The organism is Brevundimonas sanguinis, assembly GCF_029636725.1.
In the GTDB taxonomy this organism is placed as follows: domain Bacteria; phylum Pseudomonadota; class Alphaproteobacteria; order Caulobacterales; family Caulobacteraceae; genus Brevundimonas; species Brevundimonas sanguinis.
Window position 1 is genome coordinate 2,524,526 of record NZ_CP116770.1, and the last position, 112,201, is coordinate 2,636,726.

Here is a 112,201-nt window from a genome sequence, read left to right on the forward strand (position 1 = left end):
TGCTGGTCGACGGCGCCCTGCCGCTGGCCCTGCTGGACGCGCGCATGGAGCGCTGGATCGCCGAACAGAAGACCGCCTCCCAGTAAGAAAGCGTCCCTCCGACATGAACCTCATCAAGCGCATCTTTGGCGCGGTCCAGCCGCGCTATCTGATCCGCGCCTATGTGCTCAGCGCCGCCTTCATGGTGCTGATGGTCTGGATGACGCTGTCCACGGGCGGCGCGCAGCCCCTGCATGACCGCGCCGCGACCCTGGCGATCTTCGGCGTCGGCGCCCTGCTGTTTCCCTTCTCCAAGCTGGTCTGGGACGAGATCAAGCGAGTGATGATGGGCGAGACCGTCTTCTTCATGAACGCCGTCATCCTGATGTTCCTGAAGCTGGTCGTGAACCTGTTCCTGTGGGGCTTCTCGATCTTCATCGCGCCCGTGGGGATTCTTTATCTGTGGTTCCGGTCGCGCAGCGCCGCCGCCTGAAACCCCCAGCCCTAAAGTCCCAGTTCGGCCCGCGCCTTCTTCGTCAGCCTGGCGGCGATCAGAGCGTGGGCCGACTTCAGATGATCGGCCAACTCGTCATCCGGCCAGTCGCCCGGATCGGCCAGATGCACCCATTTCGCCCGCGCCAGATAGGGAGCCGGCGCCGCCCGCCCCTCCTCGGTCAGCACCTCATAGGCGATGTCGGAGACCTTGAACGACAGCCCGCCTTCGGCCCCGATCAGGGCGAACATCTTGCCCCCGACCTTATAGGCGTCATGCCCGGGTCCGAACGGGTGATCCATTGTCGCCCCCGGCAAGGCCAGGCAGGCCTTGCCGACGCCCGCCCGATCCATCAGGCGCCGACACCCAGACCGATCGGGCAGACCACGCCCGTCCCGCCGATGCCGCAATAGCCCGCTGGATTCTTGGCCAGATAACCCTGATGGTAATCCTCGGCGAAATAATAGGGGCCCGCCGGTTCGATCTCGGTCGTGATGGCCCCGCGCCCCGCCGCGCTGAGCGCCGCCTGATAGGCGTCGCGCGACGTTTCCGCTTCCGCCTGCTGCTCGTCATTCAGCGTGTAGATGGCCGAGCGATACTGGGTGCCCAGATCGTTGCCCTGACGCATGCCCTGCGTCGGGTCGTGGTTCTCCCAGAAGGCCTTCAGCAGATCGCCGTAGGTGATCTTGGTCGGATCGAAGACCACCTGCACCACCTCCGTATGGCCGGTGCGGCCCGAACAGACCTCTTCATAGGTCGGATTGGGCGTGATCCCGCCCGCGTAGCCTGCCGATGTGACCCACACGCCCGGCAACTGCCAGAACACCCGTTCCACGCCCCAGAAACAGCCCATGCCGAACACGGCCGTCTGCATCCCCGCGGGGTGCGGCCCCTTCAGCGCATGGCCCAGCACGAAGTGGGTCTCATCGGTCGCCAGCGCCTCGGCCCGCCCCGGCAAAGCCGTCTCAGGCGTGGGCAGTTCATCATTCTTCTTCAACAACATGGCGAGAACTCCGCGAAAACATCGTCAACGCCTATATGGAGGCTTCAAGAGCGCTTGCCCATGGGGTCGTCATGCTCTAATCAGCCCCTCCCGTCGGTCCGCTCCCGACGGCTCCGCCCCGGACGCATCCGGGCTCAGGTGGAATGGACAGGTGGCCGAGTGGTTGAAGGCGCACGCCTGGAACGCGTGTATAGGGGCAACTCTATCGAGGGTTCGAATCCCTCTCTGTCCGCCACCGACCCCAGCTAGCTTGTCTCTCTTACCCCCACACGCCAGCCGGCGGCTTGTCGCGGCCCTTTGGCCGGCCCAAAGTCCTGTGGCAGCCACCCGATCCCCCTTCCTTCCCTCCATCATCCGCGCTCATGCGCGGCCCAGTCTCCGCCCGATCTGAGATCGGAGGACTTTGCCTGTTTTCCTGTTATTTGTTTTTTGGGATGGTCGCCGTGGTTGCACTTCACTGGGTTAAACCCCGCGTGCACTGGCTTTGAGCGCCTGATCGCCTGGGGCGGCCGCAAATTGATCAGGCGCGATAACAGGTGGGTATCAGGTGCGTATCAGGCGGCTTGCAGGTCGCTAGCACGTGGTCAGCAGGTGCGTATCAGCCAGGAGAGGTGAAGCTCACCAGGCCCTCAGGCATAGGCGCGTCGTTGGTCAGCCCAATCTGTCGGGATCGGCTCGTGGAGCAGACGAGCGAGGGTGAGGCTGGGTGACTGCTCGCCCGCCAGGATGGCTCGCTGAATGTCGGGTGCCAGGAAGGCCAAGCGCACCAGCTTTCGGTCATAGGCCGTGTCCGGCTGCTTGATGGTCAGCTCAGCCAGATCGCCGTCGCCCGCGCGCCAGCTCATCGCCTTGGCGAGCTGGTGAGCCTTCTGCAGTCCTCGGATCAAGGTCGGATCGCGCTTGACCCTTTTTCTCTTCGCGCCAGGCGGCAGGATGTGCTCGACCCGCCCGCCCCTAAGCTGGCATCGCATCGGCACAGTCATAACCAGATCGTCGCCCTGCAACGGCAGGCCCTTTCGGCCGGCCGTTGTGAGGCAGTCTGCAATCAGGTTAAGCCGAACCTCCTCAGGCAAGATCTCGACCCGACGCAGAGCGCCGACGACGGCGTGGATCCCGTCTGCTCTTCCGGGGAGCCGGGGCCCGACGGCGCTGCAGACGATCTCGTGGATCGATTCCGCCGTCACTCGCCGGATAGCCTTGTCCCGGTCCAGCTTGTGCTTGTGACCCGCCTGCAGCGGCGCGGAGACATAGTAGCGGTAGACCTTGCCGCCTCGGCCGTATCCGAAGGAGGGGCTCATCGGATGACCGTCGGCGTCGAATAACTTGCCCTTTAGTTTCAGGTCGGCGGATCGCCGCGGTCGCTCGGCCCGGGTGACAGTGTTTTGGGCAAGTTGTTTCTGCACCCGGTCGAAGACGGCCCTGTCGATGATGGGCTGGTGCAGGCCAGGCGCGCAGGTCGGGCCGTGGACGATCTCTCCGACATAGACCCGATTCTTCAGGAGGTGGAAGAGCATGCCTCGACTGTACGGCGCCCCTCCGGACGACCTGCCTCTCCGGCTCACCCGCTCACGCGTGCGCCACCCCTCAGCCGCGATGCGCTGCTCGAGAGCCGAGACCGTGCCTAGCTCAAGGTAGAGCTGGAAGATCGACCGGACCCGCTCGGCGTCAGCCTGATGAATCACCAGGGCGCGGGTCGTCGGGTCGGTCGGGATCTCATAGCCCAGTGGTGGAACGCCGCCCATCCACATGCCCTTCTTCTTGGACATGGCGATCTTGTCGCGGATGCGCTCTCCGGTGACCTCGCGCTCGAACTGAGCGAACGAGAGCAGAACATTGAGCGTCAGCCGCCCCATCGAGGTGGTGGTGTTGAACGACTGGGTCACCGAGACAAACGAGGCGTCAGCCTTGTCCAGTCGCTCGACGATGCGAGCGAAGTCCGACAGCGCCCGGGTCAAGCGATCGATCTTGTAGACCACGACCGTATCGACCCGGCCTGCATCGACGTCGGCGAGAAGCTGACGAAGTCCCGGCCGCTGCATGTTGCCGCCTGAGAAGCCGCCGTCATCGTACAGGGTTGGCAGCCCCACCCAGCCCTCGGCAGCCTGACTCTTAATGTAGGCCTCGCAGGCCTCGCGCTGGGCATCGAGGCTGTTGAAGGCCTGATCCAGCCCTTCCTCCGTACTCTTGCGGGTATAGATGGCGCAGCGAATGATCGGCTTGCTCATGGCTGGGCCGCCCGAAGCCCAAAGAACCTCGGCCCGTTCCATCTGGAGCCGGTGATCGCTCGCGCCGCCTCTGACAGGCTCCGGTAATCCTGACCTTGCCATCTCACCCGGCCGTCGGGCTCGATTGTGACCTCGTGGCGAACCCCCTGCCATTCTCGGGCAAGCTTGGCGCCTGGCGTCAGCACCGAAGAGGTTTTTCCCGCGGAAGGCCGGCGAAGCGTCCGGCGAAGGTCCACGTCTATTCCGCCCTCGGCGGCAGCTTGAAGCCGATAGGCCAACATCAAGCCCAAGAGTTCCGGTGAACGTAACTTCGGCGGCGCTCCGAAGTGTTTGCGCCACTCTTCACGAAGGTCGGCCAAACCCATGCCGGCCAGATCGGCGAGTTGGTGAGTCTTGTCGGCGGCTATGTCGTTCATAGCTGAACCAATGCCCGAATATTCAATAAAGTCGACAACAACTATGTCGAAAACTATCTTGTCACTAATCTCAACTTAAGATAAAATGCGAAATTCTGTCTTTTTTGTCATTCAAGACTTGACGTACGCCGTGCAGGCGCATCAAATGCCCCATGTGAGCTGAGAAGGACCAGTGGCTCGTAGAGCCGCTTCCCTCTTCCGGACTGCGCGTGGGTTAAGATTGCTACACTAGTCCAGGCTTACGTCTGAGCCGCACGGACGTCAGGCGTCCGCGCGAGTAAGCCTAAGGGGCTGGCGCAGATTCATTTCTTCAATGGAGTTGTCGCCATGTCTTCCGTGGATGCGCCGACGCGTGCGCTCGAGATCGTCTATCGCCCGCTCAAAGACCTCAAACACGATCCGGCCAACCCCCGGACGCACCCGCCTAAACAGGTGGAGCAGCTGGCGCGTAACATCGAGGCCTTTGGGTTCGTGAACCCCATCCTGATTGATGAAGCCCGGCTGATCATCGCGGGTCATGGGCGGGCGCTGGCGGCCAAGAAGTGCGGGCTCGAGGCGGTGCCGACCATCACTCTGTCCGGACTGAGCGAGGCCCAGAAGAAAGCGCTTCGGATCGCCGACAACCGTATCGGTCAGAAATCGGGCTGGGATGCGGATCTGCTGCGCGAAATGATTGTCGATATCCAGTCCGCCGAGATCCAGATTGACCTGGAGCTGACCGGCTTCACCGTCGGCGAGATCGACGTCATGCTCGATCACAAGCCTCTGGCGAACAACGACGATGCGCCCCCCACTCCGTCGTCCGAGCCGCCTCGCGCCAAGCTCGGCGACATCTGGGTGCTGGGCGATCACCGCATCGGCTGCGGAGACTGCCGCGATCCCGGGTTTCTGGCCCGGGTAATCGGTGAAGGCGCCAAGATGGACGCCGCCTTCCTCGATCCGCCCTACAACGTCGCCATCCAGGGCCACGCCAACGTCCGTTCCAAGCACCGCGAGTTCGCCATGGCCTCGGGTGAGATGACCGACACGCAGTTCGAGGATTTCCTGAAACAGACCTTAGGGGCTTGCGCTTCTGTCTCGCGCGACGGCGCCGTGCACTTCGTCTGCATGGACTGGCGTCACGCCCGCCACCTCCAGCATGCGGGCGACCAGGTCTACGGTGGCCTCCTCAACCTGTGCATCTGGAACAAGTCCAACGCCGGCATGGGATCCCTGTATCGCTCCAAGCATGAGCTGGTGTTCGTCTATCGCGTCGGAGAGGCTCAGCACTTCAACGCCGTCGAGCTCGGCAAGCATGGCCGCAATCGGACAAACGTCTGGGACTACGCCTCGGTCAATAGTGGCGGCGCGCGTGCGGCTGAGCTCGACTGGCATCCCACGGTCAAACCCGTAGCCATGGTGTCGGACGCCATCAAGGACGTCACTAAGCGTGGCCAGTTGGTCCTGGACGCCTTTCTCGGCTCCGGGACGACCTTGATTGCGGCCGAGCGAGCAGGCCGACGATGCCGCGGCGTAGAGATCGATCCGATCTACATCGACACGATCATCCAGCGCTGGGAGGCCATGACAGGCCTCACCGCCACCCTTGAAGACACCCTGGAAACTCAAACTGCAGAGGCTTGGTGATGGACGACGAGATTGATTTGGAGAACCTGCGACGACGCCGGACGGCCAAGGGTCAGTTCGCAAAGGGCTACTCGGGCAATCCGACCGGGCGGCCCCGCACCAAGCACCAGCGCGCCTTATCCAGCCGACAGGCGCGGCGTGACGTCCTGGAGGTGACCGAAGAGTTGATTGCGGTCCGGTCCAACGGAGGATCACGTCTGGTCCCGTTCCACCAGGCCAACTTGCAATCGATCCGAATGAAAGCCTTGCAGGGTCACGCCCCAAGCCAGCGCTATCTTCACAAGATTCACCTGGAAGCGCTTCGGGAACACGAGAAGGCCAATCCCCGACTGGACCGGCTCGTCGAAAAGGCCGAAGCCAATGCCGTCAATAAGAGTGTCAATGGCTTGAAGAAATGGGAATGGAAAGACCTCAACATTCTCCGGAAATTCACGTGGCGTTTGTAGTAACTGCGCGCAGCACGGGGTCGATGAACACAACTCGAGAGATCGTCAAATAGGAGCATGGTGGTTTGCATTAGCGATAACCGGAACGGCTGCCCAGATGATCCTGAAGCCGAGGCTTCTCCGATCGTGGACCTCATCCGAACGCGACCGCAAGCGTTCGATTTCGGAGACGCCCGGACACCAAGGCACTAAGCGTCGAGTATGTAGCCCAAATGGACGCCCGACGTCCCCTTTGGCTACGTGAATTTGACGTGCCCCTGAGAATTTCCTCCACGCGGAGCTAGAGTCCGGCCCTTGAAGGGACGGACGGAATGAAACGAGCGAGATTCACTGAAGAGCAGATCATCGGGATCCTGCGGGAGAACGAGGCCGGCGCCAAAGCGGGCGAGCTGGCGCGCAAGCACGGCGTGTCGAAGGGCACGATCTACGCCTGGAAAGCCAAGTTCGGCGGGATGAGCGTGTCGGACGCCCAGCGCCTCCGTGCCCTGGAAGACGAGAACGGCAGGCTGAAGCGTCTGCTCGCGGACGCCATGCTCGACAAGGCGGCGTTGAACGATCTGCTCTCAAAAAAGTGGTAGGGCCCGCGGCGATGCGCCAGGCCGTCGCCCATCTGAAGGCGACGTTCGGCGTCAGCGAGCGACGGGCCTGCTCCATCATCAAGGCGGACCGTAAGTCGGTGCGCTATCGCTCTTGCCGCCCTCCGGACACGGCGCTGCGGGAGCGGCTGCGCGCGCTGGCTGTGGAGCGGCGACGGTTCGGCTATCGCCGGCTGTTCGTGCTGCTGCGGCGCGAGGGCGAGCCATCGGGCAAGAACCGGATCTACCGGCTCTATCGCGAGGAAGGCCTGACGGTGCGTAAGCGTCGTTGCCGTCGTCGCGCCATCGGCACACGGGCGCCGATCCTGGTCGAGGCCAGGCCGAACGCCCGCTGGTCATTGGACTTTGTGCACGACCAGTTCGCCACGGGCCGCCGCTTCCGAATTCTCAACGTGGTCGACGACGTCACCCGCGAGTGCCTGGCGGCGATCCCCGACACCTCGATCTCGGGACGCCGCGTCGCGCGTGAGCTGACAGCGCTGATCGCTCGGCGGGGCTGTCCTGCCATGATCGTCAGCGACAACGGCACGGAGTTCACGTCCACGGCCATCCTGGCCTGGGCGCAGGATCATGGCGTCGACTGGCACTACATCGCGCCGGGCAAGCCGACCCAGAACGGGTTTGTGGAATCCTTCAACGGGCGGATGCGCGACGAACTGTTGAACGAAAGCCTGTTCTTCGGCCTCGACCACGCGCGCCAGAAGGTCGCCGCCTGGGCGCTGGACTACAATACCCGCCGGCCGCACTCATCGATCGGCTACCTCACCCCGGAGGCTTTGCCGCCAGTCTGACCGCAACAGGCCGACCCGCTGCGCAGGATGAAAGCTGCGCGGCCCGGCCTGTTGCTCACCCCACGCTGCGTGGCGTAACTAACCCAAGGACTCTCGTCGCCGCTGGATGAAAACTCAGGGGCACGTCAGCCGCCGTATAGTGTGTTGATTTATAAGGATATTCTCTGCGACGAAGCGTGATCCAAAGCGGTACTACCCGGAAAAAAAATTCGTTTTCCTGTATAAATACAATGCGTTAAGGTGGCGCCAAAGTAGTACTATCGATACATAGAATTTCGCGAATATGTCGACAAATCAGCCCCGCATATCGATCTATGTTTCTCGGCGCGATCATGCTCGCCTAGACTCAACTCGGCGGCTCGTATTCAACAGCATCTGCTCAGATACGGAACTGGATGCGGTGCAGGTTGACCAGCTTGCGGTTTTTCTTCTGCAGTCGGCAATGACATCATGCTGCTCTGAACCGAGGTGGCGATAGCCCACCTTCACACCATCCCGCGCAGGCGTGCGTCGCGCATGCACCTCCCCAAGGAGGTTTCATCACGGTTTCCTTGTAGGTAAAAATCGTCCGAAAATGGCGACGCCGGGTCCCAGTTCAGGAAGTCCGTCACCCGCCTCTAGGCTGAGGTGAGTGCGCCCGGCACGTCGTGGCATGGCTAGCGGCGCAGACTTTCCCCTCTGGTCACTCGCCGCCGCCTCGTGGTCAAGATCGGACCCGCGCCGGCGAACTAACCTTTGCTGTGCAAGATGGCTTACTATGGTCCGATACGCATCCGCAGGCCGGCCGCGTGAAGCATCTCGATGAAGGCGTTCAGGTCGAGATTATTCCCGCCTCTGGATCGAAGGACGTGGCCTAATGCCGCCGACAACTGGGTAGATCGTCTCCGTTTCGTAAGCCAGGACCGCAAGATAGGCCGCCAGGTCGGCAGGCGTTTCGAGACAATTTACAAGGCCGAATTCACGAACCTTCAGCTTCTTCGACTCCTGCTGGCGGGCTGATGTCTCGAAGACGCGAGAACCGGTCATTGCCGCCGCTCCGGGATCGACATTCAGCGACCGCGATGAATGTCTGCTTTCCGGCCAGCCGACAAGGTCGTGGACCGACCCGTTGTGGACATTGAGCTGAGGTCTAAAGATGACGCATGAAAAGCAAGACGAAGATAAAACTGGTGGTGGCGGCTGATGAGCCCGCCCTGTTTTATTCGTCAATATAGCAAGCCGAAACGGACCCTGAAGATATCGATGTGCGGAATGGCGCCTATCCAATAGACTAGGGCCCCCGGCGGCCAAGTCTTCAAACTGGAAGCCATAGGAGACCGGGTGCGCATTGCGCAGGTGGAGGGGCTACCGCCCAAGCCCGACGATCTTCGCGCCCTGCTACTGCGCTACCTGTTCGCCACTGGCGTCTATGACGTCGGACAGACGGAGCCGCCCTTACCCACCACCGAGACGACCGTCGCCCAGTGCGACGGATGCTCACTGCCATGATCCAGTACAATCCCAATCGCACGATCGCGCACCTCGGGTGCAAACTTGTTCGTTGTCTTGCTCATCGGGCTCCATCCTACTCAGGAGTCGAGGCCTCCGCGAAACCCGGGGCGGTTCACCTCGTCGTCGGATCGGCAAGTAGTAACTCTCAACCCAGTTGTTGCCTCGAAGCTGGCCCGGCCGGTGCAAATGGCGCAGATTCAGCCGACCAGAGCAGCACCAAAATACGACGCCACCCCCTCCGTCGTGATGCGACTCGACCGGCTGCTTGTGCAGGAGACTTCAAACATTAGCGCCCGTATCCCGCCGTCGCTGGACGACAACAATCGAGCTGCGTCATTCCGATCGGGAATGACCTTAGCCTATAAGATCACAACCTCTCCTCGCCCGAGCAGCCTAAGAAAAACGGGTTGAAACGCCGCGCGACGTGATGAGCCCGAGCCCTGCTCACGGTTCATCGGCCCGCACAGAATCGAGAGTTCCATGAGTTCATCATCGCATTTCGCCTGGGACGACCCCTTCTTGCTGGACGCCCAGCTGTCGGATGAGGAGCGGATGATCCGCGACGCCGCGGCTGCCTTCGCGGCGGAACGCCTGGCCCCGCGCGTCATCGACGCCTATCTGAACGAACACACCGACCCCGAAATCTTCCGCGAGATGGGCCAGGCGGGCCTGCTGGGCGTCACCGTGCCCGAGGAATACGGCGGGGCGGCCGCCAACTATGTCGCCTACGGCGTGGTCGCGCGCGAGATCGAGCGCATCGATTCCGGCTATCGCTCGATGATGAGCGTCCAGTCTTCCCTGGTCATGTATCCGATCCAGGCCTACGGCTCGGAGGAGCAGCGCCGCGAATATCTGCCGAAACTGGCTTCGGGCGAATGGATCGGCTGTTTCGGCCTGACAGAGCCGGACGCCGGCTCGGACCCCGGCGGTATGAAGACCCGCGCCGAGAAGATCGACGGCGGCTATCGCCTGACCGGGTCCAAGACCTGGATCTCCAACGCCCCCATCGCCGATGTCTTCGTGGTCTGGGCCAAGTCCCAGGCCCATGACGGCGCCATCCGCGGCTTCGTGCTGAAGAAGGGTCTGAAGGGGCTGTCGGCGCCCAAGATCGGCGGCAAGCTAAGCTTGCGCGCCTCGATCACCGGCGAGATCGTCATGGACGGGGCCGAGGTGGGCGAGGACGCCCTGCTGCCGAACGTCTCGGGGCTGAAGGGGCCGTTCGGCTGCCTGAACCGGGCGCGCTACGGCATTTCCTGGGGGGCCATGGGGGCGGCCGAGGACTGCTGGTTCCGCGCCCGCCAGTATGGGCTGGACCGCATCCAGTTCAACCGGCCCCTGGCGGCGACCCAGCTGTATCAGAAGAAGCTGGCCGACATGCAGGCCGAGATCGCCCTGGGGCTTCAGGCCTCCTTGCGCGTGGGGCGGCTGTTCGACGAGGGGCTGATGGCGCCGGAGATGATCTCTATCGTCAAGCGCAACAACTGCGGCAAGGCGCTGGATATCGCCCGCCAGGCCCGCGACATGCACGGCGGCAACGGCATCCAGATCGAATACCATGTGATGCGCCACGCCCAGAACCTGGAGACGGTCAACACCTATGAGGGGGCGCACGACGTTCACGCCCTGATCCTGGGCCGCGCCCAGACCGGCATCCAGGCCTTCTCCTGAGGATCGTCTGATGGATCGGGCCGAGATCGTCCACCGCAACTTCCTGAGGCGCGCCGCCGAGGCCGACCTGCCGCCGGGCGCGGCCCCGGTCGCGGGCCTGTCCGACGCCGAGGCCGTCGCCCTCTATCGCGCCCAGTGCCTCAGCCGGGCGCTGGACCGCACCAGCCGGGCGATGCAGAAGGCCGGACAGGGCTACTACACCATCGGCTCCTCGGGCCACGAAGGCATGGCGGCGGTGGCGCGGGCGCTTAGGCCGACCGACATGGCCTTCTTGCACTACCGTGACGCCGCCTTCCAGATCGCCCGCGCCGGCCAGGTTCCCGGCCAGACCCCGGCCTGGGACATGCTGCTGTCCTTCGCCGCCTCCCGCGAGGACCCGATCTCGGGCGGGCGGCACAAGGTGCTGGGCTCGGCCGCCCTGAACATCCCGCCCCAGACCTCGACCATCGCCAGCCACCTGCCTAAGGCCGTGGGCGCGGCCTGGTCGCTGGGCGCGGCGCGGCGGCGCCCGCGCGAGCATCAGCGCCTGCCCGACGACGCCATCGTCATGTGCAGCTTCGGCGACGCCTCGGCCAACCATTCGACGGCGCAGGGCGCGTTCAACACCGCGTCGTGGACCGCCTATCAGTCCGCCCCCCTGCCCCTGCTGTTCGTCTGCGAGGACAACGGCATCGGCATCTCCGTGCGGACGCCGACAGGGTGGATCGCCGCCAGCTTCGCCCAGCGCCCAGGCCTGAAGTATTTCCACGCCGACGGCCTGGACCTCTATGACACCTTCAAGGTCGCCGCCGAGGCCGCCGACTATGTGCGCACGCGCCGCCGCCCGGCCTTCCTTCACCTGAACATGGTGCGCCTGTATGGCCATGCCGGGGCCGATGTGGCCGCTTCCTATCTGAGCCGCGACGAGATCGAGAGCGGAGAGGCCAACGACCCCCTGCTGCATTCGGTGCGCCTGCTGAGCGAGGCCGGCGCCCTGTCGCCCGATCAGGCCCTGGCCGTCTATGAGCAGACCTGCGCCCGCACCGACCGCATCGCCGCCGAGGCGGTGACGCGGCCGCGTCTGGACTCGGCCGAAGGCGTCATGGCCGCCCTGATCCCGCCGCCGCGCGACAACCGCTCCAGCAACGGCCCCTCGGCCGAGGCGCGCGCCGCCGCCTTCGGATCCGACCTTCAGGCCATGGACGAGCCCCAGCCCATGAGCCGGCTGATCAACTGGGCCCTGACCGACCTGATGCTGGCGCATGAGGAGATCGTGCTGGCGGGCGAGGACGTGGGGGTCAAGGGCGGGGTCTATGGCGTGACCCAGAAACTGCACGCCCGCTTCGGCCGCGGTCGGGTGGTCGACACCCTGCTGGACGAGCAGTCGATCCTGGGCCTGGCCATCGGCATGGCTCACAACGGCTTCCTGCCCATCCCGGAAATCCAGTTCCTGGCCTATCTGCACAACGCCGAGGATCAGCTACGCGGAGAGGCGGCCACCCTGCCCTTCTTCTCCAACGGACAATACACGAACCCCATGGTCGTGCGCGTGGCGGGCTTGGGCTATCAGAAGGGGTTCGGCGGCCATTTCCACAACGACAACTCCGTCGCCGTCCTGCGCGACATCCCCGGCCTGATCCTGGCCTGCCCGTCCCGCGGCGCCGACGCGGCGATGATGCTGCGCGAATGCGTGCGTCTGGCGCGGGAGGAACAGAGGGTGGTCGTCTTCCTGGAGCCCATCGCCCTTTACCCCATGCGCGACCTGAATGCGGACAAGGACGGCGTCTGGATGGACCGCTATCCCGCGCCGGACCAGCGCATCGCGCTGGGCGAGGTCGGGGTGCATGGGCGGGGCCGCGACCTAGCCATCGTCACCTATGGCAACGGCCACTATCTGTCGCGTCAGGCCGAGGCCGAGCTGCGCGCCAAGGGGATCGACCTGCGCATCATCGACCTGCGCTGGCTCGCCCCCCTGCCCGAGGCGGCCCTGCTCAAGGCGGTCGAGGGCTGCAAGCACATATTGATCGTCGACGAATGCCGCCGCACGGGCAGCCAGTCGGAGGGTCTGATGGCTCTGTTCGCCGAGAAGGCGGACATCCCGACCGCCCGCATCGCCGCCGAGGACAGCTTCATCGCCACCGGCCCGGCCTACGCCGTCACTATGCCGTCGAAGGACGGAATCGTCGCTGCCGCCCTTGCTCTGACGGGAGCCGCGAAATGAAGAAGACCGCTGTCGTGATCTGCCCCGGCCGCGGCACCTACAACAAGGCCGAGTTGGGCTATCTGAGCCGCCACCACCCGGACAAGGCCGCGCTGTTCGCCGGGTTCGAGGCCCTGCGCGCAGCGGGCGGGCGCGAGTCGCTGATGGCGCTGGACGGGGCCAGGACCTATTCCCTGGCGCGCCACAGCCGCGGGGACAACGCCTCGGTGCTGATCTACGCCTCCACCTACGCCGACTTCCTGTCGATCGACCCCGAACAGGTCGAGGTGGTGGCGGTGACGGGCAATTCCATGGGCTGGTATTCGGCCCTGGCCTGCGCCGGGGCCCTGTCGGCCAAGGATGGCTTCCACGTCGTCGACACCATGGGCGCCCTGATGCAGGAGGCGCTGATCGGCGGCCAGCTGATCTATCCCTTCGTCGGCGACGACTGGCGAGACGATCCGGCGAAGAAGGCCGAACTTCTGGCGCTGGTCGATCAGATCGACGCCCGCCCCGGCCACGTTCTGGCTGTGTCCATCGACCTGGGCGGCATGCTGGTGCTGGCAGGGGACGAGGCGGGTCTGGCCGCCTTCGAGGCCGCCGTTCCGCCGGTTCAGGAGCGCTTTCCCATGCGGCTGGCCAACCACGCCGCCTTCCACACCGCGCTGCAGGCGCCCGTGGCCGAAGCCGGGCGGGCGCGGCTGGGTTGCGAGATGTTCGGCCAGCCAGTCCTGCCGATGATCGACGGGCGCGGCGAGATCTGGCAGCCGGGCGCGGTCGATGTCGAGGCCCTGTGGCGCTACACCCTCGATCACCAGGTGGTGCGGACCTATGACTTCACCCGCGCCGTCCGCACGGCGGCCCGCGAGTTCGCGCCCGACTTGTTCATCGTCACCGGCCCCGGCACAACCCTGGGCGGGGCCGTGGCCCAGTCGCTGATCCTGTGCGACTGGCGCGGCATGGCGACCAAGGCCGACTTCGCCCGGACGCAGGAGGCGGACCCGCTGCTGGTCTCCATGGGCATGGAGGGGCAGCGCGCCACGGTGACGGCGGCGCGGGCCTGAGCCTCACCGCCGCCCGCGCGCCTCTGGGCCCTTATTCAGGGCCCAGGTTCAGGATGAAGACCGGCCCCAGGTCGAGGGTATGCTGGCCTGAGGACAGGTGCAGCACACCCAGCAGTTCGCCGGCGGCGTAGTCCCGGTCGGCCACGCCCCGCACCTCGTGCAGCGCCCATTCGCGATCCAGTTCCGCCCGGCCGTTGATCACGGCGCCGTAGGGCGCGGCCGAACGGCGGATGGCGTTGGACGGCAGGATGATCGTCTCATCGCCGCCCTCCGCCTCGATCAGCCGCCCCCAGAAGGCGAGGACCAACTGGTCCCCCGCCGCGACAGGCTTGGCGATGCGGCTGCTGGCCAGGACGGTCCAGGCGTTGGGGGCGTCAGCCGGCGTGGTGATGCGCAGCGCCTTGCCGCCCTGGACGCCGGGCTCGTCATGCACCCTGGGCTTGGGCGTGATTCCGCGGATGTGCAGGGCGTCCGGCCGGGGCGTGTTGATGATCCGCTCGGCCAGGGACGGGGCGGCCGCTGGCGCCGTCTGGGCAAGCGCGGCGTTGGGGGCGATCGCGAACGCGGCGACAAGGCCGGTCGCGCACAGGAAGGTCGCGAAGGCGGAACGCGTCATGAAGGTCTCTCCTTTGTCGGTCAGGGGGCGATGGCCGGCGCGGCGGGAACCAGGGAAATCTTTTCGTTCGCCGCCGCCTCGACCGCCGGGCGGGAATAGAGCAGCGGGAAGTAGCGTCCTTCGGCCCACAGCGGCGCCAGGTCGTCGAAATGGGGGCTGTCGGGGTCGCCCGACTGGCCCGGCGTATTGACCGCCCGGCTGTTGTCCCAGTCGCCCACGTCCAGCACCATGCGGAAGGAGGCCCCCGAAACCAGCTTGAAGTCCGCGCTGAAGTTAGAGGCGATCGGGCTGCTCCAGGTCCCGCCGGTCGGAATCGGATCCAGCTTCAGCCGCTCGCGCTGGGCCGGAGAGGCCAGGGGCGACACTCCATGGACGAATTGCGCCGTGTGCAGACGGCCATAGGTCCACTGGGTCGGGTCCTCGCCCAGCCGGCCCGACAGGTCCTTCACCGCCGCTTCCAGACTGGCCCTCAGAATGGCGTCGCGCCCCTCCCCGTCCATGGCCTCCAGCCGGTCCAGCGCCGTCCGCGCCGAGGCCCGGCCGATGACGGCCGCCTTGTCGGGGAAGAGGGCCCGCGTCAGTTCGCGGCCCAGATGGCGGTTCATCCATACCTCGGCGACGGTCGCCGCCTGGCTGTCCTTGTCGGCGTGGGCGTCCCAGCCCTGAACCATGGCCAGGGCCTGGCGGTTCAGTTCGGACCAGCCGCGCCGAGGCTGAAGCGTCTGCGCCAGGGCGACGAAGCGGCGCTGCAGCGTTCCCTGGGTGTCGTTCTGAAGGGCCATGGCCTCGTCCAGGGTGAAGTCCGCATCGGCCGACAGGACCTCGGAAATCCGTTCGAACCGCGAAGGATCGGCCCATTCGAAGCCGATGCGCCTCTGGTCGATGGGATAGTCGGCCGGCAGGTTCATCTGATTGGCCGTGGCGACCCAGCCCCGCGCGGGGTTGAAGGTCCGGGGCAGTTCCGAGGCGTCGAGGAATCCCTCCCACTCATAGCGCCCGTCGCCGGGGACCGGCATCAGGCCGTCGTGGCGGGTGCGGCGCGGCGTCTTGCCGGCGGCGATCCAGCCGATGTTGCCCTGGGTGTCGGCGAAGACCTGGTTCTCACTGGGTGTGCCCCAGCGGGCCATGGCGCCGGAAAACTCGTCCCAGTCGCCAGCCAGCATATAGTCGACCGAACCGAAATAGGCCGAGGTGCCGGGCTCCAGCCAGACGCTGCGCACGGCCCAGGCGCGCCGGGCGTCCGCCTCGACCTTCAGCACCGGGCCGTGGCGGGTGAACTGAAGCTCGACCTGACGCGGGGCGCCGCCCTTGACCTCGATGGTTTCGGTCAGGGTGCGGATCGGCTCCCAGCCGTCGCCATAGCGATAGGCGCCGCCCGTCTCGTCCAGTTCATAGGCCTGCAGGTCCTCCTGATCGACGGCGAAGATGGTCAGGCCGAAGGCGATGGTCCCATTGTGGCCGATGGAGACGCCCGGCAGCGCCGGCTCGCCCGCGCCGATCACCGACAGGCCCGGCGCGTTCAGGTGGACGATGTAACGCAGCGACGGCAGGGAATGGCTGCGGTGCGGGTCGCTGGCCAGGATCGGCCGGCCGGTGTCGGTGCGCGATCCCGCCACCGCCCAGTTGTTCGAGCCTATGGCGCTGATGTCGGGATGCGACGGGGGCGCGGCCTCAAGCGCCGCCTGGGCGCCGGGCCTGTAGCCCCGCGCGGCGAAGGTCACGCCCTGGGTCGCCAGCGTATAGTCGCGCAGCACGTCCCTGGGCACCGAGCAGGGGTCCAGCCCCTGGGGCGTGCGGGTGGTCCATTCCGGCTCCAGCCGCACGCGATAGGCGTCGGCCTCGAGCCCGGCGGCGCAGACCACCTGGGCACGGCGCACCTCGTCCTCGACATTGCCGATCAGGCCGTGGCTGCGGATGCGCACCACGTCCGAAGGCTCCCACAGTTCCGGCGTCGTGCCGGCGATCCGGAACTCGGACGGCAGGGGCCGGGTCCCGGCGCGCACCTCGCCGACGAAGGCGTTGACCCCGGCCACAAAGGCCTCGGCGTGATCGCGGGCGTCCGGGCCGTAGGCGGCCCATTCGGCCTCCATGTCGCCGCGATAGAGGAAGAGCCGCGCGGCCCGATCCTGCGCCACGAAGGACGGGCCGAAGTCCTTGGCCAGCAAGCCCAGGCCCCGCTTGCGCCACAAGTCGATCTGCCACAGCCGGTCGCGGGCGGCGTTGTAGCCTTGCAGGAAGAAGGCGTCGCGGGTGTTCTGGGCGTAGATGTGGGCCACGCCCCAGGGATCGATCAGGATCTCGGCCGGAGCCTGCAGGCCCTGCACCGCCCGCTCGCTCTCGCGCACGTCCTCCGCCGCCGCGTCCCCCTGCGCCCGGACAGGTCCGGCGACGGCCAGCACGGCCGCCAGGGCGCTCGCCGCCATCCAGGCGGGACGCGCGCATTTCGACAGGGATGGGGAGGCTATGAACATGAGGTCTTTCCTTCGTAAATGACGGGCGCCGGCGGGGTCCGAGCCGTTTCAGGACCCGCCAACAGCGGCCTTGAACGTGCGGGCGTTATTGGCCCTGCCGGAGTCGGCCATGCTGTAATCGTGATCGAGACGGGCGCCCGCGACCGGCCTATCGGCCACATAGCGCCAGTGCGCCAGGGTCGGATTCAGCCGCCAGATGTCGGCGGGGATGGTCACCGCCTCATGCGTGCCATCCTCGAAATCGATCCGCAGGGACAGAGGCGAAACCATGCCCCCGATGTTGCGGAACGTCAGTTGATAGACCAGCAGGTCCTCCGGGGCCTCCAATCGGGTCAGCCCCTCCAGGGCCACGTCGACAGAGTCGTCGCCATAGAACCAGGCCCGCCAGAACCAATCCAGATCGGCCCCCGATCCGTCCTCCATGGCGCGGAAGAAGTCGGTCGGAGTGACGCGCTTGAACCGCCAGCTACGGCTGTATTCGGCAAACGCCCGGTCGAACCGCTCTGGCCCCAGGACCGAGGTCCGGAGTACATTCAGCGCCGTCGCCGGCCGGGTGTAGGTCGTGCTGAAATAGCGCCTCTGGCTGTCGGGCTGGGTCATGATCGGCTGCAGGCCCGGCTGGGCCAGGACCGAAGCGATGTCACGCGGCGGGCCGCCGAACCGCGAGGGAAAGTCCGCGCGCCACTGCTTTTCGGCCTGATACTGAACGAAGCTGTTCAAGCCCTCGTCCAGCCAGGACCATTCCCGCTCGTCCGAATTGACGATCATCGGGAACCAGATGTGGCCGATCTCGTGGATATGGACCTCGACGAGGGTGTTGACGAGCGTCGGCGACACGATCGGCGGCCCACCGTCCCGCCCCGGCGTGGGACGTGGGTCGTTGATGATCAGCATCGGATACTCCATCCCGTCCACCGGCCCGAAGACGGCCTGGGCGACGGGATAGGGATAGGGAAAGGCGAAGGCGCCATAGGCCTTCAGCGCATGGGCCACGGCGGGCGTCGAATACTGGTCCCACAGGGGGCTGGCCTCGAGCGGATAGAAGGACATGGCCATGACCAGGGGACGCTCGGCGTCGTCCTGGGCCACGCCCATGGCGTCCCAGATGAATTTGCGCGAGGACGCGAAGACGAAGTCGCGCACCTTCTCGGCCCGGAACCGCCAGGTTCTTTCGCCGCCGGCCCGGCCGGCCTGGGCCGCGCGAGCCTCGTCGGGCGTTACGACATAGACGGGCGCCGCGGCGGAGCGGGCCTGATCCAGCCGCGCGCGCTGGGCGGCGCTCAGCACCTCGGCCGCATTGGTCAGTTCGCCGGTGGCGGCGACCACATGATCGGCCGGAACCGTCAGGGCGACCTCGAAGTCGCCGAACTCCTGCGCGAACTCGCCCTGCTCGAGGAAAGGCCGCGTGTGCCAGCCCTCATAGTCGGAATAGACGGCCAGGCGCGGGAACCACTGGGTCGGCACGAAGATGCAGTCCCCGGCCGCGCCCTCGAAGCACTCATAGCCGCCGCGCCCGCCGACGACGGCGGTTTCGACCAGCGGCAGCCTCCATTCCAGCGAGAAGCGGACCTGTTCCCCCGGCGCCGCCGCGCGCGGCAGATCGACCCGCATCAGGGTGTCGGCGATGGAAAACGCCAGGGGGCGGCCGTCGGCGTCAAACGCCTTCAGATCGGCGAAGCCCCCGTTCCAGTCGCGCATCCGACGGATCCTCGCCGCCTCCTCGGCCGAGACGGCGGCCGCATCGCCATGTACCGTCGAGGTTTCGGCGATCGAATCCCTTCTGAATCGGTTCTGATCCAGCGACAGCCACAGATAGTCGAGCGCGTCGGGGGAGTTGTTGTGATAGACGATCTCCGCCCGGCCGCGGATTTCGCGCGACGCCTCGTCCAGGCGGGCCTCGATCCGATAATCGACCTTCTGTTGCCAATAGGCGGGTCCCGGCCGTCCCGACGCCGTGCGCTGGGCGTTGGGCGAGGGCCACAGGTCGCCCTCGAGGGAGGCGAAGGGATCGCCCTTCGCCGGGTCCGCGACGGCCGGCGCGGCCCAGGCCGCGCCCAGGGCGAGAGCCATTACCAGGGCCATGGCCATGACCAGGGCGGCCGTCCCGGCCCCCGTGTCCAGGCCGGGGCGTTCGACGCGGCCGCCCCGCCCTGAAATCCACGCCGTCGTCATCGATAATAACCGAGGCATTCCACCCTCCCTCAGAGTCAGAAGTTCGCTGTAAGGCCGATGTAGAAGCTTCGGCCGATCACGCCATAGATCGGGTCATAGCCGTTGAAGGATCCCGGCGTGCCGCCTGTCGGAATGAAGGGGCCGGCATCGTCCCCGACGTTGTTGACCCCGCCATACAGGGTGACATCGCCGAAGCGATAGCTCGCATAGATGTCGTGGCGGAAATAGTCGTCGAAATACATAAACTGAGGATCGGTGATGCCCAGTTCCTGGATACGCGCCATGCGGATGTTGCTGGCGATGACCGAGCCGATATAGGTCGTCCTCAGTTGCAGATAGGCGCGGCCCCAGGAATAGCCGGTCGTCAGGCGAACCCGGTCTTCGGGCTCTCCGATCGTCCCCTGATAGTCCTCGACCACCGTGCCGTTCAGGCCCGGGTATTCGTATTCGGACCGCAACAGACGGCTCCAATTGGCGTCCATCCTCAGATTGCCGGGCAGTTTCAGCCGTTCCAGCGAAGTCCGGTAGCTGGCCTGGACGTCGACGCCCGACACGCGGAGCCGGTCCATGTTCTGGACCTGCTGGATGACGCGCTGAATCCGTCCCGTTTCGCCATTGCGGGTGATCGAGTCGCAATAAGGATTGTTGGGGAAATCGTCGGCGCCGTAACACTGGTCCAGGATGATCTCGTTCGAGGGTGCCCCGATCGCGTTCTCCACGTCGATGTCATAATAGTCGACCGACAGGGCCAGGTTGCGCACGAAGGTCGGCCGCCAGACCGCGCCCACGGTCAGGACCTCGGCCGTCTCCTCGCGCAGGTCGGGATTGCCGGCGTTGGGGGACTGATAGGAGGCTGCCGGCGCATTGTAGATTCCGGCCGAGGCGATCACCGCCGCGATGCCGGGCTCGGCGCGGCAGTTGGAGGCGAACTGGCCGGCGGTCGTGGCCGTCACGCCGTGGCAGGGGTCCAGAATGGTGTTGACGTCGTCACGCGGCGGCGAGGTCAGTTCGGCCATGTCCGGCGCCCGCTGGGCGGTGCCCCATTGGGCCCGGAAGCGCAGGCTGGGCACGGGGGCGTAGCCCAGGCCCACGCGATAGCTGTTCACCAGGCCGACGTTCTTGATGCTGTAGTCGCTGGCCCGCGCGGCCAGGTCCAAAGTCAGTTCATGGACGCCCGGCGCCTCCGCCACCAGGGGGATGGAGGCCTCGGCGAACAGTTCGGAGACGGAAATCTCGCCTTCGAACGAGGGCACCACGGCGTTGGAGGTATAGCCGCTGCGGGTCACCGGGTCGGATTCCAGCCAGGTGCGGTCGCGCCGGTGCTCGATCCCGATCGCGGCGCTGACCTTGCCCGCCGGCAGGGTGAACAGGTCGCCGGTGGCGTAGGCCTGAAGCACATGCTGGGTCAGGTGCGACTCCAGATGGGTGTTGGCGCGGATATAGTCGGCCGCCTCTGGCGTGATTGAGCCCAGGCCGAACAGATTGACCGGCACGCAGCCGGCGGCCCGCGCCCCGGCGTCTTGGCATTGATAGCCCCCGGCGCCGTCGGATTCGATGGTCAGGCCATAGCGCAGGTTCTGGTAATTGATCCCGTTCAGCCGGTTCTGGTCCTGCTTGAAGTCGCCGAAGCCGTAGGAGACCTCATAGGTCCAGCTGTCGCCGAACGCGCCGTTCACACCCGCCCAGGCCCGCAGGGTGGTCCGGTTCTCGTCGAAGGTCTGGGGCCCGACCTCGGCGAAACGGCGGAACCAGGAGATGCCGTTGGCGAACTGGGTGGCGCGGATGGCCGGGTCGGCGAAGGGGTGGTTGCGCATCATCCGCCCGGCGGCGAAGGCCGCCGTCCCGGGCTCCACCACCCCCGTCGCCGGATCGCGCGGATAGACGGTAGTGCCGCTGTCCATCGAATAGGGGGCGCGCTGGAAGCTGGTGTCCAGGTCGTTGTAGATGACGGTCAGGAACGGTTTGATCTGGGCCGAGATTTCATAGTCGGCGTTGAGCGCGACCGACAGGGCCTTGCGCGGCAGGCGCAGGTTGGCGTGCTCATTGATGTTGTAGCCGTGCAGGGCGTTGCTGTAGCCGCTGGTGTGCAGGCCGCCCTCGTCATACCAGCGCGTGCCGCCCAGGGCCGAGCCTGCATTGAACCGGCCGCCGGGCGTATAGTCCGACAGCGACGGCTCGGTCAGGACATTGGTGGTGTAGCTGAAGGTCGCCGCACGCAGGGCGCGTTCGCGGTCGGACGCCTTGATGCCCTGATCCTCCTCATAGGTGACGCCCAGCAGCACATGACCGCGCCCGTCGTTCAGGGGCCGGCCGTAGAGCAGGGAGAAGCGGCTTTCCTCGCCGCCGCCCTCATCGGTGACGCCCAGGCGGGTGCTGAGCCTCAGCCCCTCGAAATCCTTCTGGGTGATGACGTTGACGACGCCCGCGATCCCTTCCGAGCCATAGACGGCCGAGCCGGCGCCGGTGGTGATCTCGATCCGTTTGACGAATTCGGTGGGGATGGTGTTCAGGCTGACCACATTGCGGTTGGCCGCGTTCGACACCGTGCGGCGCCCGTCGATCAGGGTCAGGGTGCGGTTGCCGCCCAGCTGCCTCAGGTTGACGGTGGCCAGGCCCGAGTTCTGGTTCTCGCCCGACGTCGGCCCCAGGGGAGTGTCGCCCAGGGCCGCCTGCGGTAGGTCCGCCAGCGCCTCGGCCAGGTTGGTCGAGCCCGAGGATTCCAGGTCGAGCTCGGAGACCAGATTGACGGGCACCGAGCCGCTGAACACGTCGCGACGGATGCGCGAGCCGGTGACGACCACGTCGTCCACGGCGGAGGCCTGCGGCTCGTCCGCGGTCGGGACGTCCTGACCCGAGGCCGACGCCCCGCTGGCGGCGGCGATCGCCCAACCCAGGCTGGCCGTGGCCAGCCAAATCGACTTCATACGCATGTTACCCCCCTTTTTGTTTATTGAATTTGCTATGCTCTATTACTCAGGAACGGCCCCGGCTCGACCGGGGCCGCCGCCATTCGCGCTGGGCTACCAGATCAGCGAGCCAATCGAATCCGTGCGGACCTTGGCACCGATGTAGAAGAAGCGGCCCAGCGGGCTGACCGGGGTATAGAGGGAGCCGATGTCCGGCTCCTGGTTGGTCAGGTTGTTGACGCCGCCATAGACGGTCAGGGCCTGGTCCACGTCGTATCGGATCTGCGCGTCCTGTGTGGCCCGCGCCGAATAGTTCAACTGGTCGGCCGGCAGGTAGTTTTCCGGCACGTTCTGATAGCGAACGGTCTCGTCGAACCAGTTGAAGCCGTAGTTGGCGGTCAAGTTGCGGTAGCGCCAGGTAAGGTCGAAGCTCGCCTGCCACTTCGGCGTATAGGCCGTGCCCGCTTCCTCGCTCACGCTGTCGGGATCGGTCGGGTCCTCGATGAAGGTCAGGTTGTTCAGATGCGACCCGACCAGGGTGAAGGCGAACCGGCCGAAATCGCGCTGGACGCCGAAATCGGCGGGATCGAACGCGTAGCGGATGGAGAAGTCCGTGCCGCTCGTCTCATAGGCCGAGACGTTGACCGGGGCCTCCTGGAAGGTCCGGAACCGATGCTGGTTCGCCGCATCGCGCGAGAACAGGTCGCAGAACTGGTTCGGCTGCGGCAAGTCATAGCATTTGTCGATGATCGTCGGGCCGGTGAACTGGAAGACGGCGCCTTCCAGGTCGATGTCATAGTAGTCAATCGAGATCGTCAGCCCGCGCAGGAAGCCCGGCGTCAGCACCAGGCCGGCGGTGAAGGTGTCGGCGGTTTCCGGCCCCAGGTTGACGTTGCCGCTGATGACCCCCTGGGTCGTCCCCGAGAAGGTGTTGACGAAGGTGTAGGGATCGGAGGCCGACAGGCCGAGCATGGCCCGGCAATTGACCTCGCGCACCGTCGGATTGGGCCCGATATTGTAGCGCGCCGCATCGCAGGGGTCGTTCAGGATGCGCCCCTGCTGGGTGGACGGCAGGAACAGCTCCGAAATATTGGGCGCGCGCACCGACTGCGCCTGGGTCGAGCGCAGCATGATGGCGTCGTTCACCCGCCAGGTCAGGCCCAGCTTCCACGTATCGGTCCCGCCGATGGTCGAATAGTCGGAATAGCGATAGGCGCCGTCCACCGTCAGGGCGTCGACCAGGGGCAGGTCGCGGAGCACCGGCACGGAGACCTCGGCGAAGGCCTCGGAGACGTGGAAGGATTCGTCGAAGGGCGTGCTCTGACCCAGCCAGGTCAGGTTGAAGTTCAGGTCCCGGGCGATGGTCTGTTCGTTCGACGGCGTATAGCTGGCGCCCTCGCGGCGGTATTCCGCGCCGACGACCCAGGAAATCGGACCGGCGGGCAAGGAGAACAGGGCGGCGCTGTCCCCCGAGACGAAGCCGTTCAGCACGAACTGCTCGACTTCGCGCTCCATGGTCGAATCGACCATGATCCAGTCCAGGGCTTCGCGCGACGGGGCGCCTTCGCCGAAGACGTTGATCGGCACGCAGCCCGAGTTCGCCCCCGGCGTGAAGGTCGTGCCCCAGGTGGCGCGCGCCGCCGCGGTGTTGAAGGAGACCGAACCCCAGCCCGGCCGGTTGCCGAGCGGAATGGCGGTCGGATCCAGATTGGAGCGGCAGACGATATTGCCCGCGCCATCGTCCACGGCGTCCAGGGCGGCGAAGAACCGCTCGTGGATGCGGTTGTTCGTCTCGGTGTTGTCCTCGCGCGTGCGGCCGTAGTTGGCCGAGATCTCATAGCTGAGGGTCGGGCTCAGATCGCCCTCGAGGCCCAGGACGAAGCGCGTCGTCTCGCGCTCGATCTGACGGGTGATGCGCCCGAAGTCGAGGTGGTCGCGGCTGACGATGACGTCGCGATAGTTGCTCAGCCCCGTGCCGCCCGGCGCCATGGCGTCGTTGTAAATGGGGGCCGGCATATAGGGGTTGTCGACCGAGATGCTGAGCGCATAGTCGAACGGGGCCTGGGACTGGAAGTCCGTGTCCACCCGCACGTATTTCGCCTCGCCGAACAGGCGCAGGGCCGGCGAGAAGGCGTAGTTCATCGTCGCGTTCAGCCCGCTGCGCGTCAGGCCGGGAACCAGGTCCGTATCCACATCGGCCAGGGCCGTGCCGTCGCCGCCCAGCATCAGATAGCCGGTCCCGACCCACAGGCCGTCGTTCCAGGGCGTGCCGTCCCCGTTGAAGGAGACCCCCGCCGTGGACGGGCCGTTCAGCGCCGCCCGCGTATAGACCGCCCCGCCCGGCGAGGAATCGAAGAAACGCACGTCGCGGAAATAGCCGCGCGTATATTCGCCGGGCGCGCCGGTGTAATAGGGGTTGACGGCGAAGTCCCAAGCGGTCGCCGGATGGGAAAAGTCCCGGTCCCGAGAGCGGATCGCCGACTGATCGCTGTATTCGACGCCCAGGGTCGCATTGCCCCGTCCGTCATGGAAGTTCCAGCCGCCCAGCACGCTGACGAAGCCGGTTTCGCCGCCGTGTTCGGCCGGGGCGCCCCACTGGGCGCGCATGTCCAGCCCCTCGAAGTCGTCCTTGAGCACGAAGTTGACCACCCCGGTCACCCCGTCGGCGCCATAGATGGCCGAGGCGCCGCCCGTCAGAATCTCGACCCGGTCGATCAGGGCCGCCGGAATGGTGTTGACGTCCACCGAGGCGCTGCCCGCCTGGGCCGCCACATGCCGTCGGCCGTCGACCACCACCAGGGTCCGCGCCGGCCCCAGGTTGCGCAGCGACAGCAGGTTGAGGCCGGAATCGCCCCGCGCCGAGGGGGTGTTGGCGTTGCTCTGCGAGGTCTTCGAGCCGACCAGGGCCGGCATGTCCGTCAGGAAGTCGGTGAGGTTGGTCGCGCCGGAATTCTCCAGCGACTCGCTGGAGACCGAGACGACTGGGTTCGACCCCGTGTAGTCCGGAAGCCTCAGGCGGGTGCCGGTGACGACGACCTCGCTGACGACGGTGGCGGATTCCGAATCCGGGGGCTCGGCCTCCTGACCGGCTGAAACGGCGCCTCCAGCCGCGGCGGCCGTGGCGATGGCCCAGCCCAGGCTGGCCGTGGCCAACCAAATCGATTTCCTATGCATGGTTTCTCTCCCCTTCCATTGCTCGGTTTATTCCGCCGCCGCTTCGGCCTCCGGCGCCCCTCCCAGGGCCGGTGTGGACGCCTCAGGACGATTCTTGAGCGTGCGATCGAGCTGATCCATGTCGACGGCCCTTTCCCACCGGCCGACGACGATGGCGGCCACCGCATTGCCGATGAAGTTGGTCAGCGAGCGGCATTCCGACATGAAGCGGTCGACCCCCAGGATCAGGGCCATGCCCGCCACCGGCACGCTGGGCACGATGGACAGGGTCGCCGCCAGGGTGATGAAGCCCGCCCCCGTGACCCCGGCTGCGCCCTTGGAGCTGATCGCCGCGATCAGCAGCAGGGCGACCTGTTCGGACAGGGACAGGTCGATGTTGCAGGCCTGGGCGATGAACAGGGCCGCCAGCGTCATATAGATGTTGGTGCCGTCCAGGTTGAACGAATAGCCGGTCGGCACCACCAGGCCGACGACGGACTTGGACACGCCCGCCCGCTCCATCTTCTCGATCAGGTTGGGCAGGGCCGCCTCGGACGAGGAGGTGCCCAGCACCAGGATCAACTCGTCCTTCAGATAGCGGAGCAGGTCGAAGATGGAGAAGCCGGCCAGGCGGGCGACCAGGCCCAGAACCACGACAACGAAGACGGCCGAAGTCAGGTAAAAGGTCCCCACCAGGGCCCCGAGCTTGGCCAGGGCCTCCAGCCCAAAGGCGCCGATGGTGAAGGCGATGGCGCCGAAGGCCCCGATCGGCGCCACGCGCATGATCATGCCGACGACGCGGAAAACGAGCCGGGACAGGGCCTCCAGCAGGGTGTTCACCGGCCGCGCGGCGTCGCCGACCATGGCCAGGGCCACGCCGAAGATGATGGCCACGAACAGGGTCTGCAGTATGGACCCCTCGGTCAGGGCCGACAGGGCGGTCGTCGGGATGATGTCCAGCATGAAGCCCGACAGGGTGCTGGCATGGGCCTGGTCCGCATAGGTGGCGACCGCTCCAGCCTGCAGCGTCGCGGGGTCGACATTCAGGCCGCCGCCGGGCCGGATCAGATTGGCCGCCGCCAGTCCCAACACCAGGGCCAGGCTGGAGAAGAATAGGAAATAGGCGAAGGCCCTCGCCGCCACCCGGCCCAGCGCCGCCATCTCCGTCATGCCCGATATGCCGCTGACGACCGTGAGGAAGATCACCGGCGGCACGATCATCTTGATCAGCTTGATGAAGCCATCGCCCAGCGGCTTCATGGCCTCGCCCAGATGAGGCCAGAAATGGCCAATGATCACGCCGATGACGATCGCGACCAGGACCTGGACATACAGATGAGACGACCACCGTTGCCAGCGCGGCCGGGAACCCACGACTACAGACACTTGAACTCTCCCTAGACCGCTTCTGATCGAGCGGTTCAGGGCAGCCTAGCGGGAGATCGACCCAGGGGGCGCGAAAAACGGCAACGTTTACTTATCTCTATGATAAAAATAAGGAAATGGTCTTAATTTCGGTGAAATCGCTCCCCAATCGTGCCGAAAACTGCCTATTGATCGCCTTGTTTCGTGCCTTATTCTGCCCGAATGCGGACGTTTCCCTCGTTCACCCGGCGGGCCTCCCTGCTTCTGTTCTGCCTTTTCGCCCTGATCGCCGGGGCGATGATCGTCGTCGGCCTGCGTTGGACCGAGCAGACGGCGCGCGCCGAAAGTGAAGCCGTCGCCACTGCTCAGGCAGGCAAGCACGAACGGCTGCTGGCGGTGCAGATGCAGAAATTCCGCCTGTTGCCCTCGGCCCTCGGTGAATACCCTGACGTCCACGCCGTTCTGGCCGGCCGCGACGCCGCGACGGCGGCGCGGCTGAACGTCAAGCTGGAGCAACTGGCCCAGGGCACCAGCGCCTCCGTCATCTATGTGCTGGACAGCGGCGGCCTGACGGTCGCGGCCAGCAACTGGCGCCAGGCGGACAGCTTCGTCGGCCAGAACTTCGGCTTTCGACCTTATTTCAAGGGGGCGATGGCCAACGGCGAGGCGGAACTGTTCGCCCTGGGCGCGATCAGCGCTCGCCCCGGCCTGTTCATCGCCCATCGAGTCGGACAGGGCGCGGGGGCCGGCGTCATCGTCGTCAAGATCGATCTGGCCCATCTGGAGGAGCAATGGGCCAATGAACGGGGCGTCACCCTTGTCGTGAATCCCGACGGGGTTATCATGCTGACCAGTCGCGAGCCTTGGCGCTTTCACACCCTGCCCGTCCTTCGGCAGGCCGAACAGAGCAAGATCCTGCGCACCCTCCAGTTCGGGACCGAGCCGCTGAAAGCCGTCGGCATCGACCGCCTGGACAACGGAGACTACCGCCTGCCCGGCGCGGAGGACCTCTACCGGGCGGCGGAAATGCCGTCGGGCCTGGGCGATGCGGTGTTGACCTACTTCGAGCCCCTGGCGCCGGCGCGCGAACAGGCGGCCGCCAAGGCGCGCCTCTTCCTGGTCACGGGGCTGGCCCTGGTCGCCGCCGCCGGTCTGTCGGTCTGGTGGGCGAACCGGCGCCGTCTGGTCCAGGCCGAGGCACAGCGCCGGCTGGAGCATCAGGTGTCGCTGCGCACCGCCGAACTGCGCGAAGCCAACGCCCACCTGCTGGCTGAATCGCAGAAGCGCGTCGCTGCGGACGAGCGCTGGCGGGCGGCGCGCGAAGAGTTGGCTCAGGCCAACCGCCTGGGTTCCATCGGCCAGATCACCGCCGGGGTGGTACATGAGATCAACCAGCCCGCCGCCGCCATCCGCGCCTTCGCCCAGAACGTCGTCGCCTATTTGGACCGGGGACAACCCCGCGAAGCGCGCGAGGACCTGTCGAGCATCATCGACTTAACCGACCGGATCGGCCGCATCACCGCCGAACTGCGCAGCTTCGCCCGCCGCCGCGCCCCGGCCGTGCGCAAGGTCCAGCTGGAGACCGCTGTCGAGGGGACGCTGCTGCTTATCGGCGATCGCCTTCGCCAGGACCGCATCCGGCTGGACTGGCCCGGCGGGCCACCTGACATCCATGTCGTCGCCGACCGCATCCGGCTGGAGCAGATCATGATCAACCTGATCCAGAATGCTATCGAGGCCTTGGTGGGCGCAGCCGATCCCTGCATCGCCCTGCGGGTTCATCTCGCCGGGGAGACAGTGCTGCTGGACGTGCTGGACAATGGGCCGGGCGTCGACCCCGAACTGGCCGAGACGCTCTTCGCCCCCTTCGTCTCGGGCAAGCCGGATGGCCTGGGTTTGGGGCTGGGCATCGCCCAGGACATCGCCCGTGAATTCGACGGCAATCTGGAGGCCATCCCCTCCTCTCTGGGCGGGGCCGGTTTCCGCATCACCCTAAGGCGCGCATGATGGTTTCCGCTGAATCCGACAAGGTCGTCTTCGTCGAGGACGACGAGGCCCTGAGACGGGCCATCATAGGCTCCTTCACCCTGGCGGGCCTGACGCCCCTGCCGTTCGACAACGCCGGCGCCGCCCTGGCCGCGCTCGATAGGAACTTTCCGGGCGTCGTCGTGACCGACATCCGCCTGCCTGGCATGGACGGGCTGGAGTTCCTGGCGCGGGCGCGGGCGCTAGACCGCGAGTTGCCGGTCATTCTGGTCAGCGGCCACGCCGACGTGCCCATCGCCGTGCGCGCGCTGCGCGAGGGCGCCTATGATTTCCTGACCAAGCCCTTTTCCGTCGATCGCCTGATCGCCGTGACGCGTCAGGCGCTGGAGGCCCGCCGCGGGGTCACCGGCAACCGCGCCCTGGCCCTGGCCCGGCACGAGGTCGAGGCCGCCGACAGCCCCCTGATCGGCGCCAGCTCGGCGATGGAGCAACTCAGGGCCACCATCGCCCATGTGGCCAAGGCCAATCTGGACGTCCTGATCGAAGGCGAGACGGGCACGGGCAAGGAGTTGGTGGCCACCCTGCTGCACCGCCAGAGCCCCCGGCGCGCCCGTCCCTTCATCGCCGTCAACTGCGGCGCCGTGCCGGACGCCCTGGCCGAGACGGTGCTGTTCGGCCAGGCCCAGGACGGCTCGGGCTATCGCCGCCCCCAGCACGTCGGCCGCATTGAGGCCTCGGACAGGGGCACCCTGTTCCTGGACGAGATCGACAGCATGAGCCCAAGCCTGCAGGTCAAGCTGCTGCGCGTGCTGGAAGAGCGGGAAATCACCCCCCTGGGCGGGGGCGAGGCCCAGCCGGTCGACCTGCGGGTGGTGGCCGCCTCCAAGGTCGATCTGCACGAGGCGGCGCGCCGCGGAGAGTTTCGCGAGGACCTGCTCTATCGCCTGGACGTCATCCGCCTGCGCCTGCCGCCGCTGCGCGAGCGGCCCGCCGACATCCTGCCCCTGTTCGCTCATTTCGTGGAGGAAGGGCTGAAGCGGTCGGGCGCCAGATCCTACATCATGACCGACGCCGTGCGGCGGCGCCTGTTGGAGCACGACTGGCCCGGAAACGTGCGCGAATTGCGCAACTTCGCCTTCAGCTCGGTGCTGGAACTCGCCCCGCCGGAAGCCGGCAAGGGAACCGGGACCTCCCTGCCCGCCGCCCCCGGCGTCTCCCTGGCCCAGCGCATGGACGCCTTCGAAGCCTCGGTCGTGCGCGAGGCGATGGAGGCGGCCCAAGGCAATATGAACACGGCCATGTCCATCCTGGGCCTGCCGCGCAAGACGCTCTACAGCAAGCTGTCCAAGCACGGCATCGACCCCGGCGCCTATCGCGCCAAGGCCGGCCGGCGCTGAGCGTTACCGATCACGCCGGGCGGGCGGGCCGGGTCAACCGCCCGCAACTGGCCTTGATGCGCGCCAGCGCCTCGTCCAGATCCTCAATCGCGGCGGCGTAGGACAGGCGGATATAGGGCGACAGGCCAAAGGCTTCGCCCGGCACCACGGCGACCTCGGCGTCCTCCAGCAGATAGTCGGCCAGGTCGGCGTCGGACAGGATCGGCGTCCCGCCCACCGTGACGGCGCCCATCAGCCCGCCGCAATGGGCGAAGGCGTAGAAGGCCCCCTCCGGCGCCCGGCAGCTAAGCCCCTCTATCCCGTTCAGCCCCGCTGTCACCCGGTCGCGGCGGATGCGGAAGCTTTCGCGGCGCGCCTCATGGAAATCCTGCGGCCCGTTCAGAGCCTCGACGGCGGCCGCCTGGCTGATCGAGGAGGGGCATGAGGTCGACTGGCTCTGCACCACCGCCATGGCCTTGATCAGAGCCCGCGGCCCGCCCGCATAGCCGATGCGCCAGCCGGTCATGGCATAGGCCTTGGACACGCCGTTGACGGTCAGGATGCGCTCCTTCAGCCGAGGCTCGATCGCCGCCGGCGTGACGAAGCGAAAGCGGTCATAGACGATGTGCTCATACATGTCGTCGACCAGCAGCCACACCCGCGGATGGCGCAGCAGCACGTCCAGCAGGGGCCGGTAGTCGGCCTCCCCATAGGCCGCCCCCGAGGGGTTGGACGGCGAATTGATCAGGACCCAGCGGGTTCTGGGCGTGATCGCCCGTTCCAGTTGGTCGGCCTTGAGGCGGAAGTCGGCCTGCGCCTCGCACGGGATCAGCACCGGCGTTCCGCCGCAGATCTCCACGATGTCTGAATAGGTTGTCCAATAGGGCGTCGGAATGATCACCTCTTCGCCCGGCTCGACGCTGGCCATCAGGGCGTTGAACAGGACCTGCTTGGCGCCGGAGGCGACGGTGATCTCGTCCAGGGCGTAGTCGATCCCGTTCTCGCGCCGGAACTTGTCGGCCACCGCCCGTTTCAGCGCCGGCGTCCCGTCCAGGGCGGTGTATTTGGTGTCGCCGGCGTCGATGGCCGCCTTGGCCGCCGCCTTGACGTTGTCCGGCGTGTCGAAGTCCGGCTCGCCGGCGCCCAGAATGATGACCGGGCGGCCGGCGCGCTTCATTTCGGCCGCGCGCGCGCCGATCTGAAGAATCCTAGAGACGCCGATCCGCGCCAGGCGCGCGGCGGGGCGGAAGCCGGCGTCTCCCTCTGCTGAGAAAGCCATGTCCACAGCCTAGTCGATGTCGAAGGAGACGCCCTGGGCCAGGGGCAGGGCCTTGGAATAGTTCACCGTATTGGTGGCGCGCCGCATATAGGCCCGCCAGGAGTCCGAGCCGCTCTCGCGCCCGCCGCCCGTCTCCTTCTCGCCGCCGAAGGCGCCGCCGATCTCGGCCCCGGAGGTGCCGATGTTGACGTTGGCGATGCCGCAGTCCGAGCCGTCGGCCCCCATGAAACGCTCCGCCTCCTGGACGTTCAGGGTGAAGATGGACGAGGACAGGCCCGCCGCCACGGCGTTGTGCTGTTCCAGCACGGCGTCGAAGTCCGAATACTTCATCACATAGAGGATGGGGGCGAAGGTCTCCTCCAGCACCGGGCCGGTCTGGGCCGGCATCTCGATCAGGGCGGGCTTGACATAGAAGGCCGTGTCGGGCCCCGCCTCGGTTACGCGCTCGCCCCCGGTCACCGCCCCGCCCTCGGCACGTGCGGCCTCGAGGGCCTGTTGCATGGCGTCGAAGGCGGCCCTGTCGATCAGGGGGCCGACCAGGGCCGAGGTCTTCAACGGATCGCCGACCGACACGCTGGCGTAGGCCGCCTTCAGACGCGGAACCAACTGGTCATAGACGCTGTCGTGGACGAACAGGCGGCGCAGGGTGGTGCAGCGCTGGCCCGCCGTGCCCATCGCCCCGAAGGCGATGGCGCGCAGGGCCATGTCGAGGTCGGCCGAAGGGCAGACGACGCCGCCGTTGTTGCCGCCCAGCTCCAGGATGGAGCGGGCGAAGCGCGCCGCCAGCCGGGGCGCGATCTGGCGGCCCATGCGGGTCGAGCCCGTGGCAGAGACCAGGGCGGCCTTCGGATGGTCGACCAGCGCCTCGCCGATCGTCCGGTCGCCGATCAGCACCTGGCTGAGGCCCGCCGGCGCGTCGCCGAACCGCGCCAGCGCCCGCTCCAGCACCGCCTGGCAGGCCAGGGCGGTCAGCGGCGTCTTCTCCGACGGCTTCCACACCACGGCGTCGCCGCAGACCAGGGCCAGGGCCGCGTTCCACGACCAGACGGCGACGGGGAAGTTGAAGGCCGAGATGACCCCCACCACGCCCAGCGGATGCCAGGTCTCCATCATCCGGTGGCCAGGGCGTTCGGTGGCGATGGTCAGGCCGTAGAGCTGACGCGACAGGCCGACGGCGAAGTCGCAGATGTCGATCATCTCCTGCACCTCGCCCAGGCCCTCCGAGGCGATCTTGCCCGCCTCGATGGTGACCAGCCGGCCCAGGTCCGCCTTGGCGGCGCGCAGTTCCTCGCCCAGCAGGCGCACCAGTTCGCCGCGCCGGGGCGCCGGCGTCAGGCGCCAGGCCTTGAAAGCCTCGTGCGCGGCGTCGACGGCGGCCGCCGCCTCTTCCGGCGAGGTCGTCCGGACGCGGGCGATCTCTTCGCCGGTCAGGGGGCTGAAGCTGGCCATGTCGCCCTCGGCCCAGGCCGCGCGCGGCACGCCCAGCCGATCCAGAACGGCGGCGGCTTCCTGGTGGACGGTGAGGGTCGCAGTCATCGGCTCATCTCCGCAAATACGATCAGGTTCATTCTGTTTTCCTATGATAGGACGGCGTTGACAGGCCGAATTATGATGATTTCGGCTATAGTGATGCAGGCGTGGAATGAAGCTGAAGCGATCCCTGATCCCCGACCTGACCGTGCTCCAGGCGTTCGAGTGCGCCGCACGGCACGGCAATTTCACCAAGGCGGGGGCCGAACTCAACCTGACCCAGAGCGCGGTCAGCCGCCAGGTCAAGATGCTGGAGGAGCAGTTCGGCGTCCTGCTGTTCGAGCGGGTGCGCCAGCGCGTCGTGCTGTCGGCGGCCGGCCGCCGCCTTCTGCCCGAGGCCGCCCGGCTGTTGCAGCAGTCCGAGGAGATGGTGCTGCTGGCCCGCGCCGCCTCGGGCGGCGAGGTCCTGTCGATCGCCACCCTGCCGACGTTCGGGACGCGGTGGCTGCTGCCGCGCCTGCCCGACTTCATGGCGCGCCATCCGGGCCTGACGGTCAACGTCGCCTCGCGCGCCCAGCCCTTCGACCTGGAGGCCGAGAATGTCGACCTGGCCATCCACTATGGCCAACCGGTCTGGGCCAATGCGATCTGCACCTATCTGCGGGGCGAGGCGGTCCTGCCGGTGGCCAGCCCGGCCCTGCTGAAGGCCAGCCCCATGGCCGGCCCCCAGGACCTGGCGCAGGCGCGCCTGCTTCACCTGGCGACCCGCCCCCGGCTGTGGGCGGAATGGTTCCGGCTCAACGACCTGGACGATCAGGCGGCCTATCGCGGCGACCGCTTCGACCAGTTCTCCATGATCATCGCCGCGGCCGTGCACGGGCTGGGGGTCGCCCTTCTGCCCCTCTATCTGATCGAGGAGGAGATCGCCGCCGGCGCGCTGCGCACCGCCTTCGACCGACCGATGGCGACCGACAAGAGCTATTTCGCCGTCCTGCCCGAGGGCCGACGGGAAAGCGGCCCGGCTCTGGCCTTCCAGACCTGGCTGCTGAGCCAGGTCTGAGAGGGCGCCGCGCGAGCTCACGCCGCGTAACGGCGGCCGAAGCGATTGCCGATGAAGGCGTCGAAGGGCACGTCCTCCTGGCGCACGAACCCGGACTGCGGCAGGACGCCGGTCGCCAACAGGTCCAGCACCGCGCAGATGCCCGCCGCCGTGGTGATCTGGATCGCGCTGCGCGGCGCGCCGGCGACCAGGCCGCTGTAGATCTTCTGGGCCTGGGTCTGCTGCACCAGTCGTCCGTCCCGCAGACCCGTGGCCGTGACGAAGACCACCACCACGTCCTGGCCGGTCGCCGGCAAGGCCTTCTGCAGAACGTCCTTCAGGACGTCGCGGCGGTTGCGCAGGTTCAGGTCGTTCAGCAGCACCTTCATCAGCGCCGCATGGCCGGGATAGCGGATGGTCTTGTAATTCAGAGTCCGCACCTGCCCCGCATAGGTTTCGCACAGGCTGCCAAGGCCGCCGGAAGTGTTGAACGCCTCATAGGTCACGCCGTCGATGGCGAATTCCTCGCGTTCCTCCATGGCCGGGGTCTGGATCGGCCGGCCGTCCGCTATGGCCTCGCAAGGCTCGATGTATTCATTGATGACTCCGTCGGGGCTCCAGGTCAGATTATAGCCTAGGGCGTTGGACGGATATTGCGGCAGGGCCCCGACGCGCAGCCGGATCGCATCAAGGGAATCGAACCGGCCGGCCAGGTCATGGGCCAGGATGGAGATATAGCCCGGCGCCAAGCCGCACTGAGGTATGAAGGCCGACCGGGCGTCCGCAGCCAGTTCCTTCACCCGGCGGGTCGAAGCCACGTCCTCTGTCAGGTCGAGGTAGTGCGCGCCGGTCGCGGCGGCCGCCTCGGCGATGCGGGTCGTCAGATGGAAGGGCGCGGCGCTCAACACCGCAAATCCGTCCGCCAGCAAGGCCTGCAGGGCGGGGGCGTCTTCTATGTCCACGGTCCGGGCGCTGATCGCCGGATGGCGGGGGACGGCGTCGACCTGGGCGGAGTCGCGGTCGCAGACCACCACTTCATAGTCACCTGTCTCGGCCAGCATGTCAGCGATGGTGGAGCCGATGTTGCCCGCGCCGACGACGATAATCTTCTTCATTCCACTTGCCCCCTGAGATAAATCCAATCAGGACATTTAGGAATTAGCGTTTCAAACCGTATTTATGTATAAGTTGCTGATTATCTTTTAGCGTTTTGACGATACAAACAGGCAAACCGATCAGATGAACAAGGATGAGCGGCTTCTCACCCTGCTAGCCGAGAATGCACGCATGCCGATCACCGAACTAGCCCGGCAGCTGAACCTGTCGCGCACCACCGTACAGGCCCGCATCGAACGGCTGGAGCGCAACCAGGTGATCGCGGGCTATACGCTTAGACGTGGTGCCGCGGCCGAGCGTGCCCTCATCAAAGCTCACGTTCTTATCACGGTGAAGCCCAGGTCAGCGGCCAAGACCATCGCCGACCTGGCCCGGATGGACGAGATCCGCACCCTGCAGTCCGTCAGCGGCGAAGTCGACCTGATCGCCGTGGTCAGCACGCCCTCCGTTGAGGCGCTGGACCGGGTCATTGACCGCATCGGGAGTCTGGATGGCGTCGAACGCACCCAAACCTCCGTGATTCTGGCGACGAAAGTCGATCGTTGAGGCAGGACGATCGCCGCGGGCCCTACCACTTTTTTGAGAGCAGATCGTTCAACGCCGCCTTGTCGAGCATGACGTCCGCGAGCAGACGCTTCAGCCTGCCGTTCTCGTCTTCCAGGGCACGGAGGCGCTGGGAGTCCGACACGCTCATCCCGCCGAACTTGGCTTTCCAGGCGTAGATCGTGCCCTACGACACGCCGTGCTTGCGCGCCAGCTCGCCCGCTTTGGCGCCGGCCTCGTCTCCCGCAGGATCCCGATGATCTGCTCTTCCGTGAATCTCGCTCGTTTCATTCCGTCCGTCCTTTCAAGGGCCGGACTCTAGCTCCGCGTGGAGGAAATTCTCAGGGGCACGTCACTGGGCAAGACGCTTTGGAACATCGCCGACTCGCTGCGCGGGGCTATGAATGCGGACGACTTCCGCGATTACATGCTGTCGTTCCTGTTTTTGCGCTACCTCTCTGACAACTACGAGATGGCCGCGAAGAAGGAACTGGGCCGCGACTACCCTCATCAGGATATCGGGAATATCACTCATGCCGCTCGCAGCTCCGTCCGACGCGTGAGGTCGTAAAATCCGTCCAAGTCGTCGAAACGAAAGGCGTCCAACCGCACCCCGTTTTCCGGCGACAGCTTGAGGCTGGGATCGGCGCCGCCCTCGATCCAGGGCAGCAGGTAATAGTCGCGGATCTGCTCATTCCCGGCCTCCATCCGAACGGCGATGGTGATGTCCGGCCGAAGCCCCTGATCCAGGCGGATTTTCCATCGCAGCGCTCCCGCGGCGGTTTCGCAACAACGGGCGAGCACGATAGAGGCGGTGAACTCGGCATTCACGGTGATCAGGTCGGTGGCCTCGTCGCGCTCGGCCGTCCCTCCGGCCTTCGCAACCTCGGCGATTACTTGGGCCACGATATCCGGGTGGAGGCGACGCAACGCGCGATTGGTTTCAATGTAGCGGAAATCCTTCGCCGGCGCGTAGCCGATCAAGGCGTAAGCGCGCACCAGGCTGCCGAAGCGATGACGAAAGGTCGAACTCGACGCCATGTCCTCGACTTCGTCGATGACCAGCCCCGACAACCATCCCTTCTGCTCGAGGAGCGCCGACAGCTGACCGAGCAGTTCCTCGTCGGAAAACCGTCGACTGCGGTCCTGGATGATCCTCTGCGCCGCTTCAAAGAAGTCGGGCTCGACAATGCCGTCGAAAGCGCCGTCCTTGCGCACCCACATGTCGGGCGTATTCAAAACCCGTTTGGCCTTCAGCTTGAAGGAGCGTCGATTGTAGACGTTGTTGCCGATGTATTTTTCATTGGTCAGCACCTGGTGGACCGTCGATCGCGTCCACGGCCGCCCGAGGTCGGTCATCACGCCTTCAGCGTTGAGCAGGGCGGCAATCTCGCTTTCCGAACGCCGCTGAACGACGAACAGCCGATAGAGGCGGCGCACCACCTCCACCTCCGCCGGCGGTCCCGGCGTCAGGATCACGCGATCCGTTTGCAGGCTCTTCTGCTCGCCCCGCGCCAACTCCCCCTTAGGGCGACAGAGCTCATCGACCAGCTGGCGGCGCAATCCAAACCCCGCCGGTCCGCCCTGACGGAAGCCGAGGGTGATCAACCGGCACTGGCCGGCGAACACCTTGGTCGACAGCTCGCGGCTATACTCGCCGGCCATCGCGCGCTTCATGCTCTTGATGATGGTCGCGCTAAGACTGCCGTCGTTCTCGAACTGCTCGGCGCAATAGTGCACCGCGATGCCGGCCTCGCGGCAGATGAACTCGTAGTAGGCGCTCTCGTCGGCGTCCTGAAATCGACCCCACCGGCTGACGTCGTAGACGATGACGGCGTCGAAGTCGGCGACGCCGTTGCGCACGTCGGCGATCAAGCCTTGCAGCGCGGCACGTCCGTCCAGCTTCAGGCCGCTCTTCCCGGCATCGGCATAGGTTTTGACGATCTCGAATCCGCGTCGTGCGGCGTAGGCCGCAATCGCTTCCGACTGGTTCTCGGTGGAGTATTTTTGGTGCTCGGTCGACATGCGCACGTATTCAGCCGCACGCAACAGCGCCTCGCCTTCACCTCCGCCGTGGTTGCTCGATCGCTCCATCGCCCTACCGGTCGTTCGCCGCCTTGGCGGCACGATTGGACCGACACCGTAAGCGCCCTTCGGCGTGAAAGTCGTTTCAGAAATTGGACTGAAAAGTTCAGTCCAAAACAGGAAAAACTTTTCACACGGAAGAGGCGTAGGATGGAGAGCTTCCCGCAGCAGATCGCCGCGGCCATGCGGCGCGAGTGGGGGGCGACGCCCTCGGCACGGAAAGAGGTCGGACGGATCACGCGCGCCAGTGAACGCGCGGTGCGGAACTGGTTCGAGGGCCGAAACGGTCCGAGCGGAGAAAACCTCGTGTCCCTCATCCGCGCCTCGGACGCCGTGTTCGAAACCGTGCTGGCGCTCTCAGGACGAAGGTCCGTCTTGTCGCGCGTTCACGTGCCGGCGCTGCGAGAGCGTTTGAAGTCACTCCTCGATCTGATCGACGAAGCCCCTTCTCGATAGATACCGCCACTTCGGCGAATTTCTTTATCGGAGGAAGCAGTCCCATGGCGCGACCTATGGGCGCCCGACGCGCGCCTTCCAGGCGCAGTTCTTGTGGAGACAAGTTCGCATTGGACTGGCAGCACCGCCACCACCATCGCAATTTCCTTTATTTTCAGTCAGTTACCGTTCGATTTGGCTAACTTCCCTGCCGGGTTAGCCAAAGTTTGTTCGCGTTGCGTGCCGCCAATCATGGCGAAGGCGTCCTGCGCCAACAGCCGCTGATCCCGCGCCTTCGTATAGCGTTCCACCTCTTTCGACGTCTGGTGGCCGGTCACAGCCTTGATCTGCGCCTCGGTGCAGCCCGCGTCAGCCAGCCGCGTAGCCGCCGATTTCCTCAGGCCATGCGCCGACCGATCGGGAATGCCCGCCGCCCTACAGGCTCCACGAAACCAGTTGCCGAAACCGCCCGCCGTGAAGCCAACGTGCGACTGCGTCACCAGGAACAGCATCTGCCCCGTCGGGACGGTGTCGAGCGACGCCTTGAGCCTCGGATGAATCGGCAACTCCAGAAATGCCTTAGTCTTTTCCTGCCGCACAAGGATTGCGCCCGCTTGGACATGTTGGTGACCCATCTGTCGCACGTCACCCGACCGCTGAGCGGTGTAAAGTAAGAGGTCAAAGGCCAAGCGTTCGCGGGACCCCACAGACCAGTGAGCCTCAAATTTGTCAATCGGCGTCTAAAAGGGACCCCCTATCGGCGTGCAATAGGGACCCCCTTGTGGGGTTCGGGATGGCAGTGACGAGCGCACCGTTTGCGGGGCTTGGGGCGTAGGGAGGGCGAAGCCCGACCGGAGGCGCAAGCCCCGCTTGGCGTTCTTGTTGGCCGGGTCAGCGGCGGTGTTTGAAGCGCCAGCTGTCGTTGCCGGTCTCGACGATGTCGCAGTGGTGGGTGATGCGGTCGAGCAGCGCCGTCGTCATCTTTGGATCGCCGAACACGGTGGGCCATTCGCCGAAGGCGAGGTTGGTCGTGACGATGACCGAGGTACGCTCGTAGAGCTTGCTGATCAGGTGGAATAGCAACTGGCCGCCCGAGCGGGCGAACGGCAGGTAACCGAGTTCGTCGAGGACGACGACGTCGAGGCGGCAGAGCTGAGCGGCCAGTGCACCGGCCTTGCCCAAGCGAGCCTCCTCCTCGAGGCGGTTCACCAGGTCGACGGTGTTGAAGTAGCGGCCCCTAGCGCCGGTACGCACGACGTTGGCGATGATGGCGGTGGCCAAATGCGTCTTGCCCGTGCCCGTCCCGCCGACCAGGACGATGTTGCGCCGGTTCGCCAGGAAGGCGCCACTGTGCAGGGAGCGCACCAGCCCCTCGTTGATCGGCGTGTCGTCGAACACGAAGGCGTCGAGGTCCTTCACCGCCGGTAGCTTGGCCGCCGCCATCCTGTAGCGGATGGAGGCCGCGTGCCGGTGGGTTGTCTCAGCGCGGACCAAGTCGGCGAGAATCTCCATGGTCGTGCGCTTGCGCTGCAGTCCCGTGGTGACCGCCTCGTCGAAGGCGCCGGCCATCCCCTTCAGGCCCAGGCCGGTCAGCGCCGCCATCATCTCATGCCGCTGCATGCAGGCCTCGCAGGCTGTCGTAGCGGGTGCAGTCGGCCTGAGGCGGATGCCGCAGCGCCAGGTCTTCCGGCGTGACGATGCTCGGCGGCCGAGGCGGTTCGCGTCGGCGCGCCAGGATGTTGAGGATGACGTCGTCGCTGACGGTTCCGGCGGCCAGCGCCTCATGTGCGGCGGCCTCGACCGGCTCCAGACCATCCTCCAGCACGGCCGCCAGAACCCGCACGAACCGCCGGTCGGCCTCGTCGCCCGCGCCCAGCTTGCGCCTCAGGCGCGCCAGCGCGGGCGGCAGCTCCCAGTTCTGGAACGGCGCGCCATTGCGCAGCGCTCCGGGCTTGGTCGCCAGCACCGGCAGGTAGTGCCATGGATCATACAGGGTCCGGTCGCGACCGAAGAACCGGCGATGATCGGCGACGACCTCCCCATCGCAGCGCACGACGATCCGGTCGGCATAGGCTCGGACCTGCACCGTCCGCCGTCCCGCCTTGGCCATCACCGAGTAGCGGTTGCGATCGAAACTGATCAGGCAGGTCCCGGTCACCGCGTGCTCGCTCTCGTGGAAGCCGTCGAACAGCCCCAGCATCGGCTGCAACGCCGGACGCTCGGCGGCCAGCGCCTGAGCGACCGTCAGGTCCTTCTGCTCGGGATGCTGGCGCAGCTCGGCCCAGCGGCGGCACTCCACCTCCAGCCAGCCGTTCAACTCCTCCAGGCTGGCGAAGCGCAGCCGTGGCTGGAAGAACCGCCCACGCGCCGTCTGGACCTGATGCTCGACCTGACCCTTCTCCCAGCCGGCCGCCGGCGAACAGGCCGTCGGCTCGACCATGTAATGGCTCGCCATGACCAGGAAGCGCCGGTTGAACACCCGATCCTTGCCGGTGAACACCGTCGTCACCGCCGTCTTCATGTTGTCGTAGATGCCGCGCGTCGGCACGCCCCCGAAGAAGGCGAACGCCCGCGCATGCGCGTCAAACAGCATCTCCTGGGTCTCGCGCGGATAGGCCCGTACATAGATCGCGCGTGACGCGCACAGCCGCATGTGGGCCACCTTCACCCGCATCGGCTTGCCCGCGATCTCCACGTCCTCGTGGCTCCAGTCGAACTGGTAGGCCTCGCCTGGCCTGAACATCAGCGGGATGAACGACGGTGCATCCGCCACGCCCCGGCGTCGCTTCAGCCGCCACCCCGCCGCGTAGCGCCGGACCGCGTCGTACGACCCGTCGAACCCCTCGCGCACCAGCAGATCATGGACGCGCGTCATCCGCAGCTTCTCGCGCCGCGGCCGCGCCTCGTCCTCTTCCAGCAGTTCATCGAGCCTGACCTGGAACGGCGCCAGCCTCGGCAACGGCTGCACCGCCCGCCGATAGGCGAACTCCGCATCCGGCTCCCGGATCGCCTTGCGCACCACCTTGCGCGACAATCGAAGGTCACGCGCGATCGCCTTGATCGCCTTCCCGGACGCAAACTCGCGCCGGATCTTCAACACCGTCTCCAACACCAACATCCCGAACTCGCCGCCTGACATCCGCCAAGCCGCCACCGTTAGACCTCAGGAATGAGGGGTCCTTATTCGACGCCGATCACACCGCTAACGGGGTCCCTTTTCCACGCCGATCCACACCTGAGGATGTTTACGCTTACTTTGCGAACCGTCTCTACAGCAGTTTTGCCAAGAGAGTCGCGCTTTCAACGAAAGAAGCAGTGCTTCGAGACTTCGATGCAGCGGGGCTCCATAATCTGCGATCCCTTCGTGTCGCCCTCGGTGATTTCGACAGGATGGTCATCGCATTTGACGATGTTCTGCAAAATTCCGAGGAAGCCGCCGCGGAGCTGCTCCGTCAGACCGTCGTAATGTGGGCCTACCTACGCGCCGGAAATATAAAGCCCGCTGATTTTCAGGCCCCTGCCGACCTAGCCCTTGCGGCCTATCGCGCCAGCACCGGCGAAGAGCCTGACCGCCAGCTTGACAGGATCCTGGCTGCCCACCGGGACATCGAGTGGCTCGATCCGGTGATCCCGACAGCCGCTCTCGCGTCACTCGCGGCAACAGGGGAACTAGATGCCCCCGTACTCCGGGAGACGTTAACGAGACATCCTCTCGTTGTGGGTCCGACGTTGACCCCCGCTTGGCGCCGCCTGTGGCGGTGGCCGCAACTGTCGACCGTGGATTTTGCCGAGGTCGCAGCTCAGCTCTTGGGCGACCTCGATGCATTTCGCGTCCGTCACCCCGGCGAGATCCTGCATGTGGCCGGGACGGCGATAGATCTGAGCCTGCAAGGCTACCAACTTGGGGGGCGTCAGCCAGTTGACCTTTTGACCAGCTATATCGACGATCTGGCTGAACGCGAGCTTCTAGAGGCAACGTTCCGACTGCATGATGCGATCGATTTCTCTTCCCATGAGGGGTTAGGGTTCGCGGCCTCAGAGACGAGCGAGTTCGTCGAAATCCGTCAACATCTGCTCGGCCGGGTAGAGGCTGCTGTTGATCGTCGGACGGCCGCTGCCGCCGAGCAGGTATTACGACGCCTTGCCACCGGCGATTTCGGGCCATTGACCGGCTACGCACCCGAGGATGGGTGCTTTCGAGGGGTGCCGTTTCTTCACCATATCGATCCAGGAGAATTCGCTAGCATTCTGCTGGTCGATGGCGTCGTTACGCCTCAGTTGCCCACCATCTTGGTGGAACGTTACAGAAATCACTCTCATGATCCTCATCTTTTGAAGCCAGAGTTCGATTGGGTTCGTTCGCTGAAAGCCGAGCTAGATCGGCGAACAGCCATTCTTACCCCCCCGCATCGCGACTGGGCGGTGGGGATTTTCGCGAACACGTTCGGCAAGATACTAGCTCATTTGCCGCCGCGCACCTGAGTAGGATTCTGCTCAATAGGAGGCGGCGAACCGTCCAGTTCGTGAATATGCGTCATAATCACCGCATCCTTCGCGGCGAAAACGGCCCATTCACCGCAGGGGCAGGGATAATATCCCAGCGATATGCGGCAAATAACGGCCCAACTCGCCGCAGCGCCAAGCCTATGCCGCTAGCCTCCCCGCACCCGCACCCGCACCCGCACCCGCACCCGCACCCGCACCCGCACCCGCACCCCTGAGTGTGATGGAGACGCCCATCGCGGCAAGAGGCTTTCCGGCAAGGTCACGCAACCGATTAAAGCCTGTAGCACTGGTGCAGACGATGCTGCTGCTGTCAGCATCCCATCTAGCGGGGTCGAGGTAGCTGATCGTGGCGCCCTCCCCGGCGATCCCCATCACGCGCGCTCGAATGCCTAGATGCTCGAAAGGACCGATCCTCGCCGACGTTACTTCCTCGACGCGCGACCGCCGGGCCTCGGCCGGCGGAAATCTTCTAATGGGGTCATAAAGGTATTGTCGGACATCCATGTCCGGTTTTCGTGACGCCAATGTCCGGTTTTTCGGCGTTTGAACGGTCGCCGATGTCCGCTTTTCGACAGTTTGAGCGGCCGTTGATGTCCGGCCTTCCGATACCACAGCTCTTTCATCCGGCAGGGTAGCTCGACAGATATTGGTGCGACCGCGCCCCTTACGGACCTCGACTTGCAGGTATGAAGCCGCCTCGAGTTCGTCCAGCAGACGCCGCAACTGGCGCGCGCTGACACCCAGACCTGCCGCCATGCTCTCCTGGCCACGCCAGGCGCCGCCTTCGCTGGCGTTCAGGTCATGGAGAATGAAACCGGCGACGGCCTTGGCCGAGAGCGAAACCGTCGGGTCACTGACGATGCGCTGATGCCAGGCAAGCTTTTCAGCGACGAAATTCTCGAGGTCGAGAAGGCGGCTCATAGGCTGACCTCCGACGTTGCGATGGAAGAAGCAGCGCGGTAAGATGCCGTTGGCCTTGAGTGCTGAACCAAGCCCTTTTGAACCCCGCCGCGCGCTGCAACGCCGGCGGGGTTTTTCGTGTCCGATTTCCAATTCTGGCCGTTAGCCAAACGCGGAAAATCTCTTTGTATTTCAATGACCACCCCAGGGCGGGTTAGTCCGTCTAAGTTATTGAAAAAGAAGGCCCGTCGGGCTTCCTCTCTGTCCGCCACCACCCCGCTACTCATGACAAAGATCCGGCGGTCTCGCCCGAGGTGATCGACATCCGGCGCATGTCGCCGAGTTTTCGGCTAAGGGGCGAGCATGAGCTTTCCTCTTCTTCCCGAGCGGACCTGCGGCGGCTGTGTCGAGTGCTGCCGCGTGATACCGCTGGACCTGCCTGAGCTGGCCAAGCCGACGGGAGAGTTGTGCGGCTATTGCGTCGATGGGGCCGGATGTTCGGTGCACGCCATCCGGCCGCAGACGTGCCGCGTCTGGTTCTGCCTGTGGCGGGCGGTCGAGCTGTCGGACGACTGGCGGCCGGACCGCAGCGGCGTGATCGTGCGCCCCGACGGGGTCGAGGATGGGGTCATCACCCTCTATGTCCTGCGCCGCTCGGACTTTCTGGCGGAGATGGACTTCTTCGTCACTGTGGCGGGCTGGATCGCCGAGGGGATCGAAGTGGCCTTGAGCGTCCCCGGCCCGGTCGGGACCTATCCGGCGCGCGCCATCGTCACCGACTGGCTGCGCCCGGCGATCGAGGACGGCGATCCCGAAGACTTCCTGGCCCGCGTTCTGGCCTCGCTGGACCGGCTGGAGCAGCACGACTTCCAGCCGGACGGCATCACCGCGCGCTATGCAGTAGCCTGATCCTTCTCCCCTTGTGGGAGAAGGTGCTCAAGAAGCCGAAGACGTTAGCACCCTCAAATCCTTCTCCCCTTGTGGGGGAAGGTGGCCCGTCAGGGCCGGATGAGGGGGTCGGCGCGAGGTTTGATCAGAAGCCGCCCGCCCGTGTCCTCGCACCCCTCATCCGTCCGGCTTCGCCGTCCACCTTCTCCCACAAGGGGAGAAGGGGTGATGGATCAGCCCGCGATCTGGCCGAAGTCGGCGACGCGGTTCATGACCCCGCGCACCTGGCCCAGCAGCTTCAGGCGGTTTTCGCGCTCTTCGGCCACGTCGGAGTTGACCATGACGGCGGTGAAGAAGGCGTCGACCGGAGCGCGCAGGCGCGCCAGGGCCGTCATGGCGGCGGCGAAGTCCTCGGCCTCCAGCGCCGCGTCCACAGCCGAGGCGGCGGCGGCGGCGGCGAAGGCCAGGGCGGTCTCTTCCGCCGGCTGGTTCGGCAGGCCGGTGGCGACGGCGCCTTGCGGCAGCGGCCCCTTCTTCTCCTCGGCCTTGAGCAGCTGGGCGGCGCGCTTGTAGCCCGCCAGCAGGTTCGCCCCGTCGTCCGTCGCCAGGAAGGCGGCCAGCGCCTCCACACGACGCACGATCCGCACCAGATCGTCGTCAGCCTGCCCTTCACTGAGCTTCTTCGTTTCGACAATCGCATCGACAAGGTCGTAACGAGCGCCACCTTCCTTCAGCATCACCTTTAGTCGGTCTGCGAAGAAACTCTGCAACTCAATCGACGCGAAAGCTTGATGGTACAAACCCTGGGCCAACAGCTCCGCATGCCGGGACGCGACCTCGCTCAAATGAACTCGGGCCTCAGCAGCCAGCACCAGCCGGATCACGCCCAGCGCGGCGCGGCGCAGCGCATAGGGGTCCTTCGAGCCCGTGGGCTTTTCGTCGATGGCGAAGAAGCCGACCAGGGTGTCCAGCTTTTCGGCCATGGCGACGGCGACCGTGACCGGGGCGGTCGGGACGGTGTCGCCCGGTCCCTGCGGCTTGTAGTGGTCGCGAATGGCGTCGGCGACAGCGTCGGGCTGGCCGGCCAGACGGGCGTAGTAGCCGCCCATGATGCCCTGCAGTTCCGGGAACTCGCCCACCATGCCCGAGGCCAGGTCGGCCTTGGATAGGCGCGCGGCCTGTTCGGCCTGAGCCGGATCGGCGCCGACCAGCGGGGCGATCTCGCGCGCCAGGGCGGCGATGCGGTCCACCCGCGCGGCCAGCGTGCCCAGCTTGGCGTGGAAGGTGACGTCCTTCAGCTTGGCGTTCCAGGCGTCGAAGCCGACCTTCTGGTCCTCGGTCCAGAAGAACTCCGCGTCGCTGAGGCGGGCCGACAGCACCTTGGCGTTGCCGGCGGCCAGGGCCGCGCCGCCATCGGTCGCCTCGACGTTGGCGACGACGACGAAGTGGGGCGCCAGCCCCTCTTTGCCCGGTTGGCGCACGGCGAAATATTTCTGGTGCACCTTCATCGACAGCTGGACGACTTCCGGCGGCAGGGCCAGGAACTGCGGGTCCATGTTGCCCAGGATCGGCGTCGGCCATTCGGCCAGACCCGACACCTCGTCCAGCAGGCCGTCATCATCGACCAGAGCCAGCCCCCTGGCCGCGCAGACGGCCCTGGCGCCTTCGAGGATGCGCAGCTTGCGGTCGGCGGCGTCCAGCAGGACGAAGTTGCGCTCCAGCTTGGTGCGGTAGTCGGCGAAGTCCTTGACCGCGAACGGCTGGCCCGCGCCCATGAAGCGGTGGCCTTCAGTCACGTCGCCGCTCTGGATGCCATCGACCTCAAACGGAATCACCGCTCCGTCGAACAGGGCCAGAATGCGCTTGATCGGTCGCACCCAGCGCAGGGTTCCCGTGCCCCAGCGCATCGACTTGGGCCAGGGGAAGTGGCGGATGATGTCGTCGACGCTCTCGGCCACGACTTCGGTGGTCGCGCGGCCCTTGCTGCTGATTTCGGCGAACCAGACGCCGTCGCGTTCGACCAGCTGGTCCTGCGTCAGGCCGGTCTTGCGCAGGAAGCCTTCCAGCGCCTGCGCCGGGGCCGAGGTCTTGGGCCCCTTCAGCTCTTCATTGCGGTCCGGCGTGGCGGCGGGCAGGCCGTCGATGACCAGCGTCAGACGGCGCGGCCCAGCGTAGGTCGTCAGCGCGTCCCAGGTCAGACCCGCGGCCTTCAGCCGGTCGGAAGCCATGCGCTCCAGATCGCGCGCGGCGCCCTGCTGCATGCGGGCGGGAATTTCTTCGGAGAAGATTTCGAGGAGAAGCTGGGACATCAGGCGGTCGCCCGTTCGTGTTCGACTTGAGCGAGGGCGCAGGCTTTGCACAGGTCGCGGATGCGGCCAATGTAGCTCTGGCGTTCGGCGACGGCGATGGCGCCGCGGGCGTCCATCAGGTTGAACAGGTGCGAGGCTTTCAGCACCTGGTCATAGGCGGCCAGCACCAGCGGCTGCCCCTGCGGCCCCTTCATGGTCAGGAAGTGGGCGGCCTCGCGCTCCATGTCTTCGAAGCGGCGCTTCAGCGCGGCGACGTCATAGCCGTGGAAGTTGGCTTCCGACTGCTGGCGCTCGTTCTCGAGGAAGACTTCGCCATAGGTCAGGCCCTCCTTGTTGAACTTCAGGTCATAGACGTTGTCGACGCCCTGGACATACATGGCCAGACGCTCCAGCCCGTAGGTCAGCTCGCCCGAGACCACGTCGACCTCGATGCCGCCGACGCCCTGGAAATAGGTGAACTGCGTCACCTCCATGCCGTCGCACCAGACCTCCCAGCCCAGCCCCCAGGCGCCGACGGTGGGGTTCTCCCAGTCGTCCTCGACGAAGCGGATGTCGTGCAGGCTGGGGTCGATGCCGATGGCGCGCAGGGAGTTCAGATACAGCTCCTGCAGGTTGTCGGGGTTCGGCTTCAGGATGACCTGATACTGGTAATAGTGCTGCAGCCGGTTGGGGTTCTCGCCATAGCGGCCGTCGCCGGGGCGGCGCGACGGCTGGACATAGGCGGCCTTCCACGGCTTCTTACCCAGCGCCCGCAGCACGGTGGCGGGGTGCAGGGTGCCGGCGCCAACCTCGATGTCATAGGGCTGCAAAATGGCGCAGCCCTGCTCGCTCCAATAGTGGTGCAGGGTCAGGATCAGGTCCTGAAACGATAGAGGTTCAGCAGCGGCCACGGTCGACATTTCGGTCCGATTTCGGGAGGCGCGGACCATAGGGCCGCCACGCTTCGCCAGCAAGGCAAGCGGACCGAAACCTTCACCCTTCTGCAAGCGTGGATGCGCTAGAAGGCGGCCATGATGCAGCAACGGATCGATCAGATGCGCCGTCGGGCGGCGCGCTATATGGGCGTGCGGCCGGTGACGGTCGCGCCTGCGCGCGGGATTCTCAGCCTCAGCTTCGACGACTTCCCGGCCAGCGCCTGGACCGAGGCTGGGCCGATCCTGGCCGACCACGGGATTCAGGCGACCTATTACGTCGCGGGCGGCCTGTGCGGCGGCGAGAACATCGGCAAGGCCCAGTTCGAGGTCGAACACCTGCAGGCCGCGCATGAGGCCGGGCACGAGATCGGCTGCCACACCTTCGGCCACGTAAGCGCCCTGCGCCTGAGCCCCGCCGAACTGACGAACCAGCTGGCGCGCAACGCCGAGTGGGTCAGCGATCGGCTGGACGGCCACGTCATGACCACCTTCGCCTGGCCCTTCGGCGACGTGGCCTTGGGCGCCAAGGCGGTGATCGACGAGCGCTTCCTGCTGGGTCGCGGCGTGCGCGACGGGGTCAACGCCGGGCGCGCCGACCGGGCCAACCTTCAGGCCATCGGCCTGGAGTCGCGCCGCCTGCCCCACTACGACCTGGAGGCGCTGGTCGCGCACGCGGCTGAAGCGCCCGGCTGGCTGATCGCCTATGGGCACGATGTGGAGAGCGATCCCACCCCCTACGGCTGCACGCCCGAAGACCTGGACCGCCTGATCCGCCTGGCCAATGCGGCGGGGCTGGAGATCCTGCCGGTCGGCGAGGCGTGGGAGCGCATCAGCGGCGGCGCTCTCTGACTCCACCCAAAGAAAAACGCCGCCGCCCGTTGAGGGCGACGGCGTCTGTCCGTCAGGATCGCCGGGACCGAAGCCCCGGCGTCCGCACTGATCAGAACCGGAAGCTGACGCGGCCGGTCAGGCGGTGGTCCTTGTAGTCGTCGTTGAAGACGCCCGAGTAACCGACCTCGATATTGGTCGACTTGTTGGCCTCGATGTTGAAGCCCAGACCCGCCTGCAGCGCGCCCGAGTTCAGGTCGGCGCCCTCGACGCGGAACACCGGACCGTCCGCGAAGGCCGCGTTGAACACGGGGCCGTCGCCGCTCAGGTCTTCGGTCCAGGCCAGGTGCCCCACCGCCGACAGCGCCGGACGGCCGTTGCCGCCCGCCAGATAGGTCTCGGTGCGCAGACCGGCCGTCAGCAGGTCCGAGGTCTGAGAGACCTGGCCCGACAGGGCCGCATCGCCGCCGCGCTCGACCACGTCCGCATCATACTCGACACGGGTGTAGTTCAGGTACGGCTCCAGAACCGTCGAGCCCATGATCGGCTTGCGCCAGGACACCTCGCCATAGGCCTGCCAGGCCTCGCCGTCGTAGCGGCCGGTCAGTTGCTCGTTGAAGCGGTTCAGCGAGGCCGTCCGGTCGGTGCGGGTGCGCGAGTCCATCCAGGCGCCGCCCAGACGGAAGTCGAAGCCGCCCAGGCTGGCGGCGCCGTAGACGCCGATGTGCTGGGTCTTGACCTCGCCGGTCGAGCGCAGGCGGTTGGCGCGGATTTCCGACTGGCTTTCACCGACGGCGACGCCGATGTGCGAGCGGCCGTTCAGTGTCTTCTCGACCCCGGCCAGATAGCCCGAGGTTTCGCTGCGGAAGCCGGCCAGTTCGCCGTTGTCTTGACGCCCGCTGCCGAAGACGCCCGACGCCCAGACGGCCACGCCGCGCCCGTCGACCGCCTCGGTCGTCCCGTTGCGGCCGCGCGTCAGCATGGCGTCGCGGATGAAGCGCGAGTCGCCGGTGGCCACGCCGGCCAGGGTCGCGTGGACCTCGCCCGTCAGACTGTTCAGCGCGCCGCGCACATTGTCGAAGCTGCCGTCCAGGATGGCGTCTTCAAGGGCCGTGTTGCGGCCTGCGGGCGCGTCCGGGATGATCGACGCCGTCATGACGTCCAGGGCGCCGCCGACAGCCTTCGTGTTCGGCGTCGTCCCCACCGAGGCGATCGTCACATCGTTGCGGACCAGGGTCAGCTTCACGGTATTGGCGTCATAGGTGAGGATCGGCTTCAGGAAGGCCAGATCGCTCTTGGCGCCGGCGAAGGCGCCGGTCACGCCGCCCGCCGACTGCAAGATGTTCATGCGGGTGCGCAGGTTCCATTCGCCCTGGTCGGCCTTGAGGATGACTTCGCCGCCTTCCAGCGTGGTCGCGCCTTCCACGGCCACGCGCGAATGCTGTGCCCCGTTCACGCTGGAGCGGATCCACAGATAGGAGCCGTCCTTGAACAGCAGGTCGTTGGCGATGGTCAGCGTGCCGAACGGATTGGCGGTATCGCCGGGCGACAGGACGCCGCCCTTCTCGACCACCACATCGGCCAGACGACCCAGACCGCCCAGCATCCCCAGCTCGGCCACGGTAGAGGTCGAGTTGATCAGGCTGCCGTTGACCGTCAGCAGGCCGCCTTCGACCCGCGTGGCGCCGGTGTAGTCGTTATGGCCCGTCAGGATCAGCTCGCCGCCGCCCTTCTTGACGATGCCGCCGATATCGTCGGGGAAGGAGGCCAGAACCTCGGCGGAATAGCGGTCGCGCGCATCGCCGATGTCGTTGCTCCACACGTCCACCGTACCGACGCGGACATCGACGTCCCGAACGTCGCGCAGAGCCGTCGGCCCCTTGAGCGCGACATCCATCTGCGGCGCCCCCCAGCCCGACATCAGGTCGACGCCCGGCGCGTCTAGGTCCAGCGAGCTGGACAGCAGGATGTCGCTGATCAGGGCCGTGTCGTACTCAGGGAAGTGCTCCATCAGCAGGGCCGCGAAGCCCGAGATGTTCGGGGCCGCCATCGAGGTGCCGGTGTAGGCTGCATAGTCCGGCCCGGTGTAGTTGATCAGGCTCTCCAGCCGCTGCATCAGAAGGGCGTTGGCCTGGGTCAGAACGTCGGATGAGAAGGCCGGCGTCAGGATGGCCATGTTGTTGGTCGAGGTCAGCAGGCTGCCGAGCACGTCGGTGAAGCCGTCCGGATCGCCCATCCGGCCGCCCGAGATCAGGGTGATGGCGACCGCATCCTCGGCCACCTGGCGACGCGCGGCGGCTTCATCGAACGGCAGGCCCGCAGCCTCGGCGGCGAACTTGGCGTTCAGATAGGTGTTCAGCGTTCCCAGGAAACGGTTGACGGCGGCGTTCTGAAGCGCCGCAACCGTCGTCGGCGTATACAGCGACATGTAATCTGTCGGCCGATACATGGCGACAATGGCGTTGAAGTCGAAATCAAACCCCGGCACCGCCGAGATGATCTGATGACCCGGACCGGCCACGCACCAGGTCGCGGTCTGGCCGCAGAAGCTGGTCGAAGGGCTGGGGGTCAGGGCGCCGGTATAGTTGGCGACGGACAGCCAGTTTGCGCGCAGGCGCGGGTCGAACATCGGCGTCGCCGCATCGATGCCGGCGTGCGCGCCATAGCCGTTGCCCGCCGAGAAGACGACCAGGACGTCATTGTCGAGAACCGGCTTGTAGAAGTCGCCGTAGTTGCGGGCCAATGCCTGACGGACCAGCGCCTCGGGAGCGTCGAAGGGCAGGCTGTTGGACGAACCCCAGCTGTTGTTGATGATCCGCACCTCGCCCGTGGCGGCCAGATCAATGATGTTGGTCTGGGCGGTGCTGACGATGTCGCCGTTGATATAGACGTCGCGGAACCACAGGAAGTCGCCAGCGGCGAAGTTGGTCGTGGCCGAATAGATGTTGGCGCCGAAGGCGTTGCCGAACATCAGCTCGCCTTCCATGCGGCCGCCGCCGATGGTGCCCGCCACGTGGGTGCCGTGACCTTCCCAGCCGCGCCGCGGATTGATGCGGCCGTTGTTGCCGTAGTCGTCGGAGACGACGGTGTTCAGGCCCTTGATCTTGCCCGCCCCGCCGAACAGCGGGTGGTCCATGTAGACGCCTGCGTCATTGACGCCGACGGTCAGGCCCTTGCCGGTCAGGCCCAGGACATAGGCGTGCTCCAGGCCCAGATAAGCCTTGGAATAGTCGATCGAGAACTGCGCGTCTTCGCGCCAGGAGGCCAGCGCCGCCTGATAATCGGCGGTGCGCGAGCCGTCCGCCATATAGAAGCCGCCCGCCGGCGGCGCGACCGGCGCCTGGGCGGAGGCGTCGCTGGCCCAGACAAGGGCCGATCCGGCGACTGCAACAAGAAGGCCGGCCTTGAACGCGTTAATCATGGTTCCCCGCAATGATGACTGCACAAAAAGGCGCGTCCGTCCCGATAGTCCCCTGACCGTCGATTCCCCGGCGCTCCCTCCACCTGCATTTGAGCCGGAAAGTTCCGACTACTGTCAATCACGGAACGGAGATTCTTCTTCACAACTATGATTCTACGATACGGCAACGCTTCGACGGCTCGAAATTGGAATTTTTCTCCAAACCCCGCTTTTCCGAGCGCCGCCGGGAAGGGAGCACGGGATTTCGCCGCAAGGCCCAGCCGAGAAATCCGGACACGGCGCGCCAAGATGTCGCACCTATAGGTTGAAGGTTTTCAGCCGCCCTGCCCTCAGATGAGGCCTTGCTGCGTCGCCCAGCGGATCAGCGGCCGGCGCGGCCAGCATAGCAGCCAGGAGCAGGCGCGGTATTCGCCCTTTTCGATCATCGCCCGGCGCGTCGGGGATGAGGCCGACGCGCGCTCGTCGTGGATTTCGCCGCCGCCCTGATGGATCATGAAGGCGCCGTTGTTCACGGGCGTTGTCCGCAGATAGGTCAGGCGCGGGCTGATGGTCTCCAGCGGCGGATCGAAGAACCAGCTGGAGCCGATGACGCCCGCCAGTTCCGGCCGCGTCTGCAACAGGGCGGCGGCGGCGGCCCAGTTGCGCTCCCAACCCGCCTCGTTGAAGTCCGACAGGTCGCGCGCCTCGGTGTGGGTCTCCAGCCAGGGCCGCCAGCCTGCCGCCTGCAGCCAAGCGATCAACGGACCAGGACCGCGCCCGCCCAGCATATGCCGCACCACCAGGCCAGGTCCCACCGGCGAGGACAGGTCCAGCATCTGCGTCTTGCTGCCCGGCACGCTGAGGGCCAGGGCCACCCGCACGTCCTTGGCCCAGAAGTCGGGATCATACGGGTCCGCCCCGCTGTCGAGATAGGTCGCCAGACGGTCGATATAGGTCGGATAGCCGGCCAGAACCGCCTGCGGCAGGCGCTCGGCGGCGATGCGGCCGGGCAGCTCCAGCGCCCAGGCGGCGATCAGGCCGCGTCTCTGGTCGTCGTTCGCGCCCTCCCCCAGCAGGCCGTCCACGGTGCGTGCGGCCAGTTCGAAGTCCCAGTGAGGCGCGACCTCGGCGGCGGCGCGGGCCGCAGCGTCCTTGATCTCTGCGACGCGAGCGCGGTCGGCGGGCGACAGGCGCGACAGGGCGCGTTCGAAGGCGGCGGTCTGTTCGGGCGTCAGCTGGGTCATGGCCGCCAGCTTGACCGCAGGGGCTGTAAATCCGGTTAAATTACCGAACGCGGCTCCATATCCGGAGCGCCCAGCACCACCGGACGCGACCACCAGCCCGGCCGATCAAGCGCCAAGGCCGCCTCGATCGCCGCCGCACGATCATCGAACAGGCCGAAGACCGTGGCGCCCGAGCCGGACATCCGCGTCAGGCGACAGCCCGGCGCAGCGCGCATGGCGGCCAGCGCCTGTTCGATCCCCGGCGTGACCGACAGGGCGGGCGCCTCAAGATCGTTCCTCTGAGCCGACAGCCAGTCGATGACCGAGGCGACCGACCAGTCGGCAGGCGGCGCAGGGCGATCCGCGCCGGCGGCGGGCGCGGCGTCATAGGCGCGATAGACGGCGCCCGTCGGCGACGGCAGGCCTGGGTTCAGCAAAACGCCGTGCAGGGCCGGCAGGCGCGGCTCGTCTTCCAGCGCCTCTCCAATTCCGCAGGCCCAGGCCGGGCGGGCGCGCAGGCACATGGGGCCGTCCGCCCCGGCGGAAAGGGCGAGGCGTTCCAGTTCGTCTTCCGGCAGATCGAGGCCCAGCAGGCGCGCCGTCAACCGCAGCGCCGCCCCGGCATCCGCAGATCCGCCGCCCAGTCCGGCGGCGATGGGCAGGCGCTTGTCCAGCGTGACCGCCACGGGCGGCGCGCCGATTCCCGCCGCCTCCCCTAGGGCGAACAACGCCTTGATGATCAGGTTGTCGCCCTGCCCGTCCAACCCGGCCGCGAAGGGCCCTTCGACCGCAAGCGACAGGGCGTCGGCGCGGCGCACGGTCACTCGGTCGCCGACATCGGCGAAGGCGGCCAGGCTGACCAGCGGATGATAGCCGTCGGCCTGCACCGCTGCGACGTGCAGCAACAGGTTGATCTTGGCGGGCGCCAGTCCGCTCAGGGCGTCACGGGTCTGCATGGCGTCAGTCGGACGCGCCGCCCGCAGAGCCGATCCCCTTGTCCCCGGTCGGGTCCTGGCCCAGGCGGTCTCGCAGCTTGGCCTCGACCTCGGCGCGGCGCTTGTCGTCGACCGCCAGCGTCAGCACGCGGTTCCACTGGAAGCCCGCCTCGCGTTGGCGGCCCACCGCCCAATAGGCGTCGCCCAGGTGGTCGTTGATCTCGGCGTTGGCCGGCTCCTTGTCGACAGCGCCCTCCAGATTGACCACCGCCGCCTCATACTGCCCCTGACGGAACTGGGCCCAGCCGAGCGAGTCCTGGATATTGCCGTCCTTGGGATCAGCGGCGTGGGCGCGGGCGATCATGGCGGCGCCCTCCTCGACCCGCGAGCCCGTATCGACCCACAGATATCCGAGGTAGTTCAGCAGGGTCGGATTGTCAGGCTGCATCTGCAGGGCGGCCCACAGCTCGGCCTCCGCCTCGGTGTCCCGGTCCAGCGATTCATAGGCGGCGCCGCGCAGGAAATGGACCTCGAAGCCCTGATCCGCCGTGTTCAGCAGCGGGCCGTTCAACAGCTCCAGCGCCTCTTCGTGCCGCTCCATCTGCAGCAACTGACTGGCCAGCATATAGGCCACCGCCGCCTCGTCCGGCCGCACGGAGGCCGCGCGCCGCAGTTCAACCAGGGCCTCGTCGTTGCGATCGACCTTGGCCAGGCTGATGGCCATCTGCACCCGGGCGGCGGCGTAGGTCGCCGGCGACGCCTCGCTGACCTCGGCCAGGGCGGCGCGGCCCGCCGGCTCGATGCCGCCCTGGATCAGGGTCTGGCCGATCAGCAGCTGGGTGTTGTCGCTGGGCGCCAGGTTCTGTGCCAGACGCAGATAGACGGCGCCGAACTCATAGGCGCGCTGGGCGACCATCTGGTCGGCGGCGGTGCGCAGCGCCTGGGCCGCGCCCTCACGGTAGTTCACCAAGGCCGGCGGCCGGGCCTTGGACAAGACGCGTTCGCGGCCCTCCATGACCCGGCGGTCGGCGGTGCGGGCGGTGACGGCGGCGTCATACTGAGCCAGGGCCTCGTCGCGACGGCCGCGCCGCTCCAGAAACTCGCCATAGGGCAGACGGAACAGGGCGCCGGCCAGGGCGTGGCTGGTCAGGTCGCGCCATTCGGCGTCGGCCTCGGCGTAGCGGCGGCGCTGCTCCAGCAGGCGCGCGCGATTGCCCCGCGCCACCAGATTGCTGACTGGGTCGAAATCAGCCGGCGGCATGGCCAGGGCGCGGTCCCAGTCCCCCGCCGCCGCGGCGATCCAGGCCTGGACATAGAAGCCGGCGCGGTCGTGCGGCTCGCCCACCGGGGCGGCGATCAACAGGGCGTTGGCCCGGCGCGCGTCGCCCCCGGCATAGGCCTGCACCGCCTGCACCAGTCGCCCCGCCTGAACGATGACCGGCGAGACGTCGGGATCGGTCGGGGCGATGCGCCCCGCCTCGTTCAGGTCGCCCGCCAGAAGGGCGGCGGTGAAGGCCTGCTCGCGCACGCGCGGCTGCTCGGGCGTCAGGGCGTAGACGCGGGCCAAGTAATCGGCGCCGGTCGCGCTTTCGCCGCTGGTCAGGGCGTTGCGACCGGCCAGGTAAAGGCCGAAGGCGCTGGTTCGATGGGCGTCCAGCGGGATCGGCGACCATTCGGCGGGAATGGGCGTGACCTTAGGTTCTTCGGGCGTTTGCGGTTCATCGGCGATGATGATGTGCGGAACCGGGTCGCCGTTGGGCTCGGAGTGCGTCTCTACATCCTGGGAGGGGGCGTCCTGCGACGCGGCGTCGGGTGCGGGTTCGGGCGCCGCCTCCTGCGCTAGGGCGGGCGCGGCCAGCGACAGCGCAAGGGCGGAGGCCGCCAGAAACAGGACAGGGCGAGAAGAGACGAAACGCATGGCCGGACCCTTCACGCTTTCCCCTGCGCCCGCAAGAGTCTGAAAGCGCAAATCCCTCTCCTGTTGGGAGAGGGCTTGAGCCTCCAAGAGCCGAAGGCGATTGGAACAGGCGAAAGGGTGAGGGGTCGCGGGCCAAGTCGGCCGAAGGCCATGGCGTAACGGCTAATGCCGCTGAAACCTTAGCCCCTCACCCTTTCGCGCAAGAACGATCGCTGCGCTCTCGTGCGCTCAAGCCCTCTCCAGCCGGGAGAGGGTAGTCGGCTTACATGTTCGGATAATTCGGGCCGCCGCCGCCCTCCGGCGTGGTCCAGACGATGTTCTGCGACGGGTCCTTGATGTCGCAGGTTTTGCAGTGGACGCAGTTCTGGGCGTTGATGACGAAGCGCGGATCGGCGCGGTTCGCCTCGTCGGCATAGACGACTTCGTACACGCCCGCCGGGCAATACAGCCGCGCGGGCTCGCCGTATTTGGGCAGGTTGACGTTGATCGGCACGGACGGATCCAGCAGCTTCAGGTGGGCGGGCTGGTCCTCGGCGTGGTTGGTGTTGGAGATGAAGACGCTCGACAGCTTGTCGAACGACAGCTTCCCGTCCGGCTTGGGATAGGCGATCGGCTTGTGCATCGCCGCAGGCTCGGTCGAGGCCGCGTCGGTCTTGCCGTGCTTCATCGTGCCGAAGAAGGAGAAGCCGCCGGTCAGGTGGTTGACCCAGAGGTCGAACATGCCGACCGCCCCGCCCATCATGGTGCCCAGCTTGGACAGCAGGGGCTTGGCGTTGCGGACGACCTTCAGCTCTTTGTAAACCCACGACGACTTGTAGGCCGCTTCATAGGCCTCGAGCACATCGCCCGAACGGCCGGCGATCACGGCGTCATAGGCGGCATCGGCGGCCAGCATGCCGGTCTTCATGGCGTTGTGGCTGCCCTTGATGCGCGGCACGTTCACGAAGCCCGCCGAACAGCCGATCAGGGCGCCGCCGGGGAAGGCCAGCTTGGGCACCGACTGGAAGCCGCCCTCGGTGATGGCGCGGGCGCCGTAGGAGATGCGCGTGCCGCCCTCCAGATGTTCGGCGATCGAGGGGTGGTGCTTGAACTGCTGGAACTCGTCGAACGGCGACAGGAAGGGGTTCTTGTAGTTCAAGTGCACGACGAAGCCGACGGACACGTAGCGGTCGCCGAAGTGGTACAGGAACGAGCCGCCGCCGGTCTTGTCGTCCAGCGGCCACCCGGTCGTGTGCTGGACCAGGCCGGGCTGGTGCTTCTCGGCCGGGACCTGCCACAGCTCCTTCAGGCCGATGCCGAACTTCTGCGGATCCGCGGCGTCGCACAGGTTGTGGCGGGCCATGATGGTCTTGGCCAGCGAGCCGCGCACGCCCTCGGCGATGAAGACGTATTTGCCGTGCAGTTCGAGACCGGGCTGGAAGTCGCCGGTCGGCTTGCCCTCGCGGTCGATGCCGAAGACGCCGGCGACGACGCCCTTCACCCGGCCCGTCTCTTCGTCCCAAACCACATGGCTGGCGGCCATGCCGGGATAGACTTCGACGCCCAGGGCTTCCGCCTGCTCAGCCAGCCAGCGCGCGACATTGCCCAGCGAGGCGATGTAGCAGCCGTCGTTGTGCATGAAGGGCGGCAGGGCGAACATCGGCAGCGACGCCTGCCCCTGCGGCCCCAGGACCAGGAACTTGTCCTTGGTCACCGGCGTCTCCAGCGGGGCGCCGCGTTCCTTCCAGTCGGGGAAGAGTTCGTTCAGCGCCTTGGGATCAATGACGGCGCCCGACAGGACGTGGCCGCCGATCTCGGCCGACTTCTCCAGCACGGCGACGGAGATCTCCTTGCCGTCCTTCTCGGCCCGCTGCTTCAGGCGGATGGCGGCGGACAGGCCGGCGGGGCCGCCGCCGACGATGACGACGTCATACTCCATGACCTCGCGCTCGGCGCCGACCAGGGCCTCCAGCGGGGGCAGGTTGTCGATGACGGCTTCCTGCCATGCGTTCTTGGCGCCGCCTTCGATCATTTCCTCGGCCATGTCCCCTCAATCCTCATTGTCGTCGTGGTTATTCGCCTTATCGGGAGGTGACGCGGGGGCGGTCAAGGCCTATTGCCTAGGGTCCTATGAACGCCTCCTCCCTCGACATGGCCGCCGCAGAGGCCCTGTTCGCCTTCTGGCGCGACGCGGGCGTTGACGCCTGCTTCGAGGACGAGCCGGTCGACCGGACGATCTTTGTCGCCCCTGTCGCGGCCAAGGGACCGGCCACGATCACGCCCCTGCGTGCGCCCGGCGCGGCGCCGTCGGTCGAGCAAGCCGCAGCGGAGGCCCGCCGTCTGGCGGCGGGCGCGGCGACGCTGGACGAACTGGCTGAAGCCATCGCGGCCTTCGAGGGCTGCCCCCTGCGCGCCATGGGCGCCCGTCAGGCCGTATTTGCGCGCGGCAATCCGCAAGGCTCGCTGATGATCATCGGCGAAGGGCCCGGCGCCGAGGAGGACGTGCGCGGCCAGCCCTTCGTCGGTCAGGCCGGACAGCTTCTGGACCGCATCCTGACGGCGGCGGAGCTGCTGGACGAGGCCTTCATCACCAACACCGTCTTCTGGAAGACGCCGGGAAACCGCGCGCCGACGCCCCAGGAACAGGCCGCCTGCGCGCCCTTCGTCCAGCGCGCCGCGACCCTGCTGAAGCCCAAGGCGGTGCTGCTGGTCGGGGCGTCGGCGGCCAAGGCCGTGCTGAAGACCGACGACGGCATCATGCGGATCCGCGGCCAGTGGCGCGAATGGCGGCTGTCCGAGGGCGGAATCGCCGCGCCCGCCATCGCCACCCTCCATCCCGCCTTCCTGTTGCGCCAACCCCAGGCCAAGGGTCTGGTTTGGAAGGACATTCTCGATTTGTCCGTCCGTCTGCGAAGCGAAGTGGTTGAGCCGGGCGCCTGATTCAGGCATCCTGCCCGCTTGGAGACCAGTCCGCAGAGCGTCGTAGAATCCCGAATCGAGACGGGGCCGACGCCGACGAAGGGGGCCGCCGCGTCATGTATTCTTTCCGCCGGACGCGTCGCGCGTCTCTGTTCGCCTTCGCCCTGTGCGCCCTAGCTGGGGGCGTCGCCCAGGCCGAGGAAGCTGACTCCTCCCGCCCCTATGTGGCGACGGCCGCTATCGCCGAGGCCTCGCCTACGGCGCTGAGCAGCGAGGACCGCCTTAGCTACACCACCGCCTTCGACGCCCTGCGGCGCGGCGATCTGGAGCTGGCCCGCAGCTCGGCGCGTCAGGCCAAGGACCGCGTCCTTCTGGGTCAGGTCGAGTTCGAGCGCCTGTTCCACCCCAGCCACGTCGCCGCCTATGAGGAGCTGGCGGCCTGGCTGGAGACCTATTCCGACCTGCCGATGGCCGACCGGGTCTATACCCTGGCCATGCGGCGCCTGCCCGACGGCGCGCCCGAGCCCAAGCGTCCGGGCGGCCTGCTGTCCCGCACCTGGGCCAGCCTGACCAGCCCCGGCGACGGCGGGGTGAACGATCCGGCCAAGGCCGCGCGCGTGGCCCTGAACAACGATGATCTGGCCGGCGCCTATGAGATGGGCCAGCAGATCGGCGACTGGTGGACGGCCGGGCTGGCCGCCTGGCGGATGGACCGACACGCCGAGGCCTTCCGCGCCTTTGAACACGTAGCCCAGGACCCGACCGAGGATCCGTGGGTGCGCTCGGGCGGCGCCTTCTGGGCGGCGCGGGCGGCGGCCCAGTCGGGCCGTCAGGAGCGCGTGGTCGAATACCTGCGCCAGGCCGCGCGCTGGCCGGCCACCTTCTACGGCCAGATCGCCCTGCATCAGCTGGGCGAAGAGCCGGTGATCGAGAACTTGGGGCCGCGCTCCTATGAGGCGACGCTGCAGCGCGCCGCCTTGGCGCCCGAGCCGATCGGCGTCGACACGCGCGCGCTCAACGCCTTCATCCAGTCGGACGAGGACGCTCGCCGCACCGTGGCCCTGTACGAAGTCGGGCGACGCAGCGACGCCGAACTGGCCGCCCGCAACGGCCTGCGCGCCGCCAGCGGCGACACCGCGGCGCGCCCGATGTGGGCCGGCCTCTATCGCCTGGTTTCCTCAGGCCGCGCCGCCCAGTCCGAGGCCAGCCGCATCGACGCCCTCCACTACCCGATGCCCGAACTGCAGCCGATCGGCGGCTTCACCATCGAGAAGGCCCTCGTCTACGCCATCGCGCGCAAGGAGACGGGCTTTGACGCCAACGCCCGCTCGGGCGCCGGCGCCTATGGGCTGATGCAGGTCATGCCGACCACCGCCGCCCACATGACCGGGGATCAAGGCTATGTCCGCACGCCCCAGCGCCTGCTGGACCCGGCGGTGAACATGAAGCTGGGCCAGGACTATGTGAACCGCCTTTTCCAGATCGAGTCCTTCCAGGGCGACCTGCTGAAGGCGGTGGCCTCCTACAATGCCGGGCCGGGCCCGATGCTGGCGGCGATCCGCAAACTGGGCGCCGACGCCGATCCCCTGCTGCTGATCGAGAGCATCGACGTGCCTCAGGCCCGCGAATACGTCGAGAAGGTCGTCGCGGCCTATTGGATCTATCAGCGGATGATGGGCGGGCCGGTCAAGACGCTGGAGGCCCTGGCCTCGGGCGCGCGCACCGTGCCGATCCGCCTCGACTACGTCCCGCCCGCCCCGGCGCCGCTACAGGTGGCCGAGGCCGTGCTAGGCGGCGGCTCGCGCTAAGGCGAGCCTGGAGCGCGGCCGCGGGCGTCACTGGCTGGAGGCGAGCTTCAGCACCACCAGGCCGCTGACGATCAGTACGGCGCCGAGGACGCGCAGGGGCGTGATCGGCTCGCCCAGCACGGCGATGCCGACGACGAAGGCGCCCACAGCGCCGATGCCGGTCCAGATCACATAGGCGGTGCCCAGCGGCAGGGACTTCATCGCCAGCGACAACAGGCCGAAGCTGACGATCATGAAGCCGATGGTGCCAACGGTCGCCCACGGCTTGGTGAAGCCTTCCGACATCTTCATCAGGAAGGCCCAGACGATCTCGAACAGACCGGCGAGCAGAAGGAAAATCCAGGCCATGACAGTCTCCCTTGCATGGCGTGCCGGGTCGTCCCGGCGTCATGCCCATAATGGGAGAGGTCGTCCTCTGAGCGCGCTGTATCTGGGACAGGGCCCTCGCCAGTCAAGATTTCCGCGCCGAGGAATGCCGATCTGCGCGCAAGTGATGCTCAAAAGCCGCCACTTCGGCCCGGCCAACCTTGACTCCCGGCCCCTCGCGAACGACACGACGCGTCCATGATCACGCGCTATTCCCGCCCCGACGCCGTCGCCATCTGGTCGCAAGAGACCAAGTACAAGATCTGGTTCGAGATCGAGGCCCACGCCGCCACGAAGATGGCCGAGCTGGGCGTCATTCCGACCGAGGCCGCGCAGGCCATCTGGGCCAAGGGCAAGGACGCGACCTTCGACGCCGACCGCATCGATGAGATCGAAAGCGTCACCAAGCACGACGTCATCGCCTTCCTGACGCACGTGGCCGAGATCGTCGGCGACGAGGCCCGCTTCCTGCACCAGGGCATGACCTCCTCGGACGTGCTGGACACCTGCTTCGCGGTGCAGCTGGCGCGCTCGACCGACCTGCTGCTGGGCGGCGTCGACCGGGTTCTGGCCGCGCTGGAAAAGCGCGCCAAGGAGCACAAATACACCCCGACCGTGGGCCGTTCGCACGGCATCCACGCCGAGCCTGTGACCTTCGGCCTGAAGCTGGCCGGCTATCACGCCGAGTTCCAGCGCGCCAAGCGCCGCCTGATCACCGCCCGCGAAGAGATCGCCACCTGCGCCATCTCGGGCGCCGTCGGCACCTTCGCCAACGTCGATCCGGCGGTCGAGCAATACGTCGCCGACCAGATGGGCCTCAGCGTCGAGCCGGTCTCGACCCAGGTCATCCCGCGCGATCGCCACGCCGCCTATTTCGCCGCCCTCGGCGTCGTCGCCTCCTCGGTCGAGCGCCTGGCCGTCGAGATCCGCCACCTGCAGCGCACCGAAGTCCTCGAAGCCGAGGAGTTCTTCGACAAGGGCCAGAAGGGCTCGTCGGCCATGCCGCACAAGCGCAACCCGATCCTGACCGAGAACCTGACCGGCCTGGCCCGTCTGGTCCGCTCGGCCGTGACCCCGGCGATGGAGAACGTCGCCCTGTGGCACGAGCGGGACATCAGCCACTCCTCGGTCGAGCGCGGCATCGGCCCAGACGCCACCATTCACCTGGACTTCGCCCTGCACCGTCTGGCCGGCGTGATCGAGCGCCTGAACGTCTACCCCGAGAACATGCAGAAGAACCTCGACCGCCTGGGCGGCCTGGTCTTCTCGCAGCGGGTCATGCTGGCCCTGACCCAGGCGGGCGTCTCGCGCGAGGACGCCTATGCGGCGGTTCAGGAGAACGCCATGAAGGTCTGGCGCGGCGAAGGCGTCTTCATCGACTTCCTGAAGGCCGACCCGCGCGTCACCCTGCCTCACGACGAGTTGGAGGCCCTGTTCGACCTCGGCTACCACACCAAGAACGTGGACGTGATCTTCGCTCGGGTGTTCGGCGAGGCCTGAGCCTCTGTATGGAAAGCCAGGGGCCGCATCACGGCCCTTGGCCCCGGCGCTCCGCCTGCCCTATGAGGGAATATCGGCGTGATCCCACGCCCCGGAGCGCGCGCACGATGTCCCAGCCGACCCTTCGCCTGAACCCCGCCCTCGACGTTCAGAAATATGCGGACGTCTATGCGCGCGACGGGCTGGTGCAGATTCCCGACGTGTTCGAAAAACCGACGGCGGAACTGATCAGCCAGATCATGGAGACCTCCCTGCCCTGGTCCCTGAGCTTCTCGGGCGAGGACGGGCGGCCGGTCAAAATCCTGATGGAGGCCCTGCAAGGCGCGGCGGGGGACCTCAGGGAACAGGTCGCCGCCCTGATCCAGCGCAGCGGTAAGCAGTACGGCTTCATCTATTTCAACTTCGGCATGTTGTCCGCCTACAACAGCGGCGAACCGCGCGCCAACCATCCGATCCACCCGGTGACCGGCTTCCTGATGGGCGAGGAATTCGCCGCCTTCGGCCGTCAGTTGACCGGGTTCCGGCGCGACCGGTGAGCACGGCCCGCCGGGTCGGCTTTGCGCCCGTCGTTGACGAACGCACGCGCGTCCTGATCCTGGGCAGCCTGCCTGGCGACGCCTCGCTGAGCGCGGGTCAATACTACGCTCACCCGCGCAACGCCTTCTGGCGGCTGATGGAGGCCTTGCTCGGCGCGCCGCTGGCCGCCCTGCCCTACCCGGCGCGGCTGGAGGCGCTCCTGGCGCATGGCGTCGGCCTGTGGGACGTGATCGCCTCGGCCGAGCGTCGCGGCAGTCTGGACGCCGCCATCCGCAATCCCGAAGCCGCCGATCTGATCGACTTGACGGCGCGTCTTCCGGCCTTGCACGCGGTCGCCTTCAATGGCGGAACGGCGGCGCGCGCGGGGCGGCGCATCCTGGAGGGCGCGACCACGGCCGCCCTGCTCGACCTGCCGTCATCCAGCCCCGCCCACGCGCGGCCCTTCGAGAGAAAACTGGCGCAGTGGTCCATTTTGAGCCCCTATCTGGCCGCCGGGCGCACATGATCGGCTTGGCCCGTTCACGTGTCGCGCCGGAAAATTTGATCGCCACCGCATCCTTTTGGGGTTCTGAGTCGTAATCCTTCCCGACACGGGCGCCGCCCGTTCATCGAAGGAGAGAAGCCATGATGACCCATCGCACCGCCGCGCTCGCGGCCGTTTCGAGCTTCGCCCTGCTGGCGCTGGCCGCCTGCGGCCAGAACGAAGCCAAGCAGGAGCCAGCCCCCGTCGAGGTGGCGCCGCCGCCCATGACCTCCGCCGCAACCGAGCCGATGGCCGGCGGCGCAGCGATGAACCCGTCAGACAATCTGGTCGCCAACGCCTCCAAGGCGCCGAACCTGACCACCCTGGTCAGCGCGATCCAGGCCGCCGGTCTGGCCGAGCGTCTGCAGGGTCCCGGCCCCTTCACCGTCTTCGCCCCCGACAACGCCGCCTTCGAGAAGATTCCCGCCGCGACACGCGAGGGTCTGATGCAGCCGGCGCAGAAGGCCGCCCTGACCAAGATTCTGACCTACCACGTCGTGCCCGGCCGTCTGACCGCCGCGGACCTCGCCGCCCAGGCTCAGGCCAACGGCGGGACGGCCACACTGACCACCGTTCAGGGCGAGAAGCTGACGGCCAAGGACATGGGCGGCGGCAAGTGGGAGCTGACCGACGCCAAGGGCGGCAAGGCCATGGTCACCCAGGCCGACATGGCTCAGGCCAACGGCATGGTGCATGTCATCGACACGGTGCTGATGCCGAAATAACCGGCGGGCGCATCGCTCAAAGCAAAAGGCCGCTGCCGATCGCCGGCAGCGGCCTTATGTTTTGGTCACCCTCCGAGGATGAGGCCGCCGTTTTGAAATCCCCATCAGGAACTCAGCCGCCAAGCCCCCGGGCTGATCCAGCGGCTTATTCGCCGGCGCGGATCTGTTCGCGGGCGATCGAGGCCAGTTCGTCCATCTTGGAGCGCAGCTCGCCCTCGGAGACGGTCAGGCCCGAGCCCTTGAAGTCGCCGGCGACCTTGCGGAAGACGTCTTCCTCGCCCGGCTGCTCGAAGTCGGCGCGGACCACGGCGGCGGCGTATTGCTCGGCGCTTTCCGGCGACAGGCCCATCTTCTCGGCCGCCCACAGGCCCAGCATCTTGTTGCGACGCGCGATGGCCTTGAATTCCTGTTCCTGATCGAGGGCGTATTTGGCCTCGAAGGCCTGTTCCCGATCGTCGAAGGTCGTCATGCGCGTCGTAACTCCAGCCGCGGACCAAGTCTTGTCCGCAAACGGCTCTATGGCCCCCGCCGCGACCGAACGCAACTGGGCTTCCGTGGCGACGCTGACGTAAGGGCGCTTCAGGATATTTGTGTCACAGACGCCCTTCGGCTAAAGGGCGCGTGGCTCTGTCATAGCCGCCGTCGATTCAGGACCGCGCCGCCCCGACCTTCGGGCCGCGCGTTTTTCGTTTTGCGGTCATCTGTTTTTCTTCCCGTTCGGGACCCGATGATGAACACCAAGCGCAAGAAGCTCTACGAGGGCAAGGCCAAGATCCTGTATGAGGGACCTGAGCCCGGTACGCTGATCCAATACTTCAAGGACGACGCGACCGCCTTCAACGCCCAGAAGAAGGCGACGCTTGAGGGCAAGGGCGTCATCAACAACCGCATCAGCGAATTCATCATGTCGCGCCTGAACTCGATCGGCGTGACCAACCACTTCATCAAGCGCCTGAACCTGCGCGAGCAGCTGATCCGCGAAGTCGAGATCATTCCGCTGGAAGTCGTCTGCCGCAACGTCGTCGCCGGCTCTCTGGCCCAGCGCCTGGGTCAGGAAGAGGGCACGCCCCTGCCCCGTTCGATCATCGAATTCTACTACAAGAAAGATGAGCTGAACGATCCGATGGTGACCGAAGAGCACATCACGGCGTTCAACTGGGCCTCGACCCAGGAGCTGGACGACATTCTGGCCATGACGGTGCGGGTGAACGACTATCTGTGCGGCATGTTCGGCGCCGTCGGCATCACCCTGGTGGACTTCAAGATCGAGTTCGGCCGCGTGTGGGAGAACGACTTCAGCCGCGTCATCCTGGCCGACGAGATCAGCCCCGACTCGTGCCGCCTATGGGATTCCACCACGGGCGAGAAGCTGGACAAGGACCGCTTCCGCCGCGACATGGGCGACGTCATCGAAAGCTACACCGAGGTGGCCCGCCGCCTCGGCATCATGAAGGACATGCCGACCGTGATTCAGGGAGGGCTGCATTAATGGCCAAGGTTAAAGTTCACGTCTTCCTCAAGCCCGGCGTTCTGGACGTCCAGGGCAAGGCCGTCGAAGGCGCCCTGCAGGGTCTGGGCTGGAGCGGCGTCGCCAACGCCCGCGTCGGCAAGCTGATCGAGTTCGACCTCGACGACGCCGTCGCCGACAAGGAGGCCGAGGTGAAGCGCATGTGCGACACCCTGCTGGCCAACACGGTCATCGAAAGCTACCGGATCGAAATCGCCTGAGGCGGTAAGAGATCAGACGATCAAGGCCGCTCGAAAGGGCGGCCTTTTTCATTTCCTCCCCCATGCAATGGGGAGGTGGCGCGGAGGCGCAGCCGACGTGAGGGAGGGGCCGCTTGGTTCCGCTGCTGCAAAGCCCCTCCGCCGCTACGCGGTCCCCCTCCCCATTGCATGTGGAGGAAAGCGCCCTACCCGCACAGATAATCCCGGCTCAGCGGCACGGCCGTCTGCTTCTTGGACAGCTGCAGCTGGAACACCATGTGGCCCAGTTCGCGGAAGGCGACTTCGCTGCAGGCCAGGTAGAACTCCCACATCCGGCAAAAGCGCTCGTCATACATGGCCAGGGCCTCGCCGCGCCGGGCCAGGAACCGCTCGCGCCAATGCCGCAGCGTCTCGGCGTAGTGCAGGCGCAGGATCTCTATATCCGTGACCCACAGGCCCGCCTGCTCGATGGCGGGCAGCACCTCGGACAGGGCCGGGATATAGCCGCCGGGGAAGATGTATTTGCGAATCCACGGCTGGGTGCGGTTGGGCGGCGAGTTGCGGCCGATGGCGTGGATCACCGCCACCCCGTCGTCGTCCAGCAGGCGGGCGACGGTGTCGAAATACTCCTGATAGTTCGGCGCCCCGACGTGCTCGAACATGCCGACCGAGATGATGCGATCGAAGGTCTGGTCGAGGTCGCGATAGTCTTGAAGGCGGAAATCGGCGCGATCGGCGACGCCCAGGGCTGCCGCCCGCTCATTGGCCGTGCGGTGCTGTTCGGTGGACAAGGTGACGCCCGTCACCCGCGCGCCGCGCTCGACCATCGACAGGCCCAGCCCGCCCCATCCGGCGCCGATGTCCAGGGCGGTATGACCCGGCTCCAGCAACAGCTTGTCGATCAGGCGGCGCTTCTTGGCCGCCTGCGCCTCTTCCAGAGTGGCGGCCGGCGTTTCGAAGAAGGCGCAGGAGTATTGCAGGTCCTCGTCCAGAAACAGGCGATAGAAGTCGACTGTCAGATCATAGTGGTGGTGGACGTTGCTGCGCGCGTGCAGGCGGTCGTTGGCCTGCTCCGCCCCGCGACGAATTCGCTGGAGCCAACTCAGTTTCGGCGAGCGCTGCCGCAAGGCTAGTTGCGAACTGGTCAGTCGCAGGAAGTCATAGATGCTCCCGCCCTCGATGCTGAACGTCCCGTCCATGAAGGCTTCGCCTAGCGCGAGATCAGGATTGGAAGCGATGGCGACCGCCGCCTTCATGTCCGCCAACACGGCCGTGAGCTCCGGTTCGCCCGGCCCCGCCGTCAGCTCTCGACCGTCCGGAAGCCGCACCCGGATCGCCCGCGTCTGAAAGGTTCGGTCCAACAGGGCTTGCAGCATCCCGTTCCTCCGCTCATCAAGACAGCTTGACTTAAGCTGGGGACAGAATGTCGCGCGGCAACGCCCGTGGCGAGTCTTCCGTTAGCCTTAGAGATCGAATCCGCCGCCAAGGGAGAGGGCCGCCATGAGCTTCACCGTCACTTCGACCGATTTTTCCGACGGAGGCGTCCTGCCCGACGCCCAGGTCAAGGCGATCGGAAACACCTCCCCGCAACTGTCGTGGTCGGGCGCGCCGGAAGGGACCAAGAGCTTCGCCGTCACCTGTTACGACCCCGACGCCCCCACCGGCTCGGGTTTCTGGCACTGGACGGTCGCCAACATCCCCGCACACGTCCGTGAGCTGGCCGCCGGCGCGGGCGCCGTGGGCGGCGCCCATCTGCCCAAGGGCGCCGTGCAGGGCCGCACGGACTATGGCGAGGAGGGCTTCGGCGGCGCCGCCCCGCCCCCCGGCCACGGCCCGCACCGCTACATCTTTACCGTCTTCGCGGTCGACGTAGAGCGTCTGGACGTGACCGAGGACAACTCGGGCGCCGTCTTCGGCTTCAACCTGCATTTCCACACCCTGGCCAAGGCGTCGATCACGGCGACCTACGAGAACCGGGGCTAAGGCTCGGCGGCCGACATGCATCAAGCGCGACTTTCGGCCATGCCCGACCTGCTTCGGCGGCTGCTGGACCAGCCCCTGCTGCCCCTGACGCGGGCGCGCCTGCCGGAACGCGACGCTCTCTATTTGTTCTATCACGGCGAGGAGCCCGTCCTGGTCGGCAGCCCCCCGCATGTGGACGAGGTCCGCACCCTGGCGCCGTCCGTGCGGCTGGCGCAGACGGTCTCGGCGCGCGGCCTGGGGACGCCCGACGTATCGACGCGCGCCGTCCCGCCGCCGCCCATAGCCGCGCGATGGCTGCGACTGGGCGACGAGGAGGATCGCGTCCTGCTGGAGCTGTACGCCGCGCAGTCCCTGGGCCTGTCGGTGTCTCATCCGCGCATCAAGGCCGGCCTGGCGGGTTGACGACGAACGCGTGACGGGCGTGGGATCGGAGGCGCGCCCTGGGTCTTCGCCGTGTTTGGCCCGGGCATGATGGCGGGCAATCTGGGCGCCTGGGCCGCTGACCACTTCGGCGTGGCGGCGCTTATCGGCAGGGGCGGCGGTGGGGCTGGCCCCTCGTCCAGCTGGGTCGGGCGGCGCTGCCGCTGGGCGGTTTTGCGGTATGGCTCATCGCCTGGCTGACCGGGCGCGGCAGAACATCGTGATCATAACCGCTCATCAAGCGTTGCCATAAGCAATGAAGAGTGCTTTTTCCCAGACTGCGAGAAACCAGCGTTTCTTGCACCGAGGGGAAGGCTCAATCATGAATATTACGCCAGTCGCCGGGCGCGTGCGACGCGTGCTTCTCGGCGCCGTCGTGGCGATGGGGTTGGCCGGTCCGGCGTTTGCTCAGACCTTGTATGTCGCCAACGCCGGCTCCAACACGGTTTCGATCATTCGTCCCAATGAGGGGAACTCGATCCATACCGTGGCCGTCGGGGCCAACCCCCAGGGCATAGCCATCTCGCCCAATGGCGCTCGCGCCTACGCCGCAAACGCCGGCAGCGGCACTGTTTCAGTCATCGACACCGCCAGCCACGCCCTGGTGCACACCATTTCCGTCGAAACCACGCCCTATAGCGTGGCGGTATCGCCCAACGGCGCCCGCGCCTACAGCGCCAACTTCGGCTCGGACACTGTCTCGGTCATCGACACGGCCAGCAATGCCGTCGTCGCCACTGTGACGGTCGAAGACGGCCCCATCAGCGTGGCCGTTTCGCCTGACAACGCCTTTGTTTACGCCGTCAACTTCAACAGCAGCACCGTCTCCGTCATCCGGACGAGCGACCACGAGGTCGTCCGAACTGTGCCGGTCGGGCCGTCCGCCTACAACGTCGCCTTCTCCAGTGACGGAAGCTTCGCCTACGTCGCCAACGCCATGGACGGCAAATTGACCAAAATCAGAACAAGCGACCATTCGGCGATGGGCGACTATCCAGTCGGAATGAGCCCCCACGCCTCGGCGGTCCATCCCAACGGGAACTCCGTCCATGTCGTCCAATACGGCTCCGCTTCTGTCGGCAGCTACGACACCACAAACCTTGCGCCGATAGCCACTGCCAATGTCGGGACGAACCCTAACTCGCTGGCTTTTTCCAGCGATGGATCGCGGCTCTACGTCGCCAACTACGGCGCCCATGGCGGCGGGATTCCCGGAACGGTGTCGGTCATCAATACGGCCACGAACACCGTGGTCGACACCATCACGGTCGGCGTCAATCCTTCCAGCATCGCGGTAGGCCCCACGACCACCTCGACCCCCGCCGCCGTCCCGACCCTGACGGAGTGGGCCATGATCCTGCTCGCCATGGCGCTGGCGGGCTTTGCGGCTCTGACGCTGCAGCGCCGTCGTCAGACAGCCTGAACCGGGCGTTCGCTCTGACAGGAAAGGCCGCCCCGCCGTGGGCGGCCTTTTCATTTTGCGGCCCCGCCTGACATTCCCGCCGAAGGGTGCTAGGAGGCCCGGCCATGAGCGCAGCCGTCATTGTTTTTCCCGGTTCCAACTGCGATCGCGACTGCAAGGTCGCCGTCGAACGTTCCACTGGCGAACAGGTCCAGATGGTCTGGCACGCCGAGACCGAACTGCCCAAGGGCCTCGACCTGATCGTCCTGCCGGGCGGCTTCTCCTACGGCGACTATCTGCGCTGCGGCGCGATGGCGGCTCAGGCCCCGATCATGCAGGCGGTCAAGAAGGCCGCCGACGACGGCGTCACCGTGGTCGGCATCTGCAACGGCTTCCAGGTCCTGTGCGAAGCCGGGATGCTGCCAGGCGCCCTGATGCGCAACAGCAGCCTGAAATACATCTGCAAGCCGATCAGCATCACGGTCGCCAACGCCCAGACCCGCTTCACCTCGGGCTACCAGGGCCAGCGCGAGATCGTCATGACGCAGGGCAACGCCGACGGGAACTACTACGCCGACGAAGAGACGCTGAAACGCATCGAGGGCGAGGGCCAGGTCGTCTTCCGCTACGTCGACAACCCCAACGGCTCGGTCGGCGACATCGCCGGCCTGCAGAACGAGCGCGGCAATGTGCTGGGGATGATGCCTCACCCGGACCGTGCGTTCGAAGCCGAACTGGGCAGCGCCGACGGCGCCATCCTGTTCCAGAGCATCTACGCGGCGGTTTAAGGCTCCTTGCGATCCAGGACGCTGGTGCTGCGGCCAGCGTCGCCGACCTCGACCTCTTCCTCGACCGGTTCGCCGTCCTCATCGGTCGCGCGCTCCAGGGTGCCCTCGGCCCCGGACTCGTGGATGGCGGCCAGTTCGCGGGCGCCGACGCCCAGGCCCTGTTCGAGGGCGCGGTTGGTCTCGACCTCTTCATCCAGCGTCTGCTCGATGGGTTCCGGCTTGTTTGGGTCAGGCATGACGACCTCCTTCTCAATGACCTGAAAGCAAGGCGGGAAGGCGGGCGGCGGTTCCATCGTGGCCCGATGAACCTTCTGGGCCCCGGCGCGTAGTTAAGGCGAAGCTGAGCCGGAGAGACGCATGATCGCCATCGAACGCCCCACGCCCGCCCAGCGGACACGCCGCCTCGCTGTCCTGGCCGCCGCCGTCTTCGCCGTCATCGTGCCCGTTGTGCAGGCTTTGGGCGGTTTCGGCCTGAGCCAGGCCGAGTTCGCCGCCGACGGCAACCAAACGCTGCGGGTGGCCGGCTACGCCTTCTCGATCTGGAGCCTGCTGTATCTGGGAATCCTCGTTTACGCCGGGCGTCAGGCCCTGCCGCAGACAGGCGAGAGCGTCCTGATCAACCGCATGGGCTGGCCGTCGGCCGTGGCCTTCTTCGGCATCGGCTTCTGGATCGTCATGGCGGCGATGAACCTGAAGGCGGCCAGCGTTCTGGTCATCTTCGCCGCGCTGCTGGCCCTGCTGCTGCCGATGCTGGCCAGCGCGCGCGCCATTCGGGCGACCGGGGCGATGGAGCGGGACCGCTGGTTCGTGATCTGGCCGCTGGCGGCGCTCGCCGGATGGCTGACGGTCGCGGCGCCGCTGAACCTGATCACTGTAGCGACGGCGTTCGAGGCCCTGCCCGCCGCCCTGTCGCCGAACGGGTGGGCGGTGCTGGCCGTAGTCGTCACCACCCTGGTCGGGATCGGCGTGACCTGGGCGCTGCGGACGATGGCCTATCCCCTGCCCATCGCCTGGGGTCTGGTCGGGGCCTTTGTGGCCGAGCAGGAGATCAAGCCGGTGTTGGCCTTCACGGCCCTGGCGGCGGCCTTCGTGCTGGTGGTGGCGGGGGTCATTGTCACCTTTGGTCTGAGACGCGGCGTCGAACGCCGGTGACGGGCTGACAGACGCCTCGGAGAGGGCTAGAAGGCCCGCCCATGAGCGCGCCCCAAAAAACCATCGCCCAATTGGCCGAAGAGTACGGCCTCGCCCCCAATGAATATCAGGTCCTGCTGGACCGGCTGGGCCGCGAGCCCAACCAGGTCGAGCTGGGCGTCTTCTCGGTCATGTGGTCCGAGCACTGCTCCTACAAGTCGTCGAAGAACCAGCTGATGAAGTTCCCGGTCACCGGACCGCGCGTCATCTGCGGCCCCGGCGAGAACGCCGGCGTGATCGACATCGACGACGGCGACGCCTGCATCTTCAAGATGGAGAGCCACAACCACCCCTCCTACATCGAGCCCTATCAGGGCGCGGCGACAGGCGTGGGCGGCATCATGCGCGACGTCTTCACCATGGGCGCGCGCCCGGTGGCGCTGCTGAACGCCCTGCGCTTCGGCGAGCCGGGCCATGAGAAGACCAAACGTCTGGTCAAGGGCGTGGTCAGCGGCATCGGCGGTTACGGCAACTGCGTCGGCGTGCCGACGGTCGCGGGCGAGACCAACTTCCACAAGGGCTACAACGGCAACATCCTGGTCAACGCCATGTGCGTGGGCCTGGCTCGCGCCGACGAGATCTATTATTCGGCGGCGCCGGAAGCGGGCCACGACGTGGTCTATTTCGGCTCCAAGACCGGCCGCGACGGCATCCACGGCGCCACCATGTCCTCGGCCGAGTTCGACGATGAGTCGGACGCCAAGCGCCCGACGGTGCAGGTCGGCGACCCCTTCGCCGAAAAGCTGCTGATCGAAGCCACGCTGGAGCTGATGGCCTCGGGCGCCGTGGCCGCGATTCAGGACATGGGCGCGGCGGGCCTGACCTCGTCGTCCGTGGAAATGGCGGGCAAGGGCGGCGTCGGCGTCGAGCTGGACCTGGACAAGGTGCCCCAGCGCGAAACCGGCATGACCGCCTATGAGATGATGCTGTCGGAAAGCCAGGAGCGCATGCTGGCGGTCCTCAAGCCGGGCTTCGAGGACGTCGGCTACCGCATCTTCCAGAAGTGGGGCCTGGACTTCGCCGTCATCGGCAAGACCACCGACACCGGCCATCTGGTGCTGAAGCACCACGGCGAGGTCGTCTGCGACGTGCCGCTGGCCCCGCTGTTCGACGACGCGCCCCTGTATGACCGCCCTTGGGTCCAGCCCGAGCTGCAACCGCGCCTCGATCCGGGCGAAGTGCCCGCGCCGGACAGCTGGAACGACGCGGTGCTGAAGGTCATCGCCTGCCCCGACATGGCCTCCAAGCGCTGGATCTGGGAGCAGTACGACCGCCACGTCATGGCCGACACGCTGCAGGACAGCTCCACCGGCGCCGATGCGGGCGTGATCCGCGTCCACGGCACGGAAAAGGGTCTGGCCGTGACCAGCGACTGCACCCCGCGCTATGTCCAGGCCGACCCCTATGAAGGCGGCAAGCAGGCCGTGGCCGAGGCGTGGCGCAACCTGACCGCCGTCGGCTCGCGTCCCATCGCCATCACCGACAACCTGAACTTCGGCAACCCGCAGCGGCCCGAGATCATGGGCCAGATCGTGCGCGCCACCGACGGCATGGCCGAGGCCTGCCGCGAGCTGGACTTCCCGGTCGTGAGCGGCAACGTCAGCCTGTATAACGAGACCAACGGCGTCGCCATTCCGCCGACGCCGACCGTCGGCGCCGTGGGCCTGCTGAGCAACTACGACGTGACCACCGGCTTCGCCGGCGCGGCCGAGGGCGACGTGCTGGTCCTGATCGGCCAGACCAACGGCGAACTGGGCGCCTCCATCTACCTGCGCGAAGTTCTGGGCCGCGAGGACGGCGCCCCGCCGCCGGTCGACCTGAAGCTGGAACGCAAAACCGGCGACTTCGTGCGCGGCCTGATCGAGGCGGGCGAACTGACGGTCGTTCACGACCTGTCGGACGGCGGTCTGGTCGGAGCGGCGGCGGACATCGCCCTGGCCTCGAACGTCGGGATCGAGCTGAACGCCTCCAGCGCCGCCCACGCCCACGCCTTCCTGTTCGGCGAGGATCAGGCCCGCTATCTGGTCGCCGTCTCGGACGCCGACGCCCTGATCGCCAAGGCGCAGGACGTCGGGCTGCACGCCTCGGTCGTAGGCCAGGTCAAGGGGACGGACTTCGCCTCCTCGGGACCGAAGGGGGAGCTGTTCCGCATCCCCGTCGCCCATGTGCGCGAGTTCCACGAAGGCTGGATGCCGAACTGGATCGAAGGCTGATGAGAGCAAAATCCCGGATTGGCGCCCTCATCCTCGTCGTCGCGGGCGCCGCCCTGCTGTCGGCCTGCGAGTTCGAGGGCGGCGATCCGGTCCAGCACGCCCTGCGCGACGCGGCCGCCGCCCGGCAGGCCGCCGCGCTGAAAACTACCGAGGAAGAAGAGGCGCAGGCGATCCGTCGTGCGACCGCTTCGGGTCCGGCCCTGCATGAGCCGGACGAGCTGTCGCGCCTGATCGCCGCACGACGCCGGGCGGTGCAGGAGACGCGCGCCGCCCTGGCCGCCATCGCCGATCCGGCGCTCAAGGCCCAGCTGACTGAAGACCTGAAGGCCGAAGAAGCCAGCCTGCGCGCGCTGGAAGCCCGCGCCGCCGCCAGAACCCCCGACTGACCGGAAACGGACGGGCATGAGAACCGCCGTCGTCATGCCTGTCGGCGCGCGCTTCGACCTGCACCAGCCGAACTCGATGGAGACGGTGGCGCGCACCCTGGCGCGGGCGGACAGCGGCCAGGTTCGCATCTTCTGCTGCGAAGGCGCCCAGGATCACGGCGACCTGCCGACGCAGACCCTTCCCGCCGCGAACCGTCTGAAGGCCCTGCGTCGGGCGCTGGCCGACTATCGCCCCGACGTCATTGAGTTCCATCAGCAGACGCAGCAGGCCGTCGCCCTGACCCGGCATTTCCCGAACGCGGCCATCACCCTGTATCGCCACAACGCAGTGAAACCGCCGCGCCATGTCATCGACCGCTGGCGCTATGAGCGGCGCTATGACCGGATGGACGGGCTGATCTTCGTCAGCGAGGCGGCGCGGCGGGATTTTCTGAAGGACTTCCCCCGGCTGGAGGCCAAGGCCTTCGCTGTGCCCAACCCCATCGACGTGGAGCTGTGGCGCGGCCAGACGGACCAGCGCGAGCCGGCGATCGCCTTCGCCGGTCGTGCCATGCCGGAAAAGGGCGTCGACCTGATCTGCGCCGCCCTGCCCGCCCTGCTGGAGCGCCATTCTGACTGGCGCGCCGTGCTTATGCTGAACGACTGGGACAAGCACGCAGCGTGGGCCGCGCCTCACATTGCGTCGCTGGAGCGGTTCGGCGAGCGCGTCCGGGTGCTGAAGTCGGCGCCGCTGGCGCAGGTGCGCGCCGAGATGCAGCGCGCGGCCATCGCCCTGACGCCCTCAGTCTGGGCCGAGCCTCTGGGCCTGACCGCGCTGGAGGCCCATGCGGCCGGCGCGGCGCTGGTCTCATCCGGGCGCGGCGGCCTGCGCGAGGCCAGCGGCCCGCACGCGGTCTATGTGGATGATCTGACGCCGCGAGGCCTGAGCCAGGCCATCGAGAGCCTGATTGTCGCGCCCGAACGGCGTCTGGCCCTGGCCCGCGCGGCCCAGGCCTATGTGAGCGAAACCCACGCCCCTGAACACCGCGCCCGACAGCTGGCCGCCCTGCGCCAGCAGTTGGTGCAGGCCAAACGCGCTTAGGCGCCGTCAGACCTGCGGGATCGCCTGGCTGAGGCGGCCGCCGACGCGGATCGGCTCGACGCGCACAGCCAGGCCGGTGCGGTCATCCGTCTCGACGAAGACGCCGCAGACGGTGGCCGGGCCGCTGGCGGGGACGTAGCGGCCGCCCGACAGCCGGGTGGTGAAGCGGCGCAGCGGCTCTTCCTTGTCGTTGCCGATGACGGAGTCGTAGTCGCAACAACCGCCGGCGTCGGTCTGATAGGCCGTGCCGCCGGGCAGGATCTGGGCGTCCGCCGTCGGAACGTGGGTGTGGGTGCCGACCACCAGGCTGGCGCGGCCGTCGCAGAAGTGGCCCATGCCCATCTTCTCGCTGGTCGCCTCGGCGTGCATGTCGACGATGACGGCGTCGGCGACCACGCCTAGCGGCGCGGCCTCCAACTCGCGCTCCACCGCGCTGAAGGGGTCGTCCATCGGGTCCATGTGGACGCGGCCCAGCACGTTGATGACCAGCACCCGGCGGCCGTCAGCGGTGACGAAGACGTCGGCGCCGCGCCCCGGCGCGTCCATCAGGCGCGGATAGTTGGCCGGGCGGATCAGGCGCGGCTCGCGCACGATATAGGTCAGGGCCTCGCGCTGGTCCCAGCTGTGGTTGCCCAGCGTCAGCACGTCGGCCCCGGCGTTGAAGATGTCGTTGGCGGTGTTCTCGGTGATGCCGAAACCGCCCGCCGCGTTCTCGGCGTTGACCACCACGAAGTCGAGCTTGAGGTCGCGCCTCAGCCCCGGCAGGTGGTCCGAAAGCCCATCGCGCCCGGACTTGCCGACCACGTCACCGAAAAACGCCAATCTCATGGGAAGGCTCTATAGCCGGTCTCGGTCAAAACGCCATGCAGGCGGATGTCATGCGGCTCCAGATCGAGGCGATCGACCGCCTGCCCGGCATAGGCGAAGCCGATGCGGCGGGCGTCAGGCAGCACCGCAAAGGTCCGGTCGTAATAGCCGCCCCCCTGCCCCAGCCGCCCGCCGTGAGCATCGAAAGCCAGCAGGGGCGTCAGGATCAGGTCCGGCGTCACGGCGTCAGCGAGCGGCAGAGGCGCTGGGCATCCGGCGGCGTCCAGCTCCAGCGGCTCGCCTGGCGCCCAGGCGCGGAAGATCATGGCCGCGTCGCGCTCCAGCACCACCGGCAGGCATAGGCGGCGGCCGGACAGGTGCAGGACATTGGCGAGGGCGTCCGCATCCAGTTCCGACCCCATCGCGCGGTAGAGGGCGACCGTTTCGCCAGGCGGCAGGGCGTCGGCATGGCCCGCCGCGCGCTCGGCCGCCTCGGCGTCGGCCTCGGCCAGACGCTTGCGAAGGGCGCGCATGGCGGCGCGAAGTTCATGCTTGGGGGTCATGGGGCTTCTCTACACGGTCGTGCGTCGTCTTTCCTCCCCACTTTGTGGGGAGGGGGACCGCCTAGCGGTGGAGGGGCAGTCGCGCCCGCGGGAACGGCCCCTCCGTCTCGTCGGCTTCGCCGCCGATCCACCTCCCCATGAAATGGGGAGGAGCAGCGCTCAGCCAGCGAGCCGCCGCGCGGCGAGCGATAGCGCAGAAAACGCGCTCAAGCCGCGAGCGACCGCGTCGCGAGCATAGCGCGCTAAAAAAGAGGGTTGGCGGCGCCGCGTGAGCCGTGAAGAACGTTTAAATCCTCTCGACCTGGGTAGCCAGGTGGGCTCCGTATGCCCAGGCCCTCGAGCCCGGACAGGGACAGATCCCTATGAGTGAATTAAGGTCAGAAGGATATGTTGTCTTCGACGTGAGCCGCAGCAGGACCCGCCGCCGCACAAGATAGGCGTTCGAGCGGGTTTCAACAATGGCGAAGCGCGCGTTTCTCCCTCCCCGTCCCGGGGAGGGTGGTCGCGCAGCGACAGGGTGGGGAGGGCTTGGTGATAGGCCCTCAGCGCCTGAATAGCTTCACCGCCCCCACCCGGCTTCGGCCTGACGGCCTCAGCCACCCTCCCCGGGACGGGGAGGGAGAGGCGTCGGCGTCCTATATCGTCTGGACGATCTTCTCGATCTTTGCGGCCACGGCGTTCAACGCCTCGGCCACGCCTTCACTGTTCGCAGCGGGCGCCGCAACAGCCGCAGCCGCCGCCTTGGCCCGGCCCGAGTTCTGAACCGCCGCCTGACGCTTCGCCTCTGCAAGCTCGTCCGACAGCATCAGGGCGGCCATCAGGAACAGGCGAACGTCGCCGACCTGCCCCACCTGATCAGCCACGCCCTGCACCCGATCATTGAACTGGGCCGCCAGATCGCGCACCCGCGCCTCCTGACCGTCGGCGCATCCCACAGCATAGGGTCGGCCATAGACCTCTACCGTCACTGTCGCCATCAGTTCGTCTCCTCTTGCCCGACCTGCTGCGCCAGCACCTCGCGCACGGCGTCGGCCGCACGGGCCAGGGCCTGAGCGGTTTCCTGGCCGACGTCTTCAAGCTCGGCGATGCGCGCCACGTCGGCCGCGTTCGAAGGACGCGGCGCGAACAGGTCGTCGTCAGGGATGGGCGGGGCCGAGGCGGGCCTCGCCTTCAGCTCCAACACCTTGCGTTCCAGATCGGCCAGCGCTCGATCGATCCGCGCCTTTGCAGCCGTAACCGCGTCCATGGGGGTCCTTTCTTCCAGATTCCGTGTAGAACCTGCCGGCGCGCCGGGGTAAAGCGGCGCCGCCCCCGCTTTATCCTGTTCCTGAGGAAAGGTCTCGCCGTGACCGACGCCCAAGCCGCATTCGCCAAGCCTTCGCCCAAGCAAATGGCCGACGCCATCCGGGTGCTGTCCATGGATGCGGTCGAAAAGGCCAAGAGCGGCCACCCCGGCATGCCGATGGGCATGGCCGACGTCGCCACCGTCCTTTATTCGAAATTCCTGAAGTTTGACGCCAGCCGCCCCGACTGGGCCGACCGCGACCGCTTCATCCTGTCGGCGGGCCACGGGTCGATGCTGATCTACAGCCTGCTGCACCTGACAGGCTATAAGGACGCGACCCGGGAACAGCTGGAAAACTTCCGCCAGTGGGGCTTCAAGACGGCCGGCCACCCGGAATACGGCCACATGGCCGGGATCGAGACGACCACCGGCCCGCTGGGCCAGGGTCTGGCCACCTCGGTCGGCTTCGCCATTGCGGAGCGGCATCTGGCGGCGCGCTTCGGCAAGGATCTGGTCGATCACCGCACCTGGGTCATCGCCGGCGACGGCTGCCTGATGGAAGGCGTGTCGCAGGAAGCCATCGCCCTGGCCGGCCGCCTGAAGCTGAACAAGCTGTGCGTCCTGTGGGACGACAATGAGATCACCATCGACGGCAAGCTGTCGCTGTCCGACGCCACCGACCAGCTGGCCCGCTTCAAGGCCTCGGGCTGGGCGGTCAAGGCCATCGACGGCCACGATTACAAGCAGATCCAGAAGGCGCTGAACTGGGCGACCAAGCAGGACAAGCCGACGCTGATCGCCTGCAAGACCAAGATCGGCAAGGGCGCCGCCACCCTGGAAGGCAGCCACAAGACCCACGGCGCCGCCCTGGGCGCCGTTGAGATCGCCGCCACGCGTCAGGGGCTGAACTGGCCGTTCGAGCCGTTTGAACTGCCGGAAGGCGTCCAGAAGGCCTGGGCCAAGGTCGGCAAACAGGGCGCCAAGGCCCGCAAGGCGTGGGAAGCCCGCTTGCTGAACCACGACCACCGCGACGACTTCACCCGCGCCATGGCCGGCGACCTGCCCACCGGCGCCTTCGAGGCGCTGGACGCCAAGCTGAAGCAGCTGGTCGCCGACCAGCCCGCGATGGCCACGCGCCAGTCCTCGGGCGAGGCGCTGGAGACGGTGTTCGCCGCCATCCCCGAAATGGTCGGCGGCTCGGCGGACCTGACTGGCTCGAACAACACCTTCGTCAAGAACACGCAGATCATGGACGCGCCGGACTACGCCGGGCGCTATCTGAACTACGGCATCCGCGAGTTCGGCATGGCCGCGGCGATGAACGGTCTGGCGCTGCACGGCGGGGTCATCCCCTACGGCGGCACCTTCATGGCGTTCGCAGACTATAGCCGTCCGGCGATCCGTCTGGGCGCCCTGATGGGCGTGCGCGCGATCCACGTCCTGACGCACGACAGCATCGGCCTGGGCGAAGACGGCCCGACGCACCAGCCGGTCGAGCATCTGGCGGCCCTGCGCGCCATCCCCAACCTGCTGACCATGCGCCCCGCCGACACGGTTGAGGCGCTGGAGTGCTGGCAGGTCGCCCTGCAGCACAAGACCACGCCGACCGCTCTGTGCTTGTCGCGCCAGAAGACCCCGGCCGTGCGCGTGACCGACGCGGGCGAGAACCTGTCGCGCAAGGGCGCCTATGAGCTGAAGGCCGCCAGCGGCGAAGCCAAGGTCACCCTGTTCGGCACCGGCACCGAGGTCGCCCTGGCTCTGAAGGCCGCGGAGATGCTGGAAGCCGAAGGCACGCCGACCCGCGTGGTGTCAGTCCCCTGCTTCGCCCTGTTCGAGCAGCAGCCCAAGGCCTATCAGGACGCCGTCATCGGCCGCGGCACCGTCCGCGTCGCCGTCGAGGCCGCGATCAAGCAGGGCTGGGAACGCTTCATCGGCGAGGACGGCGGCTTCGTCGGCATGACCGGCTTCGGCGCCTCGGCCCCGGCCGAAGTCCTCTACCGCGAGTTCGGCATCACCGCCGAGGCCGTGGTGGAACAGGTCAAGGCCCGGCTGTAATCTGCGCTCAAGCAGCCGCAAGGCGATAGCGACCAAGAAGACTCCTTCTCCCCTTGTGGGAGAAGGTGGTCTGCGAAGCAGATCGGATGAGGGGTGTCGGCGCACCCCTCAATGATCTTCGACCGGCGGCATGACATCGGACACCGCGCCGCCGTCACCCCTCATCCGGGTCGCGCTGCGACCCACCTTCTCCCACAAGGGGAGAAGGAAGCGGAGACGATCATGCGTATCGGCACCCCCCTCTCCGACACGGCCACCCGCGTCATGCTGCTGGGCTCGGGCGAGCTAGGCAAGGAAGTGGCCATCGAGCTGCAGCGCCTCGGCGCCGAGGTGATCGCGGTCGACCGCTACGCCAACGCCCCGGCCATGCAGGTGGCGCACCGCAGCCACGTCATCCCGATGACTGACGCCCAGGTGCTGAACGGCGTCGTCCTGGCCGAGGCCCCGCACATCATCGTGCCCGAGATCGAGGCCATCGCCACCGACGTGCTGGCCGGCATTGAGGAAGCGGGCTTTGCGCGCGTCATCCCGACCGCGCGGGCGACACAGCTGACCATGAACCGCGAGGGCATCCGCCGTCTGGCCGCCGAGGAACTGGGCCTGCCGACCAGCCCCTACGCCTTCGCCGCCTCGGCCGAGGAACTGGCGGCGGGCGCGCAGGCCGTGGGCTTCCCCTGCTTCGTCAAGCCGGTGATGTCGTCCTCGGGCAAGGGCCAGTCCTATGTCGAGGGGCCTGAAGGCGTCGCCGACGCCTGGGCCTATGCCGAAGCCTCGGGCCGGGTCGCGGGCGGCGTCGTCATCGTCGAGGGCAAGATCGACTTCGACTATGAAATCACCCTGCTGACGGTGCGGTCGTTGCGCGACGGCGCGGTCGCTACGTCCTTCTGCGCCCCCATCGGCCATCGCCAGCAGAAGGGCGACTATGTCGAAAGCTGGCAGCCCCAAGCCATGAGTCCCGCCGCGCTGAAGGCGGCGCAAAACATTGCGGCCAAGGTGACCGACGCGCTGGGCGGCCTGGGCGTCTTCGGCGTCGAACTGTTCGTGAAGGGCGACGAGGTGTGGTTCTCGGAGGTCTCGCCGCGTCCGCATGATACCGGGCTGGTGACGCTGGCGACGCAGGTGATGAGCGAGTTCGCGCTGCACGCCCGCGCCATTCTGGGCCTTCCGGTGGACGTGACCCTGCGCGAGCCGGGCGCCAGCGCCGTCATCTACGGCGGCATCGAGGCGCAAGGCGTGGTGTTCGAGGGCGTGGCCGAGGCCCTGTCGGTCCCGACCGCCGACCTGCGCCTGTTCGGCAAGCCCGAGAGCTATGCGACGCGCCGCATGGGCGTGGCTCTGGCCCGCGGCGCCGATACGGACGAGGCGCGGGCGCGCGCAGGCGAAGCGGCGGGCAAGGTGCGAGTGGTCGCTCCGTAATCCTTCTCCCCTTGTGGGAGAAGGTGGCCCGTCAAGGCCGGATGAGGGGTGCTTGCGCGACCTTTCCTCAAGGAAGGCCCCACGTCCGCTCAGAACCTAAACCGCCGCGCCGACGCCCCTCATCCGTCAGGCTCCGCCTGCCACCTTCTCCCACAGGGGGAGAAGGAAGCCGGCCTACGACTTTTGTCGATTGGCGCCGGGCGCGGTTAGGGTCCAAAAAAGGCGAAAGGTCGCACCCAGTCGACCCGGAGGACCCTTCGCCATGGGCAAGCTCAGGACCGCGCTGATTTTCGGCGCCATCGCCATTTTGGGGGCCGTAGCCCTCGCCGTCATCGCCCTGCACCAGGGCGAAAGCATCAGCGCCGTCTGGATCGTGGTGGCGGCGCTGTGCGTCTACGCCATCGCCTACCGCTTCTACGCCCGCTATCTGGCCGGAAAGGTGCTGGGGCTGAACGCGCGCAGGCCCACGCCCGCCGTCAGACACAACGACGGCCTCGACTATGTGCCGACGCCGCGCAACGTCCTGTTCGGCCATCATTTCGCGGCCATCGCGGGCGCGGGCCCCCTGGTCGGGCCGGTGCTGGCGGCGCAGATGGGCTATCTGCCCGGCGTCCTGTGGATCCTGGTCGGCGCCGTGCTGGCGGGGGCGGTGCAGGACATGATCGTCCTGTTCATGTCGACCCGTCGCGACGGTCGTTCGCTGGGAGACATGGTCCGCACCGAAATGGGCCCCATCCCCGGCATCATCGCCCAGGTCGGCGTGCTGATGATCATGGTCATCATCCTGGCCGTGCTGGCGCTGGTGGTGGTTAAGGCCCTGGCCGAGAGCCCGTGGGGAACGTTCACCGTCGCCGCCACCATTCCCATCGCCGTCTTCATGGGCCTGTACACGCGCTATCTGCGGCCCGGCCGCGTGGGCGAGGTGTCGGTCATCGGCGTGGTGCTGCTGGTCCTGGCCATCATCGGCGGCGGCCATATCGCCGCGGATCCGTTCTGGGGCCCCGCCTTCACCCTGTCGGGCACGACCCTGGCCCTGGCCATGATGGCCTACGGCTTCATCGCCTCGGTCATTCCGGTGTGGCTGCTGCTGGCGCCGCGCGACTACCTGTCCACCTTCCTGAAGATCGGCGCCATCGTCGCCCTGGCCATCGGCATACTGATCGTGCGGCCGCACGTGCAGATGCCCGCCATCACCCCCTTCATCGACGGGACCGGGCCGGTCTTCTCGGGCGCCCTGTTCCCCTTCCTGTTCATCACCATTGCTTGTGGCGCGGTCTCGGGCTTCCACGCCCTGATCTCGTCCGGCACCACGCCCAAGCTGCTGGAGAACGAGAACCAGATCCCGCTGATCGGCTACGGCGCCATGCTGTGCGAAAGCTTCGTGGCCATCATGGCCCTGATCGCCGCCACCGTGCTGGACCCGGCCGTCTATTTCGCCATGAACAGCCCGGTCGCCGTCATCGGCGACAATGCGGCCTCGGCCGCCGCCGCCGTGGCCCAGTGGGGCTTCCACATCACCCCGGCCGAGTTGGAGCAGTTGGCCCGCGACGTCGGCGAGCACTCCATCCTGTCGCGCGCGGGCGGCGCCCCGACGCTGGCCGTCGGCATGGCCCACATCCTGTCTGGCGTCATCGGCGGCAAGGCCATGATGGCCTTCTGGTATCACTTCGCCATCCTGTTCGAGGCACTGTTCATCCTCACTACGGTCGACGCCGGCACCCGCGTCTGCCGCTTCATGATCCAGGATCTGCTGGGCATGGCCGTGCCGAAGATGCGCCAGACCCAGTCGTGGACCGGCAACGTCGTGGCCACGGCGCTGACGGTCGGGCTGTGGGGCTATTTCCTCTATACCGGCGTGGTCGATCCGCTGGGCGGGATCAACAGCCTGTGGCCCCTGTTCGGCATCGCCAACCAGATGCTGGCGGCGGTCGCCCTGATCCTGGGGACGGTCGTCCTGTTCAAGATGAAACGGCAGAGGTTCGCCTGGGCCACGGCGGTCCCGGCGGTCTGGCTGCTGATCTGCACCGTCACGGCGGGGCTGCAGAAGCTGTTCCACCCGGACGTGAAGATCGGCTTCCTGGCCCACGCGCGGAAGTATCAGGACGCCATGACCGCAGGAGAAATCCTGGCCCCGGCCAAGACCATCGGCGACATGCACCGCGTCATCGTCAACGACTACGTCAACTCGGCGCTGACGGCGGGCTTCCTGTTCGTGGTGCTGACGGTCGTGGTCTATGGCGTCGGCGCCTGTCTCAAGGCGTTGAAGTCCGAGCAACCGACCGTGGTCGAGACCCCGGCCGCGCATGAGCTGACCTTGGCCGACGAAGCCATGGACATCGCCCGTGCCTAGGCCGTCGTCATCCTCGGCTACCGGCGGCGCGGACCTCCTCTGCGCCTGCCGCGACACCCTGGTGCGGTGGGGCAAGGACGCGCGACGCACCGCCGGGCTGATGATCGGCCAGCCGGACTACGACGCCTATGTCGCCCATGCGAAGGCGACCCATCCGGATCAGGCGCCGCTGGACCGCACCGCCTTCTTCCGCCTGCACGAAGCGCGACGGTTCGGCGAAGGCGGCGGCTTCCGCTGCTGCTGAGCGGCTTGACCGCATCCGGACGGTTACAGGCGATCATATCTTGTTACGGGCCTTGTGACGGGGACGGGGTTGCAACCGCGCGCGCTCCGTCCCACTAAGGCGCCAATCACAACCGCCCCTTGTTCAGGAGACTGCTCCCCATGACCGTTCGCGTCGCCATCAACGGCTTCGGCCGCATCGGCCGCCTCGTCCTTCGCTCGATCGTCGAGCACGGCCGCAAGGACATCGAGGTCGTGGCGATCAACGACCTGGGCCCGGTCGAGACCAACGCCCACCTGTTCCGCTATGACTCGGTGCACGGCCGCTTCCCCGGCACGGTCACGACCGGCGAGGACTGGATCGACGTCGGCACGGGCAAGATCAAGGTCACGGCCGAGCGCGACCCGGCCAACCTGCCGCACGCCGAACTGAAGGTGGACATCGCCCTGGAATGCACGGGCATCTTCACCTCCAAGGACAAGGCCTCGGCCCACCTGAAGGCGGGCGCCAAGCGCGTGCTGGTCTCGGCCCCGGCCGACAACGCCGACAAGACCATCGTCTTCAAGGTCAACCATGAGACCCTGACGGCCGACGACATCGTCGTCTCCAACGGCTCGTGCACGACCAACGCCCTGGCCCCGGTGGCCAAGGTGCTGCACGACCTGTTCGGCATCGAGCGTGGCTATATGACCACCATCCACGCCTACACCGGCGACCAGCCGACGCTGGATACGATGCACAAGGATCTGTACCGCGGCCGCGCCGCCGCCCTGTCGATGATCCCGACCTCGACCGGCGCCGCCAAGGCCCTGGGCCTGGTCCTGCCGGAGCTGAAGGGCAAGCTGGACGGCTCGTCGATCCGCGTCCCGACCCCGAACGTCTCGGTCGTCGACCTGAAGGTCGTCGCCGGTCGCGAAGTCACCGCCGAGGAAATCAACTCCGCCCTGCTGGCCGCCGCAAACGGCCCGATGAGCGGCGTCCTGGCCACGACCACCGACCCGCTGGTCTCGGTCGACCTGAACCACGTCGCCGCCTCCTCGACCGCCGCCCTGCCGCAAACGCAGGTCGTGGACGGCAAGCTGGCCCGCGTCCTGACCTGGTACGACAACGAGTGGGGCTTCGCGACCCGCATGGCCGACACCGCCCTGGTGATGGCCAAGTTCCTGTAAACTGGAAATGCTAAGCCCTCTCCCGTTGGGAGAGGGCTTGAGCGCCCAAGAGCCGAAGGCGATTGGCTGCGCGAAAGGGTGAGGGTCGGCGCGATGACATTGAAACGCACCGCCTTCGCCCGCTCACTTCGACAAGAAGCAGGATTGGCCGAGCAACGGGCTTGGGCCCTGCTAAGAAGCGGCCAAATCGACGGCCATAAGTTCCGCCGTCAGCATCCGATCGGCCGATACGTCGCGGATTTCGCCTGCGATCGCTTGCGGCTGGTGATCGAGATCGACGGCGGGGTCCATGATCGGGACGAGGTCGTGACCAGCGATCATCTGAGACAGATCGATCTGGAGGCCTTGGGCTGGAGCGTTCTGCGCTTCTCCAACGCCCAGGCCTTGAGCGAACCGGAAGTCATCACCGCCGCCGTTCGTGCACACGCCCGCTTGATCGCGCCCTGAGCACGGCTTACGCCGACTGATACCTTCGACCCTCATCCGGCCCTGCGGGCCACCTTCTCCCATAGGGAGAAGGAAGACCTGGAACTTCACAATGACCTTCCGCACCCTCGACGACGTTTCCGACCTTTCGGGCCAGACTGCGCTGGTTCGCGTGGACTTCAACGTGCCGATGGAGGGCGGGAATGTCACCGACGACACCCGTCTGAAGGCCGCCCTGCCGACCATCCACCGCCTGCGCGAAGCGGGCGCCAAGGTGGTCCTGCTGGCCCACTTCGACCGGCCCAAGGGCGAGCGCGTGCCGTCGATGAGCCTGAAGCCTGTCGTCCAGCCGCTGGAGATGCTGCTGCACGGCCCCGTGCGCTTCGCCGACGACTGCGTGGGCGACGAGGCCAAGGCCGCCGTGGCCGACCTCGACGCGGGCGGCGTGCTGCTGCTGGAGAACGTCCGCTTCCACAAGGGCGAGGAAAAGAACGACCCGGCCTTCGCCGCCCAGCTGGCGGAACTGGGCGACCTCTATGTGAACGACGCCTTCTCGGCCGCGCACCGCGCCCACGCCTCGACCGAGGGTCTGGCCCGCCTGCTGCCGGCCTATGCCGGTTGCGCCATGGCGCGCGAGCTGTCGGCGCTGGACGCGGCGCTCGGCAATCCGCAGAAGCCGGTCATCGGCATCGTCGGCGGCGCCAAGGTCTCCACCAAGCTGGACCTGCTGAAGAACCTGGTCGCCAAGCTGGACTACCTGGCCATCGGCGGCGGCATGGCCAACACCTTTCTGCACGCCCAGGGCGTCGATGTCGGCGGTTCGCTGTGCGAGAAGGATCTGGCTGACACTGCGCGCGAGATCATCGAGGAAGCCCGCCGTCAGGGCTGCGAGCTGCTGCTGCCGGTCGATGTGGTGGTCGCCAAGGGCGTGAAGCCGGGCATAGAGTCGGGCGTGCGCGCCCTGGACCGCATCGCCGCCGACGACCTGATCCTGGACGCCGGGCCGGAGACCGTCGCCCGCCTGAACCGCGCCATGGACCTGTCCAAGACGCTGATCTGGAACGGCCCGCTGGGCGTGTTCGAGGTCCCGCCCTTCGACAAGGCCACCGTGGCCGCCGCCAAACACGCCGCTGAACTGGCCAAGGCCGGCAAGCTGGTCGCCGTGGCCGGCGGCGGCGACACGGTCGCGGCCCTGCACCACGCGGGCACGGCGGACGACATGACCTTCGTCTCCACCGCAGGCGGCGCCTTCCTGGAGTGGATGGAAGGCAAGGTTCTGCCGGGCGTAGAGGCCCTGCGCGCCGCCTAAAAACGTCAAGGCGAGGGCTGTTCGCGGCCCTCGCCCCTGATGTCCGAAGCTTTAGTCTTCGCCGTCCATATCGACGGCGCGCGCGACCAGATCGCGCCACGTCGGATCGGTGTCGTCCACCAGATCGACATCGTCCAGCAGAGCCACCGCCCCGCCGCCGTCGGGCAGGATCAGCCCCAGCACTTCCATCAGTTCGCCGTCGGGACCGACATGGGCCTCGGCCTGAACGATTACGGCCCCCTGCTCGCCGTCCTCCTCCCACCAGATGACGGGCTGAGGCAGCTCCATGTCGATGACGCGCGCCTCTTCGGTGTCGCCCAGGGCGAAGACGGCCTTGCCGGCCTGAACATCGTCCAGCGTCGCCACAGTCCCGGCGAAAGGCGTCAGCCGCGCCCAGTCGTCGACGTCGAAACCGCCGCCGTCTTCATCCAGCGCATCATTGTTCTGGCTCATCGCCGCTCCTTGGTCAGACGCCCCGCAGGCGCCGGAGCACTTAAGGCCTGCGCGCCCAAAGTCCACCACGCCTAAGCCCTGTCACGGCGGCGTGACTTCCCGCACCCGACCGGCTAAGACCTCGGGCAAAATCACATCGGTTCAGGAGACTACCTATGGCGCGCATTACGCTGCGACAACTGCTCGACCACGCGGCTGAGCACGACTACGGCCTGCCCGCCTACAACATCAACAACATGGAGCAGGGCCTGGCCATCATGGAGGCCGCCGACGCCGTCAACGCGCCGGTCATCATCCAGGCCTCGCGCGGCGCCCGCTCCTACGCCAACGACGTGGTCCTGGCCCGACTGATCGACGCCTTGGTCGAGCTTTATCCGCACATCCCGGTCTGCATGCACCAGGACCACGGCAACGGCCCGGCCACCTGCGCCACCGCCATCCAGTACGGCTTCACCTCGGTGATGATGGACGGCTCGCTGGAAGAAGACGCCAAGACCCCCGCCTCCTACGACTACAACGTCGACGTCACCCGTCGCGTGGTCGAGATGGCCCACTCGTGCGGCGTCTCGGTCGAGGGCGAACTGGGCGTTCTCGGCTCGCTGGAAACCGGCATGGGCGAGGCCGAGGACGGCCACGGCTTCGAAGGCAAGCTGGACCACTCGGCCCTGCTGACCGACCCGGATCAGGCCGTCGACTTCGTCAAGGCCACCAAGGTTGACGCCCTGGCCATCGCCATGGGCACCTCGCACGGCGCCTATAAGTTCACGCGCCAGCCGGACGGCGACGTTCTGGCCATGAACGTGATCGAGGAAATCCACAAACGCCTGCCCAACACCCACCTGGTGATGCACGGCTCCTCATCGGTGCCGCAGGGTCTGCAGGACATCATCAACCAGTACGGCGGCCAGATGCCCCAGACCTGGGGCGTGCCGGTCGAAGAGATTCAGCGCGGCATCAAGCACGGCGTGCGCAAGATCAACATCGACACCGACAACCGCATGGCCATGACCGGCGCCATCCGCAAGGTTCTGGCCGAGAAGCCGGGCGAGTTCGACCCGCGCGCCTATCTGAAACCCGCCAAGGAAGCCATGCGCAAGCTGTGCATGGAGCGCTATCAGCAGTTCGGCTGCGAAGGCATGGCGTCCAAGATCCAGCCGCTGTCCACCGCCCAGATGGCCAAGCGCTACGCCGCCGGCGACCTGGACCCGCGCATCGGTTGATCGACGCAGAAGCGGGCCTGAACCCCGCTGAGACGATTGAAGGGGCGGTCCCGTCGGGCCGCCCTTTTTTCATGGCGTCCGCCACCCGTGCTAAACGGACGTCGTGACCGACATCATGCCCGCGACAGACGACGAATCCGACCTGACAGTCCTGACCGCCCAGGTCGCCCCCGGCGCTGCGCGGCTGGACCGCGCCTTGGCCGACGCCCTTCCCGAACTGTCCCGCGCGCGCATCCAGGCGCTGCTGGACGCGGGCGCGGTCTCCCTGAACGGCGCCGTTGTAGGGGCCAAGGCCAAGCCTGCGCCCGGCGACTACCAGATCATCCTGCCGCCAGGGGCCTCGGCTGAACTGCGCCCCGAAGCCATCCCCCTGACCATCCTGTTCGAGGACGACGACCTGATCGTCATCGACAAGGCGCCGGGCATGGCGGTCCATCCCGCCCCCGGCTGCGAGACCGGCACCCTGGTCCACGCCCTGCTGCACCACTGCGCCGCCCTGTCGACCCTCGGCGATCCGGACCGCCCCGGCATCGTCCACCGCCTGGACAAGGACACCTCCGGCGTCATGGTCGCCGCCAAGTCGGACCGCGCCCACGCGGGGCTGGCCGCGCTGTTCGCCGCCCACGACATCGAGCGCACCTATGTCGCCCTGACGCGCGGCGCGCCCTCGCCCGAGAAGGGCCGTATCCAGACCCAGATCGGTCGCTCCAGCGGCGACCGCAAGAAGATGGCGGTGCTGAAATTCGGCGGGCGAGAGGCCATCACCGACTATGTCGTCCAGCAGACGTTTGGCCGCCAGGCCAAGGCCTCCAACGCCCCGCTGGCCGCCCGCGTCGCCTGCACCTTGCAGACCGGCCGCACCCATCAGATCCGCGTCCACATGGCGTCCAGGGGCTCGCCCCTGCTCGGCGACCCCGTCTATGGCTCCGGCAGCCCCGCCGCGCCCGTCCGCGCCGCCATCGCCGAGGCCGGCCTGAAACGCCAGGCCCTGCACGCCGCCATCCTCGGCTTCATCCACCCCGTCACCGGCGAGCCGCTGCGCTTCCAGACCGCCCCGCCGCAGGACATGCAGCGGCTGGAAACCCTGCTGGCGGACCTCTAAAACGCTGCCGCTTTATTCGCAACAACATCTGTGCTAGATGATACAAAGACGACGAGGAAGCATCGTCGTTCAATTGGGACAATCCGCCCCTTTCGTTTCGGGCAACGGATTCCCATCTTGTTAGTTGAGGGGCGAGGTGATGATGCACGTCATGTGGTCAAAGCCGTAGCGCCAGCTCGTGAAGCCGGAGGGACCATATGGCCAATAAAACGCTGACGGTGATGTCGCCTGAACAGGGACTGTCACGGTATCTTACGGAAATCCGTAAGTTTCCCATGCTCACCAAGGATGAGGAGTTCATGCTCGCCAAGCGGTGGAGCGAACACCAGGACACCGAAGCCGCCCACCGTCTCGTGACCTCTCACCTGCGCCTCGTGGCCAAGATCGCCATGGGTTATCGCGGCTACGGCCTGCCGATCGGCGAGGTGATCTCCGAGGGCAACGTCGGCCTGATGCAGGCCGTCAAGAAATTCGATCCGGACAAGGGCTTCCGCCTGGCGACCTACGCCATGTGGTGGATCCGCGCGTCGATCCAGGAATACATCCTGCGCTCCTGGTCGCTCGTGAAGATGGGCACCACGGCGGCCCAGAAGAAGCTGTTCTTCAACCTGCGCAAGGCCAAAAGCCAGATCTCGGCCTTCGAGGAAGGGGACCTGCACCCCGAGCACCTCGCCGCCATCGCCACCAAGCTGGGCGTGTCGGAAGAAGAAGTCACCAACATGAATCGCCGTCTCGGCGGCGACGCCTCGCTGAACGCGCCGCTGCGTTCGGATGGCGAAAGCGAGTGGCAGGACTGGCTGGCCGACGACAACGCCGTTAGCCAGGAGACCGAACTGGCCGAGAGCGAGGAAAAGTCCATCCGCATGGGCCTGCTGCAGGAAGCCATGGAAGAGCTGACCGATCGCGAGAAGCACATCCTGACCGAGCGCCGCCTCAAGGACGATCCGGTCACGCTTGAGGAGCTGGCCGGCCAGTACGGCGTCAGCCGCGAGCGCGTCCGCCAGATCGAGGTCCGCGCCTTCGAAAAGCTGCAGAAGGCCATGCGCGCCGCTGCTGAAGAACGCAATTTGGTCGACGCCTGAGGGCCTGCTGGATCGCCTCAACATCCCCTCTCTGCCGTCATCCTCGGGCTTGACCCGAGGATCGAGGGCGGCGGCCCTAACCCGCCCGGGCTAGGCTTTCAGGCGAGGCCAGCTTCAGCACCACCTCAACCGGCGCCGTCAGCCCGGCCTTGGTCGGCGCCCCGGCGGCCAGCGCCGTGTCCAATCCCGCCGCCGCAATGGCCAGCGGCGCGTCGCCGGTCTTGATGGCCAGGGCTTTCAGCGTCTCGGCCTGCTGCTTGATGGCGCGCACCGCCTGCATCGGGTCGCTGTCGAACTGGGTCAACGCCGAGAACAGGATCCGCATCGCCTGATCCTTGACCGCCAGAGCGGCCTCTGCGCTGGAGCGAGGCTTGTCCGCCTTGCGTTTTTGCGGCCCGGCGTAGTCGTCAGAGTTGAAGCGCCGCCGGTCCGGCCCGATATAGCCGACCGCCTCGACCCAATCGCGCGGCTTGGTCGCCAGGTTCTCGATCCGACGTTGCAGGTCGCCGCTGGTGAAGGGCTTCCTCAGGAACTCGTGCACGCCCGAGTCTCGCGCGCCCTTGATGGCGCTGGCGGTGGCCTCCGCCGTCACCATGATGATCGGCGCGCGGCGGCAGGCCAGGCTCGAACGCCGAATGCGCCGCACCAAGGCCTCGCCGTCCAGCCTTGGACCCGTGCGCTCAGTGAAGATCAGCGCCGGCTCCATTTCACGGGCCAGGTCCAGCACCCGCGCCTCGTCGCCTTCGACCACGATCTCGCGCGATCCGAACCCCTTCAACAGGTCCTGCAACAGGCGCGCGGCGGCGGGGTTGGGATCAACGATGATCACGCGCCGGACCACCGGCGCGATCCGCTGCATCGTCTTGGCGTCTAGGGCGAACACAGGGCGAGCTCCATTTCAGAGCGGCACCCTACGCCTCACCGGTTAAGGCGTCGTTGCCTCGCCTGGAACTGTAAACTCAGCCTTGGAACGGATCGCGCATCAGGATGGTGTCGTCGCGCTCGGGGCTGGTCGACAGCAGGGCCACCGGCGCCCCGATCAGTTCCTCGATCCGACGCACATACTTCAGCGCATGAGCGTTCAGGTCCTTGAAGGTCCGCACGCCTGCGGTGCTCTCGTCCCAGCCTTCCAGTTCCTCGAACACCGGCTCGGCCGAGGCCTGCTCCTTCAGGCTGCTGGGCAGATAATCGAGCACCTCGCCATTGATGCGATAGCCGACGCAGATCTTCAGCGTCTTCAGCCCGTCCAGCACGTCCAGCTTGGTCAGGGCGATGCCGTCGATGCCGTTGATCGCCACCGACTGGCGCACCAGCACCGCGTCGAACCAGCCGCAGCGGCGCGACCGGCCCGTGTTCACGCCGATCTCGCGCCCCACGACCGCCAGATGCTGGCCGACTTCATCGTTCAGCTCGCAGGCGAAGGGGCCTTCGCCGACACGCGTCGTATAGGCCTTCACAATGCCCAGCACATAGCCGACGCCGCGCGGGCCGACGCCGGACCCCGCCGCCGCCTGTCCGGCCACGGTGTTGGAGCTGGTCACATAGGGATAGGTGCCGTGGTCCACGTCGAGAAACGCTCCTTGAGCCCCCTCGAACAGCACCCGCTTGCCCGCCTTCTGCGCCTCGTCCAGCACCCGCCACGCCGGCTTGACGTAGGGCAGGATCTTCGGGGCGATCTCCAGCAGTTGCGCCAGCAGCGCCTCCGGGTCGATCGGCTCCAGCCCCAGACCGGCGCGAAGCGGATCATGGTGCGAGCGCAGGCGGTCGATCTTGATCTTCAGGTCGTCTTCGTTGGCCAGGTCGCAGACGCGGATGGCCCGGCGCCCCACCTTGTCCTCATAGGCCGGGCCGATGCCGCGGCCGGTCGTGCCGATCTTGGCGCCCGGCGCGCTGGCGGCGGCCTCGCGCGCCACGTCCAGCGCCGGATGGATCGGCAGGATCAGGCAGGCGTTGTCGGCGATGGTCAGGATGTCAGGCGTGATCGCCACGCCCTGGGCCTGGATCTTCTCGATCTCGCCGACCAGATGCCAGGGATCGACGACCACGCCGTTGCCGATGATCGAGGGCTTGCCCTGCACCACGCCCGAAGGCAGCAGCGCCAGCTTATAGACCTTGCCGTCGACGACCAGGGTGTGGCCCGCGTTGTGGCCGCCCTGGAACCGCACCACCATGTCGGCGCGATTGGACAGCCAGTCCACGATCTTGCCCTTGCCCTCGTCGCCCCACTGGGCGCCGACCACTGCGACGTTCGCCAAGACCTATACTCCGCAATCCAGAATGCGGTGGGAGCCTATACCCCCTGAATCGTCCGGCGTCGCCCCCAAGGGCGTCTAATGGGCGACAGAATTATCCGTCCGCCGACTGAGCCAGTTCACCGACCGCCGTCTGGAACGCCCATTCCAGCCACGGCGTCGCCGCCACGACATCCGCCGTTTCGACCGTGCACCCGCACCACAGGCGCAAGCCTGGGGGGGCGTTGCGGTGCGGCTCCATGTCATAGACCGCCCCCTCGCCCTCCAGCAGAGCCTTGAACCGCGTCACAAAGGCCTTCTGCCCCGCCTCATCCAGCGCCGCCACGCGCGGATCGACGAACTTCAGGCAAACCGAAGTCGTCGAGCGGATGTCCGGCCGGTCCGGCAGGAAGGCGATCCAGTCCGTCCGCTCCACCCACTCGGCCAGGGCGGCATAGTTGGCGTTGGTGCGCGCGATCAGGGCAGGCAGGCCGCCTTCAGCCTTCGCCCAGTCCAGAGCGTCGATCCAGTCCTCGATAGTCAGGACCGAGAAGGTGTTCATCACCACCCCGTCCGCCAGCGTGCGGTCGAACCCCGTCTTGTCGGCGATGCGCAGCACCTTGGGCACGGCCCGATCCGGCCGATAGCTATCCAGCCGCGCCACCGCGCGCGGCGACAGCACCATCACCCCGACGCCCGCCTCGCCGCCCAGCGCCTTCTGGAAGCTGAAGGTCGTTACATCCAGCTTCTCCCACGGCAGGTCCATCGCGAACGCCGCCGAGGTCGCATCGCAGATCGTCAGCCCCTCGCGGTCAGCGGCGATCCAGTCGCCATCCGGCACGCGCACGCCCGAGGTCGTGCCGTTCCACGGAAACACCACGTCCTTCTTGGGATCGACCTTCGACAGGTCCGGCAGCTCGCCCCACGGCGCCGTCAGGGCCTCGGGCTCCAGCCCCAGATGCGTCTTCACGTCCGCCAGCCAGGTCAGGCCGAAATTCTCATAGGCGATCACCTGCACCGGCCGCTCGCCCAACATGCCCCACAACGCCGCCTCGACCGCCCCGGTGTCCGAACCGGGCGTATAGAGCATGACATAGTCCTCCGGCGGGCTCAGCACCTCGCGCGTCAGCCGCAGGCCGTGCGCGAACCGCTCGACCACCTCCGGCGCGCGGATGCCCCGCCCCATCAGGTTCGTCGGCAGCTTCGCCAGTTCCCAGCCCGGACGCTTGGCCGTCGGCCCGGCCGAGAACCAGGGGCGAGCGGGCTTGGCGGCGGGCTTGGGCGTCATGTCGGTCTCTGAAGTCTCGGGGAGGAGAAGGAAGCGTCAGCCTTAGGCCATCAACGGCCAGGCTTATAGGGCCGGCGCTCACGCCATTCCGTCGCAAACCGGACCAGTTCGTCATCCGGCGCCTCAGGCAGCGTCACCACCAGCCTGGCCATCAGATCGCCGCGCCTGCCGTTCGCATAGGCGCCGCGCCCCTTCAGCCGCAGCACCTTGCCCGAGTTCGACCCCTTGGGAATGGTCATCATCACCGCACCCTCGGGCGTCGGCACCTGGATTTTGCCGCCCAGCACCGCATCCGGAACCGACACCGGCAGATCCATCGTCAGGTCGGCGCCGTCGCGCTTGAACACCGGGTGCGGCTGGATACGCAGTTCGATCAGGGCGTCGCCCGCCTGACCGCCGCGCCCCGGCGCGCCCTGCCCCTTCAACCGGATCGTCTGACCGTCCGCCGCGCCCTTGGGGATGGCCACGTCGAGCATCCGCCCGTCCGAGAACTGGATGCGCCGCGTCGTCCCGGCGATCGCGTCCTCAAGACTGATGTCGAGGGTGGCCCGCACGTCCTGCCCGCGCCCGCCGCCGAAACCGCGCCCGGCGCTGCGTCCGCCGCCTCCAAAGGCGCCGAAGATTTCTTCCAGGTCGATGTCGTCAAAACTGGCCCGCCCGCCGGGGCCGCCCTCGCCGCGCCCGCCGAAGCCGAAGCCGCCGAAACCGCCGCCGCCCGGCCGCCCGCCCTGAGCGCCGCCAAAGCCTCGGAATTGCTCGCGTCCGTCGGCGTCGATCTCGCCGCGATCATACTTCGCGCGCTTCTCCGCGTCGCCCAGCAGATCGAAGGCGGCGGTGATGCGCTTGAACCGCTCCTCGGCCGCCTTGTCGCCGGGGTTCTTGTCGGGGTGCAGTTCCTTGGCCAGCTTGCGGAACGCCTTCTTGATCTCGTCCGCGCTCGCGCCCTTGGAAACGCCCAGTTCCTGATAGGGATCGCCAGCCAATTTTCGCTCCACTCCGGATCAACACAGACCAGAGCGTCAGTTAAGCCATGCAACCGCCCGCCGAAAGGGGCGAGGATGGTTTCCGCCTACTCGCCCCTGTCACAACAGGAGAGGTGGCCACGTCACAATCCCGCCACCGCCTCCGGGCCCCAGCCATATCCGTCGCCCCATTGGGCTACAGCGACGTGCGCGTCCGCCCCGCGCCCGCCCGGAAAGTCCGCCGCGACCTCGGCCGCGCCATAGAGGGTCGCCAGCCCCTCGACCTCCCAGACCCGCCGCACGACAGCGCCGTCCAGCACCCGCATGCGGAAGCGCCTCGGATCGACCTCGACCGGCTCAGCGTCCCAGCCGTCGCCGCCCAGACGCACGCGGGGCGTCCAGCTCAACCGCCACCCGCCGCCCTCCGACGCAGCCCGTAAGCGCGCCGGTCGCCACGGCGCCGCACTCCGGTTGGCCCAGGTGAAGCCGACCTCCGTCATCCCCGTCCCGCCCGGCGGCGCGCCTGCCGGCCCCGCCCGCCAGATCCGAGGCAGTCCCCGCTCGACCGCATCGACCTCGGCGCGCGCCATGCCGCGCTCCAGCACCACGACCAACGCCCCCGCTTCCGCCCCGCGCGCGGCCGCTTCCTCCGTCCCCTGCTGACCGCGCAGCAGGCCGCTTAAACGCCACACGTCGCCGCCGACCAGTTCGGCCCGGCGGAACTGCACCAACTCCCATCCTTCTCCGTTGCGCACCGCCAGCAGATTGGCCCCCGACAGCACCGCCTCGGCCGCCCGGCTCTGGGGCGCCTGCCCCTCTATCCGCACGCTCAGCACGGCCGTCTCGTCCCAGCGGCCGACCACGCCGGGCCGCAGGGGCGCCGTCAGCGTCCCCACCGTCGCGGGCGTCTCCACCACCGCCCTTGGCGTCAGACTGTCGACCGACGCGCCGCCATGCAGCGCCATCGGCGTCCACGGCTCGGCCGCCGCGGCGACCACCGGCCGCCCGTCCGCCTCCTCTCCCGGCAGCGGCGGCAGGTCCAGCAGCATCAGGAACGGCGCCCCCGCTATCGGCGTCCCGCCGCCGTCCCCGCGCCAGTCTTCCGGCGCATCCACGACGATGGCCTCGACCACGGGCGTCAGCACCGCCCTGGGCGTCTCGTCCCAGTCCAGTTGCTCGACGCGCCAGTTGCCCGCGCGCGCCTCCACCGCCGCCACATCGCCCGGCTCCAGCCTCAGCGCCTCCAGCGGCCCCAGCTTCAGCGTCAGCCGCTCGGCCGCCTCGCCCTGCAACAGCCGCTGCGCCGCCGCCGTCGCCAGCCCGGCCCCGACCACGGCGGGCAGCGCCGCATCCACGCCGCCGCCCTCGCCGTCCCCGCACACAGTCACGGCGCCCAGTTGATAGTCCGCCGCCTCATCAATGAAGCGCAACCGCGCCGCGCTGGGCCGAGGCGTCAGCCGCCGCTCGGCCGCCGCGCTCCCGCCCTTGTCAGGCAGGGCCAGCGCCGCCAGATCCAGCGTCATCTCCCGCGCCGTTTCGCCCAGCACGGCCACCCGACCGTCACGCTCGGCCGCCGTCGCCCCCAGCGCCTGCACCAGCGGCGCAAGCGCATCCTTCGTCGCCATCGGCCGGTCGACGACATAGCCCGTCACCGCGCCGTCCACCGCCCCGACCGTATAGTCCGTCTCGGCCAACCCGCCGCGTTTCAGGATCGCCTCGATCAGGCCGCGCGCATCGCCGCCCATCCGCCCGTTCAGCCAGTGCCCCGTGCGCCAGGCGCCCGCGTCCGCCCACACCTCAGCCAGCGCCGGAAACGCCGGATAGGGCCGCGCGTCCCAGCACCAGACATCCGCCCCCTGCAGCATCGGCCCGCCATAGACGCCCGAGATCGGGTTGTTCGCCGGCTGCGCATAGTGCGTCAGCACCGCCTCGATCAGCCGCCGCTGCATCCGGTCGTCGCGCGCCCCGGTCGAGTGCGGCGGCAGGGCGTTCTCGCTGCTCTTCGGGTCCTGGAACAGGTTCGGCGCATTGCCCCCGCGATCCACCGCCGCACAGCCGAACTCGGTCAGCCGGATCGGCTTCATCTGCGGAACCCAGGCCGTCGGCGCCGCCTGCCGAACCCCGCCGATGCGCTCATGGTGCGGGTTGGACCACCACCCCTTCAGGTCCTTGTAACGCCAGATCCAGTCCTCGCCGTGGGCGCCGTCCTCGATCGCCGTGCGCCGCTGCGCCGCCCGATCCGCCGCGTTGGCGTAGAACCAGTCATACCCCTCGCCGCCCGCCACCTGCGCCGCCAGATAGGCCGGGTCCGACGGTCCACGGAACGCTTGCGCATCCAGCCCGCCGTCGCCGCCGCGCCAGTCCCCCATCGGCGGGTACCAGTCGATGGCGACGTAATCGATGTTCGGATCAGCCCACAAAGGATCGAGGTGAAACCTTACCTCTCCCTCCCGCTGCCAGCCGAAATACTCCGACCAGTCAGCGGCGTAGCTGAGCTTCACCCCCGGCCCGACCACCGCCCGGCATTCGGCCGCCAGCGTCCGCAACTGCGCCACCGCCGGAAAGCCCCCGCCCGCATCGCGCGTCCAGGTCAGCCCGCGCATCTCCGAGCCGATCAGCAGCCCGTCCGCCCCCTCCTCGGCCGCGATCCTGGCATAGTGCAGCGCCAGTCGACGCAGGCCCCAGCCGTCCGCCGCCCCGAACAGGGCCGCGACCTCGGCCGTCGCCCCCGCTCCATGCGTCCCCTCAATGCGCCCCCGCCACGGATAGCCGGGGCAGTCCATGAAGACGAAGGGATACAGCGTCACCTCCAGCCCGCGCGCCTTCAGCGACCGGATCGCCTGTCGTACGCTGTCGTCCGACGGCGTGCCGCCATAGGCCGGGCCATCCTCGACCTGAGAGATCAGATGCGCGTCCGCCCGCTCGACCCCGGCCACGCGCCAGACCAGCGGCTCGGTCGGCTTCTGCCGCCGCTCCACCCCCGGCCGGATGCGGCAATGGCTCATGCGTATGTCGTCGCCGAACCAGCCGACCACCAGACTGACGCGTTTCAGCCTCGGCGCCTGGGCCGTCAACTGATCCAGCGACGCCTCCAGATCCGTCTGCCCCGCCGTCAGATGCACATTCTCGGGCGTCGATTTCGTCAGCCCCTCTCGCCGCATCACCGGCTCGCTCGCCAGACAGAACTCGCCCGCGCCGGGGATCAGGCACACGCCCTCCAGCCGATCCTCCATCTGCGGTTCGGCGCCCTGCGGGCGGCGGAACACCTCAAACGACAGCTGCGGCGCCCGGTCGCCATAGGCGTCCAGCGGCAGGTCCTCGAACACCACATAGGCCGTCCCGCGATAGGCGGGCGCCCGTCCCTCCACCGCCTCGATCAGCGGGTCGGGCATCTGATCCTGCGTCCCGCGATGCAGGCGCATGGTCACGCCCGTCATGTCCATCGGCTGGCCGTCGGCCCAGATGCGCCCCACCCCGTCGATCGGCCCTTCGCACAGGGCCACCGCGAAACTCAGCGAATAGGCGTAGTCGACCGTCTTTCCCGCCTTGCCGGCCGAGCGCTTCTCCTTGCGCTCCAGAAACCGCGCGGCCCAGATCACCTGCCCCGTCACCCGCGCCCGGCCGAAGACGCAGGCCATCGGCGCCCCCTCGGCGGAGGATTGCAGCTTCAGCCCCTCCAGCCTCGGCCCGACCTGCCGCGCCGGCGACAATCCAGCGATCAGCCGGTCGTCCAGCGCCCGCCCCAGCAGCCCCCCGGCCAAAAGGCCTAGGCTGCTGACGCCCGCCATCCCGCCAAGGCCGCCCAGCAGCACCTGCGCCATCATCTACTCCTTCAAAATCGTCCGGGATTCAGGCCAGCGAAAGGCCGCGACCAGCCGCCGCCGCCACCACGGCCCCATCCAGCTCTCCACGACCGAGCGGCCCCAATAGCCGTGGATCATCCGCCACTCGGGCCCCTCTACCGCGCTCAACACCGCGCAGTGTTTGGCCGGCGCCCCCGCCGCCATGCGGAACAGCAGCACGTCGCCCAGCCCCGCCCGCTCGGGCGATATCTCCACCAGCCAGCGCCGCGCCGCCGCCCACAGCGCCTCCTCGCCCCCGACCTCGGCCCAGTCAGGGCGATAGGGCGGCGGCGCCTCCGGCTCTTCGCCCATCACCTCGCGCCACACCCCGCGCACCAGCCCCAGGCAGTCCGCCCCCTCGCCCTTCACACTGCACTGATGCCGATACGGCGTGCCCAGCCAGCCCCGCGCGGCGGCCACGATGATTGCACGGCGCGCCGCCTCTCCCTCCCCGTCCCGGGGAGGGTGGCTGAGCCCGCAGGGCGACGCCGGGTGGGGGCGGCCAGGCGCCTCAAACGCCTCTCTCTGCATGGCGGCGTCCAGGATCGCGGCGTCCTGTATCGCCGAGCCCTCCCCACCCGGTCGCTGCGCGACCACCCTCCCCAGGACGGGGAGGGAAGGGTCGGCGCTGATCTTCCTCATCGCCTGCGGCTCCCGCCGTCATTGCGCCCGCTTGCCGGCCGCGCCGTCAGGAAGTCCTCGCCCGGCACGTCCGGGAACCCTTGAAAGTTCACCCCATTGCCGAACACGCCCACGCAGGTCGCCCACCGCTTGTCGCAGCTGCGCCCCGCGACCGCCGCCGCCTCCAGCCCGCAGCGCCCATCGCCCAGCACCGCGTCGCAGCCCCGGCCATAGGTCCGCCCGACGACCCGCTCCAGCGCCGCCATCGGCCCGTCCAGATCGGCGATGAACCGCCCCTCCTCGCGCCGTATCCGCGCCAGCCGCCCCTTCCACAGCCCTACCCTCAGGTCCGGCCGCATCCAGTCCACGCGCCACAGCTCGACCTCGGCGGCGTCATACCGCCCCGCCGCTATGTCCTCTTCGGTGATCGCCGCATCATCCAGCCCGCCCGAGGCCGACAGCGACCCCGCCGCCAGCCCGACCTCGCCCTCGCCCGCCCCGCCGGTCCAGCCGCTGGCCGCCCGGCAAGCCACGCCCTCGACCTCCAGATCGCGGTCATGGTCTGTGAAGCCCATCGCCCGCTCGTCCGCCCGCCTCAGCAGCCAGACATGGCAAAGCGTCGCCGCCCCGCTTTCGATGCGGGCGGCCAGTTCATCGGGAACATTGCGCATGGCTCAGACCCGCACCTCGATCAGCGGCATGGCGACCATCCGCCCGGCGCCGAAGCTCTCCAGCGTTACCTCCATCCGGTCCGCGTCGAACCGCACCGGCACGTCGAAGGCGAACCCCGCGCTCACCGCCGCCCCCTTCGGCGGCGCCGTCGCCAGCGTCACCCGCCCCGTCGTCGCCTCCAGGCTGAAGCCCGCCGTCTCCACGCCCGCCACGGCCACCCGCACCGATCCCTCGACCGGCTTGGCGATGAGCCGCCGATGATCGCCATAGGCCTTGCACAGCTGAAACGTCCGCGTTTCGCCGTCGCCGGTCCCGATCGCCTGATCCAGCGGCGTCACGGCCGCCCCCGGCGCCCCGCTCCTGAAGTCCGCAAAGTCGCGAAACCGGAACCCATGCAGCCGCCCGCGTCGCGCCTCGAAGAAACTCGTCAGCGCCGCCATGTCGTCCAGCGAGCGCAGGCCCGCCCCGATCAGATAGCGCCTGCGCCCATCGGCCCACGGCGTCGAGCGCCGCTCGAACCCCGACGCCAGCGTCGTGATCTCCGTCCTGCGCTCGACGCCGCCGGTCGAGCCGAACCCCAGCCGCGCCGGCAGGCGCACCTCATGAAAGGCCATGCGTCCCCTCCACATCCTGTCTCAATGTCTGGATTGCGTCCCGGCCGGGACCGCTCGCGAACGCGTCGCGAAAAACCTTGCCTAACGTCACGCTTTGGGTTGTCCGCGCCGCCGGTGTCGGCCATGCTTTCGCCACACCACGGCAAAGCCGTCCAACGACAGGAGATCCGCGTGCGCGGCGAAATTCTCAGCTATGACGAGGCGACCGGCACGGGTCTGATCAGCGGCGACGACAGCCTCCGTTACGGCTTCGCGCGCACCGCCGTTCAGGGCGAGGGCGCGATGGCCGCCGGCGTGCGCGTCGATTTCGTGCCCGAAGGCATGGAGGCGACCCAGATCATGCTTCTGCCGTCCGCCACCGCCGCCGCAGCCTTCGGCCAGGCTGCAGGCGCCACCCCCTCGGCCAGCGCCCAGCCCGCAGCCGGCTACGACATCAAGACCGCCCTCTTCTCGTTCAAGGGCCGCCTGCGGCGCCGGGACTTCTGGATCAGCTGGGCCATCCTGTTCGTCGTCGGCCTGATCCTGAACTTCGTGCCCAAGGTCAGCTTCATCCTCGGCCTCGCCGTGATGGTCCTGCACCTGGCGGTCGGCTTCAAACGCTTCCATGACATGGGCAAGCCGGGCTGGCTGGTCGTCATCCCCTGGGCGCTCTGGTACGCCTCGCTCGCCATGCTGGTCAGCGCCTTCGGCCTGTCGATCCTGAGCGACCCCAACGCCGTGCAGTCGATGGACCCCGAACTGCTCGTCGCCACCGGCGGCGCCGCCTTCGGCCTGATGTTCCTGGCCGGTCTGGTCAGCTTCGGCTTCTGGATGTGGCTCGGCTTCGGCGGCAGCCAACCCGGCCCCAACAAATACGGCCCCAACCCCAAGGGCGAATAGGTCCCAAAGAGCGCTCTTCGGAGCGCTCTTTTTTGTTGCGCGCTACCGTTCGGCGCGCGGCGCCTCGCTGCTTGAGCTGGTTGGTCGCTACCGCTCGGCGCGCGGCGCCTCGCTGCTTGAGCGGGTCAGCGCGCGCCCAGCGCCGTCGCCCGCGCCAGCATCCGTGCGATCTGCGTCTCTGACCGCAACAGGCCCTCGGCGCCGCCGTCCACCGTGACGTTCACCGTCACGCCGCCCCCAGAGCCAGAGTGACCGCCCATCGGCTCGATCGTCCCGGCGCCCGCCGGGCGAAACACCTCCGGCCCGCGCTCGCCGACCAGATAGGCGCCCCCGCCCAGCACCGGCCCGCCGTCCGCCCGCGCGCCGCCGAAGCCGCCCATCGCCGCCGCTATGGCGCCCGACAGTCCCCCGCCGCCGCGCACGCCGGCCGCCGCATTGACGGCGTTCAGCACCGCCCGCGCCAGCTCAGCCAGCGTCACCTGCCCGTCCGCCGCCGCCCGCGCCAGCGAGCGCGTCAGACTGGCCCCCGCCCGCCCGAACGCATCCTCGATCGAGGCCGCCGCCCGCTCGGCCGGCTCCTTCAGCGCCTCGAGCGCCGCCGCCGCCTCCGCCGCCTTCACCGGCACGGCGTCGACGCCGTCCGGCCTGAAACTATCGCTCATCCGGCCACATCTCCTGCATCCGCTCCAGTTCGCTGCGCCCCAGGGGCGCCGCCCGCGCCGGCCCCGCCGTCAGCATCCGCCACTCCTTGAGCGACAGCCGCCAGAAGCCCTCCGGCCCCACGCCCATCCGCGCCGCCGCCTGCATCATCTCGCTCCAAGGAGTCATCAGGCCGCCGCCGCAAACGCCTTCGCCACCGCCCCCGCCGCCTCGCGCGGATCAACCGGCGCGCTCGCCAGTCCGTCCGCCAGCGCAACCTCCCCCCCGCCGCGCAACAGCGCCGCCAGGACCACCATCAGATCGCGCGCCGACAGCGAGCGCATCCGCTCCGCCAGCGCCGCCATCCCGGCCACGCCCAGCTCCGTCTCGATCTCCGCCAAGGCGCCCAGCGTCAGGCACAGCGTCCGCTCCGCCCCCGCCAGCCTCGCGACCACCTCGCCCCGCACGCCGTTCGCCATCACAGCGCCTCGAAACGGATCTCGCCCGCGCTGGCCAGGCTCAGCGCAAAGCTGGCCTCGCCCTCATGCTCGCCCGCATATTCCAGCGCGGCGACCAGGAACGGCCCCTCCAGCACGCCGAAGTCCGGCACGATCAGCCGCCACGTCTTCGCCGCCTGCTCAAAGAACGCCTCGCGGATCAGGGCGTCCGACGCCGCGTCGCGAAAGATTCCCTGCCCCGACACCGCCGCCGACTTCACGCCCGCGCCCGCCAGCAGCTCGCGCCACCGCCCGGCGCTGTCGCTGTCGGTCGCGTCCACCGTCTTGGCGTTCAGCGAGATCGTCCTCGCCCTCAGCCCCGCCACAGTGATGAAGGCGCCAGCGGCGCCCTCAATCTTCAGCAGGATGTCCTTGCCCCGTTGCGCCGTCATCTTTCCTCGCTTCGTTTTCCAGAACACGCACGCCTTCTCCCTCCCCTTTATGGGGAGGGTGGCCGAGCGCAGGCGAGGCCGGGTGGGGAGGGCCAGGCCATTTCCACGCCGCGCCCCGATCGCCCCGCGCCCCCACCCGGTCGCTATCGCGACCACCCTCCCCATGAAGGGGAGGGAGAGGCGCCGCGCTAAACCTCTTCCGTCACGGCCCGCAGCCGCATCACCGCCCACGCCCGCTTCAGATCCGGGCTGCGGAACAGGTCCGTAAACGTCACCGCCACGCTGACCGCCCTCACCCCATCCGCCTCCAGCCGCGCATCGGCGACCCGCGCCCGCACCGCCGCCGCCACCGCCCGCGCCTCCTCCAGCCCCCTGAACCGACTGGCGCAGGTCAGGGTCAGCCTCTGCTCCACCCCGCCGCCGTCGGCGTTCAGCGGCCGGCTCTCGCACCGCCCGATCACCAGATGCGGAAACGCAGCCCCCTGCGGCGGCTCATCCCAGACCCGCACCGGATCGCCCAGCAGCGCCTTCAGCGCCCCGTCGCCGCCCAGATGCGCGATCAGCGCCTTCACCAGCGCCCCTTCATGATCCTTCATCGCGCCCGCTCCAGGCTCAGCCTTGCCCGGCCTGCCGTCTTCGGATCGGCCTCGATCCCGACCACGCCCCAGTCCGCCCCGCCGAAGCGGACCACCAGCCCCTCCTCCAGCCTCGGATCGGCCCGCACCGTGGCGCTCAGCGTCTCCACGCCGCGCGTCACGCCCGCGTCCGTCCGCTCGCGCCGCCGCCGCGCCCCCAGGCTCAGCCACAGCGACCCGACCGGCTCATAGCTGACGACGCGCCCGCCATAGGGCGTCTGCGCCTCCACCGGCCGCACCAGCGACGCCACCACCTTCATCGCGCCCGCGCTCACAGCCGCACCACGCGATAGGGCGCGATCCACCCCTCGACCGGCGCCGCGCTCATCTCGCCGTCGCCGCGCTCATAGGCGCGCATCACCAGCATCATCACCGCCAGCCGCAGCGGCGCCGGCGAGGTCGAGGTCAGGCTCAACCCGACCTCCCCCTCCACCCGCGCCCTGGCCGCGTCGATCAGCGTCTGGATCAGCCCGTCCTCCGCCTCATGCTCGACGCGCAGGAACAGCTTCGCCTCCGTGAGGCTCACGGGTGCGGTCATTTTGGACCTCGCTTTGCTCGGTAGTGGCGAGGGGCGAGTGACGAGGGGCGAGAAACGCCCCCCTCAACTCGCCTCGCTCGCCTATTTCACGCCCCGGCCCGTGACGAGCGGCTCTCGCCACTCGCCACACGCCACTCGTCACTCGCTTCCTCAGGAAGCAGCGAACTTCATCAGCTTGATCGCGTCGAAGTTCTGCACCCCGCCGCCCACGCGCTTTGTCGTGTAGAACAGCACATAGGGCTTGGCCGAATAGGGATCGCGCAGCACTCGCACCCCCGCGCGGTCGACGATCAGATAGCCGCGCGCAAAGTCGCCGAACGCGATCGACAGGCTGTTGGCGCCGATATCCGGCATGGTCTCGATCTCGGTGACCGGATAGCCCAGCAGCGAGGCCGTCTCGCCCGGCCGCGTCGCCGGCGACCAGACATAGTTGCCGTCCGCATCCTTGAACTTGCGCACCGCCGAGACCGTGCGTCGGTTCATCACGAAACGCCCGTTCGGCCGATACTGAGCCTTGGGCGCATAGATCAGGTCGATCAGCTTGTCCGCCGGGTTGGTCGAGGCGAAACCGCCCGCAGCCCCTGACGCCACCGTGCCGATCTGGCCCCAGGTCTGCGTTCCTTCGGCCGCATTGGCGTAGGCCAGAAAGCCCTTGGGCTTGTTGACCCCGTCGCCGCTGACAAAGGCCGCCGTCTCCTGCGCCGCGAAGGCGTCCTCGACCTCGGCCGCCAGCCATTCGTCCAGATCGATCAGCGCGTCGTCCAGCAGGCTCTGCGTCGCCGCCGGACAGGCGTAGAGATCGGCCGAGGAGAACTCCAGCAGCGCCAGCGTCGCCGGGTCCGTCTCCGGCCTGGCCGCCGTCTCGGCCACCCAGCCCGCCTGCACGCCCGCCGTCGACACCGGCTTCCTGAACACGCCCGAACCGACCGTGCGCACCGTGGCGATCTCGCGCATTGGCGAGCCCGCCATCAGGCGGCGCTCGATGGCGCGCTCCGTCTCCGGCGGCACGACATAGCCCGCCGAGTTCGACGCCGACGACAGCCCCGCCTTCAGCTCCAGGCCATGCGACGCGCCCGATTTCATATAGCCGTCCCACGCGCTCTTCTCCTCCCCATGGAATGGGGAGGGGGACCGCGAAGCGGTGGAGGGGCCGCCGGCCTCCAACCCCGGCCTGCGGCTCTCGCTCAGCACGCGATCCATGCGCGCCTGCGCCTGCGCCACGGCCTGATCGATGCGCGCCACCTTCTCCTCCAGCAGCGCATCGGCCGAAGCCCTCTTCTCGATCTCGTCCAGACGGGCGTCGTTCGCCCCTTTGAACGCCTCGAACGCGGCCATCATCTCATGCATGGCGGCGCGCGCCTCGGGGTTGCCCGAGACGGTCTTGGTCTCTTTCATGGTGTCTCCGATGTTAGAACCGCACGATGCGGTTACGCTGGAGACGCGGTTGCCACGCCGCGTCTCGATCTTGCTTCAGCAGGTCGCGCCACAGCCCTCGTTGCGCCTTCGCGCAGGCGTGTTAGCGTCCTCGTTCATGCAGGAAGAATTGATGCTCAAACTCGTCATAATCGCCCTGTCCGCCGCCCTTCTCCCGTCGTGCGCCACGCCGGAAACAGCCGCCATGCCTCCCCAACAGAACCGCCTCTCCGCCGACGCTTCCCTGCAGGCCCGTCTGTTCGAGACCCTGGGGGCGTGCGAGCGCTTCAATCGCGCCCCTTCGGGCGAACAGGGCTTCGCCGCCCATCTGCGCCGCCACGCCCCGACCGCCGACGAGACGGAACGCCGCGCGCTCCGGTCCGCCTATGACCGCGGCGCCAGCCCCGCCGTCGCCTCCCGCCAGACCCCTGAATCCTGCGCCATCGCCCTGCGCGGCCACGCCCAGGAGGCCCCCGGCCTGCACGGACGTCGCGACGACCGCCCGCTGGCCTCGCCCGACTGACGCCGGATCAGCCCGCCGCCCCCCGCGCCTGAAACCGCGCGCCCGGCAGCATCGGAAACGTCACCAGCGACACCTCCCACAGCTCCGCCGCGCTCAGCACCCTAAGCCGCCCGTCGCGCCGCGCCTTCGTCGCACGAAAGCCGATCGACAGGCCGTCCAGCGCCCCGGCGCGCGTCAGGGCGGCGGCGTAGCGGGCCTCGGCGGACCAGTCCTCGATCCGCCCCTCGACCCACAGGCCCTGCTCGTCCTCGACCATCCGGTCCCAGACGCCGACCACGGCGCGGCTCTCATGCTGGTGCAGCATCCGCACCCCGCCCGCGCCGGTCTTGGCCAGGCTGTCGGCGAAGACGCCGCGCGCCGTCACGTCCCCGTTCAGATCCGCCACGCCCCACAGGGAGGCGTAGCCTTGGATAGCGAGCGCCCCTTTCTCCCTCCCCTTTATGGGGAGGGTGGCTGAGCCGTCAGGCGAAGCCGGGTGGGGACGGCTTGGCTGATAAGCCGCCAGACCCGATTTGCTCTCCCCTCCCCACCCGTCGGCTGCGCCGACACCCTCCCCATGAAGGGGAGGGAGAAATCCCTGCGCCATCATTTCTCCTCCAGCCGCCGCTCGATCCGCTCGACCGCGGCGCGTGTCGCCTCGCCCTGCGCCTCCAGCCGCGCCAGCCGCTCGGCGACCAGCCTCTGCTCGTCCACGCGCTGCTCCAGGGTGGCGATCCGCGCCGCCGCCCCGCCGGCCCACACCAGTCCGCCGACGGTCTGCACCAGCAAGGCCGCCATTAGGGCGACAGGCATCTTCCTCATCGCTTCCATCACTCCCCCACCCCCGCCATCCGGCGCCGCTCGTCCTCGGTCAGGAAGCTCGCGGCATTCAGCCGCGCCCACAGCGCGTCACGCTCGACCTGCAGGGCCGGAACCGCATCCAAATCCGGCTCGATCCGGCAATCCGTGAACCGCCCGCCCAGCCACCCCGTCATCGCCCCGGCCGCCTTCCGCACCAGCGGGATCACCGTCCCGCGCCAGAAGGCGGCGTTGGCCTCGCGATAGTTGGCGTAGGTCGCATCCCCCGGGATCCCCAGCAGTTGCGGCGGCACGCCGAACGCCAGGGCGATCTCCCGCGCCGCCGCGTGCTTGCCGGCGATGAAGTCCATGTCGTGCGGCGTCAGGCTCATCGGCTTCCAGTCCAGCCCGCCTTCCAGCAGCAGCGGCCGCCCGGCGTTGCGCGCCCCGGCGTGGGCCTCCCCCAGCTCCGCCTTCAGCGCCTCGAACTGATCCGCCGTCAGCCGCTCGCCGTCCCTGGCGCCATAGACCAGCGCCCCCGACGGCCGCGCCGCATTGTCCAACAGCGCCTTGTTCCAGGCGCCCGAGGCGTTGTGCACGTCGATGGCGAAGGCCGCCGCCTCCAGCGGTGAAAACCCGTAATGATCGTCCGTCGGATGAAACAGCTTCAGATGCATGACCGGCGACCAGCCGTCGCCATGCCGCCCGATCCGCACCGCGCGCCCGCCGACCGCATACTCATAGGCTTCCGGCCAGCCCGCCCGCCCGGGGACCACCTTCACCCGATCGGGCCGCAGCGCCCATAACTCGTCCGGCGCCCCGTCTCCATCCGCGTCGCCGATCGCCTCGACATAGGCGTTGCCCGCCGTCTGCAGCGCGCCGTACAGCGCCTCCATCAACTCCCCGCCCGACTGCTCGGGATTGGGCTTGTCGATCAGCCGCGCCAGCGGATGATCCGCGCTGCGCACGCCCCCGACCATCACCATCAGCGGGGTCGAGGCCGCCGCCTCCGCGATCATCCGCACGCAGCGATAGGCCACGGCGTTCTTGCCGAACCCCTCGTCCGCCAGGTGCGCATAATCGCGCGGCGTCCATCGCGCGCGGCCCGCCCCGGTCAGGGCGATCAGCGGCCCGGTGCGCGATGTCTTTTCCTCATAGGCCGGCTCCGCTGCGCGCCTCTGCAATCGCCACCATCCCATTCTCAACCTCCAGACAGCAAAAGGCCCCGATCCTTCTCAGACCGGGGCCGCGCTCGACCTCATTATGTCGGAAGCGGTTTAACCCGCTGCAGTCCTACGCCGCTGCAACACGACCGCTGCTCCCCCAGCCATCGCCAGCGCCATCAGGATCATCGCCCACTCCGTCATTGTCGGAATGGCCGCAGGCGCCGCCTGACCGAACTCGGCACGGAAGCGGGCGTCCTTGTTCGGGAAGAGCAATGGCGAATTGAAATAGACCTGCAGCCAGAACCCATCAGCATAACTGCCCGGGTCGACCACCTCGATCTTGCCGTCGCCGCTCACGACTTCCAGCGCCAGCATATACTGTTGGCCCGCGACGACCGGCGCGTCGAAGTCAAACGTGACGGCCCTCGCCGTCGTCCCCGACAAGGTCTGGTCCGGCCCCGTCTCAATCACGTGATCGGCATAGCGATCCGAGACGGAATCATAGCCTCGGACCGCCGGCCGCACCGTCACACCGCTCGCGCCCGGCTCGATCCAATAAGTGAACCGCTTCACACGATCATAGCCTGCGGGCGCGGTAACCACCTGCCCGATGCGATCGGGGTTATTATCGACCATGGTCGTCATGGTCCCCGCCACGTCATGCTCGACCCGCTGAGCCAAGGCGCTTCCCGCTGTCGCCCAGAGCCCCATCGCCACTAAGACTGCGACCAAGCTCATCCGTATCTTCTGCAGCACCATGATCTCTTTTCGTTGTTCGAAAGACTCCCGACTAACCTACGTTCTTTAACAAGCTTTGCCATTCGAATTTTACAGTTCGAAGCGCTCACAACGCCCGCAGCCTCGGCTGCGTCTTCCCGGCCAGCAGCAGGTGCGTCAGCCCCCACACCAGGGCGTCCGCCCGGTCCGGGCTCTTGCCCCCCGGCGCCTCCCCGCCCAGCGCCATCATCTCTTCCTCCAGCGCCGGGAACGCCCCGCAGTGGACCACGCGCCCCTGTTCGTAGAGCGCCGCCACCGGCTCGGCCCGCGCCTTCTTGGACCGGCTGGCGTGAACCAGCTTCACCTGCGCCGGACAGTCGGCCTGGCCCAGCAGGGCGCGCACCATCTCCCCGCCCTGATTGGCCTCGGCCAGCACCAGGTCGGCGTCGAACTCGCGCGCGGTCTCGGCCACGCGCCGCGCCCACCCGGCGGGCGACAGGCCGCGCGCCGAACGGTCGGCCAGCACATAGCCCGTCCTGTCCCAGCGTCCCGCCACCACGATCCCGCAGGCGTCGCCGTGGGCGCTGGCTGGCGGATCGACCGCCACCACCACCCGCTCAAACTTCGCCGGACGGCTCCCCCGCGCCCGCGCCAGATCCTCGGCCCGGAACAGGGCGCCGTCGGCCTCGACCACCAGCCCTTCCATCTCCTGCGCCTCCAGCCGCGTCCCGGCGTAGAGGCTCTGCAGATGGCCCAGGAACCCCGGCGCCAGATTGGCTTCGTTGTCCTTCGTCGCCAGCCGGGCCGTCGCCACGCCCGGCTCGGCCAACAGCCGCCTCAGGGCTGGGATCGGCCGGGGCGTCGTCGTGATCGCCAGCTTAGGGTCCGTCCCCAGCCGCAGGCCGAACCTCAGGTTCGACAGCGTCGCCTCGATGTTCCTCCAGGCGCAGAACTCGTCCGCCCAGGCGGCGTGAAACTGCGGCCCGCGCAGGCTGTCCGGGTCTTCGGCCGAAAACGCATAGGCCGCCGCGCCCTAGGGCCAGACCAGCCTTCGCCGCCCCGCTTCCCAGCGCGGCCGGTTGTCGGCCGTCGCCTGAGCCTTCAGCCCCGACGGCCCCTCGACCATCACCTCGCGCACGTCGTGCAGCGCCGTCCCGACCAGGGCGAAGGTCATATCCGCGCCCCGCGCCAGCTCGTTCATCCAGAAGCCGCCGGCGAAGGTCTTGCCCGAACCGCGCCCCCCCAGCAGCACCCAGGTGCGCCAGTCCTCAGGCGGCGCGATCTGGTCGTCGTTCAGCCTCGGCGTCGCCTTGACGGCCGCCCTCAGCGCCGCCCCCGCTGTTCGCGCGGCAGGCTCTCGATCCAGTCCCGCAGCCAGCGACTTGCGCTCGATGGCTGCGACGAGATGATCGACACGGGCGAAGAATTCGGCCTGAAGCCCGGCCAGTTCGGCGTCGCTGAGGTCACGGTCGTCGTCGCTCATTCCATCCTCTTCAGGGCTGCGGCTCTTGCGGATCAGGTCGGCTTCCAGCGCCGCCACCGCCTTGGCCGTGCGGGCCAGAACGCCGATGGCGCGCGCCCGCTTCTCGGCCTCGGCCACATCGGCGGGCGGCTCGGCCGCCGTCACCACGGCGATCGCCTCGTCAGTCGCGGCCCTCAGCCGGGCGAAGACCTCGCCCAGCCACGCCGCGGTCGTCCCCGCCGCCCCGCTCTGATCCGCTTTTCCCGCCATGACTGAACCATAGACGAGCAGCGTCCTCAGGCGCGCAAAGGGCGCCCGGATCGCGTCAAACGCAGGGATTTCCCGGCTTTGGCTCGCCCTGTCGCAAAGACCGTCGGCGTCAGGCGCCCGCCCGCGTCTCTTCAGGCGTCGTTTCCGCCTCGTTCAGCCACCGCGACAGGGCGGCCGCCAGTTCCGCGATCTGGATCGGCTTGGCCAGATGGCCGTCCATCCCCGCTTCCAGGCAACGCTTCACCTGGTCCGCCTGCACGTTGGCCGTCAGCGCCAGGATGGGGATCCGCCGCTCGCCCTGGGCCTGCATCCGGCGGATTTCCCGCGTCGCGGTCAGGCCGTCCATGACCGGCATGTGCACGTCCATCAGCACCAGGTCATAGGCGCCTGAATGCGCCGCATGCACCGCCTCGGCGCCGTCGGCGACCGTATCGATCTCCAACCCCAGGTTTCTCAGAATGGCGCTGACCAGCTCGCGGTTGGCGGCCGCGTCGTCGGCCATCAGCACCCGGCCGCGCAGGGCGTCCTTGCGGGCGCGATCCTCCTCGCCTGCCGCCGTAACGTCCTCGGCCGTCGCCGCCGCCAGCGGCGCCTCGAACCAGAAGGTCGAGCCGGCGCCCGGCGCGCTTTCCACCCCGACCTCGCCGCCCATCAGTTCGATCAGTCGCCGCGAGATCGCCAGACCCAGCCCCGTCCCGCCATAGACCCGCGTGGTCGAGGCGTCGGCCTGGGTGAAGCGCCGAAACAGTTCCCCGATCTTCTCGGACGGGATGCCGATGCCGGTGTCGGTCACCTCCACCCGCATCCGCCAGCCGCCGTCCGCCAGCGGCCGCCCGCCGACCTTCAGCGTCACCGCTCCCCGCGCGGTGAACTTGGCCGCATTGGACAGGAAGTTCAGCATCACCTGCCGCAACCGCCCCTTGTCGCCGGTCAGGCGCTCGGGCGTTTCCGCCGCCACCACCACGTTCAGCGTCAGCCCCTTGGCCGAGCACTGGCTCTCGATGATGGCCGCCGCGCCGTCCACCAGGGCCCGCGTATCGAACGGCTCCGGGTCCATCTCGATCGCGTCGGCTTCCAGCTTGGAATAGTCCAGAATGTCGTTGATGACGCCCAGCAGCGCCTCTGACGCCGTGGCGATGCGTTCGACATAGACCCGCTCTTCGGCCGGCAGATGCTCCGAGGCTTGCAACAGTCCCGAAAAGCCGATGACGCTGGTCAGGGGCGTGCGCAGCTCATGGCTCATATTGGCCAGGAACTCGCTCTTG

102 protein-coding genes, 1 tRNA gene, 1 other RNA gene and 4 pseudogenes (2 of these 108 cut by a window edge) are annotated in these 112,201 nt (G+C 67.6%); 47 read left to right on the forward strand and 61 right to left on the reverse strand.

The genetic code is table 11. The annotated features are described in order from the left end of the window. Together PIB44_RS12465 and PIB44_RS12470 are read left to right on the forward strand one after the other, a co-directional pair. A protein-coding gene (locus tag PIB44_RS12465; RefSeq protein ID WP_278069616.1) for a DUF885 domain-containing protein crosses the window boundary here: on the forward strand, positions 1-86 show its final stretch. 1,705 nt of this gene lie to the left of the window's left edge; 86 of the gene's 1,791 nt are visible here — the last part of the coding sequence; its start codon lies beyond the left edge, outside the window; its stop codon occupies positions 84-86. A gap of 17 nt (positions 87-103) precedes the next feature. Further along, positions 104-472: a hypothetical protein gene (locus PIB44_RS12470; RefSeq protein ID WP_025977801.1), complete on the forward strand. Its 369-nt coding sequence runs from the start codon at positions 104-106 to the stop codon at positions 470-472. An 11-nt stretch (positions 473-483) separates the two neighbouring features. Here the strand turns inward: PIB44_RS12470 and PIB44_RS12475 are convergent, their stop codons facing one another. Both PIB44_RS12475 and msrA read right to left on the reverse strand, forming a co-directional pair. Beyond that, a complete protein-coding gene (locus PIB44_RS12475) occupies positions 484-825 on the reverse strand; it encodes an MmcQ/YjbR family DNA-binding protein (protein ID WP_278069617.1) in 342 nt (113 codons plus the stop codon). Next, positions 825-1,475: a peptide-methionine (S)-S-oxide reductase MsrA gene (gene msrA / locus PIB44_RS12480; RefSeq protein ID WP_025977803.1), complete on the reverse strand. Its 651-nt coding sequence runs from the start codon at positions 1,473-1,475 to the stop codon at positions 825-827. The genes PIB44_RS12475 and msrA overlap by 1 nt, the downstream gene beginning before the upstream one ends. A 145-nt stretch (positions 1,476-1,620) precedes the next feature. On the opposite strand from msrA, the gene PIB44_RS12485 reads away from it, so the two are divergent. Continuing rightward, positions 1,621-1,710: transfer RNA gene (locus tag PIB44_RS12485), tRNA-Ser, on the forward strand. A 394-nt stretch (positions 1,711-2,104) separates the two neighbouring features. Here PIB44_RS12485 and PIB44_RS12490 read toward each other — a convergent pair. After that, positions 2,105-3,700 (reverse strand): recombinase family protein, encoded by a 1,596-nt coding sequence (locus PIB44_RS12490; RefSeq protein WP_278069618.1) that lies wholly within the window; start codon positions 3,698-3,700, stop codon positions 2,105-2,107. Then, positions 3,697-4,116, reverse strand: a complete 420-nt coding sequence (locus tag PIB44_RS12495; RefSeq protein ID WP_278069619.1) for a DUF2924 domain-containing protein — start codon at positions 4,114-4,116, stop codon at positions 3,697-3,699. Before PIB44_RS12495 ends, PIB44_RS12490 begins: the two co-directional genes overlap by 4 nt. Positions 4,117-4,443: 327 nt before the next feature. On the opposite strand from PIB44_RS12495, the gene PIB44_RS12500 reads away from it, so the two are divergent. The 4 genes and pseudogenes from PIB44_RS12500 to PIB44_RS12515 all read left to right on the forward strand — a co-directional run bounded on the left by PIB44_RS12500 (position 4,444) and on the right by PIB44_RS12515 (position 7,575). Further along, positions 4,444-5,742 (forward strand): site-specific DNA-methyltransferase, encoded by a 1,299-nt coding sequence (locus tag PIB44_RS12500; protein WP_278069620.1) that lies wholly within the window; start codon positions 4,444-4,446, stop codon positions 5,740-5,742. Continuing rightward, entirely contained in the window at positions 5,742-6,188 is a 447-nt protein-coding gene (locus PIB44_RS12505; protein ID WP_278069621.1) for a DUF5681 domain-containing protein, read from the forward strand. The genes PIB44_RS12500 and PIB44_RS12505 overlap by 1 nt, the downstream gene beginning before the upstream one ends. 311 nt (positions 6,189-6,499) lie before the next feature. After that, positions 6,500-6,652: pseudogene (locus tag PIB44_RS15185) on the forward strand (transposase); the annotation flags it as partial. Next, positions 6,619-7,575, forward strand: a complete 957-nt coding sequence (locus tag PIB44_RS12515; RefSeq protein WP_376787744.1) for an IS3 family transposase — start codon at positions 6,619-6,621, stop codon at positions 7,573-7,575. The pseudogene PIB44_RS15185 and the gene PIB44_RS12515, both read left to right, overlap by 34 nt. Positions 7,576-8,397: 822 nt before the next feature. Here PIB44_RS12515 and PIB44_RS12520 read toward each other — a convergent pair. Together PIB44_RS12520 and PIB44_RS15190 are read right to left on the reverse strand one after the other, a co-directional pair. Further along, on the reverse strand, positions 8,398-8,601 hold the full coding sequence (locus PIB44_RS12520) for a hypothetical protein (RefSeq protein ID WP_278069623.1): 204 nt from the start codon (positions 8,599-8,601) through the stop codon (positions 8,398-8,400). Between the two features lie 401 nt (positions 8,602-9,002). Then, positions 9,003-9,128 (reverse strand): annotated as a pseudogene (locus PIB44_RS15190) (IS3 family transposase); the annotation flags it as partial. 418 nt (positions 9,129-9,546) lie between these two features. On the opposite strand from PIB44_RS15190, the gene PIB44_RS12525 reads away from it, so the two are divergent. Genes PIB44_RS12525 through PIB44_RS12535 form a run of 3 tightly spaced genes read left to right on the forward strand, consistent with a single transcriptional unit; the run spans position 9,547 to position 13,977 of the window. Further along, positions 9,547-10,734, forward strand: a complete 1,188-nt coding sequence (locus PIB44_RS12525) for an acyl-CoA dehydrogenase (RefSeq protein ID WP_278069624.1) — start codon at positions 9,547-9,549, stop codon at positions 10,732-10,734. Between the two features lie 10 nt (positions 10,735-10,744). Further along, positions 10,745-12,934 carry a dehydrogenase E1 component subunit alpha/beta gene (locus PIB44_RS12530; RefSeq protein WP_278069625.1) on the forward strand — a complete coding sequence of 730 codons (2,190 nt, stop codon included), beginning with the start codon at positions 10,745-10,747 and terminating at the stop codon, positions 12,932-12,934. Beyond that, complete coding sequence (locus tag PIB44_RS12535; RefSeq protein WP_278069626.1) at positions 12,931-13,977, forward strand: hypothetical protein; 1,047 nt, start codon at positions 12,931-12,933, stop codon at positions 13,975-13,977. The genes PIB44_RS12530 and PIB44_RS12535 overlap by 4 nt, the downstream gene beginning before the upstream one ends. Positions 13,978-14,008: 31 nt before the next feature. On the opposite strand, the gene PIB44_RS12540 is transcribed toward PIB44_RS12535, so the two are convergent. The 6 genes from PIB44_RS12540 to dctA all read right to left on the reverse strand — a co-directional run bounded on the left by PIB44_RS12540 (position 14,009) and on the right by dctA (position 26,681). Beyond that, on the reverse strand, positions 14,009-14,593 hold the full coding sequence (locus PIB44_RS12540) for a hypothetical protein (protein WP_278069627.1): 585 nt from the start codon (positions 14,591-14,593) through the stop codon (positions 14,009-14,011). 20 nt (positions 14,594-14,613) lie between these two features. Then, a complete protein-coding gene (locus PIB44_RS12545) occupies positions 14,614-17,064 on the reverse strand; it encodes a penicillin acylase family protein (RefSeq protein ID WP_278069628.1) in 2,451 nt (816 codons plus the stop codon). Between the two features lie 48 nt (positions 17,065-17,112). Beyond that, the gene (locus PIB44_RS12550) at positions 17,113-19,254 is read right to left on the reverse strand and encodes a M1 family metallopeptidase (protein ID WP_278069629.1); all 2,142 of its coding nucleotides are present in this window, start codon (positions 19,252-19,254) and stop codon (positions 17,113-17,115) included. Positions 19,255-19,271: 17 nt separating this feature from the next. Further along, on the reverse strand, positions 19,272-22,166 hold the full coding sequence (locus tag PIB44_RS12555) for a TonB-dependent receptor plug domain-containing protein (RefSeq protein ID WP_278069630.1): 2,895 nt from the start codon (positions 22,164-22,166) through the stop codon (positions 19,272-19,274). 90 nt (positions 22,167-22,256) lie between these two features. After that, positions 22,257-25,316, reverse strand: a complete 3,060-nt coding sequence (locus PIB44_RS12560) for a TonB-dependent receptor plug domain-containing protein (RefSeq protein ID WP_278069631.1) — start codon at positions 25,314-25,316, stop codon at positions 22,257-22,259. A gap of 27 nt (positions 25,317-25,343) precedes the next feature. Then, on the reverse strand, positions 25,344-26,681 hold the full coding sequence (gene dctA, locus PIB44_RS12565) for a C4-dicarboxylate transporter DctA (RefSeq protein WP_278069632.1): 1,338 nt from the start codon (positions 26,679-26,681) through the stop codon (positions 25,344-25,346). A 201-nt stretch (positions 26,682-26,882) separates the two neighbouring features. On the opposite strand from dctA, the gene PIB44_RS12570 reads away from it, so the two are divergent. Together PIB44_RS12570 and PIB44_RS12575 are read left to right on the forward strand one after the other, a co-directional pair. After that, the gene (locus PIB44_RS12570) at positions 26,883-28,667 is read left to right on the forward strand and encodes a sensor histidine kinase (protein ID WP_278069633.1); all 1,785 of its coding nucleotides are present in this window, start codon (positions 26,883-26,885) and stop codon (positions 28,665-28,667) included. Further along, positions 28,664-30,043: a sigma-54-dependent transcriptional regulator gene (locus PIB44_RS12575; RefSeq protein ID WP_278069634.1), complete on the forward strand. Its 1,380-nt coding sequence runs from the start codon at positions 28,664-28,666 to the stop codon at positions 30,041-30,043. The genes PIB44_RS12570 and PIB44_RS12575 overlap by 4 nt, the downstream gene beginning before the upstream one ends. 10 nt (positions 30,044-30,053) lie before the next feature. On the opposite strand, the gene PIB44_RS12580 is transcribed toward PIB44_RS12575, so the two are convergent. After that, positions 30,054-31,301: a pyridoxal phosphate-dependent aminotransferase gene (locus PIB44_RS12580; RefSeq protein WP_278069635.1), complete on the reverse strand. Its 1,248-nt coding sequence runs from the start codon at positions 31,299-31,301 to the stop codon at positions 30,054-30,056. Positions 31,302-31,310: 9 nt separating this feature from the next. Continuing rightward, positions 31,311-32,837, reverse strand: coding sequence for an L-piperidine-6-carboxylate dehydrogenase (gene amaB, locus PIB44_RS12585; RefSeq protein WP_278069636.1), 1,527 nt, complete (start codon positions 32,835-32,837; stop codon positions 31,311-31,313). Between the two features lie 106 nt (positions 32,838-32,943). Between amaB and PIB44_RS12590 the strand changes: the two genes are divergently transcribed. Continuing rightward, on the forward strand, positions 32,944-33,831 hold the full coding sequence (locus PIB44_RS12590; RefSeq protein ID WP_278069637.1) for a LysR family transcriptional regulator: 888 nt from the start codon (positions 32,944-32,946) through the stop codon (positions 33,829-33,831). 17 nt (positions 33,832-33,848) lie between these two features. Here PIB44_RS12590 and PIB44_RS12595 read toward each other — a convergent pair whose 3' ends face one another. Beyond that, positions 33,849-34,925 carry a saccharopine dehydrogenase family protein gene (locus PIB44_RS12595; protein ID WP_278069638.1) on the reverse strand — a complete coding sequence of 359 codons (1,077 nt, stop codon included), beginning with the start codon at positions 34,923-34,925 and terminating at the stop codon, positions 33,849-33,851. Positions 34,926-35,049: 124 nt separating this feature from the next. On the opposite strand from PIB44_RS12595, the gene PIB44_RS12600 reads away from it, so the two are divergent. Then, the gene (locus PIB44_RS12600; RefSeq protein WP_278069639.1) at positions 35,050-35,472 is read left to right on the forward strand and encodes an Lrp/AsnC family transcriptional regulator; all 423 of its coding nucleotides are present in this window, start codon (positions 35,050-35,052) and stop codon (positions 35,470-35,472) included. 28 nt (positions 35,473-35,500) lie between these two features. Here PIB44_RS12600 and PIB44_RS12605 read toward each other — a convergent pair. Continuing rightward, positions 35,501-35,760: pseudogene (locus PIB44_RS12605) on the reverse strand (transposase); the annotation flags it as partial. Between the two features lie 109 nt (positions 35,761-35,869). Here PIB44_RS12605 and PIB44_RS15195 point away from each other — a divergent pair. Next, positions 35,870-36,040 (forward strand): type I restriction-modification system subunit M N-terminal domain-containing protein, encoded by a 171-nt coding sequence (locus PIB44_RS15195; protein WP_376787745.1) that lies wholly within the window; start codon positions 35,870-35,872, stop codon positions 36,038-36,040. Here the strand turns inward: PIB44_RS15195 and PIB44_RS12610 are convergent. After that, entirely contained in the window at positions 36,001-37,563 is a 1,563-nt protein-coding gene (locus PIB44_RS12610) for a recombinase family protein (RefSeq protein ID WP_278069640.1), read from the reverse strand. The genes PIB44_RS15195 and PIB44_RS12610 overlap by 40 nt on opposite strands. Positions 37,564-37,704: 141 nt before the next feature. Here PIB44_RS12610 and PIB44_RS12615 point away from each other — a divergent pair, with 141 nt between their 5' ends. Further along, complete coding sequence (locus PIB44_RS12615; RefSeq protein WP_278069641.1) at positions 37,705-38,010, forward strand: hypothetical protein; 306 nt, start codon at positions 37,705-37,707, stop codon at positions 38,008-38,010. Between the two features lie 158 nt (positions 38,011-38,168). On the opposite strand, the gene PIB44_RS12620 is transcribed toward PIB44_RS12615, so the two are convergent. The 3 genes from PIB44_RS12620 to istA form a co-directional block, all read right to left on the reverse strand. Then, positions 38,169-38,696, reverse strand: a complete 528-nt coding sequence (locus PIB44_RS12620; RefSeq protein WP_318035473.1) for a tyrosine-type recombinase/integrase — start codon at positions 38,694-38,696, stop codon at positions 38,169-38,171. A gap of 184 nt (positions 38,697-38,880) precedes the next feature. Further along, positions 38,881-39,609, reverse strand: a complete 729-nt coding sequence (gene istB / locus PIB44_RS12625) for an IS21-like element helper ATPase IstB (protein WP_278069447.1) — start codon at positions 39,607-39,609, stop codon at positions 38,881-38,883. Beyond that, complete coding sequence (gene istA, locus PIB44_RS12630) at positions 39,596-41,107, reverse strand: IS21 family transposase (RefSeq protein WP_278070986.1); 1,512 nt, start codon at positions 41,105-41,107, stop codon at positions 39,596-39,598. The genes istB and istA overlap by 14 nt, the downstream gene beginning before the upstream one ends. 272 nt (positions 41,108-41,379) lie before the next feature. Here istA and PIB44_RS12635 point away from each other — a divergent pair, with 272 nt between their 5' ends. Next, the gene (locus PIB44_RS12635) at positions 41,380-42,471 is read left to right on the forward strand and encodes a hypothetical protein (protein ID WP_278069642.1); all 1,092 of its coding nucleotides are present in this window, start codon (positions 41,380-41,382) and stop codon (positions 42,469-42,471) included. 162 nt (positions 42,472-42,633) lie between these two features. Here PIB44_RS12635 and PIB44_RS12640 read toward each other — a convergent pair whose 3' ends face one another. After that, positions 42,634-43,416: a helix-turn-helix domain-containing protein gene (locus PIB44_RS12640; RefSeq protein WP_278069643.1), complete on the reverse strand. Its 783-nt coding sequence runs from the start codon at positions 43,414-43,416 to the stop codon at positions 42,634-42,636. A 342-nt stretch (positions 43,417-43,758) separates the two neighbouring features. Here PIB44_RS12640 and PIB44_RS12645 point away from each other — a divergent pair, with 342 nt between their 5' ends. After that, on the forward strand, positions 43,759-44,304 hold the full coding sequence (locus PIB44_RS12645) for a hypothetical protein (protein ID WP_278069644.1): 546 nt from the start codon (positions 43,759-43,761) through the stop codon (positions 44,302-44,304). 212 nt (positions 44,305-44,516) lie between these two features. Here PIB44_RS12645 and glyS read toward each other — a convergent pair whose 3' ends face one another. Beyond that, positions 44,517-46,592: a glycine--tRNA ligase subunit beta gene (glyS, locus tag PIB44_RS12650; RefSeq protein ID WP_278069645.1), complete on the reverse strand. Its 2,076-nt coding sequence runs from the start codon at positions 46,590-46,592 to the stop codon at positions 44,517-44,519. Beyond that, positions 46,592-47,491 (reverse strand): glycine--tRNA ligase subunit alpha, encoded by a 900-nt coding sequence (locus tag PIB44_RS12655; protein ID WP_003165881.1) that lies wholly within the window; start codon positions 47,489-47,491, stop codon positions 46,592-46,594. Before PIB44_RS12655 ends, glyS begins: the two co-directional genes overlap by 1 nt. A 111-nt stretch (positions 47,492-47,602) precedes the next feature. On the opposite strand from PIB44_RS12655, the gene PIB44_RS12660 reads away from it, so the two are divergent. Then, positions 47,603-48,355 (forward strand): polysaccharide deacetylase family protein, encoded by a 753-nt coding sequence (locus PIB44_RS12660; protein ID WP_278069646.1) that lies wholly within the window; start codon positions 47,603-47,605, stop codon positions 48,353-48,355. 91 nt (positions 48,356-48,446) lie between these two features. On the opposite strand, the gene PIB44_RS12665 is transcribed toward PIB44_RS12660, so the two are convergent. The 5 genes from PIB44_RS12665 to PIB44_RS12685 all read right to left on the reverse strand — a co-directional run bounded on the left by PIB44_RS12665 (position 48,447) and on the right by PIB44_RS12685 (position 57,728). Then, entirely contained in the window at positions 48,447-51,755 is a 3,309-nt protein-coding gene (locus PIB44_RS12665) for an autotransporter domain-containing protein (protein ID WP_278069647.1), read from the reverse strand. A gap of 329 nt (positions 51,756-52,084) precedes the next feature. Beyond that, complete coding sequence (locus PIB44_RS12670) at positions 52,085-52,978, reverse strand: hypothetical protein (RefSeq protein ID WP_278069648.1); 894 nt, start codon at positions 52,976-52,978, stop codon at positions 52,085-52,087. A gap of 35 nt (positions 52,979-53,013) precedes the next feature. After that, positions 53,014-53,913, reverse strand: a complete 900-nt coding sequence (locus PIB44_RS12675) for a 4-(cytidine 5'-diphospho)-2-C-methyl-D-erythritol kinase (protein ID WP_278069649.1) — start codon at positions 53,911-53,913, stop codon at positions 53,014-53,016. A gap of 4 nt (positions 53,914-53,917) precedes the next feature. After that, positions 53,918-55,810, reverse strand: a complete 1,893-nt coding sequence (locus tag PIB44_RS12680; protein ID WP_278069650.1) for a tetratricopeptide repeat protein — start codon at positions 55,808-55,810, stop codon at positions 53,918-53,920. A gap of 262 nt (positions 55,811-56,072) precedes the next feature. Then, entirely contained in the window at positions 56,073-57,728 is a 1,656-nt protein-coding gene (locus PIB44_RS12685; protein ID WP_278070994.1) for an electron transfer flavoprotein-ubiquinone oxidoreductase, read from the reverse strand. A gap of 191 nt (positions 57,729-57,919) precedes the next feature. Between PIB44_RS12685 and PIB44_RS12690 the strand changes: the two genes are divergently transcribed. Further along, the gene (locus PIB44_RS12690; protein ID WP_278069651.1) at positions 57,920-58,729 is read left to right on the forward strand and encodes a uracil-DNA glycosylase; all 810 of its coding nucleotides are present in this window, start codon (positions 57,920-57,922) and stop codon (positions 58,727-58,729) included. A 95-nt stretch (positions 58,730-58,824) separates the two neighbouring features. Continuing rightward, a complete protein-coding gene (locus tag PIB44_RS12695; protein ID WP_278069652.1) occupies positions 58,825-60,516 on the forward strand; it encodes a lytic transglycosylase domain-containing protein in 1,692 nt (563 codons plus the stop codon). 27 nt (positions 60,517-60,543) lie between these two features. Here PIB44_RS12695 and PIB44_RS12700 read toward each other — a convergent pair whose 3' ends face one another. Then, positions 60,544-60,864, reverse strand: coding sequence for a DMT family transporter (locus PIB44_RS12700; protein ID WP_253120627.1), 321 nt, complete (start codon positions 60,862-60,864; stop codon positions 60,544-60,546). Positions 60,865-61,080: 216 nt separating this feature from the next. Between PIB44_RS12700 and purB the strand changes: the two genes are divergently transcribed. The 4 genes from purB (at position 61,081) to PIB44_RS12720 (ending at position 64,167) form a co-directional block, all read left to right on the forward strand. Next, positions 61,081-62,382, forward strand: coding sequence for an adenylosuccinate lyase (purB, locus tag PIB44_RS12705; RefSeq protein ID WP_134581496.1), 1,302 nt, complete (start codon positions 61,081-61,083; stop codon positions 62,380-62,382). 107 nt (positions 62,383-62,489) lie between these two features. Next, positions 62,490-62,918, forward strand: a complete 429-nt coding sequence (locus tag PIB44_RS12710) for a hypothetical protein (protein WP_278069653.1) — start codon at positions 62,490-62,492, stop codon at positions 62,916-62,918. Beyond that, complete coding sequence (locus tag PIB44_RS12715) at positions 62,915-63,424, forward strand: DNA-deoxyinosine glycosylase (protein WP_278069654.1); 510 nt, start codon at positions 62,915-62,917, stop codon at positions 63,422-63,424. The genes PIB44_RS12710 and PIB44_RS12715 overlap by 4 nt, the downstream gene beginning before the upstream one ends. A gap of 119 nt (positions 63,425-63,543) precedes the next feature. After that, positions 63,544-64,167: a fasciclin domain-containing protein gene (locus tag PIB44_RS12720; protein WP_278069655.1), complete on the forward strand. Its 624-nt coding sequence runs from the start codon at positions 63,544-63,546 to the stop codon at positions 64,165-64,167. Positions 64,168-64,312: 145 nt separating this feature from the next. Here the strand turns inward: PIB44_RS12720 and PIB44_RS12725 are convergent, their stop codons facing one another. Continuing rightward, positions 64,313-64,636, reverse strand: a complete 324-nt coding sequence (locus tag PIB44_RS12725) for a DUF1476 domain-containing protein (protein ID WP_025977837.1) — start codon at positions 64,634-64,636, stop codon at positions 64,313-64,315. Positions 64,637-64,897: 261 nt separating this feature from the next. Here PIB44_RS12725 and purC point away from each other — a divergent pair, with 261 nt between their 5' ends. Together purC and purS are read left to right on the forward strand one after the other, a co-directional pair. Further along, positions 64,898-65,656 (forward strand): phosphoribosylaminoimidazolesuccinocarboxamide synthase, encoded by a 759-nt coding sequence (gene purC / locus PIB44_RS12730; RefSeq protein WP_119413497.1) that lies wholly within the window; start codon positions 64,898-64,900, stop codon positions 65,654-65,656. Continuing rightward, entirely contained in the window at positions 65,656-65,895 is a 240-nt protein-coding gene (gene purS, locus PIB44_RS12735) for a phosphoribosylformylglycinamidine synthase subunit PurS (RefSeq protein ID WP_025977839.1), read from the forward strand. The genes purC and purS overlap by 1 nt, the downstream gene beginning before the upstream one ends. 185 nt (positions 65,896-66,080) lie before the next feature. On the opposite strand, the gene PIB44_RS12740 is transcribed toward purS, so the two are convergent. Further along, positions 66,081-67,250 carry an SAM-dependent methyltransferase gene (locus tag PIB44_RS12740; protein WP_278069656.1) on the reverse strand — a complete coding sequence of 390 codons (1,170 nt, stop codon included), beginning with the start codon at positions 67,248-67,250 and terminating at the stop codon, positions 66,081-66,083. Between the two features lie 124 nt (positions 67,251-67,374). On the opposite strand from PIB44_RS12740, the gene PIB44_RS12745 reads away from it, so the two are divergent. The 4 genes from PIB44_RS12745 (at position 67,375) to purQ (ending at position 70,467) form a co-directional block, all read left to right on the forward strand. Further along, on the forward strand, positions 67,375-67,857 hold the full coding sequence (locus tag PIB44_RS12745; RefSeq protein ID WP_278069657.1) for a YbhB/YbcL family Raf kinase inhibitor-like protein: 483 nt from the start codon (positions 67,375-67,377) through the stop codon (positions 67,855-67,857). Between the two features lie 39 nt (positions 67,858-67,896). After that, on the forward strand, positions 67,897-68,259 hold the full coding sequence (locus tag PIB44_RS12750; RefSeq protein ID WP_278069658.1) for a hypothetical protein: 363 nt from the start codon (positions 67,897-67,899) through the stop codon (positions 68,257-68,259). A 340-nt stretch (positions 68,260-68,599) separates the two neighbouring features. After that, positions 68,600-69,700 (forward strand): IPTL-CTERM sorting domain-containing protein, encoded by a 1,101-nt coding sequence (locus PIB44_RS12755; protein WP_278069659.1) that lies wholly within the window; start codon positions 68,600-68,602, stop codon positions 69,698-69,700. Positions 69,701-69,804: 104 nt separating this feature from the next. Next, complete coding sequence (purQ, locus tag PIB44_RS12760) at positions 69,805-70,467, forward strand: phosphoribosylformylglycinamidine synthase subunit PurQ (protein WP_024354691.1); 663 nt, start codon at positions 69,805-69,807, stop codon at positions 70,465-70,467. On the opposite strand, the gene PIB44_RS12765 is transcribed toward purQ, so the two are convergent. Further along, positions 70,464-70,703 carry a hypothetical protein gene (locus PIB44_RS12765; RefSeq protein WP_253120637.1) on the reverse strand — a complete coding sequence of 80 codons (240 nt, stop codon included), beginning with the start codon at positions 70,701-70,703 and terminating at the stop codon, positions 70,464-70,466. The genes purQ and PIB44_RS12765 overlap by 4 nt on opposite strands. A gap of 121 nt (positions 70,704-70,824) precedes the next feature. Between PIB44_RS12765 and PIB44_RS12770 the strand changes: the two genes are divergently transcribed. The 4 genes from PIB44_RS12770 to PIB44_RS12785 are packed head-to-tail and all read left to right on the forward strand — an operon-like array spanning position 70,825 to position 75,338. After that, positions 70,825-71,619 carry a TspO-related membrane protein gene (locus tag PIB44_RS12770; protein ID WP_278069660.1) on the forward strand — a complete coding sequence of 265 codons (795 nt, stop codon included), beginning with the start codon at positions 70,825-70,827 and terminating at the stop codon, positions 71,617-71,619. Positions 71,620-71,660: 41 nt separating this feature from the next. After that, the gene (purL, locus tag PIB44_RS12775) at positions 71,661-73,871 is read left to right on the forward strand and encodes a phosphoribosylformylglycinamidine synthase subunit PurL (RefSeq protein WP_278069661.1); all 2,211 of its coding nucleotides are present in this window, start codon (positions 71,661-71,663) and stop codon (positions 73,869-73,871) included. Beyond that, entirely contained in the window at positions 73,871-74,257 is a 387-nt protein-coding gene (locus tag PIB44_RS12780; protein ID WP_278069662.1) for an indole-3-glycerol-phosphate synthase, read from the forward strand. Before purL ends, PIB44_RS12780 begins: the two co-directional genes overlap by 1 nt. A gap of 16 nt (positions 74,258-74,273) precedes the next feature. Beyond that, positions 74,274-75,338, forward strand: a complete 1,065-nt coding sequence (locus tag PIB44_RS12785) for a glycosyltransferase family 4 protein (RefSeq protein WP_278069663.1) — start codon at positions 74,274-74,276, stop codon at positions 75,336-75,338. Between the two features lie 6 nt (positions 75,339-75,344). On the opposite strand, the gene PIB44_RS12790 is transcribed toward PIB44_RS12785, so the two are convergent. The 5 genes from PIB44_RS12790 to PIB44_RS12810 all read right to left on the reverse strand — a co-directional run bounded on the left by PIB44_RS12790 (position 75,345) and on the right by PIB44_RS12810 (position 77,954). Then, positions 75,345-76,166 carry a TIGR00282 family metallophosphoesterase gene (locus PIB44_RS12790; RefSeq protein WP_134581505.1) on the reverse strand — a complete coding sequence of 274 codons (822 nt, stop codon included), beginning with the start codon at positions 76,164-76,166 and terminating at the stop codon, positions 75,345-75,347. Beyond that, the gene (locus tag PIB44_RS12795) at positions 76,163-76,708 is read right to left on the reverse strand and encodes a 5-formyltetrahydrofolate cyclo-ligase (RefSeq protein WP_025977851.1); all 546 of its coding nucleotides are present in this window, start codon (positions 76,706-76,708) and stop codon (positions 76,163-76,165) included. The genes PIB44_RS12790 and PIB44_RS12795 overlap by 4 nt, the downstream gene beginning before the upstream one ends. A 257-nt stretch (positions 76,709-76,965) precedes the next feature. Then, positions 76,966-77,126, reverse strand: a non-coding RNA gene (gene ssrS, locus PIB44_RS12800) — 6S RNA. A gap of 217 nt (positions 77,127-77,343) precedes the next feature. Beyond that, positions 77,344-77,685, reverse strand: a complete 342-nt coding sequence (locus tag PIB44_RS12805; protein ID WP_025977852.1) for a cell division protein ZapA — start codon at positions 77,683-77,685, stop codon at positions 77,344-77,346. After that, positions 77,685-77,954 (reverse strand): hypothetical protein, encoded by a 270-nt coding sequence (locus PIB44_RS12810; RefSeq protein ID WP_025977853.1) that lies wholly within the window; start codon positions 77,952-77,954, stop codon positions 77,685-77,687. Before PIB44_RS12810 ends, PIB44_RS12805 begins: the two co-directional genes overlap by 1 nt. Positions 77,955-78,098: 144 nt before the next feature. Here PIB44_RS12810 and tkt point away from each other — a divergent pair, with 144 nt between their 5' ends. From tkt to PIB44_RS12845, 7 genes are all read left to right on the forward strand, one after another. Next, complete coding sequence (tkt, locus tag PIB44_RS12815; RefSeq protein ID WP_278070997.1) at positions 78,099-80,048, forward strand: transketolase; 1,950 nt, start codon at positions 78,099-78,101, stop codon at positions 80,046-80,048. Between the two features lie 222 nt (positions 80,049-80,270). Beyond that, positions 80,271-81,464: a formate-dependent phosphoribosylglycinamide formyltransferase gene (purT, locus tag PIB44_RS12820; protein WP_278069664.1), complete on the forward strand. Its 1,194-nt coding sequence runs from the start codon at positions 80,271-80,273 to the stop codon at positions 81,462-81,464. Between the two features lie 262 nt (positions 81,465-81,726). Next, positions 81,727-83,814 (forward strand): carbon starvation CstA family protein, encoded by a 2,088-nt coding sequence (locus PIB44_RS12825; protein ID WP_278069665.1) that lies wholly within the window; start codon positions 81,727-81,729, stop codon positions 83,812-83,814. Further along, positions 83,807-84,058: a YbdD/YjiX family protein gene (locus PIB44_RS12830; RefSeq protein WP_278069666.1), complete on the forward strand. Its 252-nt coding sequence runs from the start codon at positions 83,807-83,809 to the stop codon at positions 84,056-84,058. Before PIB44_RS12825 ends, PIB44_RS12830 begins: the two co-directional genes overlap by 8 nt. A gap of 140 nt (positions 84,059-84,198) precedes the next feature. Next, the gene (gap, locus tag PIB44_RS12835; protein ID WP_278069667.1) at positions 84,199-85,206 is read left to right on the forward strand and encodes a type I glyceraldehyde-3-phosphate dehydrogenase; all 1,008 of its coding nucleotides are present in this window, start codon (positions 84,199-84,201) and stop codon (positions 85,204-85,206) included. Positions 85,207-85,350: 144 nt separating this feature from the next. Continuing rightward, the gene (locus tag PIB44_RS12840) at positions 85,351-85,653 is read left to right on the forward strand and encodes an endonuclease domain-containing protein (RefSeq protein WP_278069668.1); all 303 of its coding nucleotides are present in this window, start codon (positions 85,351-85,353) and stop codon (positions 85,651-85,653) included. A 91-nt stretch (positions 85,654-85,744) separates the two neighbouring features. Further along, positions 85,745-86,941, forward strand: coding sequence for a phosphoglycerate kinase (locus tag PIB44_RS12845; protein WP_278069669.1), 1,197 nt, complete (start codon positions 85,745-85,747; stop codon positions 86,939-86,941). Between the two features lie 51 nt (positions 86,942-86,992). On the opposite strand, the gene PIB44_RS12850 is transcribed toward PIB44_RS12845, so the two are convergent. Continuing rightward, positions 86,993-87,394 carry a hypothetical protein gene (locus PIB44_RS12850; RefSeq protein ID WP_278069670.1) on the reverse strand — a complete coding sequence of 134 codons (402 nt, stop codon included), beginning with the start codon at positions 87,392-87,394 and terminating at the stop codon, positions 86,993-86,995. 155 nt (positions 87,395-87,549) lie between these two features. Here PIB44_RS12850 and fba point away from each other — a divergent pair, with 155 nt between their 5' ends. The 3 genes from fba (at position 87,550) to rpoH (ending at position 90,798) form a co-directional block, all read left to right on the forward strand. Continuing rightward, entirely contained in the window at positions 87,550-88,614 is a 1,065-nt protein-coding gene (gene fba / locus PIB44_RS12855; protein WP_278069671.1) for a class II fructose-bisphosphate aldolase, read from the forward strand. 115 nt (positions 88,615-88,729) lie between these two features. Next, positions 88,730-89,716: an RluA family pseudouridine synthase gene (locus PIB44_RS12860; RefSeq protein ID WP_376787746.1), complete on the forward strand. Its 987-nt coding sequence runs from the start codon at positions 88,730-88,732 to the stop codon at positions 89,714-89,716. Between the two features lie 197 nt (positions 89,717-89,913). Beyond that, positions 89,914-90,798 carry an RNA polymerase sigma factor RpoH gene (rpoH, locus tag PIB44_RS12865; RefSeq protein ID WP_025977864.1) on the forward strand — a complete coding sequence of 295 codons (885 nt, stop codon included), beginning with the start codon at positions 89,914-89,916 and terminating at the stop codon, positions 90,796-90,798. Between the two features lie 76 nt (positions 90,799-90,874). On the opposite strand, the gene PIB44_RS12870 is transcribed toward rpoH, so the two are convergent. From PIB44_RS12870 to PIB44_RS12905, 8 genes are all read right to left on the reverse strand, one after another. Further along, positions 90,875-91,681, reverse strand: coding sequence for a response regulator (locus PIB44_RS12870; protein ID WP_278069673.1), 807 nt, complete (start codon positions 91,679-91,681; stop codon positions 90,875-90,877). 76 nt (positions 91,682-91,757) lie between these two features. Next, positions 91,758-93,053, reverse strand: coding sequence for an adenylosuccinate synthase (locus tag PIB44_RS12875; RefSeq protein ID WP_278069674.1), 1,296 nt, complete (start codon positions 93,051-93,053; stop codon positions 91,758-91,760). Between the two features lie 91 nt (positions 93,054-93,144). Beyond that, positions 93,145-94,317 carry a phosphoserine transaminase gene (locus PIB44_RS12880; RefSeq protein ID WP_278069675.1) on the reverse strand — a complete coding sequence of 391 codons (1,173 nt, stop codon included), beginning with the start codon at positions 94,315-94,317 and terminating at the stop codon, positions 93,145-93,147. 50 nt (positions 94,318-94,367) lie between these two features. After that, positions 94,368-95,300, reverse strand: a complete 933-nt coding sequence (locus PIB44_RS12885) for a DnaJ C-terminal domain-containing protein (RefSeq protein ID WP_278069676.1) — start codon at positions 95,298-95,300, stop codon at positions 94,368-94,370. 122 nt (positions 95,301-95,422) lie between these two features. Continuing rightward, positions 95,423-99,100 carry a baseplate multidomain protein megatron gene (locus tag PIB44_RS12890; protein ID WP_278069677.1) on the reverse strand — a complete coding sequence of 1,226 codons (3,678 nt, stop codon included), beginning with the start codon at positions 99,098-99,100 and terminating at the stop codon, positions 95,423-95,425. Between the two features lie 3 nt (positions 99,101-99,103). Beyond that, positions 99,104-99,763: a C40 family peptidase gene (locus PIB44_RS12895; RefSeq protein WP_278069678.1), complete on the reverse strand. Its 660-nt coding sequence runs from the start codon at positions 99,761-99,763 to the stop codon at positions 99,104-99,106. Then, positions 99,760-100,413, reverse strand: coding sequence for a phage/gene transfer agent baseplate hub protein (locus PIB44_RS12900; protein ID WP_278069679.1), 654 nt, complete (start codon positions 100,411-100,413; stop codon positions 99,760-99,762). The genes PIB44_RS12895 and PIB44_RS12900 overlap by 4 nt, the downstream gene beginning before the upstream one ends. 3 nt (positions 100,414-100,416) lie before the next feature. Then, positions 100,417-101,028: a DUF2460 domain-containing protein gene (locus tag PIB44_RS12905; RefSeq protein WP_278069680.1), complete on the reverse strand. Its 612-nt coding sequence runs from the start codon at positions 101,026-101,028 to the stop codon at positions 100,417-100,419. 171 nt (positions 101,029-101,199) lie between these two features. Between PIB44_RS12905 and PIB44_RS12910 the strand changes: the two genes are divergently transcribed. After that, on the forward strand, positions 101,200-101,907 hold the full coding sequence (locus PIB44_RS12910) for a DUF805 domain-containing protein (protein ID WP_278069681.1): 708 nt from the start codon (positions 101,200-101,202) through the stop codon (positions 101,905-101,907). A 125-nt stretch (positions 101,908-102,032) separates the two neighbouring features. On the opposite strand, the gene PIB44_RS12915 is transcribed toward PIB44_RS12910, so the two are convergent. The 8 genes from PIB44_RS12915 to PIB44_RS12950 all read right to left on the reverse strand — a co-directional run bounded on the left by PIB44_RS12915 (position 102,033) and on the right by PIB44_RS12950 (position 106,003). Continuing rightward, complete coding sequence (locus tag PIB44_RS12915) at positions 102,033-102,569, reverse strand: phage tail tape measure protein (protein WP_278069682.1); 537 nt, start codon at positions 102,567-102,569, stop codon at positions 102,033-102,035. Further along, on the reverse strand, positions 102,559-102,735 hold the full coding sequence (locus PIB44_RS12920; protein WP_253120664.1) for a phage tail assembly chaperone: 177 nt from the start codon (positions 102,733-102,735) through the stop codon (positions 102,559-102,561). Before PIB44_RS12920 ends, PIB44_RS12915 begins: the two co-directional genes overlap by 11 nt. After that, the gene (locus PIB44_RS12925) at positions 102,735-103,025 is read right to left on the reverse strand and encodes a GTA-gp10 family protein (RefSeq protein WP_278069683.1); all 291 of its coding nucleotides are present in this window, start codon (positions 103,023-103,025) and stop codon (positions 102,735-102,737) included. The genes PIB44_RS12920 and PIB44_RS12925 overlap by 1 nt, the downstream gene beginning before the upstream one ends. Further along, positions 103,025-103,435 carry a phage major tail protein, TP901-1 family gene (locus PIB44_RS12930; RefSeq protein ID WP_025977876.1) on the reverse strand — a complete coding sequence of 137 codons (411 nt, stop codon included), beginning with the start codon at positions 103,433-103,435 and terminating at the stop codon, positions 103,025-103,027. The genes PIB44_RS12925 and PIB44_RS12930 overlap by 1 nt, the downstream gene beginning before the upstream one ends. A 188-nt stretch (positions 103,436-103,623) precedes the next feature. Then, a complete protein-coding gene (locus tag PIB44_RS12935; protein WP_278069684.1) occupies positions 103,624-104,031 on the reverse strand; it encodes a DUF3168 domain-containing protein in 408 nt (135 codons plus the stop codon). After that, positions 104,028-104,345, reverse strand: a complete 318-nt coding sequence (locus tag PIB44_RS12940) for a phage head completion protein (protein WP_253120670.1) — start codon at positions 104,343-104,345, stop codon at positions 104,028-104,030. Before PIB44_RS12940 ends, PIB44_RS12935 begins: the two co-directional genes overlap by 4 nt. Beyond that, positions 104,342-104,608: a head-tail connector protein gene (locus PIB44_RS12945; RefSeq protein WP_278069685.1), complete on the reverse strand. Its 267-nt coding sequence runs from the start codon at positions 104,606-104,608 to the stop codon at positions 104,342-104,344. The genes PIB44_RS12940 and PIB44_RS12945 overlap by 4 nt, the downstream gene beginning before the upstream one ends. 150 nt (positions 104,609-104,758) lie before the next feature. Further along, complete coding sequence (locus PIB44_RS12950; RefSeq protein ID WP_278069686.1) at positions 104,759-106,003, reverse strand: phage major capsid protein; 1,245 nt, start codon at positions 106,001-106,003, stop codon at positions 104,759-104,761. A 151-nt stretch (positions 106,004-106,154) separates the two neighbouring features. Between PIB44_RS12950 and PIB44_RS12955 the strand changes: the two genes are divergently transcribed. Next, on the forward strand, positions 106,155-106,544 hold the full coding sequence (locus tag PIB44_RS12955; protein WP_278069687.1) for a hypothetical protein: 390 nt from the start codon (positions 106,155-106,157) through the stop codon (positions 106,542-106,544). Between the two features lie 7 nt (positions 106,545-106,551). On the opposite strand, the gene PIB44_RS12960 is transcribed toward PIB44_RS12955, so the two are convergent. The 7 genes and pseudogenes from PIB44_RS12960 to PIB44_RS12990 form a co-directional block, all read right to left on the reverse strand. Beyond that, positions 106,552-106,929 (reverse strand): HK97 family phage prohead protease, encoded by a 378-nt coding sequence (locus tag PIB44_RS12960; RefSeq protein WP_318035476.1) that lies wholly within the window; start codon positions 106,927-106,929, stop codon positions 106,552-106,554. 200 nt (positions 106,930-107,129) lie between these two features. Continuing rightward, positions 107,130-107,345 carry a hypothetical protein gene (locus PIB44_RS12965; RefSeq protein WP_317236573.1) on the reverse strand — a complete coding sequence of 72 codons (216 nt, stop codon included), beginning with the start codon at positions 107,343-107,345 and terminating at the stop codon, positions 107,130-107,132. An 8-nt stretch (positions 107,346-107,353) separates the two neighbouring features. Next, positions 107,354-108,505, reverse strand: a complete 1,152-nt coding sequence (locus PIB44_RS12970; RefSeq protein ID WP_376787715.1) for a phage portal protein — start codon at positions 108,503-108,505, stop codon at positions 107,354-107,356. A gap of 93 nt (positions 108,506-108,598) precedes the next feature. Beyond that, the gene (locus tag PIB44_RS12975) at positions 108,599-109,246 is read right to left on the reverse strand and encodes an IPTL-CTERM sorting domain-containing protein (protein WP_278069689.1); all 648 of its coding nucleotides are present in this window, start codon (positions 109,244-109,246) and stop codon (positions 108,599-108,601) included. 85 nt (positions 109,247-109,331) lie between these two features. Further along, entirely contained in the window at positions 109,332-109,910 is a 579-nt protein-coding gene (locus PIB44_RS12980) for a phage terminase large subunit family protein (protein WP_376787747.1), read from the reverse strand. Between the two features lie 3 nt (positions 109,911-109,913). Beyond that, a pseudogene (locus PIB44_RS12985) lies at positions 109,914-110,936 on the reverse strand (terminase large subunit domain-containing protein); the annotation flags it as partial. Between the two features lie 109 nt (positions 110,937-111,045). Then, positions 111,046-112,201, reverse strand: partial view of a PAS domain-containing protein gene (locus tag PIB44_RS12990; protein WP_278069691.1) — the final stretch only. 1,268 nt of this gene lie beyond the right edge of the window; the window shows 1,156 of its 2,424 coding nt (coding positions 1,269-2,424); its start codon lies beyond the right edge, outside the window; its stop codon occupies positions 111,046-111,048.

Coding starts and splice junctions, on each gene's coding strand:
- PIB44_RS12470 (WP_025977801.1), top strand. CDS start 104: ATGAACCTCATCAAGCGCATCTTTGGCGCGGTCCAGCCGCGCTATCTG.
- PIB44_RS12475 (WP_278069617.1), bottom strand. CDS start 825: ATGGATCGGGCGGGCGTCGGCAAGGCCTGCCTGGCCTTGCCGGGGGCG.
- msrA (WP_025977803.1), bottom strand. CDS start 1,475: ATGTTGTTGAAGAAGAATGATGAACTGCCCACGCCTGAGACGGCTTTG.
- PIB44_RS12490 (WP_278069618.1), bottom strand. CDS start 3,700: ATGAGCAAGCCGATCATTCGCTGCGCCATCTATACCCGCAAGAGTACG.
- PIB44_RS12495 (WP_278069619.1), bottom strand. CDS start 4,116: ATGAACGACATAGCCGCCGACAAGACTCACCAACTCGCCGATCTGGCC.
- PIB44_RS12500 (WP_278069620.1), top strand. CDS start 4,444: ATGTCTTCCGTGGATGCGCCGACGCGTGCGCTCGAGATCGTCTATCGC.
- PIB44_RS12505 (WP_278069621.1), top strand. CDS start 5,742: ATGGACGACGAGATTGATTTGGAGAACCTGCGACGACGCCGGACGGCC.
- PIB44_RS12520 (WP_278069623.1), bottom strand. CDS start 8,601: ATGACCGGTTCTCGCGTCTTCGAGACATCAGCCCGCCAGCAGGAGTCG.
- PIB44_RS12525 (WP_278069624.1), top strand. CDS start 9,547: ATGAGTTCATCATCGCATTTCGCCTGGGACGACCCCTTCTTGCTGGAC.
- PIB44_RS12530 (WP_278069625.1), top strand. CDS start 10,745: ATGGATCGGGCCGAGATCGTCCACCGCAACTTCCTGAGGCGCGCCGCC.
- PIB44_RS12535 (WP_278069626.1), top strand. CDS start 12,931: ATGAAGAAGACCGCTGTCGTGATCTGCCCCGGCCGCGGCACCTACAAC.
- PIB44_RS12540 (WP_278069627.1), bottom strand. CDS start 14,593: ATGACGCGTTCCGCCTTCGCGACCTTCCTGTGCGCGACCGGCCTTGTC.
- PIB44_RS12545 (WP_278069628.1), bottom strand. CDS start 17,064: ATGTTCATAGCCTCCCCATCCCTGTCGAAATGCGCGCGTCCCGCCTGG.
- PIB44_RS12550 (WP_278069629.1), bottom strand. CDS start 19,254: ATGCCTCGGTTATTATCGATGACGACGGCGTGGATTTCAGGGCGGGGC.
- PIB44_RS12555 (WP_278069630.1), bottom strand. CDS start 22,166: ATGCGTATGAAGTCGATTTGGCTGGCCACGGCCAGCCTGGGTTGGGCG.
- PIB44_RS12560 (WP_278069631.1), bottom strand. CDS start 25,316: ATGCATAGGAAATCGATTTGGTTGGCCACGGCCAGCCTGGGCTGGGCC.
- PIB44_RS12570 (WP_278069633.1), top strand. CDS start 26,883: ATGCGGACGTTTCCCTCGTTCACCCGGCGGGCCTCCCTGCTTCTGTTC.
- PIB44_RS12575 (WP_278069634.1), top strand. CDS start 28,664: ATGATGGTTTCCGCTGAATCCGACAAGGTCGTCTTCGTCGAGGACGAC.
- PIB44_RS12580 (WP_278069635.1), bottom strand. CDS start 31,301: ATGGCTTTCTCAGCAGAGGGAGACGCCGGCTTCCGCCCCGCCGCGCGC.
- amaB (WP_278069636.1), bottom strand. CDS start 32,837: ATGACTGCGACCCTCACCGTCCACCAGGAAGCCGCCGCCGTTCTGGAT.
- PIB44_RS12590 (WP_278069637.1), top strand. CDS start 32,944: ATGAAGCTGAAGCGATCCCTGATCCCCGACCTGACCGTGCTCCAGGCG.
- PIB44_RS12595 (WP_278069638.1), bottom strand. CDS start 34,925: ATGAAGAAGATTATCGTCGTCGGCGCGGGCAACATCGGCTCCACCATC.
- PIB44_RS12600 (WP_278069639.1), top strand. CDS start 35,050: ATGAACAAGGATGAGCGGCTTCTCACCCTGCTAGCCGAGAATGCACGC.
- PIB44_RS15195 (WP_376787745.1), top strand. CDS start 35,870: ATGAATGCGGACGACTTCCGCGATTACATGCTGTCGTTCCTGTTTTTG.
- PIB44_RS12610 (WP_278069640.1), bottom strand. CDS start 37,563: ATGGAGCGATCGAGCAACCACGGCGGAGGTGAAGGCGAGGCGCTGTTG.
- PIB44_RS12615 (WP_278069641.1), top strand. CDS start 37,705: ATGGAGAGCTTCCCGCAGCAGATCGCCGCGGCCATGCGGCGCGAGTGG.
- istB (WP_278069447.1), bottom strand. CDS start 39,609: ATGCAGCGGCATGAGATGATGGCGGCGCTGACCGGCCTGGGCCTGAAG.
- istA (WP_278070986.1), bottom strand. CDS start 41,107: ATGTTGGTGTTGGAGACGGTGTTGAAGATCCGGCGCGAGTTTGCGTCC.
- PIB44_RS12635 (WP_278069642.1), top strand. CDS start 41,380: ATGGTCATCGCATTTGACGATGTTCTGCAAAATTCCGAGGAAGCCGCC.
- PIB44_RS12640 (WP_278069643.1), bottom strand. CDS start 43,416: ATGAGCCGCCTTCTCGACCTCGAGAATTTCGTCGCTGAAAAGCTTGCC.
- PIB44_RS12645 (WP_278069644.1), top strand. CDS start 43,759: ATGAGCTTTCCTCTTCTTCCCGAGCGGACCTGCGGCGGCTGTGTCGAG.
- glyS (WP_278069645.1), bottom strand. CDS start 46,592: ATGTCCCAGCTTCTCCTCGAAATCTTCTCCGAAGAAATTCCCGCCCGC.
- PIB44_RS12655 (WP_003165881.1), bottom strand. CDS start 47,491: ATGTCGACCGTGGCCGCTGCTGAACCTCTATCGTTTCAGGACCTGATC.
- PIB44_RS12660 (WP_278069646.1), top strand. CDS start 47,603: ATGATGCAGCAACGGATCGATCAGATGCGCCGTCGGGCGGCGCGCTAT.
- PIB44_RS12665 (WP_278069647.1), bottom strand. CDS start 51,755: ATGATTAACGCGTTCAAGGCCGGCCTTCTTGTTGCAGTCGCCGGATCG.
- PIB44_RS12670 (WP_278069648.1), bottom strand. CDS start 52,978: ATGACCCAGCTGACGCCCGAACAGACCGCCGCCTTCGAACGCGCCCTG.
- PIB44_RS12675 (WP_278069649.1), bottom strand. CDS start 53,913: ATGCAGACCCGTGACGCCCTGAGCGGACTGGCGCCCGCCAAGATCAAC.
- PIB44_RS12680 (WP_278069650.1), bottom strand. CDS start 55,810: ATGCGTTTCGTCTCTTCTCGCCCTGTCCTGTTTCTGGCGGCCTCCGCC.
- PIB44_RS12685 (WP_278070994.1), bottom strand. CDS start 57,728: ATGGAGTATGACGTCGTCATCGTCGGCGGCGGCCCCGCCGGCCTGTCC.
- PIB44_RS12690 (WP_278069651.1), top strand. CDS start 57,920: ATGAACGCCTCCTCCCTCGACATGGCCGCCGCAGAGGCCCTGTTCGCC.
- PIB44_RS12695 (WP_278069652.1), top strand. CDS start 58,825: ATGTATTCTTTCCGCCGGACGCGTCGCGCGTCTCTGTTCGCCTTCGCC.
- PIB44_RS12700 (WP_253120627.1), bottom strand. CDS start 60,864: ATGGCCTGGATTTTCCTTCTGCTCGCCGGTCTGTTCGAGATCGTCTGG.
- purB (WP_134581496.1), top strand. CDS start 61,081: ATGATCACGCGCTATTCCCGCCCCGACGCCGTCGCCATCTGGTCGCAA.
- PIB44_RS12710 (WP_278069653.1), top strand. CDS start 62,490: ATGTCCCAGCCGACCCTTCGCCTGAACCCCGCCCTCGACGTTCAGAAA.
- PIB44_RS12720 (WP_278069655.1), top strand. CDS start 63,544: ATGATGACCCATCGCACCGCCGCGCTCGCGGCCGTTTCGAGCTTCGCC.
- PIB44_RS12725 (WP_025977837.1), bottom strand. CDS start 64,636: ATGACGACCTTCGACGATCGGGAACAGGCCTTCGAGGCCAAATACGCC.
- purC (WP_119413497.1), top strand. CDS start 64,898: ATGAACACCAAGCGCAAGAAGCTCTACGAGGGCAAGGCCAAGATCCTG.
- purS (WP_025977839.1), top strand. CDS start 65,656: ATGGCCAAGGTTAAAGTTCACGTCTTCCTCAAGCCCGGCGTTCTGGAC.
- PIB44_RS12740 (WP_278069656.1), bottom strand. CDS start 67,250: ATGCTGCAAGCCCTGTTGGACCGAACCTTTCAGACGCGGGCGATCCGG.
- PIB44_RS12745 (WP_278069657.1), top strand. CDS start 67,375: ATGAGCTTCACCGTCACTTCGACCGATTTTTCCGACGGAGGCGTCCTG.
- PIB44_RS12750 (WP_278069658.1), top strand. CDS start 67,897: ATGCCCGACCTGCTTCGGCGGCTGCTGGACCAGCCCCTGCTGCCCCTG.
- PIB44_RS12755 (WP_278069659.1), top strand. CDS start 68,600: ATGAATATTACGCCAGTCGCCGGGCGCGTGCGACGCGTGCTTCTCGGC.
- purQ (WP_024354691.1), top strand. CDS start 69,805: ATGAGCGCAGCCGTCATTGTTTTTCCCGGTTCCAACTGCGATCGCGAC.
- PIB44_RS12765 (WP_253120637.1), bottom strand. CDS start 70,703: ATGCCTGACCCAAACAAGCCGGAACCCATCGAGCAGACGCTGGATGAA.
- PIB44_RS12770 (WP_278069660.1), top strand. CDS start 70,825: ATGATCGCCATCGAACGCCCCACGCCCGCCCAGCGGACACGCCGCCTC.
- purL (WP_278069661.1), top strand. CDS start 71,661: ATGAGCGCGCCCCAAAAAACCATCGCCCAATTGGCCGAAGAGTACGGC.
- PIB44_RS12780 (WP_278069662.1), top strand. CDS start 73,871: ATGAGAGCAAAATCCCGGATTGGCGCCCTCATCCTCGTCGTCGCGGGC.
- PIB44_RS12785 (WP_278069663.1), top strand. CDS start 74,274: ATGAGAACCGCCGTCGTCATGCCTGTCGGCGCGCGCTTCGACCTGCAC.
- PIB44_RS12790 (WP_134581505.1), bottom strand. CDS start 76,166: ATGAGATTGGCGTTTTTCGGTGACGTGGTCGGCAAGTCCGGGCGCGAT.
- PIB44_RS12795 (WP_025977851.1), bottom strand. CDS start 76,708: ATGACCCCCAAGCATGAACTTCGCGCCGCCATGCGCGCCCTTCGCAAG.
- PIB44_RS12805 (WP_025977852.1), bottom strand. CDS start 77,685: ATGGCGACAGTGACGGTAGAGGTCTATGGCCGACCCTATGCTGTGGGA.
- PIB44_RS12810 (WP_025977853.1), bottom strand. CDS start 77,954: ATGGACGCGGTTACGGCTGCAAAGGCGCGGATCGATCGAGCGCTGGCC.
- tkt (WP_278070997.1), top strand. CDS start 78,099: ATGGCCGACGCCATCCGGGTGCTGTCCATGGATGCGGTCGAAAAGGCC.
- purT (WP_278069664.1), top strand. CDS start 80,271: ATGCGTATCGGCACCCCCCTCTCCGACACGGCCACCCGCGTCATGCTG.
- PIB44_RS12825 (WP_278069665.1), top strand. CDS start 81,727: ATGGGCAAGCTCAGGACCGCGCTGATTTTCGGCGCCATCGCCATTTTG.
- gap (WP_278069667.1), top strand. CDS start 84,199: ATGACCGTTCGCGTCGCCATCAACGGCTTCGGCCGCATCGGCCGCCTC.
- PIB44_RS12845 (WP_278069669.1), top strand. CDS start 85,745: ATGACCTTCCGCACCCTCGACGACGTTTCCGACCTTTCGGGCCAGACT.
- PIB44_RS12850 (WP_278069670.1), bottom strand. CDS start 87,394: ATGAGCCAGAACAATGATGCGCTGGATGAAGACGGCGGCGGTTTCGAC.
- fba (WP_278069671.1), top strand. CDS start 87,550: ATGGCGCGCATTACGCTGCGACAACTGCTCGACCACGCGGCTGAGCAC.
- PIB44_RS12860 (WP_376787746.1), top strand. CDS start 88,730: ATGCCCGCGACAGACGACGAATCCGACCTGACAGTCCTGACCGCCCAG.
- rpoH (WP_025977864.1), top strand. CDS start 89,914: ATGGCCAATAAAACGCTGACGGTGATGTCGCCTGAACAGGGACTGTCA.
- PIB44_RS12880 (WP_278069675.1), bottom strand. CDS start 94,317: ATGACGCCCAAGCCCGCCGCCAAGCCCGCTCGCCCCTGGTTCTCGGCC.
- PIB44_RS12890 (WP_278069677.1), bottom strand. CDS start 99,100: ATGGCGCAGGTGCTGCTGGGCGGCCTTGGCGGGATGGCGGGCGTCAGC.
- PIB44_RS12895 (WP_278069678.1), bottom strand. CDS start 99,763: ATGAGGAAGATCAGCGCCGACCCTTCCCTCCCCGTCCTGGGGAGGGTG.
- PIB44_RS12900 (WP_278069679.1), bottom strand. CDS start 100,413: ATGCGCAATGTTCCCGATGAACTGGCCGCCCGCATCGAAAGCGGGGCG.
- PIB44_RS12905 (WP_278069680.1), bottom strand. CDS start 101,028: ATGGCCTTTCATGAGGTGCGCCTGCCGGCGCGGCTGGGGTTCGGCTCG.
- PIB44_RS12915 (WP_278069682.1), bottom strand. CDS start 102,569: ATGAGCGATAGTTTCAGGCCGGACGGCGTCGACGCCGTGCCGGTGAAG.
- PIB44_RS12920 (WP_253120664.1), bottom strand. CDS start 102,735: ATGACTCCTTGGAGCGAGATGATGCAGGCGGCGGCGCGGATGGGCGTG.
- PIB44_RS12925 (WP_278069683.1), bottom strand. CDS start 103,025: ATGGCGAACGGCGTGCGGGGCGAGGTGGTCGCGAGGCTGGCGGGGGCG.
- PIB44_RS12930 (WP_025977876.1), bottom strand. CDS start 103,435: ATGACGGCGCAACGGGGCAAGGACATCCTGCTGAAGATTGAGGGCGCC.
- PIB44_RS12935 (WP_278069684.1), bottom strand. CDS start 104,031: ATGAAGGATCATGAAGGGGCGCTGGTGAAGGCGCTGATCGCGCATCTG.
- PIB44_RS12945 (WP_278069685.1), bottom strand. CDS start 104,608: ATGACCGCACCCGTGAGCCTCACGGAGGCGAAGCTGTTCCTGCGCGTC.
- PIB44_RS12950 (WP_278069686.1), bottom strand. CDS start 106,003: ATGAAAGAGACCAAGACCGTCTCGGGCAACCCCGAGGCGCGCGCCGCC.
- PIB44_RS12955 (WP_278069687.1), top strand. CDS start 106,155: ATGCTCAAACTCGTCATAATCGCCCTGTCCGCCGCCCTTCTCCCGTCG.
- PIB44_RS12965 (WP_317236573.1), bottom strand. CDS start 107,345: ATGAGGAAGATGCCTGTCGCCCTAATGGCGGCCTTGCTGGTGCAGACC.
- PIB44_RS12975 (WP_278069689.1), bottom strand. CDS start 109,246: ATGGTGCTGCAGAAGATACGGATGAGCTTGGTCGCAGTCTTAGTGGCG.
- PIB44_RS12980 (WP_376787747.1), bottom strand. CDS start 109,910: ATGGAAGGGCTGGTGGTCGAGGCCGACGGCGCCCTGTTCCGGGCCGAG.